Below are 115343 nucleotides of genomic sequence, written 5' to 3' on the forward strand. Positions count from 1 at the left end.
CGTCGGCGGAACCGGTGTCGGCCGCGGCTACCTGGACGACCCGGCCAAGACCGCGCAGACCTTCCTGCCCGACCCGTTCGCGGCCGACGGATCGCGGATGTACCGCACGGGCGACCGGGTGCTGCAGCGGCCGGACGGGCAGCTGGAGTTCCTGGAACGGCGGGACTTCCAGGTGAAGATCCGCGGCCACCGCATCGAGCTCGGCGAGATCGAGGTAGCGCTGCGCGGCCTGGACCGGGTCGGTGACGCCGTGGTGGACGTGGTCGTCGACTCCGACGGGCACAAGCGGCTCGTCGGCCACCTGGTCGCCGCCGACGCGGACGGCGTCGAGGTCGATCAGGTTCGCGACCGGCTCGCCCAAGTGCTCCCGGAGTACATGGTGCCGTCGGCTTGGGCGGTGCTGGCGGCGATGCCGACCACCGCGCACGGCAAGGTCGACCGCGCCGCGCTGCCCGCCCCCGACCTCACCGGCGAAGCCCGCGGCCGGGAACCGCGCGGCCCGGTGGAGCAAGCGCTGTGCGGCATCCTCGCCGACGTGCTCGGGCTGTCCGGGGTCGGCGCGGAGGAGAACTTCTTCGCCGTCGGCGGTGACAGCATCACCTCGATCCAGGTGGTCAGCCGCGCCCGCACGGCCGGGATCCCGCTGGTGGTGGCCGACTTGTTCGTGCACCAGAACGTCGCCGCGCTCGCCCTCATCGCGCGGCAGCGCGAGCAGGAAGCGGGCGAGGACGCGGTCGAGGCGATGGAGCGGGTCTTCGACGAGGTCCGCGACACCGAGGGCACCGATCCGTTCGGCACCGTCCTCGCGATGCGCCCGGACCGCCCGCTGGCGCCGGTGTTCTGCCTGCACAGCGGGGTCGGTTTCAGCCTCCCGTACGTGGGGCTGACCGCGCACCTGGGCGACCGCCCGATCTACGGCCTGCAAGCGCCGGGGATCACCGAGCTCGCCGAGATCCCGGAGACGCTGCCCGAACTGGCCGCCGACTACGCCCGCCGGATCCGGGACATCCGCCCGGAAGGCCCGTACCACCTGCTCGGCTGGTCCTTCGGCGGCGTCCTCGCGCACGAGATCGCGGTGCGGCTGCAGTCCGAGGGCGCCGAGGTCGGCGTGGTCGCCGACCTCGACGCCTACCCGCCGGAACCGGACGAGGGCGATGACGACGAGCAGGCGATGCTCGGCTGGGTCTGGGAGCTGATCGGCCACGAGCGGGCCGAGCTCACCGGCGACCGGCTCACCGACGACCGCATCGCCGACACCCTGGAGCAGGACGGCAACCCGCTCGCCGGGATGGGCCGCGACCGGGTGCTGGCGATGCTGCGGGTGATGCGCGCGCACTCGCGGATGTCGGTGCGCCACCGGCCCGGGGTGCTGCGCGGCTCGATGCTGCTGTTCACCGCCACCGACGGGCTCTCCGAGCAGGAGGTCGAGGCGAAAGCCCTGCGGTGGGCGCCGCACGTGGACGGTGCCGTGCACGCGCACCGGATCGAGTGCGGGCACGACGACATGATGGACGCGGAACCGCTGGCCCGGATCGGTGCCGCGGTGGCCGCCGAGCTCGACCGGGTGGACCGGTCGCAGTCGGGAGGGGAACGATCGTGAGCGCAACAGCCGGCATCGCGGTGCCGGGCGGACCCGGTGCCGTGCTCACCGAGGTGGCCGCGGTGGCCGGGCGGAGGCTGCGCCACCTGCGCCGAGCCCCCGGCCGGTTCATCGGGATCACGTTGAACCCGCTGGTGTCGATCCTGGTGCTGGGCTACCTGTTCCAGAGCTCGATCACCATCCCGGGCGGAGGCGACTACCAGGAGTACCTGTTCGCGGGGGCCGCGCTGCAGGTGGGGTTGGCAGGGGTGGGGCCGACCGCGATCGCGGTCGCCTCGGACCGGCAGGGCGGGCTGATCGACCGGTTCCGCTCGCTGCCGATCTCCCGCGCGTCCGTCCTGTTCGGACACACCTGCGCGGACTTCCTGGTGGGGCTGGTCGGCCTGGTGGTGGTCACCGCGGTGGGCCTGCTGCTGGGCTGGCGCCCGCACACCGGGCCGCTGCAGGTGCTCGCGGGATTCGGGCTGCTGGCGGTGTTCCTCTACGTGATGCTCTGGGTCGGCGTGCTGCTGGGCATGGTGCTGCACAGCCTGGAATCCATCGACTCGCTCGCGCCGCTCATCGCGGTGGTGTTCCCGTTCCTGTCCAACGCTTTCCTGTCCGAGCAGAACCTGCCGGGCTGGCTGGTGCCGGTGGCCGCGTGGAACCCGATCAGCGCCGTCGCCACCGCCTGTCGGCAGCTGTGGGGCAACCCGGTCACGACCGGCACCGGATTTCCCTCCGAGCACCCGGGAATCGTGGTGCTGGTGACGCTGGCCGTGCTGTTCGCGGTGACCACCTGGATCAGCCTGCGCCGCTACCGCGACACCGCCGCTGGATGAGCCGTATTGGCTTGCTCTGGTGGTCGGGTGGCGGAACCTCAGCGTTCTTCTCGCTGCGGGATCTTTCTCCCGAGTGGCTCCGCCACGAGGGAAAAGCCGTCCTCGCGAGAAGAACGCTGAGAACCCGCGGGTGGTTCGGCTGCGTGCTGGGTCGCTGCTCAGCGGCTTCGCCGCTGGCAGGACGAGGACGACCGGACTCGGGGAGGAGCCGGGTTGTTCAGGTCAAGTGCGGCATCCGCCGCCGACCGGACGAGGAATAGCGAACATGACTCGAGTTGAAGGACGGGCAGTGCACCGATGAAGCCGATTCCCGCGGACCTGACCGAGATCGACCTGACCGACCCGCAGACCTTCCTGGACCTGGACCCGATCGACATGTGGCGGCGGTTCCGCGCCGAGCGTCCGGTGCACCGGCACCGCGCGATCGGCGGGGCGCCCGGGTTCTGGGCGGTCACCCGGCACGCCGACCTGATGGCCGTCTACCGGGACAACAAGCGGTTCACCTCCGAACGCGGCAACGTGCTCGCCACGCTGCTGCAGGGCCACGATTCCGCCGCGGGCAAGATGATGGCGGTCACCGACGGGCCGCGGCACAAGGCGATCCGCAAGCTGGTGCTGGAGTCCTTCTCGCCCCGGGTGCTCAAGCACGTCGTCGGCGGCATCCACGAACGCACCCGCGCGCTGCTGGACCAGGCGCTGGAGCTGGGCCGCTTCGACTTCGCCACCGACGTCGCCGACCACGTGCCGATCGGCACCATCGGCGATCTGATGGACATCCCGCAGGCCGACCGGCCGCCGCTGGTGCGGTGGAACACCCTCACCTTGAGCAGGCACAGCTCGGACGAGGCGGCCGAGGACGAGCTGATGGCCCGCAACGAGATCCTGATGTACTTCTCCGACCTGGCGCGCCGCAGGCGCCGCAAGCCGGGCGAGGACGTGATCAGCGCGCTGGCCACCGGTCTCGTGGACGGGGAGCCGCTGACCGAGGACGAGATCGTCTTCAACTGCTACAGCCTCATCCTCGGCGGCGACGAGTCCAGCCGGATGTCCTCGATCGGCGCGGTGAAGGCGTTCTCGGAGTTCCCCGAGCAATGGGGCGCGCTCAAGTCGGGGGAGGCCGACGTGGAGAGCGCGACCGAGGAGGTGCTGCGCTGGACCACCCCGGCGATGCACTTCGGCCGCCGCGCGCTGCAGGACGTGCCGGTCGGCGACCAGGTGGTCGAGGCCGGGGACGTCGTGACGCTGTGGAACTCCTCGGCGAACTTCGACGAGGCCGTCTACGCCGAGCCGGAGCGCTTCGACCTGGCGCGGCAGCCCAACAAGCACCTCGCCTTCGGCTTCGGCCCGCACTTCTGCATCGGCGCGTTCCTGGGCCGCGCGCACGTCGGCGCGATGCTGGAGGGCCTCCGCGACCGCGTCGCCGACGTCCAGGTGACCGGCGAGCCGAAGCGCCTCTACTCCAACTTCGTCCACGGCTTCAGCAGCCTCCCGGTCGAGTTCACCCCCTGACCCGGGGAGCCAGGTCAACGGCCCCCCGCCCGACGGGATCGGGCCGGTGGGCCGCTCACCTCGATCGGGCGGAAGGCGTCAGGGGTTCGTCAGCGGGTCGTCAGCCCGGGTGGTGAGCATGGCAGGGCGGCCCCTGCGCGGAGGCCGACGCCGGCGAGCGAACCAGAGGAGCGTTCGAGATGACGAACCCTTTCGACGACCAGGACGGCACGTTCGCGGTGCTGGTCAACGACGAGGAGCAGCACAGCCTGTGGCCGTCCTTCGCCGCGGTGCCCGCCGGCTGGCGGGTCGCGCTGGACGGGGCGAGCAGGCGGGCCGCGCTGGACTACGTCGCGGAGCACTGGACCGACCTGCGGCCCAAGAGCCTCCGCGAGCAGGCGGGTACCTCCGCCCGGTGACCCCGGGCGGTCCTTCGAACAGCGGAGCCGCGGCGGCGCGGCGACCGCGTGGGAGTGCGCGTGGACATGGGGATCGAGGCCGAAGGCCTCCGCAAGCGCTATCGGGGACATGAGGCGCTGCGCGGCGTCGACCTCGCGGTGCCGCCGGGGTCGGTGCTGGGGTTGCTCGGGCCGAACGGCGCTGGCAAGACCACGGCGGTGCGGACGCTGGCGACGCTGCTGGAACCCGACGAGGGCCGGGCGCGCGTCGCGGGCCACGACATCGCCCGGGAGCCGAACGAGGTGCGCAGGCGGATCGGGCTCGCCGGGCAGCACGCGGCGGTGGACGAGTTGCTGACCGGCCGGGAGAACCTGGTCCTGATCGGCCGGCTGCTGCACCTGGGGCGTCGTCGCGCCCGCGCGCGGGCCGCTGAGCTGCTGGAGCGGTTCGAGCTGATCGAGGCCGCCGATCGACCGCTGGGCACCTACTCCGGGGGGATGCGCCGCCGCTTGGACTTGGCGAGCTGCCTGGTCGGAGATCCGGCGGTGCTGTTCCTGGACGAGCCGACGACCGGCCTCGACCCGGCCAGCCGGGCGACGTTGTGGGAGATGGTGCGGGAGCTGGTGCGCGACGGGGTCGCGGTGCTGCTGACCACCCAGTACCTGGAGGAGGCGGATCAGCTCGCGGACCGGATCGCGGTGATCGCCGCCGGGGAGATCGTCGCCGACGGCACCCCCGACGAGCTCAAGCGCAAGGTCGGCGGCGAGTGGCTGGAAGTCGTGGTGGCGTCGCCGGAGCGGGCGGGCGCCGCGCTGGCCGTGCTGCGGCCGGTGGCGGCGGAGCGTCCCGTGCTGGACGACTCGGATGGCCGGATCCGGCTGCGGCTGCGCGACGGTGTCGCCGGCTTGGAGCGGGCGGCGGGCGCGTTGCGGACCGCGGGGGTGGAGGTCAGCGATTTCGCGCTGCGCCGGCCGACGCTGGACGACGTGTTCTTCGACCTGGTGGGGCGCTCGGCGAAGTGATCCCGGTGCCCGACGGCGCCCTGGCGGTGTATCCGCCAGGGCGCCGTTTCACGTTGTGCGGCAAGGAAAAGGCCTGATCAGGGGCGGCGCGGGGGAACCGGGTGGACCCGCCGTTGACACCTCCTAGGTCACGTGTCAGTCTATTCTTACAGATGAAGCACTGGGGATGATCGAAACTTCCCGGGACGAGCGCGACCGGCACGGAGTGCGGGAGCGCTCCTCGTCCCGGTGAGCACCGCCGCGCCCCGCCCGGTGCGGCGCCCGTCGAAGGCCGGCGCCGAGCACGTGAACGACCGGGTGGAACGCAGCGGAAAGAGCCCCGGACAAGGAAGGGATCCCGGTATGGTCGGCGCCTTGATCGTGCTGGTGGTCGTGGGGGGAATCTCGGTGAGCCTGGTGTCGTACTTCCGGTTGCAGGCGCACCGGGTCGACGCCGTGGCGAACGCCCACTACCGCACCTTCGTCGAACGATCCGTGGCGGAGCAGGCCGGGCTGCGGTTCCGGTTGGGTGAGCTCTCCGCCCGGGTGGAATCCGTGGAGCAGTTGTTGAGGAGCTACGAATGACCGCCGCAGGCAGCGCGCACCGAACGCACGGCAACCCCCTCCGGATGTTCTTCTCACCCGCCCCCTGGGCGGCGACCGGATACCTCGCCACCTACATCGTCACCGGCACCCTGCTGTTCTCCGTCGCGTTGACCGTGGTGCTCACCGCGGGCGTGCTGAGCATCGTCTGGATCGGGCTCCCGCTGCTGGTGGCGGCTGCGGTCGTGGTGCGCGGCAGCGCCAACGTGGAGCGCTTCCGCGCGGCCCTGGTCACCGAGCCGATCCCGGCCGCCTACCGGGAGGTCGTCGGTAGCGGGCTGTTCGCCCAGCTCAAGACCCGCTGGGCGGACCCGGCCACGCTGCGGGACCTGGTCTACCTGGTGCTGCTCTACGTCCCGCTGCTGGTGCTGGACACCGTGGTGCTCGCGGTGTGGCTCGCCTTCGCGGGCATGATCACGGTTCCGCTGTGGTTCTGGTCCATCCCGCAGGACTTCGACGGCGGCATCACCACCCACGGCGTGATGATCGGCTACCTGGAGCAGCCGCGGAATTCCTTCGGTGGCGGCGAGTTCGGCGTCTGGGTCGGTGATCTGCAGACCGCGCTCGGCGTCGCCGCGGTGTTCTTCGTGCTCAGCCTCGCGCTGTCCTACGTGGTCACCGGTGCGGCGCGGCTGCACGCCGGGATCGCCCGCGCGCTGCTCGCCCCGTACACCGACCCGCTGGCCTCGGCCAAGCGGACGCTCGACGAGGCCGGACCGCTTTCCCGCTCGGCCGTCGACTGATGCGGCGCCGGGGCTGAGCCCCGGCGCACCTTCCCCCTCCGAGAACCGAACCGAGATCCGCCCCGCATGCGCCGAACCGCGGCGCACGCGCGGGGAGACGTGTCCGCGCAACATCCCGACCGGAGTGATGACGCGACCGCTCCGGCAGCTCGCCGGATAGGAGTTGAGCAACGTGCAGAAGCGATCCGTGACCGTGCGGATGGCCCGATGGAGCGCCACGCATCCGTGGAAGGCGATCATCGGCTGGGTGGTCTTCGTGGCCGTCTGCGTCGTCGGCAGCGGCATAGCGGGAACGGTCGACGCCACCAGCGCCGACTACCGCATCGGCGAGGCCGGCCGTGCCGAGGCGCTGCTGGCCGAGGGCGGCATGACCGATCCCGTCGTGGAGAAAGTGCTGATCACCTCGCCGTCCGGCGGGCTCCCGCCCGAGGCCGACGCGGCGGCGCGCGAGGTCTCCGAGCGGATGCGGGCGTTGCCCGCGGTCGCCGAGGTCGGCGAACCGGTCCACGCCCCCAGCGGCAACGCGCTGCTGGTCCAGGTGCGGATGCACGGCGACGACAAGCAGGCCCTGCCCGAGGTCGGCGCGCTGCTGGAGCAGACCGCCTCGGTGCAGGAGGCCCACCCGGACCTCAAGGTCGAGCAGACCGGACAGGTCTCCATCGACCAGGGCATCGACGAGCAGCTCGGCGAGGACCTGGCGCTCGGCGAGAAGATCACCCTGCCGGTCACGGTGATCATCCTGCTGATGGTGTTCGGCTCGTTGCTCGGAGCCGGGGTGCCGGTGCTGCTGGCGCTGTCCTGCGTGGTCACGGCCATGTCGTTGTCCGCGCTGACCTCGCACCTGATCCCCGATGTGGGGACCGTCAAGAACATCATCCTGCTGCTCGGCATGGCCGTCGGCGTCGACTACTCGCTCTTCTACATCAAGCGGGAGCGCGAGGAGCGGGCCCGCTCCGGCGGCACGCTCTCGCACTTCGCGGCGATCGAGGTAGCGGCTGCGACGTCCGGGCACACCGTGGTCGTGTCGGGCATCGCGGTGATGGTGTCGATGGCCAGCCTCTACCTGGCAGGCGACGTCGTGTTCGCCTCGCTGGCCACCGGGTCGATCGCGGTGGTGCTGGTCGCGGTGATCAGCTCGCTGACCGTGCTGCCCGCGGTGCTGGCGAAGCTGGGGCGGCGCATCGACCGCCCGCGGGTGCCGTTCTTCGGCAAGCTCGCCGAGCGGCAAGGCCCCGGCCGGTTCTGGCCCGTGATGCTGCGCCCGTCGATGAAGCGTCCCGGGGCGACCCTCGCGGTCTCCGCGCTGGCGATGCTGCTGCTGGCCGCCCCGGCGCTGAACATGCAGCTGGGTCTGCCGGGCAACAACACGCTGCCCAAGGGCATCCCCGGGATCCAGGTGAACGACCGCCTGGTCCAGGAGTTCCCGGCCGAGGGCGCCTCGAACTTCGTCGCCGTCCGCTCCGACTCCGCGCACGCGGCGGAGGCCGAGCAGGCGTTGGGGCGGCTGGTCGAGCGGGCCCAGCAGGACCCGGCGATCACCCGCGAGGACGACGCCCAGGTGCGCACCTCCGCGGACGGGCTCGTGCACACGGTGCAGCTCGGCATCCCGTACGCGACGGATTCCCCGGAGGCGTCGGCTTCCCTGCACCGGCTGCGCGAGCTCGCCCCCGCCGAGCTGGGCGGCGTGCCGAGCACCGAGTTCGCCGTCGGCGGCGGCGTGGCCCGCAACGTCGACACCGCCGGGCACCAGTCCGAGACGCTGCCCGAAGTGGTCGCCTTCGTGCTGCTGCTGACCTTCGTGATGATGCTGATCTCGTTCCGCTCGGCGGTGCTGGCGGGGATGTCGATCCTGCTGAACCTGCTGTCCGCGGGCGCCACCTTCGGCGTGCTGGTGCTGGTCTTCCAGAGCAGCTGGGCGGAGGGGCTGCTGGGCTTCGAGTCCGGCGGGTTCATCGTCTCGCGGGTGCCGCTGTTCCTGTTCGTGATCCTGTTCGGGCTGTCGATGGACTACCACGTCTTCGTGGTCAGCCGGATCAAGGAGGCGGTGCAGCGCGGCCTGCCCACCTCGAAGGCGGTGCACGAGGGGATCACGTCCTCGGCAGGGGTGGTCACCAGCGCGGCGATCGTCATGGTCTCGGTGTTCCTGAGCTTCGTGTTCACCGGCCTGCCGGAGATGAAGCAGCTCGGGCTCGGGCTGGCCGTGGCGGTGCTGCTGGACGCCTTCGTGATCCGCGTGCTGGTGCTGCCCTCGCTGATGGTGCTGCTCGGCGAGCGCACCTGGTGGCCCGCCCGGATCCGGTCGCCGCGCGGCGGTCGCGACCGGGACCGGGAAGCGGTCTCCGCCGCGACGAGGTGATGGCGAGCGGTGCCCCGGCGATCGGGCCGGGGCACCGCCTCCGCCGCGGAGGGCGGATGCCCGAATCACGTATCTTGGCGTCGCCGGGATCGATGTCCGAAGTGGAGGAGGAGGGGTCGTGAACAGCGAAGAACTGCTGGCCCTGCTCTCCGCGATCGGGCACACCCAGCGGCTGCGGATCATCGCCGGGTTGTCGGACGGGCGGGTGCACGTGAGCGAACTCGCCCGCAGGCTCCGGTTGTCCCGCCCGCTGCTCTACATGCACCTGGAACGTCTGGAGGGTGCGGGCTTGGTCACCGGTAAGCTCGAGCTCTCCTCGGACGGCAAGGCGATGAAGTACTTCGAGCTGGTGCCGTTCGAGCTGGACTTGACGGTGGACACGGTCCTCGCCGCGCTCCGCGCGGACGAGGAAGAGGACCACTGACCGCTCGCCCGCAGACGCGAGCGGTCGACCCTGGGGAGGAAATCTCGACATGTCCGGAGCGTTCGTGGCCATCCTGATCGTGCTGATCGTCGTGGTCGGCATCACGGTCAGCGTCAGCGCGTACTTCCGCCTGCAACGGCATCGCGCCGACGCCGTGGCGATGGCCGCGTACCGGAAGCTCGCCGAGGAGGCCGTGGCGAAGCAGGATTCGCTGCGCGAGGAGATCGCTCAGCTCAGCGGGCGGATCGCGGAGGTCGAGCGGCTGCTCAAGAGCATCGACTGACCCGGCCGCCGGGACGACGCGTTCGCCGCCCGGTCGTTCCCGGAAATCGGGCGCGGCCGGGCGGTTTCGCGTTCCCGGGGCTCGATCAAGCGCTCTCGGAGGCCGCCGCGCGGCCCGCTTGCCTGCCGGAGAAGAGGCAGCCGCCGAGGAAGGTTCCTTCCAGGGCGCGGTAGCCGTGGACACCTCCACCGCCGAAGCCGGAGACCTCGCCCGCCGCGTAGAGACCTGGGATCGGCCGGCCCGCGACGTCGAGGACGCGACCGAACAGATCAGTTTGCAGACCGCCGAGGGTCTTGCGGGTGAGGATGTTCATGCGGATCGCGATCAGCGGCCCCGCGGCGGGGTCGAGGATCTTGTGCAGCGGAGTGGTCCGCGCGAGGCTGTCCCCGGAGTAGGCCAGGGAGTTGCGGATGCCCATCACCTGGTTGTCCTTGGTGAACGGGTTGTCGACCTGCTGATCCCGAGTGGTGATCTGCCTGCCGAGGTCGTCCGCGTCGATCAGGTTCGTGCCCGCCAGCGCGTTCATGCCCTTGACGAGCTCGGCGAGGTCGTCGGCGATGACGAAGTCCTCCCCGTCGTCCATGAACGCCTTGACCGGGGGCGGAGTGTCGTGGAACAGGCGCCCGGCCAGGTAGGCGGCGAGGTCTTTGCGGGTGAGCTCCGGGTTCTGCTCCGAACCGGAGAGGACGAACTCCTTGTCGATGATCCGCTTGTTCAGCACGAACCAGGAGTGGTCGTGCCCGGTGCGCATGATCATTTCGAGGGTGCCGAGCGTGTCGTAGCTCGGGATGCCCGGGTTGGGGAAGCGGCCACCCTCGGCGTCGAACCACATCGAGGACGGGGCGGCGAGGACGCGGATCCCGTGGTCGGGCCAGATGGGGGAGTGGTTGATCAGGCCCTCGGTGTAGTGCCACATGCGGTCGCGGTTGACCAGGCGGGCTCCCGCGGCCTCGCTGATGCCGAGCATCCGCCCGTCCACGTGGGCGGGGACCCCGGTGATGAGGCGGGCGGGCGGTTCCCCGAGGTAGGACGGCCAGTTGCTGCGGACGAGGTCGTGGTTCGCGCCGATGCCGCCCGAGGTGACGATGACGATCGGGGCGCGCAGCTCGAAGTCGCCCACCTTGGTGCGTGAGCTGGGCGTGCCGCGCTCGGCGTCGCTGGGTTCCAGCACGCTGCCGCGCACGCCGTCGACGACGCCCCCGGTCGTGCTGAGCGAGTCGACCTGGTGGCGGAACCGGAAGGAGACCTTCCCGGCCTCGGCCGCCTCGCGCACGAGCTTCTCGAACGGTTCCATGACGCCGGGTCCGGTGCCCAAGGTCAGGTGGAAGCGGGGCACGGAGTTGCCCGGACCGTCGGCCATCTGCCCGCCGCGTTCCGCCCAGCCGACGATCGGCACCCAGCTCATGCCCAAACCGGACAGCCAGGACCGCTTCTCCTCGGCGGCGAACTGCAGGTACGCGTCCGCCCAGCGCGCTCCCCAGTGGTCCTCGCCCAGCGGGTCGTCGACGCCGCGGTCGAAACCGGCGTTGGAGAACCAGTCGGCCCGCGCCAGTTCCAGGGAGTCCTTGATGCCCGCGGCTCGCTGTTCGACGGAGTCGATGAAGAACAGCCCGCCCAGCGACCAGAACGCCTGCCCGCCCAGGCTGGCCTCGGGTTCCTGGTCCACCAGCAGCACCCGCCGTCCCGCGGCGACCAGTTCCGAGGTCGCCACCAGCCCGGCGAGGCCCGCTCCGACGACGATGGCGTCGGCCTCGGCGTCGTCGGCGGCGGCGCCGGCGGAGCCGGGGGACATGCCGAGGCCGGCCACCGCTCCGGTCGCGGCGAACGCGCTCCCGGCGGCCAGAACGTCGCGACGGCTGATACCTCGGTCTTCTGACGAACTCATCGTCGAGTCCTCCACATCGGCGTGAACGGGCTCCCCCGTGCGATCACGACGTCCCGCGGCAGGCTCCGCACCGCCTCGTCGGAGGGCGGGCGAGCGCGGCCACCGGGGTCGGACGCGCAGCTGGCTCCCACTTGCTACTGGAAAGTAGCAATCTTCGTCGGGCCGGTGCGTCTGCTGAATGGCGGGACCGCGCCGCGCGGCCCTGCTCCCGTGGCGCCGGTCAGCGTTCCGGGGCTAGGCCGCGGTGCGGTGCGGCGGCGTCCAGCCGCGCGTAGGCCTCGTGCGACGCGGTGAGCAGCGACTCGGTCGGCAGCAGCGCCGGGCGGATCTCGCCCGCCGCCAGCTCGTAGGCCTCGTGCAGCTCGACCAGGGCGCCGCGCAGCGCGGGCGGGTGGATCGGCTCCGCCGCGCTGAGCGTGCGCACGCGGGCCAGCGCCGTGTGCACGCGGGAGAGCCAAGCGCGGTTCGGGAGCAGCCAGGAGATGCCGACGGCCACCGCCGCGCCCAGCAGCGTCGCCCAGAACCGGTGGGAGGCGAGCACGGCCGGATCCGCCGGAGCGCCCAGCGCGCTGACGAGCAGCGCGACCGGCGTCGCGAACAGCAGGCCGAGCGCGTAGTTGAGGGTCACCGTCATCTCCGCGCCCCACTGCAGCAGCACCAGCGCGACGAGCAGCATCCAGACCGCCGGGTGCGCGGAGAGCACGGCCACCCCGATCAGCACTCCGGCCACGGTGCCGGACACGCGTTGCACCATGCGCGGCACGGAGGTCGCCGTGCTCGTCGCCTGCAGCACGGACACCGCCGACACCGCCGCCCAGTAGGCGTGGCCGATGCCGAGCAGGTCGGCGACGGCACCGGCGAGCAGCGCGGCCACGAAGACGCGGGCGGCGTAGGGCAGCAGCCAGGAGCCGGCGCGACGCGGGCGCACGGCCGCGCGCAGCACCTCGCGGATGATCCGCCAACGCGACGCCGGGATGGGGGTGCGGACGTCGGCCGAGCCCACCGGGGGCAGCTCGGGGATCTGATCGCCCGCGCGGATCGCGGTCGCGGCGGCGCGCACGTCATCGGCGGTGATCGCGGGAGCGTCCGGGCCGAGCAGCACCTCGCACGCGTCCACGGCGCGGACCAGCGCCCGGTGCGCGGAGGAGTCGCGGTGCCGCCTGCCGACGAGCGCGACGCTGTGCCACGCCGACTCCACCGCCACCGCGGCCTGGTGCCGCACGGCGAGATCGGAACGCGCCACCAGCGCGGTCGCGGTGGCCTCCAGCGCCGCCGCCACCGCCCGGCGCTGGGGCGCCAGGCCGATGACCGCCGCTCCGGCAACGTTGACGATCCAGGCGAACGCGGCACACAGCGACGCCGCCGCGAGGTGCGGCCCGAGGTCGGCGGCGACCAGCGGCAGGTGCGCGCAGGCGCCGACGGCGAATGCGAAGATCAGCCCACCGGGCGGGCCGAGCTTGACCGCCGCGCAGAGCACGGTGGCCGCGGCGCCGACCAGCGCGGTGGCCGCCAGCGCCACCGCCTCGTGCCACGGGGTGCCACCCGCGAACACGGCGATCACCTCGCCCACGGCCACGGCGAGCACCATGCCGACCGCCACCGCGCCCAGCGTCCTGGCGTGCCGGTAGTAGGGCTCGGTGCGGCCGTAGACGCTGCTCAACGCGCCGAACACGGCGCCGGGCAGCAGGTCGAGCCGGTCGATGAGCAGCAGCACGGCCAGCGGGACCGCCAGCGCCAGCAGGGCGCGAGCGGCGGGCCAGAGGAACGGGCCGTTCCGGCGGAGCCGGAACGTGTCCCGGAGGTTGCGGGTCAGGACGGTTCCGGTCACCTGGGCAGTGTAGAGAAAATAGTTTACTAGTGAAACGATGGTGAGATGAAGCGGACACCGGATCTCATCGACGCGGCCCGGTCGCAGTGGGGCGAGGTGCACCCGGAGATCGACACGACCAGCATCGACGTGATCGGGCGGGTGCTGCGCGCGGCGGCGGTGCTGCGGCGGCGCCTCGACACGACGATCTCCGAAGGTGGCCTCAACCGCGCGGAGTTCGACCTGCTGTGCGCGCTGCGCCGCAGCGGTGCGGCGGTGACTCCGGGGCGGCTCAACGAGCTGACCGTCTCCTCCGGGGCGGCGACCACGAAGCGGCTCCGCGAGCTCACCGACCGCGGGCTGCTGGAGCGCTCCACCGATCAGCGCGATCGGCGCAGCGCGCGGGTGCGGCTCACCGAGCAGGGTGAGCGGCTCATCGACGGGCTGTTCCCGCGGGTCATGGATGCCGAGCAGGCGCTGCTGGCCGGGTTGGCGGCTCGGCAGCGGGAGTCGCTGGCGGGCGGACTCGCCGACCTGCTGCGCGCGATGGAAGGTCCGGGCGAAGCGCACTGACCGCCACCTGGGCGGGCGCGGGAGTACGTGTGGCGCCAGCGAAAGGAAATCTTTCGTGCAGACGGGCATCTGGAGGAAAAATATTGTGATCTTGCCTGTCTGATGGTCATAATTTTTCGTGAACAGTGATGGCGCCACCGCGACCGCACTACGCACGAGGAGGCTGACATGACCGCACAGCAGGAAGCCGTTCTCGACCAGCCCACCACCGCGACCACCGAGGCCGAGCAGGCGGTGCCCGCGCTCCGCGCGCAGGTCACCGGCGACCTGCTGGACATCGTGGTCGACCTCGACTCCGGGCACGGCTGCCGCCTGCGCGACCTGCGCGACGGCACCGAATACCTCGACATGACGATGTTCTTCAGCTCCGCGCCGCTCGGCCACGGACACCCCGGCCTGCGCGAACCCGAGTTCGAGGCCGCGCTGGTGCGGACCGCGCGCGTCAAGCCGGCCAACCCGGACTTCGCCACCGTCGAACAGGCCCGGTTCGCCGAGACCTTCCGCCGCGTGGCGGGCGTGCCGGAGCTGCCGCTGCTGTTCCTCATCGACGGCGGCACGCTCGCCGTGGAGAACGCGCTCAAGGTCGCCTTCGACTGGAAGACCAAGCACAACGCCCGCCAGGGCATCGGCGTCCGCGGCAGCAGGGTGCTGCACCTGGAGCGCGCTTTCCACGGCCGCAGCGGCTACACCTTGTCGCTGACCAACACCGATCCGGCGAAGATCCGCGACTACCCGATGTTCGACTGGCCGCGCATCCCCAGCCCCGCTGTCGAGCCCGGCCAGCGCTGGGACGACCCGGAGCTGCTGCCGGAGGAGCGCGTCGCGCTCGACGCCGCCGAGGCCGCGCTGCGCCGGTACGGAGCCGAGATCGCCTGCTTCGTGTACGAGCCGATCCAGGGCGAGGGCGGTGACCGGCACCTGCGGCCTCGATTCCTCACCGCCGTGCAGGAGCTCTGCCGCGAGCACGACGTGCTCACCGTCGCCGACGAGGTGCAGACCGGAGCGTTGACCGGCGCGGTGTGGGCGCACCGCGAACTCGGGCTGGAGCCGGACCTGGTGGCGTTCGGCAAGCGGCTGCAGGTGTGCGGGGTGCTGGGCGGGCGCCGGGTGCTCGACATCGCCGACAACGCGTTCCGCGAGCCGAGCCGGATCAGCTCCACCTGGGGCGGATCGCTGGTGGACATGGTGCGGGCCACGCGGATCCTGGAGATCGTCGAGCGGGACGGGCTGTTCGAGCACAGCCGCCGGATGGGCGAGCTGCTGCTCGGCGAGCTCGGTGCGCTCGCCGCCGAGTTCCCGGAGGTGATCCGCTCAGCGCGCGGACGTGGGCTGATGTGCGCGGTGAGCTTCCTCGAACCGGCTCAGCGGGACGCGGCGATCGCCGTGGCGCGAGACCGGCACCGGACGCTGTTCCTGCCGTCCGGGCCCGACTCGCTGCGATTCCGCCCGTCCCTGTCGGTGTCGCCGGAGGAGATCACCGAGGCCGTGGCCGCCCTGCGCGCCACCTTGACCGAACTCCCCTGAGCCGCACCGGAACCAAGTGAGCGGACCGTTCGCCCGATCCCGTTGGACGAACGGTCCGCTCACGCCTGCTCAGCCAGAGCAGGGGCGGCTCACCGCCACGAGGGGAGCCAGAGTTCGGCCTGCCAGTGCTCTTGGGTGATCAGCTCGCCGTTCAGGATCGGCCACAGCCACACGAAGTTCGCCACCACGATGCCCACGTACAGCGCGACCACCAGCAACCCCGTCTTGCGGCGCTCGGTGTGCTCCTGGGCAGTGCCGAGGATCTCCCCCAGGATGAGCACGATCCCCAGCACCAGGAACGGTGCCATCGGCGTCGCGTAGAAGTAGTACATCTGCCGGTCCAGGTTGATGAACCACGGCAGGTAGCCGGCGCCGTACCCGACGAGCACCGCGGTGTAGCGCCAGTCCAGCCGGCTCGTCGCGCGCCACACGGCCCACGCCGCCACCGGCAGCGCGAGCCACCACATGGCGGGCGTGCCCAGCAGCATCGTGGCCTGCACGCAATCGGACTCACCGCAGCCGGTCAGCCCCGACTCGTAGTAGTAGAGCATCGGGCGCATGCCCATCGGCCACGCCCACGGCTTGGACTCCCACGGGTGCGGGTTGCTGCCGGTGTCCAGGTGGGTGTGGAAGTCCAGCACGTTGAGCTGGTAGAACAGCAGCGATCGCAGCGGGTCGGGCAGGAAGTTCAGCCCCACGTCCTCGGAGATGATCGCCGCGTGCCGGTCGGTCGCCGTCTCGCTGGCGAACCAGTTCGCCCACGTCGCGAAGTACACCGCGATCGGCAGCACCAGCAGCGAGCCCAGCGCGGGCACCGTGTCCCGCAGCAGCGCGCCGACCCACGGCCGCTCGACCCCGGCGGTGCGCCGGGACAGCGCGTCCCAGAGCACGCTGAGCAGGCCGAAGGCCATGATGTAGTAGATGCCGTTCCACTTGACCCCGCAGGTCAGGCCCAGCGACAGCCCGGCGGCGAAGCGCCACCAGCGAAAGCCCATCCGCGGGCCCCACCTGCTGTCGCCGATGCGTCCTTCGGCGACGACCACGGCCAGCCTGGCCCGCATCTGATCGCGGTCGACCAGCAGCAGCGCGAACGCCGCCAGCACGAACAGCGCCTGGAAGATGTCGAGCATCCCGACGCGCGACTGCACGTGGCTGAGCCCGTCGCAGATCAGCAGCACCCCGGCGAGCGCGCCGAGCAGCGTGGAACGGGTGAGCCTGCGCGCGATGCGCACGAGCAGCACCACCATGACCGTGCCCGCCAGCGCCGCCGCGATGCGCCAGCTCCACGGGCTGTAGCCGAAGATCCACTCGCCGATGGCGATCAGCTGCTTGCCCACCGGGGGGTGCGCGACGACCTCGTAGCCGGGGTTGTCCTCGTATCCGCCGTTGCGCAGCATCTGCCACGCCTGGATGGCGTAGTACTTCTCGTCGAAGACCGGGGTGCCCTTGTCCGTGGCGCGTCCGAGGTCCCAGATCCGGACCACGCCCGCGATCAGCCCGATGACCAGGGTGATGATCCAGCTGCGCAACCGGTCCGCCGGCATCTTCGGGGCGAGCAGCGCCCGGGCGTCCCAGGAACCGGGTTCGGCTGCGGGGGGAGTTCGGCCGGGCCCGACCATGTTCTCGGCTTGGCCGCCGGCGGAGTTCGGCACGAGCACGCTCACACCTGAATCGTAGGGTTGAGCTCATGGACTTCGAATCCGGATCGGGCACGTTGGTGCTCGCCGCGACGCCGCTCGGCGACGCCCGCGACGCGTCGGCTCGGTTGATCGACGCCTTGGGCTCGGCCGCGATCATCGCCGCCGAGGACACCCGCCGGGTGCGTGCGCTGGCGACTTCGCTGGGGGTGAGCCCGTCCGGGAAGATCGTGAGCTACTACGAGGACGTCGAGGCGGCCCGCACCCCGCGACTGCTGGAGGCGTTGCGGGAGGGGCGCGACGTGCTGCTGGTGACCGACGCGGGCATGCCGAGCGTGTCCGACCCGGGCTACCGGCTCGTGTCGGCCTGCGCCGCGGAAGGGCTGGTGGTGACCTGCCTGCCCGGCCCGTCCGCGGTGACGACGGCGCTCGCGGTGTCCGGGCTGGCCTCGGACCGGTTCTGCTTCGAGGGCTTCCCGCCGCGCAAGTCCGGGGAGCGGCGCCGCTGGTTCGGGCGCCTCGTGGCGGAGCAGCGGACCTGCGTGTTCTTCGAGTCGCCGCGCAGGCTCGGGGACACCTTGGCGGACGCGGTGGAGGTGCTCGGCGCTGACCGCGCGGCCGTGGTGTGCCGGGAGCTGACGAAGACCTACGAGGAGGTGCGCCGCGGCGATCTCGGGTCGCTGGCGGAGTGGGCGGCGGGGGAGGTGCGCGGGGAGATCACCGTGGTCATCGCGGGCGCGGTGCCCATCTCGCAGGACCCGGCCGACCTCGTTCCGCAGGTCGAGGAGCGCGCGGCGGACGGGATGCGCTTGAAGGACGCCGTCGCCGAGGTCGCCGAGCTCAGCGGTGCGCGCAAGAACGACCTCTACACCGCGGTCCTCGCCGCCCGGCAGTGACTTCCGCGCCTGTCTTCGAGCCTGGCCTGGGTAGTGGGTCGGGTGGCGGAACCTCAGCGGCTTCCTCGCCGCGGGACCGATTTCTGATGCATGTCCGATGCACGGCGAAATCGCTGTCCTCGCGAGGAAGCCGCTGAGAACCCGCCGGTGGTCCTTGTGCTCAGGCCGGTCACTGCTCAGCGGCTTCGCCGCTGACAGGGCACAGACCAAACAAGATCAAAGACAGGCTCCTCAGCGGCTCTGCCGCTGGCAGGACACGAGAGCCAAGAACGCTGCTCATCACCTCGCGCGACGAGTTCGCGGACGGGCTCTCGCCACCCGGGGCCTCTCCTAGCGGTCGGAGACAGGACCTGTTCACAGGATCACGCCGAACGAGTCCGAGGAACGTAGCGTTTCGGGCATGGTGCGGGTGACCGGGACGACCAAGCTGGCGGCGATCACGGGGGCGGAGTCGCGCAACGCGGGCTCCGGAGTCACCGCGACGGACCTCGGGATCCTGTGGGACGACGGGCGCGGTGGCGTGCTGGCCGCGTTCGGCGACACCTACGGCGACCGCTGGGGCGGCAACGGAGCGGGGCCGCGGCGCGCGGACTGGCGGTACAACGTGCTCGCCCGGTCCACCGACACCGACCTCGACTCCGGTCTCGCCTTCGACTGGGTCGTGCGGCGCGAGGACGGTTCGGCGGGCCAGTTCCTGCCGGGCGACCGCACCGGGACGCGCGAGCACACCGTGATCCCCACCGCGGGCATCGCCGTCGGGGAGCGCAACTACGTGCACTACATGTCCGTGCGCCGCTGGGGGATGCCTGGCGTGTGGCACACCAACTACGGCGCGCTGGCCTACTCCGACGACGGCGGGCTGACCTGGACGAAGTCCGGCACGGCGGTCTGGCGCAACCACGGGCAGCGGTTCCTTAGCCGGTTCCGCCGCCGCGACCAGGGCGGGCACCCGTTCCAGCTGATCGCGTTCGCCGGAGTCGTCGACGGTCACGTGCACCTGCTGGGGACGCCGAGCGGGCGCTTCGGCGCCGGGCACCTCGCGCGGGTCGGCGCGGACGACCTGCTCGACCCGGCGGCCTACGAGTACTGGACGGCGCGGGGCTGGGCGGCGGACCCGCACGAGGCGCGGCCCGTGATCGGTGCCCCGGTCGCGGAGTTGTCCGTGCAGTTCAACGAGCACTTCGGCTGCTGGTTCGCGGTGCACTTGGACGAGCGGCGGGCCGCGATCGTGCTGCGCACCGCGGATCGGCTCACCGGGCCGTGGTCGGCCGGGCGGGTGCTGGCGGCGGGTTCGCGGTTCCCGGCGCTCTACGGCGGTTTCCAGCATCCGTGGGCGGCGGACCGCCCGGCGGTCTACTTCACGATGACCCAGTGGCGGCCGTACAACGTGTCCTTCCTGCGCGCCGACCTGGCGTGATGCCCGTTCCCGGGGGCGCTCCGCGGGGACCGTAGGCTCGGATTCGCCGGTGGCGGCGCCCGGCCGGAACGAGGTCGTGGCGCCGGGACATCGGCACGAGTGCGGCACGAAGCGGGGCCTGCGCGGCCTGCGAGGGGTGGACGGTGAGCAAGAAGGACAAGAAGGAACGGCCGCCGATGCCGGAGGCGCTGCCCGCGCCCGCGGTGGACGCGCACACCCACCTCGACGCGTGCGGCGCGAAGACCGCCGACGACGTGCGGGAGCTGGTGGACCGGGCGGAAGCAGCCGGGATCACCAGGGTGGTCACGGTCGCCGACGACATCGAGGCCGCGAACTGGGCCGCCGAAGCGTCCACTTGGGACGATCGCGTGTTCGCGGCGGTCGCGCTGCACCCGACCAGGGCCAAGGACTTCACCGACGCGGACCGGCGGGTGCTGGAGGAGCTGGCGGGGCGGCCTCGGGTCGTCGCGATCGGCGAGACCGGGCTGGACTACTACTGGGACTTCTCGCCGCCGGAGCCCCAGCACGAGGCGTTCCGCTGGCACATCGACCTGGCCAAGCGCACCGGCAAGCCGCTGATGATCCACGACCGGGACGCGCACGAGGACATCCTGCGCATCCTGTCCGAGGAGGGCTCCCCGGAGACGGTGATCTTCCACTGCTTCTCCGGCGACGCCGAGTTCGCCCGCGCCTGCGTGGACCGCGGCTACGTGCTGTCGTTCGCCGGCACCGCGACCTTCCGCAACGCCAACGCCGTCGGCCTGCGCGAAGCGGCCCGGCTGGTGCCGGTGGAGCAGATGCTGGTGGAGACCGACGCGCCGTTCCTCACCCCGCACCCGTTCCGCGGTCGGCCGAACGAGCCGTACTGCGCCAATTACACCCTTCGGGACCTGGCGGAGCTGCGCGGAGCCGATCTCGCTGAACTCGCCGTGGCCACCTCCGCCACGGCCGAGCGGGTCTTCCGGCTCGATCAGGTAGCCACGGGCTGACCTGCGCTGACGGAGAGTGCTGTGCTAATGCGCCGGGCGTGCGCATGAACTTGCGGTGCCCGCCCGGCGACCTAGCGTCCCCTGCGGAAGCCGGGAGGGGACGACCTCGACGATCGGCCACAGTGGACCGGACGGTTCGCTGCCCGCGCCGGGGCCTCTGCCCGGAAGCACGGCAGTCAGGACCTGTATGCGCATCCGTGGCTTCACCAGGATCGGGATCGCCGCACTGATCACGTTGAGCGGCGCCCCGATCGCGACCGCGACCCCCGCATCCGCCCCCGAGCAGGCCGCGAACGGCTCCGAGTCCCGTTCCGGTTCGGTGTGGGACCGGCTCGCGCACTGCGAATCCGGTGGCGACTGGGCCACCGACAGCGGCAACGGCTACTACGGCGGCCTCCAATTCGACCGCCGCACCTGGGCCGCCTACGGCGGCGGCGCGTTCGCCGGCTACCCGCACCAGGCTTCGCGCGATCAGCAGATCTCGGTGGCGAGCTCGCTGCGCGAGGACCGCGGCGGCTACGGCGCTTGGCCGTCCTGCGCCCGCAAGCTCGGGCTGCCCCGCTGAGCGGTGCTCCACCCCGGCCCCCGAGACCGCTCGAGAGTGTGAGCAAGTGACGTTCATCATCACCCTGCGCATCCGAGTGGCCGGTGCCGACCCCGACGCGGGCGGCGGGAGATGACCGCGCTCTTCCGCCGTCCGTGCCCCAACCCCCGTCGGAGCGGTCGATCAGACCCCGGGAACCTCCGGCCCCGTGACCCGCTCACCAGTGACGACCGTGGTGTCCACATCGGACTGATCCGTCGATTTGCATGATCGACTGAGAAACCGTTGGGGTAGTGGGAAAATGGGGATCGAGTCGCGCCGGATTCCGCCGTTCGATCACTGACGGTGCTCGGTTGTGCGGCATTTCGGCGTAACCCAGGTCACAGGACCGGGTCGCCCCTTGGCGGGCCCGCTCGATCACGCTAGAGTCTCGGCCTCGTAACCGATGACAACGAAGTCACGGGAACGCCCGCTAGTCGCCGCCGGGTACGTCGGGGAAGTCGGTGCCACCGATCGGGCTGGGAACGAGACCAGCACGCATCAGGTATCGGCTGAAAAGGCGCTTGGCTACGGGAGTCGGATACGGAAACGAAGCACGAAGTCGCGTAGCGGCAGGTGAAGGAGTTCGTGGACAGGCATGTTCGGCGAACTCCCCATGATCACCCGCGCGCTGCGGGCGGCTTCTCGCTTTCGAGAGGTAGCGACCCTGTGAACGGACGAGGCATCCCCGGTGCCCACGGCAGTACTGCTTACAGCGATCAACCGCTGGGCGGTGCAGGCCAGGATCACGGCTATTGGGCCGAATCCTTCAACGCATCAACGGACTGGTTCAGCCCGGTGAGCTCGGAGCAGCAGACCGCGGTCGGCCTGCTCGATCGCGAGAGCGACACCGAGATCACCGCAGAACAGCCGTTCGCCCCCATCAGCGGCCGGTACCCGGCCCAAGACCACCCGAGCTTCCCGCCCGGCGCGCTGGAGATCACGCCGGACGACGTGCTCGAGGCGCTCGGTCCGCAGGCCGACGAGATGCTCGCGACGGCCGACATCGACGTCGAGGAGCTCATCCGGCTCGTCAACGCCGAGACCGTGGTGATGCCGCCGCTGGTCCTGCCGGACGAGCTCTCCGACCCCGAAGGCGCGACCGCGCCGTCCCCCGAGGTCGTCGAGGCGATCACCTCGTGGAAGCAGCGCTTCCTCAAGGGCGCGGTCGCCGCGGTCATCCTCACCCTGACCGGCACCGGTGGTGCCGCGGCGGCGATGGACAAGTCCGTCACCGTCGAGGTCGACGGCAAGGAACGCCAGGTCAACACCTACGAGTCGACCGTCGGTGAAGTCCTCGAGGACGAGGGCATCAGCATCGGCGAGCACGACGCGCTGAGCCCCTCCCCGCAGTCCAAGGTCGGGCACAACGACACGATCACCCTCGACCGCGGGCGTCTGCTGAAGATGACCGTCGACGGTGAGCAGCGCGAGGAATGGGTCCGGTCGGTGACCGTCGGCCAGGCGCTGCGCCAGCTCGGCGTCGCCGACGACGGTGCCTGGGTCTCCTCCGCGCGCAGCATGGCCGTGCCCGAGCAGGGCATGGACCTCACGGTCAAGACCGCCAAGGACATCACCATCACCGATGGCGCCGGTGAGCCGCGGCAGCTGACCACCACCGCGGTGACCGTCGACGAGCTGGCGAAGGAGCAGAACCTCCAGCTCGGGCCGGAAGACCACATCACGCCCGGCGGTGACCAGAAGATCACCAGCGGCGCGCAGGTCCAGATCGTCCGCACCGGCAGCACCGTGGTGAACGTGACCGTGCCGATCGAGCCCCCGGTCAAGGAGATCGAGGACGACTCCATGCTCAAGGGCGAGGAGAAGGTCGAGAACCCGGGTTCGCCCGGCGAGAAGATCGTCTTCACCCGGGTGAGCACTCGCAACGGCGAGGAGACCGGCCGCGAAGCGGTGGGCGAGAAGATCACCAAGGAAGCCAAGGAGAAGGTCGTCCGGGTCGGCACCAAGCAGCCGCCGAACGGCGCCGTCTGGGACAAGCTGGTCCAGTGCGAGGCCGGCGGCAACTGGGCGATCAACACCGGCAACGGCTACTACGGCGGCCTGCAGTTCGACAAGAGCACCTGGGACGCCTACGGCGGCGACCAGTACGCGGCCTACCCGCACCAGGCCAGCCGCGAGCAGCAGATCTCGGTCGCCACCAAGGTGCGCGACGCCCGCGGCGGCAGCTACGGCGCCTGGCCGGGTTGCTCCTCGAAGCTCGGGCTCTGATCTTCCGGCTCTCCCGACCGGCCACCGGCATTCCGCCGGTGGCCGGTCGTTTTTCCCAGCGGCGAAGCGGTGCAGTTGGGCGGCGAAGGCCGTGCCTGCCTTGCGGCCGAAGGTCGTGCCTGCAATCGCGCAGCGATTAGCCCACGCGCACGCAGGCCGACCACCGGCCGGAGTTTCCGCTACCCGACCCACTACGCAGCTCAAGTGGGACGCCCGAGTAACTTTGACCTCGTGGAACAGCACGCGAACAGGGCGCGGTTGCTCGGGCCGGCCGATGTTCGCCGGCTGGCCGAGGAGCTGGGGATCCGCCCGACGAAACGACTCGGGCAGAACTTCGTGCACGACCCGAACACGGTGCGCCGCATCGTGGGGGCCGCCGAGCTCACCGCCGATGACGTGGTGCTGGAGGTCGGCCCCGGGCTGGGGTCGCTGACGCTGGCGCTGCTGCCCGCGGCGGCGGGCGTGGTCGCGGTGGAGATCGACCCGGTGCTGGCCGAGCGGTTGCCGCGCACCGCCGCCGAGTTCGCCCCCGACCACCAGGCCGAGCTGCGGGTGCTGGAAGCCGACGCGCTGCGCGTGCGCGCCGCGGACTTCGCGGAGCGGCCACCGACGGCCCTGGTCGCGAACCTGCCGTACAACGTGGCGGTGCCGGTGGTGCTGCACCTGCTGGCCGAGCTGCCGACGCTGCGCACCGGTCTGGTGATGGTGCAGTCCGAGGTAGCGGACCGGCTGGCCGCGAAACCCGGCAACCGGACCTACGGCGTGCCGAGCGCGAAGGCCGCGTGGTTCGCCGACGTGCGCCGGGCGGGGCCGGTGCCGCGCACCGTGTTCTGGCCGGTGCCGAACGTGGATTCCGGACTGGTGTCGTTCACCAGGACCGACCCGCCGTCGACGGCGCCGCGCGAGCAGGTGTTCGCGGCGATCGACGCCGCGTTCGCGCAGCGGCGCAAGACGCTGCGGGCGGCGCTATCGGGCTGGGCCGGGTCGGCGGCGCGCGCGGAGCAGGTGCTGCGGGCCGCCGGGGTGGAGCCGACGACGCGGGGCGAGCAGCTCGCGGTGGTGGATTTCGCTCGGGTGGCCGATGCCGCGGCCCGACTGGTGCGCTGAGTTCGCACTCGGACTCGCGGCGCTGCTGAGCGTTAGACCGACCGGGGCCAAAAGCGTTGCGATGGTCACATATGGTCACTGGAATATTCGGATTGATCAAGAATCCCTGCTCGCAAGGGGGATGTGATTTGTCAAACGATTCCACATAGTGACCGTCCGCAGCTTGCATTCGCCGACACCCCTGCGTTCTACTATGCGGGAAATCCATCCCGAGCGGCTGAGAGACCTGGCTCTACGACGCCGCAGCAACCACTCCACGAGTGAGCAGGTGCTAACGCCAGGGTCGATGGAGTTGTGGTGTCTGAAACTCTGCTCGAAGGTGAACGCGCGCCCCGGATCAACCGTCGGCGCGCCCGCGGTGGTCGCGCCCGGACCGGATCCGGCCCGCACGGACTCGCGCTGACCCAACGCCGAGTGATCGATCACGGACGCCGCACCACGACAGCCTGTCGCCGCGTCCGCTGACGGCCGAAGCCGTCGCAGCCCCTTCCCCAGCCTTTCTGTTCCTCCTTCCCGGCCGATGCGGCATGCCCGCCGGTCCGGCGTGAGCTGATGCGGAGCGATCGTGATCACAGTCGAGAACCTCACCAAGTCCTTCCGGCACGACCAGTCGAGTCGAGCCGACGTCGTCGCGCTCGACAACGTCTCCCTGGAGGTCCCCGCCGGCGCGGTGTGCGGCGTCGTCGGCCCCAGCGGCGCGGGCAAGTCCACCCTCGCCCGGTGCATCGCGCTGCTGGAGAAGCCCGACCGCGGCGCCATCCGCGTCGACGGCACCGACCTCGTGGCGCTCGAAGGCTCCGCGCTGCGTGCGGCGCGCCGCCACATCGGGGTCGTGCCGCAGGGCGACTCGCTGCTGCGCCAGCGCACGGCCGCGGGCAACGTGGCGCTGCCGCTGGAGGCGGCCGGGATGGCCGCGCCGCAGCGCCGCAGCCGCGTCGCCGAGCTGCTCGACCTCGTCGGGCTCACCGACAAGGCGCCCGTCTACCCGGACCGGCTCTCCGGCGGGCAGCGGCAGCGGATCGCGGTCGCCCGCGCCCTCGCGGCCAAGCCCTCGGTGCTGCTCGCCGACGAACCGACCTCCGCACTGGACCCGAGCACCACCGACTCGGTGCTCACGGTGCTCGACCGTGCCCGCTCCGAACTGGGCGTCACGGTGCTCGTGGTGACCCACGACATGAGCGTGGTGCGCCGCATCGCCGATGACGTCGCGGTCCTCGAAGACGGCCGCGTCGCCGAACACGGCAAGGTGCTCGACCTGGTCGCCGAACCCGGCAGCCGCGTCAGCACCAGCCTGCTGCCCGAGACCGACCAGGCGCCCGCCGTGCCCGGTGTGCGCCACGACGTGGTCGCCGAAGTGGTGCTCGTCGGCTTCGCCGCCGTCGGCGCGCTGCTGCCGGAGGCGTCGAGCCGCTTCGGGGTGGAGCTGTCCATCCTCGGCGGCGGCCTGACCCGGCTCGGCGACACGCCGGTCGCGAAGTTCCGCATCGGACTCACCGGCGAGCGCTCGGAGCAGGCGCTGAAATGGATGGTCGACCGCGACGCGCACGTGCGGCGCGCCCCGGTCAGTGTTGATGGAGTCGCTGCGTGAGTGATCCGACCCCTTGGGCGGAAGTCGTGGAGATGCTCGGTGAAGCCACCGGCGAAACGCTCTACATGGTCGTGGTGGCGACCGTGCTGGCAGTGCTCGGTGGTCTGCCGCTCGGCGTGTTCCTGCACCTGAGCTCGCCGGTCGGACTGGACCCGCGGCCGACGCTGCACCGGATCCTCGGTGTGATCGTCGACGTGGTCCGGTCCGTGCCGTTCGTGGTGCTGCTGGTGGTCCTCGCCTCCTTCACACGGCTGCTGGTGGGCACCTCCATCGGCAGCACCGCGGTGATCGTGCCGCTGACGATCGGCGCGGTGCCGTTCTTCGCGCGGCTGACCCAGAACGCGTTGCGCGAAGTGAGCTTCACCGTCGTCGAAGCGGCGATCACCACCGGCTCCGGCCGGTGGCGGATCGTGTGGACGGTCCTGATCGGCGAGGCGCGCGCCGCGCTGGTCGGGGCCGTCGGCGTCACCGCCGTGGCGCTCATCGGCTACGCCGCGATGGCGGGCGCGATCGGTGGCGGCGGGCTGGGGACCACCGCCATCCAGGACGGGTACCAGGCCTACGACGAGCGGGTCCTCTACGGCTCGGTGGTCGTGCTCGCGGTGCTGGCCTTCGCGATGCAGCTGCTCACCGACTTCACGGCGAAGGCCGTGGACCGCCGCCGCACCGCGACCGGGTAGTCGCAACCGCACTTCAGCCGAATCGGCCGATGGCAGGGGCCCCTCGCGGGCCCGCTGCCGCTACCGGTGCGCGTCACCGGCCGGCCTTCATTCCAGAAAGGACGCATTGATGCGCATTCGTTCCTTGGCGGTCGTGCTCACCGCCGCTTCGCTGGCGCTGGCAGGGTGCGGCGGTAGCGGCACTGAGGCCGCGCAGGACCCGAACGCCCCGCTGGCCATCGGCGTGAGCCCGCAGCCGCACGGCGAGATCCTCAAGTACGTCGACGAGAACCTCGCCCCGAAGGCGGGCATCGACCTGGAGATCGAGCAGTTCGACGACTACAACCGGCCGAACGAGGCCGTCGCCAACGGCGAGCTGGACGCGAACTACTACCAGCACAAGCCGTACCTGGAGGAGTACAAGGCGCAGCGCGGCGGCGAGTTCGAATGGGTGCAGACGGTGCACCTGGAGCCGCTGTCGATCTACTCGAAGAAGGTCGGGTCCCTCCAGGAGCTGCCGAACGGCGCGCGGATCGCGCTGCCCAACGACCCGTCGAACCTGACTCGCGGTCTGAAGCTGCTGCAGGACAACGGCGTCATCAAGCTCAAGCCGGGTGCCGAGCAGGGCGCCGGGGTGCGCGACATCGCGGAGAACCCGAAGAAGATCGAGTTCCAGGAGCTCTCCAGCGACCAGCTGCCCCGCGCGGTCGACGACGCCGACGCGGCGATCGTGAACGGCAACTACGCCCTCAAGGCCGGGTTGAAGGACCCGCTCGTCGTGGAGAAGGCGGAGAACAACCCGTACGCGAACGGCCTGGTGGCGTCCCCGGCGATGGCCAAGGACCCCCGCGTGCAGAAGCTCGCCGAGCTGCTGCGTTCGCCCGAGGTGAAGGACTACATCAACAAGACCTACGGCGGGATCTCGGTCGTCCCCGCTTCCTGACCGATCCGCGGCTCGTTCACTCTCTGAACCTGCCCGGTCCGTGCCAGGACCCGTCGGCTTCGTCTTGTCAGCGGCGAAGCCGACGAGCGGTGACCCGGCCACGCGGCCGGGTCACCGCTGAGGATTCCGCTACCCGGCCACCTGTTCAGAACGAGTTCGACAGTCCTGGGGCGGCACCGGGCTCGCGCGGACACGTAGGCTCTAGGAGTGCTCTCCGTGGTACCCACCCCCATCACCGTGCGTGTCCCGGCCAAGGTGAACCTGCATCTGTCGGTCGGCGATGCTCGCCCGGACGGCTACCACGAGCTGGTCACCGTCTTCCAGGCGTTGTCGCTCACCGATGAAGTGACGGTGCAGACCGCCGACGAACCCGGCATCGAGGTGCACGGCGAAGGCGCCGACTCGGTGCCGACCGGGCCCAGCAACCTCGCGTGGACCGCCGTCCGCCTGCTCGCCGAACACTCCGGGCGCGACCCGGAGGAACCCGGCGTGCGGCTCTCGATCCGCAAGGGCATCCCCGTCGCGGGCGGCATGGCGGGCGGCAGCGCCGACGCCGCCGCCTCGCTGCTGGCGCTGAACACCTTGTGGCGCCTGGAGATCGGGCGCGACGAGCTCAGCGACATCGCCGCCAAGATCGGCAGCGACGTGCCGTTCTCCCTGCAAGGCGGCACCGCGCTCGGAACCGGTCGTGGTGAGCGGCTGGTGCCGGTGCTGGCCCGGCACACCTTCCACTGGGTGATCGCGCTGGACCGGCGCGGACTCGAAACGCCCGGCGTCTACGGCGAACTGGACCGGCTGCGCGGCGACACCGGCCCGCACGGCGTCGGTGAGGTCGAACCCCTCCTGGAGGCGCTGGCCTCCGGTGATCCGCGGCAGCTGGCGCTGCTGCTGGGCAACGACCTGCAGTCCGCGGCCGTGTCGCTGCGGCCGAACCTGCGCCGCACGCTGCGCGCGGGCGTCGAGGCGGGCGCCCTGGCCGGGATCGTGTCCGGCTCCGGACCGACCTGCGCCTTCCTGTGCACCGACAACGACGCCGCGGTCCGGGTGGCCGCCGAGCTCTCCGGTGCGGGCGTCTGCCGCACCGTGCGGGTCGCGCAAGGCCCGGTGCCCGGCGCCCGGATCGTCAGCGACGAACGCGCGGACCGGCCGACCCCGCCCCAGGTCCACGCCTGATCCACCCCTCACGTTCCTCTGGAGATCAACACCCCCGATGGCGAACCTGATCAATCTCGAATCGGTGAGCAAGAGCTACGGAGTGCGACCGCTGCTGGACGGCGTCTCGCTCGGCATCAACGAAGGCGAACGCATCGGGGTCGTCGGCCTCAACGGCGGTGGCAAGACGACGCTGCTGGAAGTCCTCTCCGGAGCGGAGGCCCCCGACTCCGGCCGGGTCAGCCACTCCCGCGACACCCGGATGGCCGTGGTCACCCAGCGCACCGAGCTCCCGCCCGAATCGACCGTGCGCAACGCGGTGCTGGACCCGCACGGGTTCACCGCCGAACACGAGTGGGCGGCCGACGCGAGAGTGCGATCGGTGCTCACCGGGCTCGGCATGACGCGGCTCGGGCTCGACACGCCCGTCGTGAACTTCTCCGGCGGGGAACGCCGCCGCGTCGCGCTGGCCGCGGCCCTGGTGCGCGACCTGGACGTGCTGGTGCTCGACGAACCGACGAACCACCTCGACGTCGAAGGGGTGCGCTGGCTCGCCGACCACCTGCTGTCCCGCCGGTGCGCGTTAGTGATCGTCACGCACGACCGCTGGTTCCTGGACACCGTCTGCAACCGCACCTGGGAGGTCACCCAGGGCAAGGTCGAGCAGTACGAAGGCGGTTACGCGGACTGGATCTTCGCGCGGGCTGAGCGCAACCGGCTCGCCCAGCAGGCCGAGGACAAGCGCCAGAACCTGGCGCGCAAGGAACTCGCCTGGTTGCAGCGCGGTGCGAAGGCGCGCACCTCCAAGCCGCGCTACCGGGTCGAGGCCGCCGAAGCGCTGATCGCCGACGTCCCGCCGGCGCGGGACACCGTGGAACTCGTGAGCTTCGCCAAGCGGCGGCTCGGCAAGACCGTGATCGACCTCGAAGACGTGGACCTGCGGATCGCGGACCGGACGCTGCTCAGCGGGCTGACCTGGCAGGTCGGGCCCGGCGACCGGATCGGCGTCGTCGGGGTCAACGGCTCCGGGAAGACCACGCTGCTGCGGCTGCTGGCCGGTGAGCGCGAACCGGACGGCGGCACCCGCCGCGAAGGCACCACGGTGCGGCTCGCCCACCTCACGCAGGAACTGCACGACCTGCCCGGCGACTGGCGCGTGCTCGAAGCCATCGAGGACGTGGCGGAGCGCGTGCAGCTCGGCAAGTACGAGCTCACCGCCTCCCAGCTCGGCGAGCGGTTCGGGTTCGGCAAGGGCCGCCAGTGGACGCCGGTCGGCGACCTCTCCGGCGGGGAGCGCCGCCGCCTGCAACTGGCGCGGCTGCTGATGGGCGAGCCGAACGTGCTGGTGCTCGACGAACCCACGAACGACCTCGACATCGACACGCTGCAGCAGCTCGAAGACCTGCTCGACGGTTGGCCGGGCACGCTGGTGGTCGTGTCGCACGACCGCTACCTGGTGGAGCGGGTGTGTGACAAGGTCGTCGCGCTGTTCGGCGACGGCAAGCTCAGCGACCTCGTCGGCGGCATCGAGGAGTACCTGCAGCGGCGCAGCTCGCTGCTGTCGGCCGACGGCGGCGCCGTCGGCAAGCAGGCCGAGGACGTCGTGGCGGCCAAGTCGAACAAGCTCTCCGGAGCGGAGGACCGGGCCGCGCGCAAGGACCTCGCGAAGCTGGAGCGGCAGCTCGACAAGCTCGGCCAGCGCGAGGAGAAGCTGCACGTCGAACTCGCTGAGGCGGCCACCGAACCGAGCCGCTTGCAGAGCCTCAACGCGGACCTGCGGTCCCTCCAGCAGGAGAAGGACGACGTGGAAGCGCGCTGGCTCGAACTCGCCGACCAGCTGGACTGATCCCGTCCGCCGCGCCCGTTCCCGGAGCGGGTCCGGGCGTTCGGGGCAAGGGCGGTGCGCCGGTTTCCCCGTCCGATTAGGCGGTGAGACGGTTCCGGTGGTCTCGCGGCGGACGTAATGTGCGTCACATGAGTCGGTTCGTGGACGGGATCGTGGCCTCGGCGCTCGACTGCGGCGGGGAAGGAGGCCGGGGTCTCGTCACCGGTGAGCCCCGGCAGGGGCGGCGCCGCACCTGGGCCCAGGTGCACGACGAGGCCCGGCGCATCGCCGCGGCGCTCGTCGAATCGGTCCGGCCCGGCGCCGCCGTCGCGGTGCTCGCCGCCGACCCGGGGCTGATCGCTCCCGCCGTGCAAGGCGGCTGGCTGGCCGGGAACAGCGTGACCATGCTGCACCAGCCGACCCCGCGCACCGACCTCGCCCGGTGGGCGCAGGACGCGGTGCGGGTGCTGGGCGTGGTCGACGCCGAGCTGGTGCTGCTGGGCTCGCCGTTCGAACCGCTCGCCGACCTGCTGCGCGCCCACGGCATCCGGTACCGCGACCTCGCGGAGCTCGCCGCGCACCCGGAGGCGCTGGAACAGCCGGTGCCCACCGGTGAGGACGCGGCGGCGCTGCTGCAACTGACCAGCGGCTCCACCGCCGACCCGAAGGCCGTGCGGATCACCCACGGCAACCTGCGCGCCAACACGACGGCGATGGTCACCTCCGCCCGGCTCGACCCGGTGCGCGACGTCGCCGTGTCCTGGCTGCCGCTGTTCCACGACATGGGCCTCGTCGGCACCCTCGTCGTGCCGATGTCGATCGGGATGGAAGCGGTGCAGGTGACCCCGACGGACTTCCTCACCGCGCCGCTGCTGTGGCCGAAGCTGATCAGCAAGTACGGCGGTACCGTGACCGCCGCGCCGAACTTCGCCTACGCCGTCACGGCACGCCGGATGGCCGGGGCGGAGGACGGCGCGTTCGACCTGTCGGGGCTGCGGTTCGCGCTCAACGGGGCGGAACCCGTCGACACCGGCGCGGTGCGGGCCTTCACCGAGGCGGGGGCCCGCTTCGGGCTCGCGGAGACGGCGATGGTGTGCGCCTACGGCATGGCGGAGGCGACGCTGGCGGTGTCGTTCGCCGCGCTGAACCAGCCGGTGCGGGTAGACACCGTCTCCTCCGACGCGCTGGAACGGCGGCGCCGAGCCGAGCCCGCAGCCGGCGGCGAGGAGGGCGGCACCCGGTCGTTCGCGCTGCTGGGCCGCGCGCTGCCGGGGATGGAGATCCAGGTCGTCGACGACGAGGGCGCCGAGCTGGGGGAGCGGGAGGTCGGCGGGCTGCGCATCCGCGGCGCGGCCGTCACCCCGGGCTACCTCACGGCGGACGGGCCGGTGGCGGCCCGGGACGCGGACGGCTGGCTCGACACCGGCGACGACGGCTACCTCACCGACGGCGAGGTCGTCATCTGCGGCAGGCGCAAGGACGTGATCATCATGGGCGGGCGCAACATCTACCCGGTGGACATCGAACGCGCGGCCGGTGAGGTCGCCGGGGTCCGCGCGGGCAACGCGGCGGCCGTCCGGCTCGACGCGGGCAGTCGCCGGGAGCGGTTCGCGGTGGTCCTCGAATCGAAGACCGCGGGCACCCTCGAAGAGGAGAAGGCGCTGCGCGGCGCCGTGGCCTCCCAAGTCGCTCGCGCCGTGGGGGCGCGCCCGGCGGCCGTGGTCGTCCTGCCGCCGGGAACTCTCCCGAAAACCCCCTCCGGCAAGCTCAAACGAGCAGCCACCGCAGCTCTGGTGCCGACGGGGTCGAACTAGGCGCCGACGCCGAACGGGTCAGTGGAACCGGTTCTGCGCGGGTTCCAGGCCGTCGGCCGCCAGCGCTTCGACGGCGTCGGCGCAGAGGTCCACGAAGTACCCGAGGTCCTTGCGCTCCGCGCCGGAGAAGTCCTTGAGCACGTAGTCGGCCGGATCCATCCGCCCGGGCGGCCGGTCCACGCCGAACCGCACCCGCAGGTATTCCTTGGTGCCCAGGGACTTGGTGATGGACCGCAGTCCGTTGTGCCCGTTCTCGCCGCCGCCGCGCTTCAACCGGACGGTGCCGTAGGGCAGGTCCAGCTCGTCGTGCACCACGATCAGCGACTCGGGCGTGACCTTGTAGAACTTCGACGTCCCCGCGACGGGGCCGCCGGAGAGGTTCATGAACGACCGGGGCTTGGCCAGCACCACCCGGCGAGCGCCCAACCGTCCTTCGACGACGTCGGAGCCCGCTTTGTGCGCCTTGAACTTGCCGCCGATGCGGGCCGCGAGCTCGTCGGCGACGAGGAAGCCCACGTTGTGCCGGTTGCCCTCGTAGCGCGGGCCGGGGTTGCCGAGGCCGACGATCAAGGTGGGCGCTTCAGGAGTGGTCACCAGGCTCCATCCTCGGAAGGGGAGTCACGACGGGTGGAGCCGCAGAGGCCGGGGTGCGGCATCGCCGCACCCCGGCCACCGGCCCGACGTCGTGGGCTCAGGACTCCGAGGCGGTCGTGCCCTCGGACTCGTCCTCGACGACGCCCGCACCCTCGGCGTCGATCTCGGACTCCATGTCCTCGGCGCTCGGCGCGTCGCTGATGTGGGCCACCAGCACCTCGGCGTCAGCCGACAGCGTGACGCCGCTGGGCAGCTTCACGTCGGAGGCGTGGATCTGGGCGCCGCCCTCGGCGCCGTCGATCGACACCTCGAACTGCTCGGGGATGTGCAGCGCCTCGGCCTCGACCTCGAGCTCGTTGAGGGTCTGGGTGACCAGGGTGCCGGAAACGGCGTCGCCGACCAGCACGAGCGGGACGTTGACGGTGACCTTCTCGCCACGCTTGACCAGCAGCAGGTCGACGTGCTCGATGTAGTTCTTGATCGGGTGCGCGGTGACGGTCTTGGTCAGCGCCAGCTCGTTGGCGGAGCCCGCGACCTCGAGGGTCAGCACCGCGTTCTGCCCGTTGTCGCGGACGGCGCGGGCGAACTCGATCGCGGGCAGCGACAGGTGCTTGGGGTCGGAGCCGTGACCGTAGAGCACCGCAGGGATCTTGCCGGCGCGGCGGGTGCGGCGGGCGGCGCCTTTACCGAACTCGGTGCGCGGTTCGACGGAAATACGTACCTCGGACACGGTGGTGCACTCCTCGTGACGTCGGGCGGAAATGAAACTGGTCGGCGGCCTGCGGCGGCGGGTGTGCCACTGGCGTGGGCGGCGCGTACCGGAATGGGGCGGCACCTGGTGCGAACGGCACCGGCGGCGTCCTTCGCGTCCACGAGGGCGAACACCGAGCCGCCGCGTCGATCACGCCGGGTGGAAGGAACCCGGCCTCGCCGAGGCAACCCGAACAGTTTAGAGCCTGCTTTCCCGGGGTGCGCCGCCCGGGTGGTGCTGAGGGGGTCGGGCCTAGTCGCGGGCGGCGTCGTAGTCGGCGCGCGAGGCGACCACTTCGGCCATGTGCGCCTCGGCCCAGTCGGTGATGGCCTGGATGGGAGCGCGCAGCGAGTGGCCGAGTTCGGTGAGCTCGTAGTCCACCCGCGGCGGTACTTCCGCGTGCACCGCGCGGCTGAGCAGGCCGTCGCGCTCCATCGCTCGCAAGGTCTGGGTGAGCACCTTCGGCGCGACGCCGCCGATGGCCGCGCGCAGCCGGGTGAAGCGCATCGGACCGGACGCCAGGTGCAGCACGATCAGCGACGTCCACCGGTCGCCGACCCGGTCGAGCACCGCGCGGGTGGGGCAGGCGGGGTCGTACACGTTCGGGACCAGGTTGGTAACCATGAGGTACTTATAGCACTTTGAAGTCACTGATTACCAAAGGTTACCGTCGAGGTCAGGTTCTGGATCGAGGAGGTTTTCATGCGGATCGTTCTGTTCGGTGCCACGGGTTACGCGGGTGGCCGGATCCTGGAGGAGGCCCTGTCGCGCGGCCACGAGGTCGTCGGGGTCGCCCGCGACGTGAGCGGGCTGGCCGACGGCGGCGGGCTCACCGCGCGGGCGGGCTCGATGCACGACCCGGACTTCGTGGTCGACGTGACGCGGGACGCGGACGCGGTGCTGATCGCGACACCGGGACGTCCGCTGGAGGGCGGCAAGAAGCTGCTCGACGCGGTGCCGACGCTGCTCGGCGCCGCGCGCGAGAACGGCTTCCGGCTGGGCGTCGTCGGCGGCGCGGGCAGCCTCCTGGTGGCCGAGGGCGGTCCGCGGGTGATCGACACCCCGGAGTTCCCGGACGAGTTCAAGCCGGAGGCGAGCTCGCACGCGAAGGTGCTGGACGCGCTGCGCGAGGCCCCGCAGGACGTGGACTGGTTCTACGTGAGCCCGCCCGCGGTGTTCGGCTCCTACGCGGCGGGGGAGCGCACCGGCACCTACCGAGTCGGCGGGGACCTGCTGCTGTCCGACGCCGACGGGAGCTCGACGATCGGCGGTGACGACTACGCGCTCGCGTTCGTCGACGAGCTGGACCGGCCCGCGCACCGCCGCACCCGGTTCACGGTCGCGTACTGACCGCTCGCTCCGGAGGTGCGGAGGAGCTCCTCGGTGACCGCGGCGCGAGGGCACCGGTCCGGCCACGTTGATCGCGCTCAGGCATGGTTCCACCGGACCGGTGTCACCCGCGGCAGTGAGTGATCCGCGCGGCATCGGCGGAAAGTGCTCACTCTGCGCCGGACGCCACAGAACCGCTGGAAGCACAAGCCACCGTCACGGTTTGGTCGCTTGCGGATGACCGCCGCCTGACTCGGCGATAGTTTGACGCGCATGTCCGCTGACACGAGCTCTGATCCCGGCTCCGAGAGCACCGCCGCCGGCCCCCCGGAGGTCGAACCGGCCACCGGCTGGGCCCGGTTCAAACAGGTCGGGCCGGGCGTCATGGCCGCCGCCACCGGCGTCGGCGCGGGCGACCTGGTCGCGACCATGGTGGCCGGAGCCCGCTACGGCTACGCGCTGTTCTGGGCGATCTTGGTCGGCACGATCTTCAAGCTGGCGCTCGGCGAAGCGGTCGGCCGCTGGCACCTCGGCGGCGAGCGCACCATGCTCTCCGGCTGGCGTTCCCTCGGCCGGTGGGCGACCACCTACTTCGGCGTCTACATCGTGATCTGGGGCTTCGTCTACGGCGCCACCGCGATGTCGGCCTCGGCGCTGCCGCTGAACGCGCTGTTCCCGGTGCTGCCGGTCGGCGGCTGGGCCGTCGTGTGCGGGCTGCTGGGGATCGCGCTGGTCTGGTTCGGCCGCTACGCCGTGCTGGAGAAGATCATGACCGTGCTGGTGGGGGTCATGTTCGTGACCGTCGTCGGTACCGCGATCCTGGTCGGGCCGAACCTTCCCGAGCTGGGCAAGGGCCTGGTCCCCACGCTGCCGGACGGCTCGGTGGCCTACGTGCTCGGCCTGATGGGGGGCGTCGGCGGCACCATCACGATGGCCGCCTACGGCTACTGGACCTTCGCCAAGGGCTGGCGGACGCCGAAGTGGCTGCCGATCATGCGGATGGACAACGCGGTCGGCTACGTCACCACCGGGATCTTCGTGGTGGCGATGCTGGTGGTCGGCGCGGAGATCCTGCTCGGGCAGGACCTCACCGAGAGCGACAAGGGGCTGCTCAACCTCGGCGACGTGCTCGCCGCCGACTACGGCCAGTGGGCCCGGATCCCGTTCCTGGTGGGCTTCTTCGCCGTCGCGTTCAGCTCGGTGATCGGCGTGTGGAACGGCGTGAGCCTGCTGTTCGCCGACTGGTGGCGGACCTGGCGGTTGCCGAAGGACACGCCTGTGGAGACCGCGGCGGCCTACGACCACAAGGCGGGCATGCACAGCGCCCCGTACCGGATCTACCTGCTGTGGCTGACGTTCCCGCCGATGCTGCTGCTGATCTTCAGCAAGCCGTTCCAGCTGACCTTGGTCTACGGCGTGCTCGGCGCGTTGTTCATGCCGTTCCTGGCGGGCACGTTGCTGGTGCTGCTGAACTCGCGCTCGATGATGCCCGCCGCGCACCGCTCCCGGTGGCTGTCGAACACGCTGCTCACGCTGTGCCTGTTGCTGTTCGTCGGGGTGGCGGTCAACGAGCTGGTCGGCTTGCTCTGATCGGTCGCCACCGATTCGGAACGGGTTCCGGAATGCTGGAAGTTTCAAATGCGTTGGGCGGAGAAACCCCGAGCAAGGAAGTGATCATGACTTCGACCGACACCACCACCGGGCTCCAGCTCTCCGCGGAAGCCCAGGACCTGCTGTTCCGGGATGCCCGCACCGCCAACACCTTCAGCTCCGAAGACGTCACCGACGAGCAGCTGCGGGCCATCCACGACCTGGTCAAGTGGGGTCCCACCTCGATGAACCAGCAGCCGCTGCGGATCGTGCTGGTGCGGTCGGGCGAGGGCAAGCAGCGCCTGCTGCCGCACCTGTCCGAGGGCAACCGCGCCAAGACGGAGAACGCGCCGCTGGTCGCGGTGCTCGCCGCAGACACCGACTTCCACGAGAACCTGCCGCGGATGTTCCCGCACGCGCCGAACGCGAAGGACATGTGGGCCGGTGACGACGGATTCCGCGCCGACCACGCCAAGCTCAACGGCACCCTGCAGGTCGCGTACTTCATCCTCGGCGTGCGCGCCGCCGGCCTGGTGGCCGGTCCGATGACCGGGTTCGACGCTGCGGGCGTCAACGCCGAGTTCTTCCCCGGTGGGCGCGAGAAGGTGCTCGTGGTGGTCAACATCGGCAAGCCGGGCGAAGACCCCTGGTTCGACCGCCTGCCCCGCCACGACTACGACGAGATCGTCACGACCGTCTGACGCAGGCGGACCCGCGCACGCGAAAGGCCCGGCCCCGAGGGGGGAGACCGGGCCTTTCGCGGCTGATCAGGCTCAGGCGTGGCCGTCGAACAGGCTGGTGACCGAACCGTCCTCGAACACCTGGTGGATCGCTTCCGCGACCAGCGGGGCGATCGAGAGCACGCGCAGAGTGTCGAACTGGTGCTCGTCGGAGATCGGCAGCGTGTTCGTCAGCACGACCTCCTTCGCGCCGCAGGAGGACAGCCGCTCCACCGCGGGACCGGACAGCACGCCGTGGGTCGCCGCGATGATGACGTCCTTCGCGCCGGACTCCAGCAGCTGCTCGGTGGCCTTGGTGATCGTGCCGCCGGTGTCGATCATGTCGTCGACCAGCACGCACAGCCGGCCCTCGACGTCACCGACGACGCGGTTCGCCACGACCTGGTTCGGCTTCGTGGGGTCCCTGGTCTTGTGGATGAACGCCAGCGGGGTCCCGCCGAGGTTGTCCGCCCACTTCTCCGCGACCCGGACCCGGCCGGAGTCCGGCGAGACCACGGTGATCTTCTCGTCGACGTAGGTCTGCCGGATGTAGTCCGACAGCACCGTCTGCGCGAGCAGGTGGTCGACCGGTCCGTCGAAGAAGCCCTGGATCTGGTCGGTGTGCAGGTCCACCGTCATGATCCGGTCGGCACCCGCGGTCTTGAACAGGTCCGCCATCAGCCGGGCCGAGATCGGCTCGCGGCCCTTGTGCTTCTTGTCCTGGCGGGCGTAGCCGTAGAACGGCATGACCACGGTGATGCGCTTGGCGCTGGCGCGCTTGAGCGCGTCCACCATGATCAGCTGTTCCATGATGGCGTCGTTGAGCGGCGCGCAGTGCGACTGGATCACGAAGGCGTCGCAGCCGCGGACCGACTCGTCGTAGCGGACGAAGATCTCGCCGTTCGCGAACTTGTAGGCCGCCTGGGGCGTGACCGTCACGTCAAGTTGCTTGGCCACCTCCTCGGCAAGTTCCGGGTGGCTGCTCCCGGAGAAGAGCTTGAGGCTCTTCTTCGGGGTCGCAGACATGGCACTCACGGTCATCGTCCCTCCCCGTTGACCCCCGTCATCGGGTGTCACTCATCGGATTGGTGGTCAGGTCAGATCCGGACCGCTCCTGAGCCTGCTGAGCGGCCTGGTCGGCGGCGGTGTCCGGGCGGCGTCGTGCCACCCAGCCTTCGATGTTGCGCTGCCTTCCGCGGGCGACCGCCATGGCGCCCGGGGGGACATCTTGGGTGATGACCGAACCGGCGGCGGTGTAAGCGCCGTCCCCCACCTCGACGGGCGCGACGAACATGTTGTCCGCCCCCGTCCGCGCGTGGGAACCGATCACGGTGCGGTGCTTGGCGACGCCGTCGTAGTTCACGAAGACGCTTGCCGCGCCGATGTTGCTGCCTTCGCCGATCTCGGCGTCCCCGACGTAGGTCAGGTGCGGCACCTTGCTGCCGGTGCCGATCTCGGAGTTCTTGACCTCGACGAAAGTGCCGATCTTGCCCTTCTCGCCGAGCCGGGCGCCGGGGCGCAGGTAGGCGAACGGGCCGACGGAGGCGCCGGGCCCCACTTCCGCTCCTTCGCCGTGCGTGCGCACGACGGAGGCGCCGGGGTGCACGGTGCAGCCGGTGAGCGTGGTGTCGGGGCCGATCAGCGAGCCCTCGCCGACGGTGGTGCCGCCGCGCAGCTGCACGCCGGGCTCCACCGTCACGTCGCGGCCCAGGGTCACGTCGCAGTCCAACCAGACCGAGGCCGGGTCGGTGACGGTGACGCCTTCCCGCATCCAGCCGAGCACCAGCCTGCGGTTGAGCTCCGCGCCGAGCCGGGCCAGCTGCACCCGGTCGTTGACGCCCTCGACGAGCCAGGTGTCCGCGCACACCAGCGCGCCCACGGAGTGGCCGTCGGAGCGGGCGATGGAGAGCACGTCGGTCAGGTACAGCTCGCCTTGGGCGTTGTCGGTGGAGAGCCGGTCGAGCGCGTCGGAGAGCACGGTCGCGTCGAACGCGTAGACGCCGGAGTTGATCTCGCCGATGGCGGCCTGCGCCTCGGTGGCGTCCTTCTGCTCGACGATGCCGGTGACCTGGCCGGCGTCGTCGCGGACCAGCCGTCCGTAGCCGGTGGGGTCCGCTACCACCGCGGACAGCACGGTCACGGCGTTGCCGCGTTCGTGGTGCTCGGCGAGCAGCGCGGTGAGCGTGGCGGTGTCCAGCAGCGGCACGTCGCCGTAGCTGACCAGCACGGTGCCCTGCCGCTGGTTCGCCAGCGCCGTCAGCCCGCAGGCCACCGCGTGCCCGGTGCCGAGCTGCCGGTCCTGCACGACGGTGTGGACCTCGCGGTCGAGGTCGTCGGCGACCCGCGCGAGGTGCTCGCTGACGGCGTCCCGGCCGTGCCCGATCACGACGACCAGATCATCCGGCCCGGTGCCCGCCGCGGCCCGCACCGCGTGCTCGACCAGCGGCCGGCCCGCGATGGGGTGCAGCACCTTCGGCGTGGCCGAGCGCATCCGCGTGCCTTCGCCCGCGGCGAGCACGATCGTGCTGACCGCGGAGCCGAGTGCGGAGTGGGAAGCGGAGGAAGCCGCGCCGGACGTGCTGCGGGGGGCGGGCCGGGCGTTCTCGCCCTGAGGCATCAACGCACTCCCTTGGGTCTCAAGCGGGTTCGACGCCGACACGCCGGAGTCGCCCTGGTCGGTGCGGTCACGGTGAGCAGTCTCGTCGTGAACCGGCTGCTGGTGGCGTCCAAGCGGGTGAAGGGTAACCGGGGCGTTTCGTTCTCGCGCCGGTGGCCCTTCGCGCTTGTCCGGCGGAAGCCGATGCTACCCGTCCGGTCCACCGGGTTCCGGCCACCACAGCCTTCCCGAGCTGCGGATTCGTGATCAAGCGGCGGGAAAGGTGGCGGGTTGTCGCCAGACGCTCGGCGCGGTTTCCCCGCCGCAGCGGCGCACGCCCGGCTCGGCGACACGGCGCTCACGGAGAGTGCGCGTGCAAGCATCTCGTAGGTCGATCCGGGTGAATCGACCATTTCGCCTGACCGGGTCCGGGTTCCGTGTAATGAGGCTCACCTGAGCGCCGGGACGCGCGGCTCCGCGACGGCGTCCGCGCGAAGCAGGGCGAGGTCGAACCGATCAGCGCGGTTGCGGGGGGATCCAGGACTCCTGGTCGTCGGGATCACCGGAGCCCGAGTCGACCGCGAACGTCGCCACCTGGTTGCCGCCGCCGCGTTTCGCCTGGTACATCGCCGCGTCGGCGCGCGCCTGCACCTGCGCCCCGGACTCCTGCGGGCGCCGCGCCACCACGCCGATCGACAACGTCACCCCGCGCGAGAGCGCCTTGGGCAGCCGCGCGATCGCCTCCACGGTGCGCTGCAGCGCCGATTCCGCCGCGTTCAAGGTCACACCCGGCAGCAGCACCACGAACTCGTCGCCGCCGTAGCGGGCCACGAAGTCGTCGACCCGCAGCGTGTCCCGCAGCGTGCTCGCCACGACCCGCAGCACGTCGTCGCCCTCGGCGTGCGAGCAGCGGTCGTTGACCTCCTTGAACCCGTCCAAGTCCACCAGGGCCACCGACAGCGGCTGCGAGTCGGGAGTGTCCAGCAGCGAGTCCAGCCGCTCGTCGAGCGCGCGCCGGTTCGACAGCCCGGTCAGCGGGTCCTGCAGCGCCTGCTGGGTGATCGCGTCGTGGCGCAGGTTCAGCCGGGAGTTCTCCAACCGGGTGCTCAGCGTCAGGTACCGGCCTTCCCGCATGGCCCACAGCTCGTTCTCCAGGTCCAGGACGTAGTCGTGCACCGCGTCGCTGGTCGGCCGGTCCTGGTCCATCTCGGTGAGCTGCGCGTACTCGCGGGCGAGCGAGATCCGCAGCGTCGGATCGGCCGCGTCGCCGGTGACCTTGGAACGGGTGTCCGAGAGCATCCGCACCGCCTCGGTCCGCCGTCCGGCGTTGACCAGGCAGCGGGCCAGCGCGATCGCCACGATGATCTTCTCGCGCGGGTGGATGGCGCGGTCCAGCGACCGCAGCCGCCGCAGCCGCTCGATGTGCTCCGAGCTCGGCTGGGCCAACGCGTGCGCCGCGCCGAGCACCGGGATCTGATCGGCCGCGGAACGGTCGGCGAGCCGCGGGAACAACGATTCCCGCCACGGCACTTCCACCCCGAGCGCCAGCCCGGAGGCGGTGGAGAACCGCTCGCCCGCGGCGTCCTGCTGCCCGATGCGCTCCAGCCGCAGGCCCCAGCCCAGGAACATCCGGCAGCGGTTCATCATGTGCAGCGCGATCTCGTGCGGGCCGCCGCTCTCCCGGATCCGGTGCAGCGCGCGGGCCATCACCTCGTCGGCGGTCTCGTACACGCCGAGCTGCGTGAGCACCGAGCCCAGGTCGATCAGCGCGGTCGCCAGCAGCCGGTCCCAGGACCGCCTGCCCAGCGCGGTGTCCGGGACGGGTTCGTCCTCCAGCATCGCGAGGCCGCTGGCCACTTCGGTGATCGCGTTGTCCTCGCTGCCGGTGAGCAGCGCGCGCCTGCCGCGCAGCGCGTAGGCGTCGGCCTCCAGCACGGTGAGCCCGTGCCGCCTGCTGTGCGTGAGGAGTTCGTCGAGCAGCGGTTCCGCGCCGTGCGCGAGCCCGGAGGTGGACAGCCGCATCGCGGCGCAGTGCCGCAGCAGCTGGGCGACGATGCGCGGCTCACCGCGCCGCTGCGCCTCGGCGAGCAGTCCGTCGGCTTCCCGGATGGTGCTGCGCTGGCCCAGGGCGTCGCTGTTCTGGCCGACGGCGTTGAGTTCGCGAGCGCGACCTACCAACCACGCATCGCTGACCTCGCTCAGCGCGGTTGCCGCGTCGTCGCGTACGTCCGTCGTGTCCTCGCGCAGCGGCGCACACCCCCTGCTGGCATCCAGGCCCGGCCGAGGCCGGGAGGTCGGCGATCGACCACGGTCCCCACCGGGCATCGCCCGCCCGGTGGCCACGAGCTCGTCCTACCAGGTTCGCCCGCGGGGACCGTTGCTCCGCCGCCAGGACTCGAACCTGGACCATCAGAACCAAAATCTGAGGTGCTGCCTTTACACCACGGCGGATCGGGCGATGTGGTCCGCGGACCCGGCGCCAGAGCTTACCGCCACGCCGGTCGACCGTGTCCGCCCAGTCGACATCGTGGCATGCCCGTCCAGCGTGATCGCTCCCACGGGTGCACGAACGATCAGCAACGGTCGATTCGGACACGCCCGACAGGTGGCGACACGCCGTAATTCCGTCGCCGGGGGGTGACGATTGCGCATCCACCAACTTACGCTTGCGTAGGTTACGGTCCCGTAGGATCTGCGGGGTCGACGCCGGATTTCCCGGCTCTGCCGACCGTTTTCCGCCACCCGACCCAGTTGAGGTAGTGAGTATGACCGCAGCGACCGACGTTGCTCCTGAGGCTTCCGGCGCCGAGACCGGACCGAAACCGCTGACGGCGGGCAGCCGTCCCCGACTCGCCCAGTTCCTCGTCTACGCATTCGTCCTGATCCCGTGCGTCGCGCTGATCGCGGCCGTCCCGTTCGCCTGGGGCTGGGGCCTGGGCTGGGTGGACGTCGGCCTCGCGGCCTTCTTCTACGTGTTCAGCGGGCTCGGCGTGACCGTCGGGTTCCACCGGCTGTTCACGCACGGGTCGTTCAAGTCCAACTGGCCGGTCCGCGCCACCCTCGCCATCGCGGGCATGACCTCGCTGCAGGGGCCGGTGATCACCTGGGTGGCCGATCACCGTCGGCACCACGCCTACTCGGACCGCGAGGGCGACCCGCACTCGCCGTGGCGCTTCGGCAGCACGCCGGGGGCGCTGGCCAAGGGCTTCTGGCACGCGCACATGGGCTGGCTGTTCGACCGCAACATGACCAACGAGGAGCGGTTCGCGCCGGACCTGCACAAGGAGGAGCGGCTGGTCCGCCTGAACAAGCTGTTCCCGCTGTGGACCTTGCTGAGCCTGGTGCTGCCCGCCGTGCTCGGCGGCCTGCTGACCTGGTCCTGGTGGGGAGCGCTGACCGGCTTCTTCTGGGCCGGGCTGGTCCGCGCGTCGCTGCTGCACCACATCACGTGGTCGGTGAACTCGATCTGCCACATGATCGGTGAGCGCCCGTTCAAGAGCCGCGACAAGGCGTCGAACTTCTGGCCGCTGGCGATCGTGTCGTTCGGCGAGTCCTGGCACAACTCCCACCACGCCGACCCGACCTGCGCCCGGCACGGGGTGCTGCGCGGGCAGCTGGACATCTCGGCGCGGGTGATCTGGTTCTTCGAGAAGGTCGGCTGGGCCTGGAAGGTCCGCTGGCCGAACGACAAGCGGCTGGCCCGGATCGCGGTGACCGACTACAAGGGCTGACGCCCTCGCTCTGGTTCGGAGCACGGGTCGGGTGGCGGACCCCGGGATCCTTCTCGCGGCGTGATCGCGAGGAGGATCCCGGAAAACCGCGGTGGTGCCGGTGCGCGTGGAGGTCGCCGCTCATCGGTTTCGCCGCTGATGAGGCGATGACCTCGACGCCGTCGGCCCGCCGGAACCGAGCGGTTCCACTGGTGAATCCCCCACGGTGTGTGCGGCGTTCCGGGGAGGTTCGCACCGATCCCGGCCCGCACGGATAGGGTGACCACGTGGCGGGACGGCGCAGGCGCAGCTCCCCGGACTCGGAGACGAGGCGCCGTTCGGCGCGCACGACCCGAGTCCGGATGACCGGTGAGGAACGGCGGCAGCAGCTGCTCGACGTGGCCAGGGCGCTGTTCGCCGAGAAGGGCTTCGAAGCCGCCTCCATCGAGGAGATCGCGCACCGGGCCGGCGTGTCCAAGCCGGTCGTCTACGAGCACTTCGGCGGCAAGGAAGGCATCTACGCGGTCGTCGTCGATCGCGAGATGCGCGCGCTGCTCGACTCGATGGTCTCCGCGCTGTCCGCCGGGCACCCCCGGGCGCTGCTGGAGCAGGCCGCCGGGGCGTTGCTGGAGTACATCGACACGTCCACCGACGGCTTCCGCATCCTCGTGCGCGACTCGCCGGTGGCCAGCACGACGGGCACGTTCTCGTCGCTGCTCAACGACATCGCCAGCCAGGTCGAGCACATCCTCGGGCTGCAGTTCAGCGCGAAGGGCTACGACGCGAAGCTGGCCCCGCTCTACAGCCAGGCGCTGGTGGGCATGGTGGCGCTGGTGGGCCAGTGGTGGCTGGAGGCGCGCAAGCCGAAGAAGGACGAGGTCGCCGCGCACCTGGTCAACATCGCCTGGAACGGCCTCTCCCACTTGGAGCACAAGCCCAAGCTCGGCAGCTGGCGCTGATCGGCGCCAGCACGAGGTCCGCCACCGCATGGTCGAGCCCGCCGCCTACGCCAACGCCGGGATCCCGTTCTGCTGGCGGGTCGAGCCGGTGCCGGGGCTCCCGACGATCGTGTGCTTCGAACACATCGGCGGTGAGCACGCGAAATCGTGCGTGGTCGAATCCGGGGAACCCCGCGACGGTGAAGGCCGCGCCCGTTCCGGTGGAGCTCGACGTGGACGTGCTGTACGAGCGGAGCTTCGGCGGGGCGTGAGCCTCACGCCGAGGTGATGCGCAGGATCCGGTCATCGGTGCCGTTGGACGTGGTGATGTAGAGGGCGCCGTCGGGGCCCTGCCGGGCGGCGCGGAGCCTGCCGTGCAGGCCGTCGAGCTCCGGCGGCACCAGCACATCCCGCACGGCCCCGTCCGGGTCGAGGCCGAACAGCAGCAGCTTCGAGCCCTTCAGCGCGGTGACCGCGAGCATCCCGTCGAACCGGCCCCACCGCGGCCCGGTGAGGAACGTCGCCGCGCACACCGCCTCCGTCGGGCGCCCCGAGGACCACACCGCGGGCACCGCGTCCGGGAACCGCCGCAGGTCCGTCATGGGCACCGACTCGTCGTAGGTGTCCGAGCGACCGCCGCGCGACGGGTCCCAGCCGTAGTTCTCGCCCGCTCGCAGCAGGTTGATCTCGTCGTCGGAGTCCGGTCCGTGCTCGGCGGCGAACACCTGCCCGCCGGGGCGCGGAGCGATGCCCTGCGGGTTGCGGTGGCCGTAGCTGAAGATCAGCCGCTCGACGGGGTTCGGCGCGCCGAGGAACGGGTTGCCGGGCGCGGGCTCGCCCGTCCGGAGGTCCATCCGCAGGACCTTGCCGCCGAGCCCGGCGCGGTCCTGCGCGGCCCGCGGATCGGCCGCGTCGCCCGTGGTGACCAGCAGTGAGCCGTCCTCGGCCAAGGTCGGTCGGCAGCCGGAGTGCCTGCCGCTCGTGTTCACCGGAAGCCCCGTCAGCAGCGGCTTGCCGACGCGCTCGGCGCTGCCGCCGTCGTCGGCGAGCCGCCAGGTCACCAGCCGCACGTCCACGGCCCGCCCGTCCTCCTGGTGCGCCTGGCAGGTGACGAACCGCCTGCTGTCGGCGAAGTCCGGGTGCACCACCAGGCCCAGCAGGCCGCCTTCGCCTTCGGCGAGCACGTCGTCGAGGTCCGCGCGCACCGGGCGGATCTGCGCGCCGGGACTGGTGTCGGCCAGCAGCGCCAGCCTGCCGGGGCGTTGCGCGATCAGCGCCGTGCCGTCCGGGAGGAACCCGACGTCCCACGGGTGTTCGAGACCGCGGCCCAGGACCTCCACCCGCAACGTCGACGGAACCGGATCGGGTGCCCGGGTGCTGGGCGAGGGAGGCGCGCCATCCGGTGCGCCGCACGCCGCGAGCAGGGTGACCAGGGCGAGGGCGGCGACTTGGCAAGCGCGCATCACCACAGTGTGGCACCGGCCGGGTACCGCACGTGGTCGTCTCGGCGCAGCGGGTGCGGGGCGGCCGGACGGTGTCGGTGCGGAGTCGTAGGCTGGACGACGACTCCCGTCACCCGGTATCGCGTGGTCCGCCTGGGGAGAGCCGGTCCTGGCTCGGTCGCGAGCGGTCGCCCGGCAGGTCGGTCTTTTCGCGAGCCGGACACACCCGCGGACTCGGCAGCAGTCGTCCAGGGGACGGGTCTGTGCGCGTTCGGCGATGTTTTCTCGGTGCGAGGGATTGCGATGACCCAGGCTGGTCCTGCCACGGCGACGGATGCGGCTCCGGCCGCGTTGCACGGGCTGCTCGACGCGCTGCTGCGGGAGGAGACCTTCCGCCGCGTCGTGTCGTCGGCGGGCCGCCCGCACCTGGAGCTGGAAGGCCCGGTCGCAGCGCGCCCGCTCGCGACGGCGGCGCTGGCCGCGGACTCCGGGGCGGCGGCACCGGTGCTGCTGGTGACCGCGACCGGCCGCGAGGCCGAGGAGACTGCGGCGGCGCTGGAGGACCTCATCGGCCCGGACGGCGTGGCGGTGTTCCCATCTTGGGAGACGCTGCCGCACGAGCGGCTGTCCCCGCGCGCGGACACCGTCGGGCGCAGGCTCGCGGTGCTGCGCAGGCTCGCGCACCCCGAGGAGCACGTGGAAGGCCCGGTCCGGGTGCTCGTGACGACGGTGCGCAGCCTGATCCAGCCGATCGCGCCGGGCCTGGGGGAACTGGCCCCGGTGCGGCTCGCGCTGGGCGACGAGCACGACTTCGAGCAGCTGGTGGAACGGCTCGCCGGCCTCGCCTACGGCCGCGTCGACATGGTGGAGAAGCGCGGCGAGTTCGCGGTGCGCGGCGGCATCGTCGACGTGTTCCCGCCGACGGTGGAGCACCCGCTGCGCGTGGAGTTCTGGGGTGACGAGGTCACCGAGATCCGCCCGTTCTCGGTCGCCGACCAGCGGTCCCTGCCGGACGCCCCGGACACCCTGCTCTACGCCCCCGCCTGCCGGGAACTGCTGATCACGCCCGAGGTGGCGGAGCGCGCGGAGGAACTGGCGCGGCAGCACACGGCCGACGCGCAGCTAGCCGAGATGCTCGGCAAGATCGCCGGTGGTGCCGCCGTGGAGGGCATGGAGGCGCTGATCCCGGCGCTGTGCGAAGGCGAGATGCGGCTGCTCACCGAACTCGTCCCGGACGGCACGCACGTGCTGCTGTCGGATCCGGAGAAGGTGCGGGCACGGGCCGCGGACCTGGTGCGCACCGGCCAGGAGTTCCTCGAGGCGTCCTGGATGGTCGCCGCCGACGGCGGCAAGGCCCCCATCGACCTGGGGGCGTCGGCGTACCGCGGGCTCGCGGAAGTCGCCGAGCGCACCCGGGAGATCGGCCTGCCCTGGTGGACGTTGACCCAGCTCAGCAGCGACAGCGCGGACGACGGCGTGGTGCACCTGGGCCTCAAGCAGGTCGAGGCGTACCGCGGTGAGGTGGAACGCGCGTTCGCCGATCTGCGCGCGCACACCGCCTCCGGTGGCGCCGCCGTGCTGGTGGTGCCGGGTCAGGGCACCGCGCAACGGGCGGTCCAGCAGTTCCGCGACGGCGACCTGCCGGTGCGCCACGCCGCCGAGGGGATCGCGGGCGAGCCGGAGACCGGTGTGATCACGGTGGTGCGAGGCGACCTGGAGGACGGGTTCGCCGCACCAGGGGTGGGCCTGGTGGTGCTCACCGAGACCGACCTGACCGGCGGTCGCGGTGGCACGTCAACCAAGGACATGCGCCGGATGCCGTCGCGGCGGCGCAACGCGGTGGACCCGCTGGCGTTGAAGGCCGGTGACTTCGTGGTGCACGAGCAGCACGGCATCGGCAAGTACGTGGAGATGGTGCAGCGCACCGTCGGCGGCGCGACCCGCGAGTACCTGGTGCTGGAGTACGCCTCCAGCAAGCGCGGGCAGCCCGGCGACCGGCTCTTCGTGCCCACCGACCAGCTCGACGAGGTCTCCCGCTACGTCGGCGGCGAGCTGCCGACGCTGAACAAGCTCGGCGGCTCCGACTGGAAGAACACCAAGGCCAAGGCGCGCAAGGCGGTCAAGGAGATCGCCGCCGAACTGGTGCAGCTCTACGCCGCGCGCCAGTCCGCCCCCGGTCATGCGTTCGGTCCGGACACCCCGTGGCAGCGGGAGCTGGAGGACGCCTTCCCGTACACCGAGACCGGTGATCAGATGGCGGCGATCGACGAGGCCAAGTCGGACATGCAGCGGCCCGTTCCGATGGACCGGGTGATCTGCGGCGACGTGGGCTACGGCAAGACGGAGATCGCGGTGCGCGCCGCGTTCAAGGCCGTGCAGGACGGCAAGCAGGTCGCGGTCCTGGTGCCGACGACGCTGCTGGCGCAGCAGCACCTGAACACCTTCGCCGACCGGATGCGCTCCTTCCCGGTGACGATCAAGGGCTTGTCCCGGTTCACCGATCCGCGGGAGTCGGAGCAGACGGTGCAGGGTCTCGCCGACGGCTCGGTGGACGTCGTGATCGGCACGCACCGGTTGTTGCAGACCGGTGTGCGCTACAAGGACCTCGGCCTGGTCATCGTCGACGAGGAGCAGCGCTTCGGCGTCGAGCACAAGGAGCACATCAAGGCGCTGCGCACCCACGTGGACGTGCTGACGATGTCGGCGACGCCCATCCCGCGGACGCTGGAGATGAGCATGGCGGGCATCCGGGAGATGTCCACGATCCTCACCCCGCCGGAGGAGCGGCATCCGGTGCTCACCTACGTCGGCGCCTACGACGAGAAGCAGGTCGGCGCCGCGATCCGCCGCGAGCTGCTGCGCGACGGCCAGGTGTTCTTCGTGCACAACCGCGTCTCGACGATCGAGAAGGCGGCCCGGTCGCTGCGCGAGCTGGTGCCGGAGGCGCGGATCGTCACCGCGCACGGCCAGATGAACGAGGACCGCCTGGAGAAGATCATCCAGGGGTTCTGGGAGCGCGAGCACGACGTGCTGGTGTGCACCACGATCGTCGAGACCGGGCTGGACATCTCGAACGCGAACACGCTGATCGTGGAGCGCTCGGACATGCTCGGGCTCTCCCAGCTGCACCAGCTGCGCGGTCGCGTCGGGCGCGCTCGCGAGCGCGGCTACGCGTACTTCCTGTACCCCGGCGAGAAGCCGCTCACCGACACCGCGCACGACCGGCTCGCGACGATCGCGCAGAACTCGGAGCTGGGCGCCGGCATGGCCGTGGCGATGAAGGACCTGGAGATCCGCGGCGCGGGCAACATCCTCGGCGCCGAGCAGTCCGGGCACATCGCGGGCGTCGGGTTCGACCTGTACGTGCGGCTGGTCGGCGAGGCCGTCGAGGCGTTCAAGCAGCACGCGGGCGCGGAAACCGGTGACCTGGAACGGGAACTGGCCGAGGTGCGGGTGGATCTGCCGGTCGACGCGCACATCCCGCACGACTACGTGCCGGGTGAGCGGCTGCGGCTGGAGGCGTACCGCAAGATCGCCGCCGCCGGTGATCAGACCGCGCTGGACGCGGTGCGCGCCGAGCTGGAAGACCGCTACGGCCCGCTGCCGGAGCCGGTGCAGCGGTTGCTCAAGGTCGCCACGTTCCGCCAGGTGTGCCGCGAGCACGGCGTCACCGAGGTGACCTTGCAGGGCTCCTCGCTGCGCATCGCGCCGATGGAGTTGGCCGATTCCCAGCAGATGCGCCTCAAGCGCCTGTACCCGAAGGCCGTCTACAAGGCGACGGTCCGCACGGTGTCGGTTCCCCGGCCGACGGAGGGCGCGGCCGGTGGCCGCATCGGAGCGCCGCAGCTGCGCGACGAGGCGCTGCTGGACTGGTGCGCCGACCTGCTCACCTCGTTGGCCGGTCGCCCCGCCGCCGTCTGATCGGCCTCTCGCAGCTGGCGAGGGGGCGCCGCGCCCGGCATGATCAGGACGCGTTCGGTGGCGGAAACGTTCGGATAACCGTTCTTTCATCCGATTTCGGCACGATCTGCCGATCGGGGAGTCGGCCGATCGGTGGTCAAAAATCGCCACCGGGCAACCAACGCGTGCGTGGGACGTCTGAATCCGTGGGCGGACTCGCCGGTTCGACGTGTCGCCTGGTTCTGCCGGCAGGGGAAAGGACGCGGTGTGGATCGTGCGAGAGGGCAGCGGCGGCCGAGTTCTCCGCGTCGTCCAGGGCCGTCACGGCTCGGTGAGGAGACCACGGTCCGCCGACCCGTCGTACCGCGCGCGGACGACCGGGATCGCCGCAGGCCCAAGCGACGCGCCGGGCGGGTGTTCGGCCGCACGCTGATCGCCCTGCTGTCCGTCGCGATCCTCAGCACCAGCGCGTACGCGTGGGGCACGCTCAACGGCTGGACCGGTGGGATCACCGGGAGCGACGTGATCGGTGGCGGGGTCAGCGCCCCGGACGGCGCCGTCGACGTCCTGCTCGTCGGCAACGACAGCCGCACCGATGCGGAGGGGAACCCGCTGTCCGAGGAGGTGCTGCGCGAGCTGCGCACCACCGACGAGAGCGGCAACCTCACCGACACGATGATCCTGATGCGCATCCCCAACGGTGGTGAGCGCGCCAGCGCCGTGTCCTTCCCCCGCGACACGCAGGTCAGCCTCGGCAACGGGCACGGCGAGCACAAGCTCACGGAGGCTTACAACACCGAGCGCATGGCCGCGTTGGAGCAGTTGGAGAGCGACGGCGTGACCGATCCGAAGGAGCAGGAGCGGCAGGCGCGGACCGCGGGGCAGAAATTCCTGATCGAGACGATCGAGGACCTGTCCGGCGTGACCATCGACCATTACGCCGAGGTGAACCTGCTCGGGTTCTACGAGATCACCAAGGCCGTCGGCGGCGTGGACGTGTGCCTGCTCAACGACGTGGACGACAGTGAGCACTCCGGCGCGGTGTTCTCCGCCGGGCCGCAGACGATCTCCGGTGGGGACGCGTTGTCCTTCGTGCGCCAGCGGTACGGGCTGCCGCGCACCGACCTGGATCGCGTGGTGCGCCAGCAGGTGTTCATGTCGGGGCTGGCGAACAAGATCCTGTCCGCCGGAACGTTGAGCAACCCGGTGAAGCTCGGGGAGCTGATGGCGGCGCTGCGGAAGTCGGTGGTGCTCGACTCGGGCTGGGACGTCATGGACTTCGCGCAGCGGATGCAGGGCATCGCGGGCGGCGACATCGAGTTCCAGACCATCCCGGTGGAGCTGGTCGGGGAATCCGGGAAGGAGAAGGTGACGGTCGACGAAGCGGAGGTGCAGCGGTTCGTGGCGAACCTGCTGCTGTCCCCGCAGGAACGGGCGGTGCGCCAGCAGGCGGAGCGCGCTCCGCAGGAGCAGACCTCGCAGTCCGAGACCTCGTCGGAGGAACCGACGAGCGAGAGCCCGTCGAAGACGACGGTGAGCGTCTACAACGCTTCCGGCGTCACGGGGCTCGCCGCGAGCGTTCTGGAACGCCTCACCGGGGAGGGGTTCCGCTCCGGTACCAGTGGGAACGCCGAGTCGATGAGCTCGTCGTCGGTGCGGGTGGCGGCGGGCGAGGAGGCCGCGGGCGAGCAGGTCGCCGAGGCGCTCGGCGGCTTGCCGGTGCGCACCAGCGGCTCCGTGGAGTCCGGCAGCGTCGAGGTGTACCTGGGCTCGGACTACGAGGGGCCGGGGGCGCAGAACTTCGCCGGTGCGCGCCCGCTTCGCCTCGACGGGCTCCAGCGGGCGCAGGCCCCGACCCAGCCGATCACCGCGGGCGGGGTGCCTTGCGTGAACTGACGGGGCGAGGATGAGGGTTCACCCCGAGATGATCTCGTGAGAGGGTGATCGCTGTGAGCTCCGTCATCTCCCGCCTCCGTCCGCTCGCGTTGGTCGCGCTCTCCTGCGCGCTGCTCGCCGGTTGTGGTGTCGAACCCGGCCGGGTCGGTGCGGCTGCCTTGGTGGGCGACGCGCGGATCCCGGTCAGCGAGGTGCAGGGCCGGTACCGCGCCGTGCTGGACAAGGAGCCGGAGGCCAAGGCGCAGCTCGCGGAGCAGGAGCAGCTCGGCGAGTTCGGCCGCAGGCTCGCCGGTGACCTGGCGCGCCGGGCGCTGGTGGACCAGGCCGCGAAGGACGAGGGCCTGCGGGTGGACGAGCGGCGGGTCCGCGAAGTGATCGACTCCGCCGGCGGCGAGCAGGCCGCCAGCGCCGGGCAGATCTACACCGCCGACGACATGGCGGCCGTGGTGCGCAGCAAGCTGCTGACCGCCGAGCTCGGCCGCCGCTACATCGACCGGATCTCCATCACTTACGACGTCACCTCCGCCGCCACCCGCGGTGAGGCGGAGCAGAAGGCGCGGCGGATGGCGCGGAGCGACGCGGAGTCCACCGCCGTCGTCACCGCCGATCAGCAGGCCGGGCAGGGCGCGGCGGCCGATCAGCGGCTGCGTTCCGCGGACGTGCCCGACCTGGCGGCGGGTACTCCGCTGTTCGGTGCGCGAGCGGGCACCGCGATGGCCTTCGAGCTGCAACCGCAGTCCGGCCAGTGGTCGGTGGTGCGGATCAAGCGGCGCGACGTCGCCCCGGCACCGCCCGCGCCGAGCGCGGCCGGTGGGGACGAGATGCGGATGCAGTCCTTCGGCGATCAGCTGCTGCGGGTGACCGCCCAGCGGGTCGGTGTCGAGTTGAGCCCGCGCTACGGCGTCTGGGACCAGCTCGCGTTGGCGGCGGCTCCGAACGAGGACGAGACGATCGGGTTCGTCTTCCCCGCCACCGACCGGTCCTGATCGCCGGTCCGCGGCCGGATTTCGGGCGGCCGTGCCGATACCGGTGAGCCGCCCGGCCGCCGAAGATCACCCGCATGGAGTGACGCGCCGGTGTGTCGGACGGGGTGCGTCGGTGCGCCGGGGGCAGGCTCGGCGATATGGATCAAGCGTTGCGGCGAGGACGAGAATCGTGGTTGCGACAATCGCACCATGCAGAGTGCACGTTCGGCGGACCACGTGACCGGCGACCGTTCGAACACCCCGTCCGGGGCGTTCGGGGCGAGCGCGGATTCCCCATCCGAACCGTTGGTTCCGGGGTCGGCGGTGGTCGTCGTGGACGACCGCCTCGGGGACGTGATCCCGGCGGCGGCGGTGCCCGCGCTGCGCCGTGCCGCGGCGGTCTACGTCGCACCGGGGCTCTCGGCCGCGACGGTCGAGGCGCTCGACGAGCCCGTGGCCCCTGCCGCGGAAGCGCTGCTGGCGCAGGCCGCGCGGGAGCCGGTCGTCCTGTTCGCGCCGGACCTGGCATCGGCGCAGGTGCAGGCGTTGCGCGGAGCCGGTGCGGCGTTGCTCGGTTCGCATCCGCCGGTGGGCGTCGAGCTGCTGGACGCCGTGACGGTGATGGATCGGTTGCGCTCGCCGGGCGGCTGCCCGTGGGACGCGGAGCAGGACCACGATTCGCTGCGCCGCTACCTGGTGGAGGAGACCTACGAGCTGCTCGACGCGATCGACCAGCAGGACCGCCCGTCGTTGCGCGAGGAGCTGGGCGACGTGCTGCTGCAGGTCCTGTTCCACGCCCGGATCGCCGCCGAGGACGCCACCGAGCCGTTCGGGGTGGACGAGGTGGCCGCCGACCTGGTGGGCAAGCTGGTGTCCCGGCACCCGCACGTGTTCACCGAGTTCGAGTCCGTGCACGACGCGGAGTCCCAGCAGCTGCGCTGGGATGAGCTCAAGCAACGGGAGAAGCAGCGGGAGTCCATCGTGGACGGTGTTGCGACCGGTCAGCCGGCCGCCGCGCTGGCGGCGAAGCTGGTGCAGCGGGCCGAGCGAGCCGGAGTGCCGCGCGCACTGGTCGCCGTCGGGGAATCACCCGGTGCGGTCTTGTTCGACCTCGTCGCCCGCGCCAGGCTGGCTGGAGATGATCCGGAGGACGACCTGCGGGCCGCCGCGCTCGCCTTCGCCGGTCGGGTCCGGGACGCCGAGGCCGCCGCGCGGGCAGATGGTCAGGACCCGCACGGGCTCAGCTCCGCGCAGTGGAGCCGGTACTGGAACACCGCCGCCGGGGAGTGAGGCGGAATCCCGGCCTTCGTCCGCGCAACGCCGCGGGCGGATTCGGCCCGGTTTCGAGGATCGACGGCTTGATGGGTCGCCACCTGCGAAGATCGTCTCAATTTGTCCTCAGTGGACGAATGGCTTGGCGTGGTCTCGCTGGGCGTACCGCGAGACCCGCGGAATCGTTGTCCTGGTCGGTGCTCGCATCGCAACGTGCGAAAAGTCCGGTTCGCCACTGAACACGACCCGACATGTGCACACTGGAGTGGGAGAGGGAGGGCATTCGTGTCGCAGCAACTGAGCACGTGCAGACCATGGCGGCTCGCCGGAGTGGTACCGATGATCGCACTGCTCGTCTCGTGCGGCTCGGAACCGAGCAGTTCTCGCCAGCAGACGCAGCCGAGCGTGCAGGCCGATCCCCCCACCGCGGTGGCGCCCCCGGACAGCGGCGTCACCCCGCCACCGCTGTCGGTCCTGCCCGCGGGCACCCCGCCGCTGCCGACCACCGAACGACCGCAGCTCCAGCTCGAAGCCTGGTCGGAGTCGATGTCCGACGAGCTCAACATCCCCCGAGCCGCTCTGCAGGCCTACGGCTACGCGGCCCGCGCGGCGGAGACCAGCCATCCGGGTTGCGGGTTGGGCTGGACGACGCTCGCGGGCATCGGCGCCATCGAATCCAGCCACGGCCGGTTCAACGGCGCTCGCCTGGACGAGACGGGCAGGCCGAGCGTGCCGATCATCGGCCTGCCGCTGGACGGCAGCCACGGCGTCAAGCGCATCGACGACACCGACGGCGGACGGCTGGACGGCGACCCGGTGTTCGACCGGGCCATCGGGCCGCTGCAGTTCATCCCCACGACCTGGGAGCGGTGGGCTTCCGACGCGGACGGCGACGGCGTCGCGGACCCGCACGACATCGACGACGCGGCGCTGGCCGCGGCGCAGTACCTGTGCACCGTCGGCGGCGACATGAACGACCCGGACCGGTTCTGGGCGGCGTTGCTCGACTACAACGAGAGCCACGACTACGGCCAGGACGTGCTCGACCACGCCGACCACTACGGCAAGACCAGCCGGACCCTGAGCGCGGAGGGCGGACGATGAGTCCCCGCTCTTGATCTCCCGTGCGGCGGGACGGGTTTCCGCTGGGTGCGGTCGTATCCGGAAGTTGGTCGATTTGTGCTCGCTCCTAGTTCTCCCGGATACCGCCAAGTAACCTGATCGCGTGACCGTCCCCACCGCATCCCGGCTGCGTGGCGTAGTCGCCGCCATCGGGCGGTTGGCCGTTGCGCTGGCCCTCGTAGCCGCGATGGGAGCCGGTGTCGCGCTGGCCGCGACCCTGAGCCGTCCGGAGGCCGCGCCCGAAGCCGGTCCGCCACCGGAACAGGTCGTGGAACCGGCACCGGTCCTGCCCGGCTCCGCCGCGCCGCTCGCGCAGGAACCCGTCCAACAGCCCGCGCCCTTCGGCGAAGACCCCGTGCGGGAGTGGGCGGACCAGGTGGCCTCCGTGGTCGACGTGCCGTCCCGCGCGCTGCTCGCCTACGTCAACGCGGACCTGGCGATGCGCCAGTACGAGCCGGACTGCCGGATCTCCTGGGCCACCATCGCCGGGATCGGCCGCATCGAGTCCAACCACGGCCGCTACGGGAACCGGGTGCTCGGCGACGACGCGCTGCCCTCGCAGCCGATCATCGGGATCGCGCTGGACGGCACTCCCGGCGTGCGGGCCATCGGTGACACCGACGGCGGCGCGCTGGACGGCGACGCCACCCACGACCGCGCGGTCGGGCCGATGCAGTTCATTCCGTCGACCTGGCGGAAGTGGGCCACCGACGGCAACGGCGACGGGCTCGGCGACCCGCAGAACCTCGACGACGCGGCGATGGCCGCCGGGCGCTACCTGTGCTCCAGCGGGCGCGACCTGACCACCGGCGACGGCTGGTGGGGCGCGGTGATGTCGTACAACAACTCCGTCGAGTACGGGCAGAAGGTCTACGCGATCGCCGAGAGCTATTCGAAGGCCGCCAGCAGGCGGCACTGACCCTCGGCCCTCCCACGAGGACGAGCGCGCCGCGTCCGGATCACCGCGGTCCGCCGGGCACGACGTGCTCGGCGGGCCGCGGTCAGCCGTCGCGGCGGGCCAGCCTGGCGTTGATCTCGCCCAGTGCCTCTTGGTAGGCGGGAACGGGATTCATCGTCGCCGCCATCTTCACCTGGCTGCGGGCTTCCTGGAGCCGGCCTTGCCGCTGGAGCGTGCGGCCCAGGACCAGCCGGGCGTAGTGGTCGGACGGGTCGAGTTCGATCACCCGCAGGAACGCGAGCTCGGCCCGGCGGAATTGAGCGGAGAACAGGTAGGCCCGGCCGAGCAGCAACTGCACGGAGGGCTTGTCCTCGGCGATGTCGAGTACGGGTTGCAGTGCGCGGAGAGCTTCCCAAGGTCGGCGCTGGGCTACCAGGCTCTCCGCCCGGCGGAACGCTTCAACGGTGCCTTCGCTGCTCATGACGCGAACAACGGTACGTGCCGGCCCCGGTGCTTATCGACGTCCGAGCGGATGTTATCGGCCAACGTCCCAGCATGTGGTGATCACGCCCCGTGGTGACCTGATCGATCCGGATGGGCGGGGCGCACGACACACCAAGTCGGCCGCGTCGACGCCGACGTCACCGATAGGCTCATGGTCGGTCGTCGGGCGTTCGGCGCCCGCTCGCGCGTCCAACGGCGAGGCGGGCGGGCCGCCCATACCTCAAACCCTGGTTAGGAGCACACGTGGCGATCATCGAGCAGGTCGGCGCCCGCGAGATCCTGGACTCGCGCGGTAACCCCACCGTCGAGGTCGAAGTGGCACTGGAAGACGGCACGCTGGCCCGCGCCGCGGTCCCCTCGGGCGCCTCCACCGGTGAGCACGAGGCGGTCGAACTGCGGGACGGCGACGCCGAGCGCTACGGCGGCAAGGGCGTCGAGAAGGCCGTGGAAGCGGTGCTGGACGAGATCGGCCCCGAGCTGGCCGGTCTCGACGCGACCGAGCAGCGCGTGGTGGACCAGAAGCTCGTCGACCTCGACGGCACCCCCGGCAAGTCCCGGCTGGGCGCCAACGCGATCCTCGGCGCCTCGCTGGCGGTAGCCAAGGCCGCGGCGGACTCCGCGGGGCTGGAGCTGTTCCGCTACGTCGGCGGTCCGAACGCGCACGTGCTGCCGGTCCCGATGATGAACATCCTCAACGGCGGTGCCCACGCCGACACCGGTGTGGACGTGCAGGAGTTCATGATCGCCCCGGTCGGCGCGGACTCCTTCTCCGACGCGCTGCGCTGGGGCGCGGAGACCTACCACGCGCTGAAGTCGGTGCTCAAGGCCAAGGGCCTGCCCACCGGCCTCGGCGACGAGGGCGGTTTCGCCCCGGACCTGCCGAACAACCGCGAGGCGCTGGACCTCATCGCCGTCGCCGTGGACAAGGCCGGTTTCAAGCTGGGCACCGACATCGTGCTCGCGCTCGACGTGGCCGCCACCGAGTTCTTCGAGGACGGCGCCTACACCTTCGAGAAGGCCAAGCGCAGCGCCGAGCAGATGACCGGTTACTACACCGAGCTGCTCGACAACTACCCGCTGGTCTCCATCGAGGACCCGCTGGGCGAGGACGACTGGGACGGCTGGGTGCAGCTGACCAACGAGCTCGGCGAGCGCGTGCAGCTGGTCGGCGACGACCTGTTCGTCACCAACCCGGAGCGCCTCGAAGAGGGCATCAACCGCCGCGCGGGCAACGCGCTGCTGGTCAAGGTCAACCAGATCGGCACCCTCTCGGAGACTCTGGACGCGGTCAACCTGGCCAACTCCTGCGGCTACAAGAGCATGATGAGCCACCGCTCCGGCGAGACCGAGGACACCACCATCGCCGACCTCGCGGTGGCCACCGGCTGCGGCCAGATCAAGACCGGTGCCCCGGCGCGCAGCGAGCGGGTCGCCAAGTACAACCAGTTGCTGCGCATCGAGGAAGCGCTCGGGGACGCCGCCCGCTACGCGGGTGAACTGGCTTTCCCGCGGCTCAACATCGAGGCGTGACATCCTGGTCACCAGCGGTCGGAACGACCGGGTGACCACGACGACAGGTGCGGACGATGCCGAGCGGGCGATCTTCTGATCGACAGCAGCGCCGTCGGGCAGGCACGGCCTCCTCGACGCGCGGGAACGGCGCGAAGCGCCGTTCGGATGCGCAGACCCCTGCGAAGCGGTCCGGGACGCGGCCGGGAGCCCAAGCTGGTTCCCGGCCGCGGCCGAAGAACAAGTCCCGGTCGGAGACGGCGGGCGCGTTCAAGCTCTCGTCGACCAGGCGCGCCGCGCTGCTGGCGCTGCTGCTGTGCGCGATGGCGCTGAGCGTGTCCGTGCCGCTGCGCACCTACCTGAGCCAGCGCGGCGAGCTGGCCGCGCAGGAGCAGCACCGCACCGAGCTCACCCAGCAGGTGCGGGAACTGGAGATGCGCAAGGAGCAGCTGTCCGACCCGGAGCGGGTGGAAGCCGAGGCCCGCTCCCGGCTGGGTTACGTTCGGCCCGGCGAGACGCCGTACATCGTGGAACTGCCCGGCCGACCGACGGCGCCGCCGGCGACTCCGGCACCGGAGGACGACGGTGCCTGGTATTCGGATCTGTGGAAGTCGCTGACAGGGAACTGACGTGATCAACACTTCGACGGTCGCCGCGAGCGACCGGGACAGCATCGCCCGCCAGCTGGGCAGGCCGCCGCGCGGTCTGCGCGCGGTCGCGGCGCGCGACGGGGCGGGGGAACCCACCGTCGTGCAGACCAACCCGCGCCTGGAGGACGGCACGCCGTTCCCGACCTTGTACTACTTGACCTCGCCGAGGTTGACGGGGCACTGCTCCACGCTGGAGGCCGAGGGCCTGATGCGGGAGATGCAGGACCGGCTAGCCGAGGACCCCGAGCTGGCGCGGCGCTACACCGAGGCGCACGAGGCGTACCTGGCCGAGCGGGACGCGATCGAGTCGCTGAGCACCCAGGTCACCGCTGGCGGCATGCCGGACCGGGTGAAGTGCCTGCACGTCCACGTGGCGCACTCGTTGGCCAAGGGCCCCGGCGTGAACCCGTTCGGCGACGAGGCGCTGGAGATCATCGAGCGCCGCTGGCCGGAGAAGCCGAGCACCGATCCCGCTCGGTGAACCGCCCCTCGCCGAGTGGGGGCGGCCCGGCGGCCGGTGATCAGCTCACGGGCGTGACGCGGTCGAGCAGGTCGATGCCGAGGCCGTCCGGGATGGTGCCGAAGGAGCGTCCCGTGTCGGGGACCAGCCGGGTAGCCACGAAGGCGTCCGCGACCTCGTTCGGCGCGTGCCGCAGCAGCAGCGCGGCCTGCAGGGTCAGCGCGATCAGCTCGGCCAGGCGCCGGGCCCGGACGGGGTTCGGCTCGGCCAGTTCCGCCCGCAGCCGTGCCAGCGCCTCGTCGTAGCGGGCGTCGCAGTCGCGGGCGGTGTCGAGCTCGGCGAGCAGCGCCGCCGCCGTTTCGGGCTGCTTCTCCAGCGCGCGCAGCACGTCGAGCGCGGTGACGTTGCCGGAGCCCTCCCAGATCGACATCAGCGGTGCCTCCCGGTAGAGCCGCGGAAGTCCCGATTCCTCGACGTACCCGTTGCCGCCGAGGCATTCCAGCGATTCGGCGACCGCGGTCGAGGCGCGCTTGCACACGTGGAACTTCGCCGCGGGCAGCGCCAGCCGCAGCAGGGCGCGCTCGGCGGGGTCGGCCTGCGCGTCGACGGCCGCCGCCAGTCGCAGCGCGAGCGCCGTCGCCGCCTCCGATTCCAGCGCCAGGTCCGCGAGCACCGCCCGCATCAGCGGTGCGTCGGCCAGCGGTGCGCCGAACGCGCTGCGGTGCCGGACGTGGTGCGCGGCCTCGGACAGCGCGATCCGCATGTTCGCCGCCGAGCCGAGCACGCAGTCCAGCCGCGTCATCGAGACCATCTCGATGATGCAGCGCACGCCGCGGCCCTCCTCCCCGACGAGGTGTCCGAGCGCGCCGGTGTACTCGAGTTCGGCGGAGGCGTTGGACTTGTTGCCGAGCTTGTCCTTGAGCCGCTGCAGCCGGATCTCGTTGCGCCTGCCGTCGGGCAGCACCCGCGGGAGCACGAAGCAGCTCAGCCCGCCGGAGGTGCGCGCCAAGGTGAGGAACAGGTCGTTCATCGGCGCCGAGGTGAACCACTTGTGCCCGGTGAGCCGGTAGGTGCCGTCGGCGAGCGGTTCGGCCGCGGTGCTGTTGGCGCGCACGTCCGAGCCGCCTTGCTTCTCGGTCATCGACATGCCCGCCAGCAACCCGGCCTTGGTCGCGGCGGGCCGCAGCCCGAAGTCGTACGTCGTGGAGCGCAGGCCCGGCTCGTACTGCTGGGCGAGCGCCGGGGAGTGCCGCAGCGCGGGGACGGCGGCGAAGGTCATCGAGATCGGGCAGCCGTGCCCGGCCTCGGCCTGCGACCAGAGGTAGAAACCGGCGGCCCGGCGGGCGTGCGCGCCGGGACCCGCGTCCGGTGCCCAGGGAGCGGCGTGCAGCCCGTGGTGGACGGCGCGCTCCATCAGGTGGTGCCAGGACGGGTGGAAGTCGACTTCGTCGGCTCGGTGGCCGTAGCGGTCGTGGGTGCGCAGCGCGGGCGGGTTGTCGTTGGCGGCGCGGCCGTGCGCGCGGACGGCGGTGGAACCGGCTTCGGCGGCGAGCGCCCGCAGCCCGGGCAGCGCGTCGGCCCCGGCGCACCGGGTGATCGCGTCGTGCAGCGCCGGGTCGCAGGCCAGCGGGTCGAAGCCGTCGAGCGGCGGCGGCTGGTTGGTCACGCGGTGGGTGGACCAGCGTCCGGTGTCCGGGTCCGCGGGGCGGGAGGAGCTGGAGCGAGGCTCGCCGCTGAGCATCATGCCCCGCAGAGTAGGTCACAGTGGCTACCGTTGAGTAGCCTTCGCGATCTTGTCGTGGTGCCCGCGGGAGTGGAGATCCACTCCATCGTGTCCGAAGTGACTCGATCAGTCATTAGTGATCACAGTGCATGATCGAACTTACTATTAATGCCACTCGTTGGAGTGAGCGCGAGAGTCGCAATGAGCCGCTTCGTGCCACCGTGGTGACGGATCCACCGCTGGGGCGATGCCCGAGCGCGGACGATCTCGTGGGGGCTGGAGGCACCGTGGCAGTTCGCAACACCCGTCCCACCGCTCGCCGCCGGAACCGGCGCAGGTGGCGGGCGGTGACGGCACTCACGCCCACGCTGCTCCTCGTCGCCGCATCCAGCACCCTGCTCTCCCTGCCGCCGCCCACCGTGCGCGACGGCAGCGCCGAGTCCTCGCCGGAGGGCGGCCTCTACGGCGCCAGCGGACACCTCCCGCAGACCAGGGAACCCGGCGCGCACGTGCTCGACCTCGCCGGACGACCGCAGCGGATGCCCGGCCCGCCCGACGACGCGCCGCGCGGACGCCTCGACATCCCCGAACCGATGATGGCCGCCTACGTCGGCGCCGCCGACCGGCTCGCCGAATCGCACCCCGGCTGCAGGGTGCACTGGTCGGTGCTCGCGTCCATCGGCCGCGTCGAATCCGGGCACGCCCGCGGTGGGGAGATCGACGTCAACGGCACCACCCTCTCGGCGATCCTCGGGCCGCGGCTCAGCGGTGGGCCCGGCGTCGCCGCCATCCCGGACACCGACGGCGGCACCCTCGACGGCGACCCGGTGTGGGACCGCGCCGTCGGCGCCATGCAGTTCATCCCGGGCACCTGGAACAAGTTCGCCATCGACGGCAACGACGACGGCGAGCTCAGCCCGCACAACGTGCACGACGCGGCGGCCACCGCGGGCGCCTACCTCTGCGACGGTGCCGCGGACCTGCGGGAACCGCGCGCGCTCGCCGAGGCCGTGTTCCGCTACAACCACTCCGACGACTACGTGCGCACCGTGCTGCGCTGGGCGGACGCCTACGCGGGCGGGGCGTTCCCGCTGCCGCTGGAACCGCTGCCGGAGGTCGACGGGCACGACGTGCTGGCGGGCAGCCGGTTGCCCGCCGCGCAGTCGGAGCGCCCGGTGGCAGCCTCGCCGGAGGACATCGACCCAGGAGCGTCGGCGCTGACCCCGCCGTCGCCCGCCGCGCCGCCGGAACCGGCGGTGGACGTGCGCCCCACGTGGCCGGGTGCCTCGGGCGGGCCGGTGGACGTCGAACCGGGGCCCGGCGCGGCGCGTCCGCCGGAGAGCGGCGAGGCCGAGGTCGCGCCGCCCACCGACGCCGGCTCGGCCCTGCCGCCCGGTTCGGAGGGCCCGGATGCCGCGGAGCCCCCGCCGAGCGAGGTGCCGCCGCACGAGGGGGCGCCGCCCGTCGAACGGCCGCCGTCCACCGAGGCTCCGCCCGCGCCCCACGCCCCGCCGTCGTCCGACGACGTCGCACCCCCGGTTCCGCCCGCGTCCGAGGTGCCGCCGGAGTCGACGTCGCCCGGCCCGGACGCGTCGACCACGGCTCCCGGCTCGGCGACGACGCCGCCTACCGGATCGCAGCCGCCCGAGCCGTCCGGATCGCAGCCGGTCCCGCCTCCTCCGGCGGACGCGGCGACACCTCCGTCCGCGGAGCCGCCCGCCGCATCGACTTCAGAACCGGCGGAGTCGTCGACGAGCCCGTCCACCGAGCCCTCGCACCTGCCCGAGTCGGCGGCGCCGAGCCAGGGCGGAACCTCCACCGAGCCGAGCACGCCGGTCACCTCGGAGCCGGTGCCGTCCCGGTGCGAGGTCACCGCGCTCGACGAGGGCCGGTTCGTCCTGCGCGAGCAGGCCGAGACCGCGGGCACCCGGCTGGAGCCCGGCACCACCGACCCGCACACCGCGATCCCCGGCGAGGTCGTGTTCGTGGAGTCCGCGACGCCCGGACCGCTGGAGCCGTGCGAGGTCCCCGCGGAGTTCAAGCCCGCCTCGTGATCATCCGATCAGGTGGTCGAGTTTCGGTGCTGAGCCGGTGCGCCCGGTTCGTGGGGCCCGGCTGCGCAGGGGTCGACGGCGTTCACCCTGGTCGGTGATGATCTCGTAGGCCCGCGGTGCCGACACGCCATCGGTGAGTCCGCGCACGTCGATTCGGGGCAGCCGCTAGCGTGGTCGCCGATCGAGGACGGGACGACCGCGCGCCGCCTCGGAGCACCGACCAGAGCAAGGAGTACCCCATGTCACGGGTGGCCGCGATCGACTGCGGAACGAACTCGATCCGGCTGCTGGTGGCAGACGTGACCACGAGCTTCGACGGTGCCCACGACCTGCGGGACGTGCACCGCGAGATGCGCGTCGTGCGGCTCGGTCAGGGCGTGGACGCCACCGGCAGGCTCGCTGAGGAGGCGCTGGAGCGCACCCGCGCGGCGCTCGTGGACTACGCCGCGATCGCGCGGCGCAAGGGCGTGGAGCGGGTCCGGATGGTCGCGACCTCCGCCACCCGCGACGCGGCGAACCGCGAGGACTTCTTCGCGATGGTCCGCGACACGCTCGGCGTGGACGCCGAGGTGATCACCGGCGACGAGGAGGCGCGGCTGTCGTTCATCGGCGCGGTCGGTGACTTCGACCCCTCCGACGGCCCGTTCGTGGTCACCGATGTGGGCGGCGGCTCGACCGAGCTGGTCGTGGGCCGCTGGGACGGCGCGCAGGCCGAGATCGAGGCGGCCTACTCCGCCGACATCGGCTGCGTGCGGCTCACGGAGCGTTGCCTGCACACCGATCCGGCGTCCGAGAAGGACGTCGCCGAGGCCGAGCGGGTCGCCCGCGAGATCCTGGACGACGCCTTCGCGGCGGTCGACGCCTCCGGCGCTCGAACCTGGGTCGGAGTGGCCGGAACGGTCACCACGCTGTCCGCAGTGGCGCAGAACTTGCCGGACTACGATCCGGCGGCAATTCACCTTTCCCGTTTATCCCAGAAACAGCTCGAAGAAACGACTTCGGAGCTGTTGACGATGACTCATGAAGAACGCGCCGCGATCGGTTCCATGCATCCCGGGAGAGTCGACGTGATCAGCGGCGGAGCGCTCGTCGTCAAGGTCATCGCCGATGAGCTGGCCGAACGCGCCGGGATCCGCGTGATGTCGGTCTCCGAGCACGACATCCTCGACGGCATCGCCCTGTCTATCAGCTAGTTCTCACAGTGTGGTCGCCCGCCTCCGGGCTGTGGATGGCTTCGTTTCTGGATCGAACCAGAAAGTGACGGATTTGTGACGAGCCACTACGGGTCGGGGTTTCTCATTTATGTTTACGCTCATCTATCGCGGCGATGAACATCGTCGCCGTGCGTCGTGACCCCGAGAAATCCTGGTAGGGGCGCGCGTCGAAGTGGGAGGACGCACATGCGAAAGGGACGTCTGGCCGCCATGCTCGCGGCGCCGCTGGCGGTGGCCTTGTTGGCTTCCGGCTGCGGCGGGGGTGGCAGTGGAGCATCGGACGAGGCGGTCACCGTCGAGTGGGGCGAGCCGGAGAACCCGTTGGTTCCCGGCAACACCACCGAGGTCAACGGCGGCAACGTGCTCGATGCGATCTTCTCCGGCCTGGTGAAGTACTCGCCGGACGACGCTACGGTGAGCAACGAGATGGCGGAGTCGATCACTCCTTCGCCTGACAACAAGAGCTTCACCATCAAGATCAAGCCGGGCTGGACCTTCCACGACGGCTCCCCCGTCACCGCGGACAGCTTCGTCAAGGCGTGGAACTACACCGCCTACGGCCCGAACGGGCAGCAGGGCGCCAGCTTCTTCGAGCAGATCAAGGGCTACGACGAGGTCAACCCCTCGGACCCGGACGGGGCGAGCGGACCGCAGGAAGCGCCGAAGCCGACCACCGAGAAGATGTCCGGGCTCAAGGTCCTCGACCCCACCACGTTCCAGGTGGAGCTCAAGGCGCCGCTCACGATCTTCCCCACGATGCTGGGCTACTCGGCGTTCTACCCGCTTCCCGAGGTGTTCTTCACCGACAAGGCCGGGTTCGAGAACAAGCCGATCGGCAACGGCCCGTTCAAGTTCGACTCGCGCACGCCGAACGAGAACCTCACCGTCAGCCGCTTCGACCAGTTCCAGGGTCCGGACAAGGCCAAGGTGCCGTCGGTCGAGTTCAAGGTCTACGACGAGCTCGACACCGCCTACGAGGACCTCGTCTCCGGCAACCTCGACTTCGTCCGCCAGGTCCCGGTCTCGGCGCTGGCCGGTGACAAGTGGCGCACCGATCTCGGTGAGGGCGCTCAGGAGAAGCCCGGTCTGCTGACCCAGAACATCGCCTTCCCGCTCTACGACGAGCGCTTCAAGAACCCGGACCTGCGCAAGGCGATCTCGATGGCGATCGACCGCCCGACGATCACCCAGCAGATCTTCGCCGGTAGCCGCCAGCCCGCCGACGGCTGGACCTCCCCGTCGGTCGAGGGCTACGTGCCCAACCAGTGCGGCGAGGCCTGCACCTTCAACCCGGAGCGCGCCAAGCAGCTGCTGCAGCAGGCGGGCGGTTTCCAGGGCACGCTGACCGTCATCACCAACGGAGATGGCGGGCACAACGAGTGGTCCGAGGCCGTCGCCAGCAGCATCCGCCAGACGCTGGGCATCGACGTGCAGTTCGCGCCGACCCCGACCTTCAGCGAGTTCCGCCGCCAGGCCAACGCTCGCGAGTTCACCGGCATGTTCCGCACCGGCTGGGTCGCCGACTACCCGAACATCGAGACGTTCCTGACGCAGCTCTACCGCACGGGCGCGTCGTCGAACGACTACGAGTACTCGAACCCGGCCTTCGACGCCGCGCTGGACAAGGCCAACGCCGCGCCCACCGTGGAGGATGCCAACAAGCTCTACGCCGAGGCGGAGAAGCTGCTGGCGAAGGACATGCCCGTGGTGCCGCTGTGGACGCAGCCGGTCCAGGCCGGTTTCTCCACCGAGCGGCTCGCGGAAGCGAAGGCGACGCCGTTCCGCAAGCTGGACCTGACGTCGGTGACGCTGAAGCAGCAGTAAGCAGAGCATCGCGCCCGGCTCGCCCCGGACCACGGGGCGGGCCGGGCCGCGCTCTTGTACACAGGAGGACCGGTGGGACGATACGTACTGCGACGGTTGTTGCAGTTGATCCCAGTTTTCATCGGCACCACATTCATCATCTACGCGATGGTGTGGGCCGTCCCGGGCGATCCGTTCGCCGGCAAGTGCGGTGAGCGAGCCTGCCCGGATTCCTACGTCACCGAGATGACCGCCCAGTACAACCTCGACGACCCGCTGGTCGTGCAGTACTTCAAGTACCTCGGACAGCTGTTCAGCGGGAACTTCGGCGAGACCTACAGCGGGACGCAGATCTCGGAGCTGATCTCCAACGCCTACCCGACCACGGTGCGGCTGGCGATCGTCGCGCTGGTCATCGAGGCCGTCATCGGCATCCTGGCCGGCATCGTGACCGGGCTGCGCGGCAAGGGCTTCGTCGACAGCCTGGTGCTCGTGTCCACGCTGTTCCTGATCTCGCTCCCGGTGTTCGTCACGGGGTTCGTGCTCAAGGTGTGGCTGGGCACCGAGCTCGACTTGATCAAAACCTCGGTCGGTTCCGATCCCACGATCGGGGAACTGCTGGTGCCGGGATTCGTGCTGGGCAGCTTGTCGATGGCCTACGTGGCCCGGCTGACCAGGACGAGCTTGATGGAGAACAAGCGCGCCGACTACGTGCGCACCGCCTACGCGAAGGGCCTCCAGCCGCGCCGGGTCGTCGGCGTGCACCTGCTGCGGAACTCGCTGATCCCGGTGATCACGTTCCTGGGCACCGACCTCGGTTCGCTCATGGGCGGGGCCATCGTCACCGAGGGCGTGTTCAACATCCGGGGCATCGGCGGCCTGGTCTACAAGGCCATCCTCACCAAGGAGGGCATGACCGTCACCGGCATCGTCACGCTGCTCGTGCTGGTCTACCTGCTGATGAACCTCTTGGTGGACATTCTCTACGCGGTGCTGGACCCGAGGATCCGATATGACTGAACCGACTGCCACTGCCGCCACCACCACGCCAGCGGACTCGCCGGACCGGACGGTCGAGGGCGCGACCCCGGTCAAGCCGGAGAAGCCCCGCGGCCTGTGGGGCGACGCTTGGCGGGACCTGCGCCGGAGGCCGCTGTTCCTGGCCTCCTCGGCGATCATCTTCGTGCTGTTGCTGATGGTCGCGTTCCCACAGCTGTTCACCTCCGTGGACCCGAACCTCTCGGTCCTGTCCAAGTCGCGGCAGGGGCCGTCGGCCGATGCGTGGTTCGGTTACGACCTGCAAGGGCGGGACATCTACGCGCGAGCCATCCACGGTGCGCGCGCCTCCGTCGCAGTCGGGGTGCTGGCCACCCTGGGCACGGTCGTGATCGGTTCGATCGTCGGGATCCTCGGCGGCTACTACGGCGGCTGGGTGGACAACCTGCTGTCCCGGTTCTCCGAGATCTTCCTCGGCCTGCCGTTCGTGCTCGGTGCCATCGTCATCCTGACCACGTTCAACCAGCCCGGAGAGATCCCCAGCGGTTCTCGGGTGATCATGCAGGTGGTCGGTTCGATCGCGGTGCTGTCCTGGCCGATCGCGATGCGGATCATGCGGTCGGCGGCGATCTCGGCGAAGCAGCAGGACTACGTCAAGGCCGCTCGGGCGCTCGGCGCGACGCCGTCGCGGATCATCTTGCGGCACCTGCTGCCGAACTGCCTGGCTCCGGTCCTGGTGTACGCCACGATCGCGCTCGGCGGGTTCATCGGCGCCGAGGCGACGCTGTCCTACCTGGGCCTCGGGCTGAAGTACCCGGTGGTGTCCTGGGGGGTCATGATCGCCGACTCCCGCGAGTTCATCGAGGCGTCGCCGCACCTGTTGATGTTCCCCGCGGGGTTCCTGGTGGTGACCGTGCTGGCGTTCGTGATGCTCGGTGACGCCGTCCGCGACGCGCTCGACCCGAAGCAGAAGTAGGAGGTACCGCTGTGTCCGAGAAGGACGACAACGCAGGCGGACGGCTGCTCGACGTCGAGGACCTGCACGTGGAGTTCCGCACCCGCGACGGCGTCGCGAAGGTGCTCAACGGCGTGAGCTACCACGTCAAGGCCGGTGAGACGCTGGCGGTGCTGGGCGAATCCGGTTCCGGCAAGAGCGTCACCGCGCAGACGGTGATGGGCATCCTCGACACCCCGCCGGGGTTCGTCACCGGCGGCGCGATCCGCTACGACGGCGAGGACCTGCTCACCGCCACCGAGGACCGGCGCAGGCAGCTGCGCGGCGAATCGATGTCGATGATCTTCCAGGACGCGCTCTCGGCGCTGAACCCCGTCTACACGGTGGGATTCCAGATCGCCGAGCAGCTGCGCACCCGGCGTGGCATGTCCCGCAAGGACGCCACGGCCCGCGCGGTGGAGCTGCTGGACCAGGTCAAGATCCCGAACGCCAAGCAGCGCGTGAAGGAGTACCCGCACCAGTTCTCCGGCGGCATGCGGCAGCGCGCGATGATCGCGATGTCGCTGGCGCTGGACCCGGAGCTGCTCATCGCGGACGAGCCGACGACGGCGCTGGACGTGACGGTGCAGGCGCAGATCATGGACCTGCTCGACGAGCTGCGCCGGGACCGCGGGATGGGCCTGATCCTCATCACCCACGACCTGGGCGTGGTCGCCGAGGTCGCGGACCGGATCGTGGTGATGTACGCGGGCCGCATCGTGGAGGCCGCGGACGCCTACGGGCTCTACAAGCAGCCCGGCCACCCGTACACCGAGGGCCTGATGCGGTCCATCCCGCGCCTGGACCTCAAGGGCCAGGACCTGGAGACGATCAAGGGCCTGCCGCCGAACCTGATGAAGATCCCGAGCGGCTGCCCGTTCCACCCGCGTTGCCCGCGCGCCGAGGACCGCTGCCGCGAGCAGGTGCCCGAGCAGCACCAGCTGGGCTTGGGCCGGACCAGCGCCTGCCACTTCGCCGAGGAGCTGATGACCAGTGAGTGAGCCGATCCTCGAAGTGCGGGACCTGGTCAAGCACTTCCCGATCAACCGGGGCGTCGTCTTCCAGCGGACCGTCGGGCACGTGCGGGCCGTCGACGGCGTGTCGTTCGACCTGAACAAGGGCGAGACGCTGGGCATCGTCGGCGAGTCGGGCTGCGGCAAGTCCACCCTCGCGCAGGTGCTGATGCGGCTGGAGAAACCGACCAGCGGCACGGCCACCTTCGAGGGCCGGGACATGTTCAAGATGAACGGTCCGGAGCTGCGCAAGCTGCGCCGCGACATGCAGATCGTGCTGCAGGACCCGTACACCTCGCTGAACCCGCGACGCACCGTCGGCGACATCGTCGGGGAGCCCTTCGAGATCCACCGCGAGGTGGCGCCGAAGGGCGACCGGCGGCGCAAGGTGCAGGAGTTGCTGGACCTGGTCGGGCTCAACCCGGAGCACATCCAGCGCTACCCGCACCAGTTCTCCGGCGGTCAGCGGCAGCGCATCGGCATCGCGCGGGCGTTGGCGCTGCGGCCGAAGGTGATCGTGTGCGACGAGCCGGTGTCCGCGCTCGACGTCTCGATCCAGGCCCAGGTGATGAACCTGCTCGGCGAGCTGCAGCAGGAGTTCGGGCTGTCGTACGTGTTCATCGCGCACGACCTCGGCGTGGTGCGCCACCTGTCGGACCGGGTGGGCGTGATGTACCTGGGCAAGATGGTCGAGGTCGGCACCGACGAGCAGATCTACGAGCACCCGCAGCACCCGTACACGCAGGCGCTGCTGTCCTCGGTCCCGGTGCCGGACCCGACGTTGCGCGGCAAGCGCGAGGTCATCCGGCTCACCGGTGACGTGCCCAGCCCGGCGAATCCGCCGTCGGGCTGCCGGTTCCGCACCCGTTGCTGGAAGGCGCAGGACATCTGCGCGGAGAAGGTCCCGGAGCTGGAGGTCCGGCTGGGCGACCACCCGTCGGCCTGCCACTTCGCGGAGGAACACCCGCACGTCGTGGCGTGACGGTTCGGACGGCGCCGGGTGCGGGATCGGTGTCCCGCGCTCGGCGCCGTTCGTTCTCCAGAACCCTCCGAAGGGTTCGCCGAGCGGATCGAGAACCGCTCATCCGTCGAGCAGGCCGACTCCGCCGTAGGCGTTGGCCTGGGCGGCCTCACCGAAGCTGATCTGGGTGTCCGGGCGCCACAGCGGTGAGAGCACCAGTCCCGGATCGGCGAGCCGGTAGCCGGTGAACAGGCTCGCGATGTCGTCGCGGTTGCGCCACAGCACGGGCGTGGGGGTTCGGCCCATCACTTCGTGCGCCACCCGCACCTGCTCGTCGGTGGCCGACACCTGCGAGATGTGCGAGATCGCCAGCCAGCTGCCGGGAGCGCTCACCGCGCGGTACCTGGCCACCAGCGCGTGCGCTTCGGCGTCATCGGGCACGAACGGCAGGATCGCGATGGCCAGCACCGCCACCGGCCGCGAGAAGTCGAGCATCCCGGCGACTCCGGGCGCGGTGAGCACGCTGTCCGGGTCGCGCACGTCGGCCTGGGTGATCGTGACGTTCGACTGGCCGGCGAGCATGCGCTGCGCGTGCGCCACGGCGACCGGCTCGTGATCGACGTAGCCGACCTTGGCGGCCGGGTTGATGCGGTGCGCGATCTCGTGCACGTTGCCGACGGTGGGGATGCCGGAGCCGAGGTCGAGGAACTGGTCCACCCCCTGGGAGAGCAGGAAGCGCACCGCCCGGCCGAGGAACGCCCGGTTCGCCTTGGCGTACACCGCCGACTGCGGCAGGACTTCCAGCGCGTCGTCGGCGGCCTTCCGATCGATCGCGAAATGCGCGGAGCCGCCCAGGTAGTAGTCGTACATGCGGGCCGAGTTCGGACGGTCGGTGTCCGGGATCGAAGGCATCGACGGTGGTCCGGTGCGTTCGCTCTCGCCCATGCCTTTGATGTTGCAACAAAAAATCGATCTTGACCATGCCGCGTTGGTCACTCCGCCGGGACCATGGCGGATTTCCGCCACATCGGCGGCGCGGTGCCAACCGAATCGGCCTGATGCAATTCGTGATCGCATTTTCACGGAATGTGAAAATCGTCGCGCGAAATCAAGCCGCGCCGCCGTCCGGGGCCGCCCGCGCGCATCCGCAAGGCGGCCCCGGAGCACTCGGCTAGGAGTCCTAGCGGATGAATTCGGCCAGGTCAGCGGACTGCTGGAGTCGGGACGGCTCGTGCACGTACATCATGTGGCCCGCGTCGTAGTAGCGGACGTCGATGTTCGCGCGCAGCTCCTCCGGAATCGGCAGCCGGGCCAGCACGTGCTCCGCGGCGTAATAGGGCGTCGCGCCGTCGGTGTAACCGGCGGCGACGTGCACCCGCAGATGCGGATTGGCGCGCATCGCGGCCCCCAGCTTGTCCACCACCGAGACCGAGGAACCTTCGAACTCCTTGTACGACCACGGCTGCACCCGATTGCTCAGCAATGCGTAGGGCAGGTCGTTGGCGTAGTCGAGTTCCTGGCGCAGATAGTGGTTGATCGCCGCCGAATAGGCGCCGATGATCCCGGACACGCTCGGATCGTCGGTGAGGCGTTCCCCCGCGGAGTCGGGTTCCCAGCCGAGGAAGCGCCCGTCCATGCGGCCCACGGTGCGCCGCTCGTCGCGCAGCAGCTCGGTGAAGAACCGCAGGTGCTCGATGCGCAGGTTCGCGCGGTCCACGTAGTCCTCGGACAGGCCGGTGAGCTCCGCGGTGCGCCGGATGATGTCGGCGCGCTCGAACGCGGGCAGCCGCGCGCCGCGGGACAGCGCCCACGCGTAGTCGCCGGAGGCGAACTTCTCCGCCTCGTCCAGCACTTCCCGCAGCGGCCGGTCGCCGTGCTTGCCGTGGTGGTGCGCGATGGCCGCGTACGTCGGCAGGTACAGCGCGTACGGCAGGTCGTTGCCGTCGGTGAACCGGATCGTGCCCATGTCCAGCACGGACGAGATCAGCAGCAGCCCGTTGAGGTACAGCCCGTGGCGGTCCTGGAGGTGCTCGGCGAGCGCGGCGGCGCGCAGCGTGCCGTACGACTCGCCCGCCAGGTACTTCGGCGACAACCAGCGCCCGTTGCGCGAGGTCCACAGCCGGATGACCTCGCCGACCGATTCGACGTCGCGCTGGTAGCCGTGGAAGTCGGCGGGTTCGCCGCCGTTGACCGCGCGGGAGTACCCGGTGGAGACGGGGTCGATGAACACCAGGTCGCTGTGCGCCAGCAGGGTTTCCGGGTTGTCGGCGAGCCCGTAGGGCGGGGCGGCGAGCGACCCGGTGTCCCCGGACACCACTCGCCGCGGCCCCAGCACCCCGAGGTGCAGCCACACGCTCGCCGATCCGGGGCCGCCGTTGAAGGCGAAGGTCACCGGGCGCGGCTCGGCGCTGTCCACGACGTAGGAGGTCAGGTGGACCTCGGCCTTCGCCTTGAGCCCGTCGAACTTGCCGTCGGTGATCGCCTCTTCGCGCAGCACGATGCGGCCGGTCGTGGCCGTGTAGGAGAGCTCGCCGCCGTCCACGGTGATCGTGTGGTGCGTGCTGACCAGGTCATCCGCCGGTTCTGCCGGGGTCGTCGTTTCCTGCCCGGCTTCGCCGGTGCTCGTTTCGGTGGCTGCCATGACCGAACTCTACGTGCCGGAACCCGCGCGACGGCGCGGATTCTGCGACGGTGGACGCGTGATCCCCGAGCTGATCGACGAGCCCGTCACCGACCCCGCCACCGCGGCGCGCGGTGCCCGCGACCTCGGTGACCTGGACGACGCGGTGGCGCATTGCGCGGCGTGTCCCCGGTTGGTCGAGTGGCGAGAGCGGGTCGCGCGGGAGAAGCGGGCGGCGTTCCGCGGCGAAACCTACTGGGGCAGGCCGGTTCCCGGTTTCGGCCCGCCGGACGCGGCCATCGCGATCGTCGGTCTCGCCCCCGCCGCGCACGGCGCGAACCGGACCGGCCGCATGTTCACCGGAGATCGTTCCGGCGACGTGCTCTACCAGGCTCTCTACGACGTCGGGCTCGCCTCGCAACCGCACGCGCGCCGGCTCGGCGACGGTTTGTCCTTGCGCGGCACCAGGATCACCGCACCGGTGCGGTGCGCCCCGCCGGAGAACAAGCCCACCCCCGCCGAGCGCGACACGTGCCGCCCGTGGCTGGCCCGCGAACTCCTGCTGCTGCGCGAGACCCTGCGGGTGGTGCTGGTGCTAGGGGGTTTCGGCTGGCAGGCCGTGCTGCCGGTGCTGGGTGCGGCGGCGTGGCAGGTGCCCGCGCCCCGTCCCCGGTTCGGGCACGCCGCCCAGGTCGCCCTCCCCGCCACCGACGGCGGCCGAGATCTCCACCTGCTCGGCTGCTACCACGTCAGCCAGCGCAACGTGCAGACCAAGCTGATGACACCGGCGATGCTGCGGGAGGTGCTGGAGCAGGCCAAGGAGCTGGCAGGGGTTTCATGAACCGTGCCGGTCCGCGGGGAACTCGCCGTCGATCTCGGTGCTCGTCGGTGGCCACGTCGCCCCGGTCGAGCCGTTCCTCGGGTGCTCGCATCGACCTCAGTCGGTTCCCGGCCCGCGAACCCCGGCTGCGGGCGATGATCGCTTGCGGGCTCGATACGCCGCGGCCTTGACGCGGTTGCCGCACTCGTCCATCCCGCACCAGGAGCGCCGTGCGCCGCGCGAGCGGTCGAGGTAGATGCGGGTGCAGTCGGTGCGACCGCATTCCTTGAGGCGGGCGTGGGGATCGGCGAGCACGGTGGCACCGCTCCTGGCCAGCTGCGAGAGCGTTGCGCGGAGGTCTCCTGACACGTGCAGCCCCGCGTCGCCGAGCTCGATCGTGGGCACCGGCCCGGCGGCCGCGTCATTGAGGATCTTGATGCCGCCAGGGTCGAAGGGGCGGTCGAGCACGCGGTCGAGAGCCAGCCGGTAGATCGCTTCTCGCAGCGACAACGCGGCTTCGAAGGTCGTGAGGTCGGCGGTCACCCGGTCGGGGAGCTCGGCGCACTCGGCGATCCAGCGTTCGAGGTCCGCGGGTGTGGCGAGGCCGTCGATGGGCTCGTGTCGACGAGACCCCACCGTGGCGGCCAAGTCGAGGGCCGGGTTGCCGCTGACGAAGGCGAAATCCACGTCACCACCTTGACTGGTGACGAGCTCCTGGGCAAGGTCGTCACCTGTTGAACAGGTGACGCTGGCCGAGAAGAGGACGCATGGCAGAGATTCGCGACGTCGAGGTCGTCGTCTTCGACGTCCTCGGAACACTGGTCGACGAAGCAGGTGGACTCCGAGCGGAAATTCGCGACGCGGTACCCGCCTCCGGCGGTGCGGCCATCGACGAGCTGTTCGCTCTGTGGCAGCAGCACGTCGACATCGAGCAGCGACGCATCGGGCGCGGTGACCGCGCGTACGTCAACTCCGACGTCATCGACGGCGAGGCCGCGATGCGGGTGGCGGATCGGGCCGGACTCGGCGATCCGGCCACCATCGCGAGGCTCGCCACGGCGGGGCGGCGCTTGCCGCCCTGGGACGACTCCGTTGCCGGGCTCCAGCAACTCGCGCGGCACCACCCCGTGCTCGGGCTCTCCAACGCCAGCGGTGCCGGTCTGCTGCGGCTGAACGCCCACGCGGGGCTGCGCTGGCACCGAGCTCTGTCAGCCGAAGCGGTCCTGGCGTACAAGCCGGCTCCGGAGGTCTACCAGCTGGCCGTGGACACCGCCGGATGTCCACCAGAACGCGTGCTCATGGTGGCCGCCCACGCCTGGGACCTCCGCGGAGCTCGAGCGATGGGCATGCGAACCGCTTACGTCCACCGGCCAGGCGGGGATCCGCCGACGAACTCCGATGTCGTCGACGGGCGTTTCAACGGCCTGGATGAACTGGCCACCGCACTGCGGGCGAGCTAGCCAGGACAGTGCTCCCCGGCCGGGGGACGTGCGGCCGAAGGTCGAGGTTCCCGATGTCGCGAAGGGCGCCGCGTCGAGCGAAGGCGCTCGCGGGGTCGCGTGGCATCAGCACACCCTCCCGGCGAGGTCCGGTCCGGTGACGCCGCGGCGCGGTGCTGGGCGGACCTCGGAGAAGATGCCGAAGACCGCTCGCGCGGTCGGCGAGCGTGGGATTCTCGCCCGCTGATCGAGGGCGCGCGGCTGCCGCCAGGCCGGCGCACGTCGCTCGAACATCCGGTTCAGCGTCAGGCCGAGCGAACGAGGGAAGCGCGCAGCGCCGAGACGAACGCCGGGTGCGGGGCGCTCAGCGCGACCTCGGCGCCGTCCTCGGAGGTGCGCGCGCCGGTGATCCGGGGCAGTGATCCGAGCACGAACGGCACCACCGAGACGAGGGCCGCGAGGAAACCGCCGAGCAGCGCGGCGCCGAGCGCCGGACTCTGCACCCCGGTGATCAGCCGCGCCGCCAGCGCTCCCGCGATCAGCGCCAGCCCGCCCCAGAACAGCACGTTCGCCAGCACCAGCCCCGTGGTCCGCCGTCGAACGCACGCCGCGCACAGCGGCCAGCCGCGCACCCGGGTGATCCGCACCTGCCGGGCGCGTTCGCCGAGCCTGCCCGCCACTCCGAGCGGGTTGGCGCACATGACCCGGCCGCCCTGCGGCTCCGCGCGCGATTGGAGTGAGAAGTCGACCGAACGGGCCGAATCCTGGCCGTGCCGAGCGCAGCACCCCGGCAGCGCGCCGGGCGTTTCCGCTATTTGCGCGGGCATCCTGACCTGGTCCGACGGTGCGTCCTTTCGCATGTCACCCCCAGCGCGATGAGACGGCCAATTCACCCTATCGATTGGGGTAAGAAGCAGCCGCCAAGCGGTTTCCTGCGAGGGGCGCGGCCCTCGTCGGCACTCCCGGGCACACATCTGGGGGAAGGAGTGCTGCGCTGATGAATTTCCCCGCCGGTCCGAAGAGCATCGGTGATTTCGCGGGCGGGTGCGCGGTGCGCTGGCGAGCGAGAGCCGTTCGAAGGTGGCCTTCGAGATCGAGCCGGTGGGGGAGGTGGTCGAGCTGACCGTGGTGCGCGGTGGCTTCGATCCGGGCGGCACGGTGCTGGAGATGATCGGGGAGGACTGGCCGCGGCTGCTCTCGGACCTCAAGACCTTGTTGGAGACCGGTGACGTCCTGCCGTCCGCCTGATCGAATGCGGCTCTGGTGCTGATCACTTGATGGGGTGATCTGCAGGTTCAGCGCTGGATCGGAAGTTGCCACCGCCGGTAGCATCGAGGTATGGATGCGGAGACGAACGGCGAAGGCGACTCGCCATCCCTTGCCCTGCAGGGGCGGAAGTTGCCCGAATTGGCGGATCGGCTGGCGGAATTGCTCGACCGGTACCGAGCGGCGGATCCACCGCCGGGCACCGCCGATGTCGTACTGCCCGCGGCGGCCGGTGAGATCCGGGCGTCGGGCCGGGCGCGCAAGGTGAGCGTGTCGATCCCGGAAGACCTCACCGCGGCGGTGCAGCGGCGGGTCGGGCCGGGTGGGTTCAGTCAGTACGTCACGGACGCGGTGGCGCGACAGCTGGAACTGGACTTGCTCGCGGAGCTCGCCGACCTGGCGGGGGGCGAGCACGGCCCGGTGCCGGCGGCGGCGTTGGCGGAGGCGAGGTGTGCATGGCCGGACCACGAATAGCGGCGGGCGGAACGCTGATCCTCGACGGCGCGGCCGTGGCAGAGCTCGCCGCCGGTGGTGCGCGAGTGCGCGGACATGTGGAGATCGCCCGAGAGCGCCGGGCGCGGGTGGTCATCAGTGCGGTGACGCTCGCCGAAGTGCTGCGCGGCGGGGCGGCCGGATCACCCCTCGACGAGGTGCTCGCCCGGATCGCGGTGGTGCCGGTGACTCCGGAGATCGCACGTCTCGCGGGCGCGGGCGCGGCTGGTGGAGCGGCGAGCGCGGAGCGCGCATCCACAGTGGACTCGATCGTCGCGGCGACCGCGCTGCGGCTCGCCCGTCCGGTGGTGCTGCTCACCGCCGTGCCCGACGTCATGCGCGGATTGCTCGCATCGCTCGGCGAAGCCCAGCCGCCAAAAGCTCCTCCGGTGGTCGAAGGCAGTGGTGCGGGTGGTGGTTCCGCGTCATGCGAGGAGATCGCGTCACGGACAGTGCCGGAGTCCGGCGAGCTCGCGGGCGCGGCGAAGTCCGCGGCGTTCGCTCCTCGAAGGGGCGCGAGCGAGCAAGGATCGGCGAGCGAGGAAGGGTCAGTGAGCGAGGAGGGGGCGGCGAACGAGGAAGTGGGAGCGCGGCAGGCAGCGCCCGTGGGTGCGGAATCGCGTGCGGGGGCGGGGTTTTCGGCATCCGGGCAAGGCGGTGCGGGAACTCGGCGAGCAGGTCGGCGGCGGGTGTCCGTCGCGCGGGTGTGAACGGTGCGTTCGCTGCCGAGTGAGCAGTACCGGTTCAGATCTTCTGACCACGAGCGTTGTGGTCGCATTCCGGCGTGATCGTCGGTCGGTACCGCGATCGCTGTGGCCGATCACGCATTGACTTGCCTGGTCAACGCGGTCGGGTGCCGAACAGTCGCCGAAGTCGCCGGAACACGGGAGATGCTGCGGCGAGTTGGCTTTCCGGCCGCAAAAGTCGGTAGGGTGGCGATCACTCCGGCCCTCTCGCTCGCCGCTCGATCCGTACCGAGCGCAGCCGTCCGCGCACAGCCCGTTGATCGTGATCAGTGCCACGCGCGACTGGCGTCACATTAGGGGGGGTCTGCGGAGTGTGTCCCACTCCAGTGGTGCGACCATGTCGGCATGGCTGGTAAATCCGAACCCACCCGGATTCTCATCCTCGGCGGCGGCTATGTAGGCATGTACACGGCACTTCAGCTTCAGTCGAAGCTGGGGCGTCGCGAAGCCTCCGTCACCGTGGTCGACCCTCAGCCGCACATGACCTACCAGCCCTTCCTACCGGAAGCGGCAGCGGGCTCGGTCGAGCCTCGCCACGTGGTAGCGCCACTGCGACGAGTCCTGAAGCGGTGCCATGTGATCACCGCCAGTGTCACTGAGATCAAGCACGCCGATCAGGTCGTGACGATCGAGAACCCGCAGACAGGCCCCGAAGAGCTTGCCTACGACGTCCTCGTCGTGGCGCTCGGTTCGGTGTCCCGACTTCTGCCCATCCCCGGCCTGGCGGAGCAAGGCATCAGCCTCAAGACCGTCGGCGAGGCCATCTACCTGCGCAACCACGTGCTGGCGAAGATGGACGCCGCGGCCAACACCTCCGACGAGGAGCTGCGCAAGCGGCTGCTCACCTTCACCTTCGTCGGCGGCGGATTCGCCGGCGCCGAGGCGTTGGCGGAGCTGGAGGACATGGCCCGCTACGCCACCCGCTACTACGAGTCCATCTCGCCGGAAGACATGCGGTGGGTCCTCGTCGAGGCCGCCGGGCGCGTGATGCCCGAGGTCAGCGAGAAGATGGGCGTCTACGTCGTCAAGGCCCTGGAAGAGCGCGGCATTCAGGTCTACCTGAACACCTTCCTGAAGTCCGTCGAGGGCGGGCACGCCATGCTCTCCGACGGGACCGAGTTCGACACCGACACCTTGGTGTGGAACGCGGGCGTCAAGGCGAACCCGGTGCTCAAGAACTCCGACCTGCCGCTCGACGAGCGCGGCCGGATCAAGTCCACCTCGCACCTCCAGGTCGAAGGCCTGCCGGGCGTGTGGGCCGCCGGTGACTGCTCCGCGGTCCCGGACCTGTCGAAGGTCGACGACGACCCGAACGCGACCTGCGCCCCGTCCGCGCAGCACGCGGTGCGCCAGGCCAACCAGCTCGGCAAGAACCTGCTGGCGAGCCTGCGCAACAAGCCCACCAAGGAGTACCGCCACGCCTACGCCGGTTCGGTGGCGGGCCTGGGGCTCTACAAGGGCGTCGCCGACGTCTACGGCTTCAAGGCCAAGGGCTTCGTCGCGTGGTTCATGCACCGCACGTACCACGTGAGCCGGATGCCCACGTTCAACCGCAAGATGCGGATCGTCATCGACTGGACGCTGGCGTTCCTGTTCAAGCGGGAAGCCGTGTCGATGGGTCAGATCCAGAACCCGAAGGCCGACTTCGAGCGGGCCGCGGCGAGCTGATCCGCACTCCGAGTGATCACCGCGTGCTCTCTGAGCACGCGGTGATTCGCGTCCGAGTTGGGTACTGCTCCGTGCGGGCGATCAGATGACCCGCTACCCTTGACAATGAGTAGCGAGTAATCGAAGACTGACGGGGCGTCTTCACCTGAAAGGATGCCTCACGTGGGGAAGGGGTGAATCCTTTGACTCTCCAGGAGTTAGCGGCTCTGCTGCGCAGCGGCGAAGTGCAGGACGGCCCGCTCGCCGATTTCGCGACCGAGTACCAGGCCGCGTCCGAGGTGTTCCGCAAGAAGGACGATTGACGCCGACCCGCATCACCGGCCACCGATGATCGCGGCATCGCAGGAGGACTGGGGCTATGACCGAGGGGGCGGACGACTTCGCGCACCCGTTCGGCCCCACCCCCGGCCCGTCCACCGCTGATTTCCGGCCGGGCCCGCTGCTGCTGCAGGGGCAGGACTACTTCTTCCGCTCCGACGACACCAGCCTCGACTTCCAGGAACGCGTGCACAGCGCGGATCTGGTCAACGACGGCGACGGTGATCCGATCCCGTGCGTGCTGGTGCTGGCGCGGGCCGCGGACATGGAGATGAACGAGCTGTCGCTCGCCTTGGCCGAGCGGGGCATCCGGATGGTCCGCATCGACGCCGACCGGTGCCTGGACATCGCGCTCACCGTCTACACCGACACGCCGCTGATCGAGTTCGAACGCTGGCTGCTGCGGCCCGTCGTGGTGTGGCGGCGGCACTTCGACATCACCGCGCTGCCGGTCGACCCGACGACGGTGCACGGCGCCTACGTCCGCGAGCAGTGGCGCGCCGTCTCGAACTGGCTGTCCTGCCGGGCCGACTGGGAGCAGATCAACCCGGTGCGCTCCAGCTCGCACCTGGACCGGCTCACGCAGCTCCGCGACGCCACCGCGTTCGGTTTCCGGGTGCCGCGGACCGCGGTGACGACCTTGCCCGGTCGCAGCCGGCCGGGAGGTGGCCGGTGCATCGTCAAGACCGCCGGACACCACATGCTGGAGCCAGAACCCGGCGCGCTGCGCGGTCTTTTCCCGCGCCCGCTGGACATCCGCCACTCCGCGGAGGCCAGGGAACCCGCGCCGGTGCTGGTGCAGCAGTTCGTGGACTCCGAGCACGAGATCCGCGCGTTCGTGGTGGGCGACGAGGTCATCGGCTACCGGGTGGACAAGCTCGACCCGGCGCAGCTGTGGGTCGATCCGGATTCGGTCGTCGTGGAACGGATCGAACTGCCCTCGGGCCTGGTGACGCGGCTGCTGGCGCTGTGCCGGTTCTGGCGGCTGGACGTGGCCGCGTTCGACCTGCTGGCGGCCGGCTCGGAGCACGTGTTCTTGGAGGTCAACGTCAACTGCGATTGGCGCTGGTTCGAGCACCGGGCCCAGGACGACGCGGTCTCCACCGCGGTGCACTCCTGGGTCGGGGAGCGGTTCGAGCACCTCGCCGCGTCCGCTCCGGCGCCGAGGTGGGACCGATGATCCGCGAGCGCGCCGACGTTCGATCACCGCGCGGCCAGGGGCACGACTTGCTCTGCTCGGCGGTTTTCGATCACGGGGAACCAGGTGCAGAGTCGGTGCGTCCGATCCGGCGGCGATCACTATCCGGCCCGGTGGAGCCGGGCCGGTGTCCACGGCGAGCGCCTTCGGGCGTGCGCTGAGGACCCAGCCCCCGTAGCCCAATTGGCAGAGGCAGACGACTTAAACTCGTCAGAGTGTCGGTTCGATCCCGACCGGGGGCACCACGACCCGCGCGTTGCCGCGCGGAAACCCGCGTCGCGCGGCGTGATCCGGAGAGGACCCGTCCTGGACCGCCGGTCGCGCGCTGGGACGGTCCCGCGCTCGATGCACCCGTTGCGCACCCTGGTCGTCGCTCACGAGGTGAGCGATCCACGGCCGGCGATCCGCTGCTCCAAGTGACCCAGCCGCTGCGCCCGTTCGGTCGTCGACGTCCTGCGGTGCGGTTTCGCCGTTCGGGTCAGGTCAGGTTTCCGGCAAACCGGATACCCCGACCACCGTGGGTGGTCGGGGTATCTCCGCGTACTCTCGTGATCGTTGGTGGCGGTCGGTTCGGTGCGGGTCGTGACGGGTCGGACTTCGCCTGCTACCGGCGAGGCCATGTGGTGTGGTGTGCCGCTGACGAAACCCCCAGGCACCTCAGCGGCACACCTCCCGCCACTTGACTGCTGTCCGGATCCCTCGGACGATTCGCGCGCTCGACCGTCCGTGGCCCGTTCGGCGCAGCATGTGAAAGAGCATGGCAGGCAACGGAGCGGACGTGGACCACCTCGCGTCCGGAGCTCGGTGAAGTACCTGCTCAACGGCGGGTACCGGATTTTCCGGTCCGGATCCGGACCGGAGGAGGACGGGGATGACGGACCGGAAAGCGGGAACTTCGGCGGCGGGCTCCGGCACTCGTGCGCTGTTCGCGGAACGGTTCGCCCTGCTCTACGTGACGGCCGGAGACCCACCGCTGAAGCGGGTCGCCGACGCCGTGGAACGGGTCCGGCGGCTCGACGAGCGGGGCAGGCCGATCCGGTCGACGGCCCAGCGGATCAGCGACTGGCGCCGGGGACGCAACGTGCCCGCCAGGTTCGCGGCGCTGTCGGTGGTGCTGGAGATCCTCATCGGCGAGGCGCGGAAGAACCAGCCGCAGCCCCCGGTCGACGGACTGTACGACTTATCGGTGTGGCGGGCCCGGTGGGAGCAAGCGCTGACCAGCCCGCTGGCCGCGCCGGAGGCGCCACCGGCGACCGAGTCCGGTGAGACGAACGGGACTCCGCCGGACAGCGGCCCGCCCACCGCCGAAGGGCTCTGCCCGTACCGCGGGCTGGCCGCGTTCCACGAGGGCGACTCCGGTTGGTTCTTCGGCAGGGAGCGCGCCACCACCACGCTGGTGGAACGGCTCGCCACCGCGGCCGACGAGGGCGGCATCACGATGCTCGTCGGCGCTTCGGGAGCGGGGAAGTCCTCGCTGTTGGGGGCGGGCCTGCTCCCGGCGCTGACCGGTGGGGCGCTGGCAGACCAGGGTTCCTCGTCGTGGCCGGTGCGGACGATGACGCCGGGCGAGGATCCGCTGCGGTCGCTGACCGAGCTGATCCCCGAGCTCAACGAGGTCCTCGCCGCGGCGGAGCGCGACGACGCGGCATCGGACGTCGACGACTCCGACGAGGAATTCCGGTTCGCGGAGTCGGTGCGCGACGCCGTCGCCGGGCACGTGCGGGACGCGGTCGGTGACGAGGCCCGGCTGGTCCTGGTGGTGGACCAGTTCGAGGAGACGTTCACGGTCTGCCGGGACGAGCACCGGCGAGCCCTGTTCGTGCGGGTCCTGCAGGCCTGCTGCACCACGGGATTCGCGGGCGGCACCTCACCGGGGCTGGTGGTGCTGGGGTTGCGCGCGGACTTCTACGCGCGGTGCCTGGACTTCCCCGAGTTGGCTGAGGCGCTGCAGCACCGGCAGATGGTGCTCGGCGCGATGACCGTCGCCGAACTGCGCAAAGCCATCACGGGCCCGGCGAAGGCCACCGGGCTGCAGATCGAACCGGGCCTGGTGGACGTGCTGCTGCGCGACCTCGGGGTGAGCGTGGGCCGCGCCTACGGCAAGCCCTCGCAGCGGGCGTACGACGCGGGGGCGCTGCCGCTGCTCTCGCACGCGCTGATGGTGACCTGGCAGCGCAGGCAGGCAGGCAAGCTCACCATCGCCGGGTACCGCGCGGCAGGCGGCATCCAAGGCGCGGTGGCCGCCACCGCGGAACGGGCGTGGTCGGAGCTCGCCGAGGATGGGCAGGCCGCGGCGCGGCAGGTGCTGCTGCGCCTGGTGCACGTTGGCGAGGACACCCAGGACACGCGCAGGCGCGCGACGTACGCGGAGATCGTCGAGCACGCCGAGCACCGCGAAGCGGCCCGGCAGGCGCTGAACGTGCTGACGGCGGCGCGGTTGGTGACGCTGGACTCCGAGTCCGCTGAGATCAGCCACGAGGCGCTGCTGTACGCGTGGCCCCGGTTGCGCGGCTGGATCGACCAGGACCGCGCGGGGAACCTCGCCCGGCAGCGGCTGGAACGCGATGCCGAGGCGTGGCGCCAGGAGGACCGGGACGTATCGCTGCTCTACCGCGGGGCGCGGTTGGAAACCGCCCGGCACTGGGCGGCGCAGGTGGGTTCGGCGGAGCTCTCGGCGATCAGCCACGAGTTCCTCGCCGCCTCGCTGCGGCACCTGCGCCGGGCGGGCTGGTTCCGGCGGGCCACGGCGGCGGCGGTGTGCGTGTTCGCCGCGGTGGCGGCGGTGGCGGCGGTGCTGGCGGTCCGGGAGCGCGACGACGCCGAGTTCCGCCAGGTGCTCGCGCAGGCCGACCGGTTGCAGTCGGTCGACCCCTCCGCGGCGGCGAAGCTGGACCTGGTGGCCAAGCGGCTCCGCCCGGACGACCCGGCGGTGGACACCCGCGTGCTGTCCACCCAGAACTCCGCGCTGGGCACCCCGCTGCACGGGCACCAGAGCTCGATCTACCTGACCACGTTCAGCCCGGACGGCCGGACGCTCGTGACCGCCGGCTACGACCGGACGGTGCGGTTGTGGGACGTCAGCGACCGGAACCGGCCGAAGGCGCTGGGCGAGCCGTTGCGGGACTTCGGCAGCTGGGTGACCTCGGCCGTGTTCAGCCCGGACGGGCGCACGCTGGCGGCGGCGGGCGACGACCGCCAGGTCCGGCTCTACGACGTGGCCGACCCCGCCCACCCGAAGCCGCTCGGCGCGCCGCTGAGCGGCGACGACGGCACGATCTACCTGATCGAGTTCAGCCCGGACGGGCGCACCTTGGCCACGGCGAACGAGAACAAGACCGCGCGGTTGTGGAACGTCGCCGACCCGGCGCACCCCGCACCGCTGGGCGGCCCGCTGGCCGGGCACACCGCGCAGGTGCGGACCTTGGCCTTCAGCCCGGATGGGCGGACGCTGGCGACCAGCGGTGATGACCGGACCATCCGGCTGTGGAACGTGGCCGACCCGGCCCGGCCGGTGCCGATCGGGACACCGCTGGAGGGGCACACCGAAGGCATGCACTCGGTGGCGTTCAGCCCGGACGGCCGGACGCTGGCCTCCGGCAGCGTCGACAAGACGATCCGCCTGTGGGACGTGCACGACCCGGGCAACGCGCGCCAGCTCGGGCCCGCCCTCATCGGGCACGACGCGCCGGTGTGGTCGGTGAAGTTCAGCCCGGACGGGCGGACTCTGGCCTCCGGCAGCGCGGACAGCTCGGCGCTGCTGTGGAACGTGACCGACCCGTCGTACGCGACGCAGATCGGGCAGAGCCTCAGCGCGGGCAGCAGCACGGTGTTCGCCGTCGGCTTCAGCCCGGACGGGCGCACGCTGGCGACCGGCGGGGACGACGGGGCCGTGCGGTTGTGGTCGGTGCCGGAGCAGGTCCTCGCCGGGCACAGCGCGAGCGTGAACGACGCGGTGTTCCGCCCGGACGGCAAGGTCCTCGTCACCGCCAGCGAAGACCGGACGGTGCAGGTGTGGGACACGTCGAACCCGCGGCTGCCGCGCCCGCTGGGCGATCCGCTGACGGTCTATCCGGGCCCGGTCGGTTCGGTGTACGCGGCGGTGTTCCGCCCGGACGGCCAGGTGCTGGCCACCGGTGGCGGCGCCGGAACGGTGCGGTTGTGGGACATGCGCGATCCGGCGGCGCCGAAACCGCTCGGCGCTCCGCTGCAGGTCGGCACCCGGTACATGGGGGAGGTGGCGTTCAGCCCGGACGGGCGGACGCTGGTCACCGGGAACGACGACCTCAGCGCCCAGCTGTGGAACGTCGCGGACCCGGCGCATCCGGTGCGGGTCGGCGCACCGCTGCTCGGCCATCGCGGCTACATCAACAACGTCCGGTTCAGCCCGGACGGGCGGCTGCTGGCGACGGCCAGCAGCGACGGCACCGTCCGGTTGTGGAACGTCGCCGACCGGGAGCACCCCACGCTCGTGGGGCGGCCGTGGGACATGGAGAACTCGGCGACGTACTCCGCGGCGTTCAGCCCGGACGGGCGGGTCCTCGCCACCGCCGGCGGGGACAAGGCGGTGCGGTTGTGGGACATCGAGGACCCGGCGAACCCGGAGGAACTCGGGTCGCCGCTGCTCGGGCACTCCCAGAACGTCAAGTCGGCCGAGTTCAGCCCGGACGGCAAGACGCTGGCGACCGGCAGCGAGGACCGCACCGTCCGGTTGTGGAACGTCGAGGACCCGGAGCACGCCGAGCCGATCGGCATCTCGCTCAGCGCGCACCGCGCGGCGGTGCATTCGGTGGCGTTCAGCCCGAACGGCGGGGTCGTGGCGTCCGCCAGCGGCGACAACACCGCCTACCTGTGGGACCTGGACGTCGACCGGGCGGTGGAGCGGATCTGCTCCACCACGCGAGGCGTGCTGCCGCGGGGCCAGTGGGAGCAGACGATCCCGCAGGTCCCGTACGCACCGCCGTGCGAGTGAGCTAGCGGCCGAACAGCTCCCGCACCCGGTCGCCGAAGCCGAGCACCTTCTCGCGGCATTCCCGCAGCGCGTCGGGGTAGGTCCGGGTGTCGGCGAGCGCGTCGCGCCAGCCGTCCCCGGACACGACGGGAACGGGGTGGTGGAAGCCGAAGAACTTCGAGGCGAACGGGTCCACGACCACGACCCGGCGGCGCATCAGGGTGGCCCAGTAGGCGCCGTGGTACGAGTTCGTCAGCACGGTGGCGCCGGAGGCGAGGAACTCCAGCGTCTCGCCCAGGTCGTGGTGCTGGTTGGTCAGCAGCGGCAACCCGTCGATGTCGGTGGGGAACGGGAGTTTCCGGTCGCGGTGGCGGTAGGCGACGATCTCGTGCCGTGGTTCGCCGGGGTCGGCGAGCTTCGGCAGCAGCGCGCTCACGCACGGCACCCACTCGTACGGGCCGGGTCCGGCCCGGTCGCGCAGGCCGACCAGGTCGAACCGGTCCAGGTAGCCGGGGTCGGTGATGGTGTGGTGCTCGTTGTTGTTGTGCCCGGCGCCCCAGACGACGAGCTTCGGCGGGCGCAACGCCATCAGCTGGTCGAGCTGGCGGTCGAAGAACCCGGTGCCGATGAGCCCGCCGCCGCCGTAGATGACGTGGGCGTGGCGCAGCCGGTCCGCGTAGCGCGGGATGTCGTGCTCGATGTCGATCGTGGTGGCGTCGGCCAGCCACGGGAAGTGCTCGGGGTGGTTCGACGGCGGGCAGGCCATGTCGCCGATGTTGTCCGGGTCGCGCCGATGCACGACGAAGATCTCGTTCATACGCCGATTCTGGGGAGGTGGTCGTTTTGCTTCGGGGGGTGGGGTGGCAGAACCTCGGTCGCCTTCTCGCTGCGCGATCCTTTTCCCGAGTGGCTCCGCCACGTGGGGAAAAGCTGTCCTCGCGAGAGGACGACTGAGAACCTGCGGCGGTGCCGGTCGCGAGGGTGGTCGCTGCTGAGCGGCTTCGCCGCTGACAAGACGAGGGACAACGGCCGGTTTGGGGCTGGTGGGCTCAGGCCGGGGTGGTGTGGGGGCGGGCTCGGGACAGCCGGATGAGGTCGGTGAGGACGGCGGGGAGTTCGGCCGCGTCGAGGTGGTCGCGGACGGCGGTGTGGTTGGCGTCGAGCAGTGCCTTCGTCGCGGCAGGGTCGCGCAGGACGGCGGCGGTGGTCGTCACGTCGTCGGGGGTGGGGACGCGCAGGCCGAGGGCGCGCAGTTCGTCTAGCACCGGGTACGGGCCCGCGACGACGAGCCGTCGGGCGGCGGCGGCTTCGGCGACCGGCAGCCCCCAGCCCTCCCACGTCGAGGGCAGCAGCACCAGGTCGGCCGCCGCGTACATGTCGGCCTGCTCGGCGACGTGGCCGCGCAGTGGTCCGGGCGCGGTGGCGAGCGCGTCCGCCGCTGGTCCGGCGGGTGCCGGGGTGTCGTCGGTGAGCCAGTACCGCACCGGGCGGTCCCAACGCCGGTCGAGGGCGGCGGCGAACCGGACGGCGCCGGGGATGTTCTTGTTCGGCCCTTCGGCCCGGGCCGGGTGCACGATCAGCAGTTCGTCCGGCGCGACCCCGAGCCGCGAGCGGGTGCCGTCGCGGTCGCCGCCGCCGAGCCCGTCGACGTCGACGCGGTTGTGCACCACGCGCAGTGCCCCGGTCCGGTCCAGTTCGGGCCAGCGCTCGGCGAATTCGCGCGCGGTGCGCTCGTTGATCAGGACGTGCAGGTGCGCCGGGTGGTGCAGCGGCACGGTGTCGCCGTCGACGGCGCGCAGCGGAGTGCCCTGCCAGGCGGGGTCGTGGTGGCGCAGGATCACCGGGATCCCCGCGTCGAGCGCGTGCCGCTGCCAGGCGGCGGAGGCGTCCGGGGCGCTCCACAGCGAACCCGCGTTGTCCAGCACCAGCAGCTCGTGCTCGGCGCAGAGCCGCCGGATCGTGTCGTGCGCGACGGGGGGAGGGTCGCCGCCGGGGCGGTCGGCCCACATACCGGTGACCTCGACGTCACCAGGTTCGCGGTCGACGAAGTGGCCGGCGGCCCGGGTGACCTGATGCCCCAGCGCGCGCAAGCCCGCGATCCACTTGGCGGCCTCGATGCTCACCCCGTCGAACCCGCCCAACCGGTGCGAGACCAGGCACACCCGCATGTTTCCTCCGTTGTCCGTCCGATGCCGGTGTCCAGCATGGAGTATTGCGATAGCGGCACGTAAAGGGTCTCGTCACCGGAACCTTGCGTACAGTCCGCCGCATGCGTCTTCTGGCAACGTTGGGGAGTCTGCGCGCGGTGATCACGGTCATGGTGGCCATCTCCGCCGTGCAGATGGGGCTGGTCGCCTTCGGCAACCTCACGGACTTCGGAACCAATGCGGAGTTCGTGCAGCACGTGTTCGCAATGGACACGACTTTCAATTCACCCGACACGATGTGGCGGTCGATCACGCATCCCGCGCTGGGGACGATCGCGTACATCCTGGTGATCGGATGGGAGGTTCTGATCTCGGTGGTGCTCATCGCGGCGTTCGTCGCGTGGGTCCGCCCGCACGCCGACGCGCGGGCCGTCGAACGCGCGCGGCGGCTGGCCAGCTTCGGCTGGCTGCTGGAGGTGCTGCTGTTCGGCGGCGGATTCATCGTCATCGGCGGTGAGTGGTTCATGATGTGGCAGTCGGACAAGTGGAACGGTCTGCAGCCCGCGCTGCAGAACCTGATCATCGCGTCGATCGGCTTGCTGCTCGTTCACATGCCGGACAAGGAGCAGGCTGCGGCCTGACCTCCGACGGCTCCATCGCGGCGGTCGTGCCGCGGGGTTTCCACACTGGGGGCCGGGTGATCGCGGCAGGAGGGCTGCGATCACCCCGGCTCGAATCAGATCTCCCGGGCATTTCCGGTCATTTCGGAATGCGGTGCTCCGCTTTCGCGCCGAATTCACCGCGCACCTGGGCGCGGCGACTAGTGTCGGTCTCGTGCGAATTCTCCTTTCGAGCCTTTCCGCTCATGGTCACGTGTTTCCACTGGTCCCGTTGGCTCGCGCCGCCCGCGCGCACGGCCATGAAGTCCTCTTCGCCACGGGCGCGCAGTTCGAGCGGACGTTGAGCGGTCTCGGACTGCGAACCGAAGCGGTGGGCGTGCCCATCGGAGCGGGTTTCGCCGCAGCGAGCGGGGATTCCGCGACCCGGCCGGAACCCGGTTCGGACGAGTGGCTTTCGCTGGTGGTGCGGGTGTTCGGCGCCGAGCTGCCGCGCAGCTACACCGCCGATCTGCTGCCGGTGCTGGAACGCTTCACCCCGGACCTGGTGGTGCACGAGGCGGGCAACCACGGCGCCGCCCTGGCCGCGCGGCACGCCGGGATTCCAGGCGTCTGCCACGGTTTCGGCAGGCAGAGCCCGGCGCACTTCCCCGGTTTCGACGCGGCGTTGCGCGGTGTCGCCGACGAGTTCGGAATCGCGTTGCCCGCGGGGGACCTGCGCACCGTCGGAAATCCTTACCTGGACATCTTCCCGGCTTCGCTGCAGGACGCCGAATTCCTCGCCGCGGTGGATCGGACGCCGTTGCGCCCGGTGCCGTTCGCGGGCGGGGGCGAGCTGCCACCGCAGGCGGTGGGGCCGCGGACGCGCCCACTGGTGTACCTGACGCTGGGCACCGGTTTCGGCGACGCGGAGCTGCTGCGCGCGTCCATCGGCGGGCTCGCCACCCTCGACGTGGACGTGGTCGTGGCGACGGGCCCGAGCGTGGCGGCGGACGCGCTGGGCGGGTTGCCCGCGAACGTGTCGGTGCACGAGTGGGTGCCGCAGGCCGAACTGCTGGAACACGTCGACCTGGTGGTGCACCACGGCGGCAGCGGAACGACGTTGGCCGCGCTGGGCGCGGGGTTGCCGCAGCTGGTCCTGCCGCAGGGCGCGGACCAGTTCGCCAATGCGGAGACGATCAGCTCGGCCGGCGCGGGAACGCGGTTGCTCGGCGCCGAGGTCACGGCGGAAGCGGTGCACGACGCGGCGCGGACCCTGCTGGCCGATGAGAAGCCCCGCGAAGTCGCCGAGCGGGTCGCCGCCGAGATCGCCGCGATGCCCTCGCCGGAGGAGATCGCCGCCCGCCTCACCGACTTCACCGGCTGACCCCGGGGACGGCCGCACATCACCCCCAGCGGATGTGCGGCCGTCGCCGGTTACGACGGTGCGCGCGGGTGGAATTCATCGCGGGTCGCGGCCGAGGAAGCCCAGCAGGCGTTCCGGTGCGCCCGCGCCCGCCGGCAGCGGGATCGGTGCGTCGAACCGGCCCGGCCGGTCCGCGTCGGCCACCAGCAGCGGAACCAGCGGCAGCAGGTCGTCGGCGAGCGCCGTCGGCAACGGCCGGTGCTGCCCGCTGGAGCGGGCGATGTCCCAGCCGTGCACCGCGATCTCCAACGCCCCGGTGCCGACGACGACACCTCTGCTCACCGGTGCGCCGAACACCGTCACCGGGGCGACGTCGACCGCCGCGTTCCACGCCCCGAGCAACCGCCTGGACCGGTCCCGCAGCGCCCTCGTCGGATCCGCTTCCGACGGCGCTTCCGGGCCGAGCCCGATCCGGCCGCCGACGGCCTCGTCGAGCACTGAGACCGAGTCGTCCAGATGCGCCAGCAGCGCCCGCAGGTCCCACGCGGCGCACGGCGTCGGCCGGGACAGCGCCGTCGCGGGCACGTCGTGCAGCACGCCCGTCAAGTAGTTCACGGCGCGTTCCAGCAGGTCGACGCCGCCGAGCACCCGCGGTGCCGGGTTCCCCTCCATGCCGTGGTCAGCGCGCGGCGCGGGAGTCGGCGAGCAGCTGGGCGGGCAGGCCGAACGTCTCGAACAACGCGGCGTCGAAGAACGCGGCGACGTGCTCGACGCGGTCCCCGCGCATCGTGAGCACCTGCAGGTGGAACGGCTGGAAGTCGCCGCGTTCGTCGCGCATGTACACGCCGAACGCGGGCTGGCCGTTCGCGGAGGTGCGGACCAGCCGCATGTCGTCGGGGCCCGCGGGGCAGCGGTGCGCGATGAGCCTGCCGATCGGTTTCGGCCCCTGGTACCAGCCGGTGAACGGCGGCATCTCCCACACCGCGTCGGAGGTGAACAGCTCGACGATGGTCGGCACGTCCTTCGCCTCGAACGCGGTGACCCACTGCTTCAGCAGGGCTCGCTGGTGCGCGGTGGCCGGTCCGGTGACGGTCTCCGGTGCGGGCGCGACCTGGTCGAGCTGGGCGCGGGCGCGTTGCAGGCTGCTGTTGACCGACGCGGTGCTGGTGCCGAGCAGCTCGGCGACCTCCGCCGCGCGCCAGCGCAGCACCTCCCGCAGCAGCAGCACCGCGCGTTGCCGCGGCGGCAGGTGCTGCAGCGCCGCGACCAGCGCCAGCCGGGTGTGCTCCCGCGAGGTCACCACGTCGGCCGGGTCGCTCCCGTCGGGCAGCAGCGCGTCCGGCACCGGTTCCAGCCAGGGGACCTCACCGCGTTCCACCAGGTCTTCCCGCGGATCGGAGCTGGGGTTGCCGAGCCCGGTGGGCAGCGGTCTGCGGCCCCGGCTCTCCAGCGCGGTCAGGCACGCGGTGGTGGCGATCCGGTGCAGCCAGGTGCGCAGCGACGACCGGCCTTCGAACCGGTCGTAGGCGCGCCAGGCGCGCAGGTAGGTCTCCTGCACGAGGTCTTCGGCGTCGTGCACCGACCCGAGCATCCGGTAGCAGTGCGCCAGCAGTTCCCGCCGGAACGGGTCCGCCTGCCGCAGGAATTCGTCGTCTTCGAGGTGCTTCGCCATGATCATGGCCTTCCGCCTCCAACAGGGAGTTCCACTGTAGGTGTGCCGGAATTCCCCTACGCGGTGTTCGGACCAGATCGCGGGGCGGAACTCATCGCTGATGCGACGGAAGTCGCGAAGCAGGTGACGAAAGTCGTCGAGCGCGCGGCGAACCGGCCGGTGCGGACAGCCGGGTGCCTATCCTCTCCGCGTGGTCACCAGCGATGAGCCGCCGCGCACCGACGAGGCACGAATCCGCCGCGCGCACCGCGTGCTGTTCCGGCTCACGCTGGTGCTGGCGGTGCTCGGCGCCGCCTTCGGCTACCTGGTCCTGTTCGGCGATCCGGTACCGGGCGGCTTGCTGGTGCCGCTGCTGGTGGGCGCGGTCGCGCAGCTCGCCGCGACGGTCGTGATCGGCCGCTCGGGTTCCCACCCGCACCTGGGGCTGCTCGCGGTGCTCCTGGTGGCCGCGCTGATGTACCTGCTGGACACGCCGTGGCGCCTGCTGGTGGTGGAGGGCGGCGCGCTGTGGCTGCCGCTGGCGCTGTCCTGGGCGGGGGCGCGCGTGGCCGAGCGGTCGAACGCGCGGTGGGAGATCGCGACGTCCGCGGTGGCGGTGCTGGCCTACGCCGTGCTCGCTGGCGCGCGGGCCGAGTCGTTCGGGCTGGGCGCGTCGCTGGCCGCGATCGCCCCGGTGCTCGGCGGCGTCGCGACGGTGCTGGCGTGGCGGCTCGGCCAGGCCCGCCGCGATCGAGCGGCGGCGCTGAGGCGGGAGCGGGTCGCGGTGGCGCGCCAGGAGCAGGCGGCGGAGCGCGAACGGCTGTCCGCGGACATGCACGACAACCTCGGGCACGTGTTGACCTTGCTGGTGCTGCACGCCAACGCGCTCGCCGTGAGCAGCCCGGATCCGGCGGCGCGGGAGGCGGGGCGGCGCATCGGCGAGCTCGGCGGATCGGGGATGACCGAGCTGCGCCGGTTGCTGTCGCTGCTCGACGATCCCGATTCGGCGACCGAGCGCCACGTCGCCGAGGAGTCCGAATCGGTGGCCGACCTGGTCGAGCAGGTGCGGGAGGCCGGTCAGGAGGTGGAGTTCATCGACGCCGGAGCCGAGCGCGAGCTGCCCGCCGTGCTCGCCCGGACCCTGCACCGGGTGGTGCAGGAGGGGCTGACCAACGCCCGCAGGCACGCGCCGGGCGCGCCGGCGGAGGTGGAGGTGCGCGACGAGGACGACGCCGTGCGCGTCTCCGTCCGCAACGGTCCGGGCGGGGCGGGCGAACGGGGCGCGGGGCGCGGTCTCGACGGCCTGCGCAGGCGGGTCGAGCTGCTCGGCGGCGAGGTGCGCACCGAACCGCACGAGGACGGCGGGTTCACGCTGCGCGCCACGCTGCCCGTCGCGGCGGCGGCGCGGAGTTGATCGCGGCGCGGGCACGTCCGACACACCGGCGCATGACGGCCGGGATCCGGGCGGGGGCCGCTTCGTAGAATCGCCCGGTGACTTCCGCGCAGAGCAGTCCCGTCGCCGATCCTGCCGCGCCCGACGCGCTGGGGGTGTTGAACCGCGTCTTCGGCTACGACTCGTTCCGGGGCCCGCAGCAGGACATCGTCGAGCACGTCATCGGTGGCGGTGACGCGCTGGTCCTGATGCCCACCGGTGGCGGGAAGTCGCTGTGCTACCAGGTTCCGGCGCTGGTCCGGGACGGTGTCGGCGTGGTCGTCTCGCCGCTGATCGCGCTGATGCAGGACCAGGTGGACGCGCTCACCGAGGTCGGCGTGCGAGCCGGGTTCCTGAACTCCACGCAGGACGCGGGGGAGCGCCGCGCCGTGGAGGCCGCGTTCCTCAACGGCGAGCTGGACGTGCTCTACCTGGCGCCGGAGCGGCTGCGCGTCGAGTCGACGTTGTCCTTGCTGGACAAGGGGAACATCTCGCTGTTCGCGATCGACGAGGCGCACTGCGTGGCGCAGTGGGGCCACGACTTCCGCCCGGACTACCTCGCGCTGTCCATGCTGCACGAGCGCTGGCCGGACGTGCCGCGCATCGCGCTGACCGCCACCGCCACCGAGGCGACCCGCGGCGAGATCGCGACCCGGCTGGACCTCGCGCAGGCGCGGCACTTCGTGGCGAGCTTCGACCGCCCGAACATCCAGTACCGGATCGTCGGCAAGAACGACCCGAAGAAGCAGCTGCTGAGCCTGCTGCGCACCGAGCACGCCGGCGACGCGGGGATCGTCTACTGCCTGTCGCGGTCGTCGGTGGAGAAGACGGCGGACTTCCTCAGCCAGAACGGGATCCCGGCCGTGCCCTACCACGCGGGCCTGGACGCGCGGACCCGCGCGACGCACCAGTCCCGGTTCCTGCGCGAGGAAGGGCTGGTGGTGGTCGCCACGATCGCGTTCGGCATGGGCATCGACAAGCCCGACGTGCGGTTCGTCGCGCACCTGGACCTGCCGAAGTCCGTGGAGGGCTACTACCAGGAGACCGGCCGGGCGGGCCGCGACGGCCTCCCGTCCACGGCGTGGCTCGCCTACGGCCTGCAGGACGTCGTCCAGCAGCGCAAGATGATCGACAACTCCGAGGGCGACAACGCGCACCGCAGGCGGCTCGGCACGCACCTGGAGGCGATGCTCGCGCTGTGCGAGACCGTGGAGTGCCGCCGGGTGCAGCTGCTGGCCTACTTCGGCCAGGACGGCGAGCCCTGCGGCAACTGCGACACCTGCCTGGCTCCGCCGGAGTCCTGGGACGGCACGATCGCCGCGCAGAAGCTGCTGTCGGCGGTGTACCGGCTGCAGAACGAGCGGCGGCAGAAGTTCGGTGCCGGGCACGTCATCGACATCCTGCTCGGCAAGCGCAACGACAAGGTCGACCAGCACCGCCACGACGAGCTCACCGTCTTCGGCATCGGCACCGACCTGCGCGAGGCGGACTGGCGCGGAGTGGTGCGCCAGCTGCTCGCCCAGGGCCTGCTGGCGGTGGAGGGCGACTACGGCACGCTGGTGCTCACCGCGGCCAGCGGCGAGGTGCTGGGCCGGGAGCGCTCGGTGCGGCTGCGCCGCGAACCGGACAAGCCCGCGAAGCAGCCGAAGGCCGCCAAGGCGCGCAAGGGCGAGCAGGTGGAGATGCCCGCCGAGGCGGCACCGCTGTTCGAACGCCTCCGAGCCTGGCGCGCGGCCACCGCGAAGGAGCAGGGCGTGCCCGCCTACGTGATCTTCCACGACGCGGTGCTGCGCCAGGTCGCCGCCCAACGACCGTCCACATTGGACGAACTGGGAACCATCGGCGGAGTGGGGCAGAACAAGCTGGACAAGTACGGTCGGCTCGTCCTCGACGTGCTCGCGGAGGAGTGAGTCCGCGCACTCGCCGGTACGCGGTGTTCACGTGGCGCGCACGGGGCGGATGAGGCGGACGCTGAGCGATCGTGACGTCACGGTCCGTGGTAATGCCCCGCCCCGCCTCGGTCGGGCTGCCGGGCATGGCACCCTGGTAGGGCTGAGGCCGGTGCGCACAGGGCGGGCGCGGCCGTGCAAGCGGGCCCGGGGATGACTGCCGGGCGATGACCAGGAGTGGTTGAGTGTTCGACTTTATCCTCTATCCCGTGTCGGCCATCTTGTGGTTCTGGCACAGGGTTTTCGGCACCGTGCTGGGGCCGGACAACGGGTTCGCCTGGGCACTGTCGGTGTTCTTCCTGGTGTTCACGCTGCGCGTGGTGCTGCTCAAACCGGCGATCAGCCAGATGCGCGCCGGCCGGAAGATGGCGAAGTTCTCCCCGCAGATCCAGAAGCTGCGGGAGAAGCACAAGAACGACAAGCAGCGCATGGCGCAGGAGATGCAGAAGCTGCAGTCCGAGCACGGGGTCAACCCGATCGGCGGCTGCCTTCCCGCTCTGCTGCAGATCCCGGTGTTCCTGAGCCTGTTCCACGTGCTGCGCGGGTTCACCCCGCAGGCGCAGAACAACTACATCTTCGACCGCGCCGGGGTCGAGTCGTTCATCAACGCCGACATCTTCGGCGCGAAGCTCGGCAACTGGCTGACCCAGCCCGCCGCGCTCCTCGAGGCGTTCGGCACCACGCGGCTGAACATGATGGCCGTCGGCATCCCGCTGATGGTGATCGCGTCCATCGCGACGTTCGTCACGATGCGCATGTCGATGAAGCGCCAGACCGATGCCTCCATGGCCAACCCGCAGACGGCCATGATGGGCAAGTTCATGATGTACGTCGCGCCGATCGGCACCTTGTTCTCCGGATGGGTGCTGCCGATCGCGATCGTCCTGTACTTCATGGCGAACAACATCTGGACGCTGGGCCAGCAGCACTTCCTGAGCAACAAGATCGACCGCGAGCAGGAGCGGGAGAAGCAGAAGGAGATGGCGGCGAAGAAGGACGCGCCGCGGCCGAAGCCCGGGCAGAAGCCAGGCCAGGTCAAGAAGGACGCGGAGGAGGAGACCTCCGAGGACGAGTCCGAATCCGAGGCGGAGACCGGCTCCACGAGCACCAACGGCTCCACCTCCGGCAAGGCCGCCGCAGGCGCCGGTCAGCGCACCGACGGCCGCCAGGTGAACCGGCGCCCGCAGCAGAAGAGGCGTCCGGGCAAGCAGGCGGCCTCGGCCAAGAAGAGCCAGAAGAAGCGCCGCTAGCGGTTGTACGAACGAAGAGCGGGGTCCCCGGCAAGGGGACCCCGCTCTTCTCGTACGCCTTGTCCTCACTCTTGTCAGCGGCGAAGCCGCTGAGCAGTGACCACCGAAGCGCGGTGACACCTGAGGTACCGGCTACCTCACCCGCGAAGCAGACCTCACGCGGGCGTCGCCACGACGATTCGGTTCTCGTCGTAGCCGAGGTCGCCGCCCACGTAGCGGCCACCGCAGGTGACCAGCACGAGCCGGTGCTCGCCGCCTTGGCCGAACAGGTCCGCCGCGCGGGCGGGCAGTTCCTCCTTGGACAGCGTGACGATCTCGGAGACGCGGTAGCGCCACTCCGTGCCGTCGTCGTCGACGACGGTGACCTCCTGGTCCGGAGCGGAGTCCCACAGCTCCTCGAACGGCCCTACCGCGCCCTTCCAGTTCACGTGCCCGGCCAGCACCGTCGCGCCCTTGGGGGAGTCCAGACCGGCACCCCACCACGTGGCCTCGCCGACGCCGTCCGGCACCGGGAGGGTCCCGGACCGGTCGATCTCCTTGCGCACCAGCTCCGCCTGGCCGCCCTGGGGCAGCCGGACGGTGCCCGGTGGTTGGCCCGCCGGGACGTGCACCGGCTGCGGCGGCAGGTCCGCGACCTGCACCGGAGCCGGTTCCGCCGGTGGGGGTGCCGCGGCCGGGGGCGGTTGATCAGCGCCACCCCGGAGCAACGTGCCCGCCACGACGGCGACCACCGCGACCAGCCCGACCACGCCGGCCAGGACCAGCGTGAGCAGGCGCCGCCGCTGCGCGATCAACGCTCACCCGCCGACACGAGCCGCTTGCGCCACGCCGCGCCACCGGCCACCGCGGCACCGGTGAGCGTCAGCGCACCGAGTCCGAGCAGTCCGGGGGACAGGGCACCGGTGTCCTCGGCGGCGGCCACGACGCCACCACCGGCACCCGGGTCACCGGCCGGGATGAAGATCGGCACGGTGGGGGTGTTGGCCTTGTTCGTCACGGTCAGCGTCAGGGTGCCGCCGGGTTCGACGGTGCCCACGACCGACGGCGGGTTCGCCGCGTCGAACGCTTCCTCGTAGCCCTTCGCGGGGGCCACCTCGGTGATCTTGATCTCTTGCGGGGTGCGCAGGTCCGCGATCTCCACCGTGCCCTGGTCGCCGGTGGTGACCACGGCGGGCTGCCCGTCCGGGCCGGTCAGCTCGGTGCCGTCCTGCTTCAGCGCGGGCTTGTCGTCGGGCAGGCTGACCCGCAGCGCGACGCCCGCGATGCCCGCCTTGCTCTCTTCGTCGATCTTGCCGACGGCGACCTTGCCTGGCGCGGTCACCGCGGTCGTGACGTCCTCGACCTTGACCTGCTTCTCCCCGCCGGTCGACACCACGCGCTGCACGCCGTCCGGGTTCTCGACGGCCTGCTGCACGTAGGGGCGCTCGGCCGGGGTGGCCAGCTCGCCCTCCAGCTTCGGGTTCGGCCCGGTGGGCGTCACCTTCAGCTGGAGCGGGTCACCGCTGTCCGGCGTCGTGATCGTGCCGTCTTCGCCGAGGCCTTCGACCTCGGCGTCGGTCGCGGTGATCTTCACCGGAACACCGGTCACACCGGTGCCGTCCGGGTGGTCGACCGCGAAGGTCCAGTCCGCCGCCTCACCGATGACCTGCGGGTCCTCCGGTGCGGTCAGCGCGGCCTCCCACGGGCCGCGGTTCTTCTCCGCGTCCGCGCGCAACGTCTCGACGGCGTCCTTGGCTCCCTGCGGCAGCTTGCCCAGCTGGAAGTCGATGTCGTAGCCGATCTTGTCGAAGGGCAGCCCCGGGTCGAGGTCGCCTTCGTCGCGCGGCGCCGACGTCCACGAGTGCAGCAGGTGCGCGAGCGCCGCCGCCTCGTCCGGGCTCTCCGTGTTGCCGTAGCGCAGCAGCAGGTAGGAGATGTTCGCCGCGACGTCGTCTTCCAGCGGGGTGCCCCACTTGGTCAGCAGCTCGTCACCCGGCTCGTACTGCTCACCGGTGTCCGGCGCCTTCAGCGCGAACCGAACGCACCACACCTGGTTGCCGCCGACGATGTAGGAACCCAGCCAGTCGCGGTCCCGTTCGATGCCCGCGTAGGGCTGTCCTGGAGTGGTCTCGTGGCCGATTCCTTCCTCCGGCGCGGCGATGGCCGTTCCCGTGGTCGCCAGCAAACCGCTGCCGGCGAGCACAGCGGAACCCACCACCGCTGTGAGTAACTTCCTGAACGTGCGCATGCAAGCTCCAGTCTCGGTCTGGGAGATCAGGGCATCGGCGTGCTGCGATCCGGTCACGTGCAGAGCGACATGGTGTTGACCGGCGCGAAAGCCCCCCGACATGGCACGCGGACACCCAGGCGCATCCTTTCGGTCACTCGCGGTCACGACAAGAGGTCATTCGGTGTAACGGACCCCATTACGGGCAGCGATCTTCCGCGTCGATCCGAGCTGGTCCGCGCACGTTCGGCCGCAGCGCAGCGGCCATTTCGGGGATGTTCGGGCACGGGCGGCCACACCCTCGAAAGGTTGCGACGGTGAGTGATCGTCATTTCACCGTTTATCCCGCGCGAGTAGCTTCCGGACGGGACGGAACCGGCTACCGCCATGCGGGTAAAGTCGGTTTTACCAGTGGGGAACCGACCGGCAGGTTCGGTCGTTGTACCGGAGACGGCGCACAGCACGCCCAGGAGGACGAGTTGCGCACTACGAGCAACCCAGCGTTCAAGAACCTGCCGACAGGCGGCGGGTACGCGAACTTCAACCACGGTCAAGGCGGCTTCGGCGCGCCCGGCCAGGCACCGGCCGCGCCGCCGCAGGCGACGCGCCCGATGACGATCGACGACGTGGTCACCAAGACCGCCATCACGCTCGCCCTCACCGTGGGCACCGGTGCCGCCACCTACATCACGGGCGCCTACGCGCTCGCGCTGCCCGCGGCGATCATCGGCCTGGTGCTGTCGCTGGTCATCATCTTCAAGAAGAAGGTCAGCCCGGCGCTCGTCATCGCCTACGCGGCGGTCGAAGGCGTGTTCCTCGGCGGTATCAGCTACGTCCTCGGCGGTGCCCTCGACAACTTCTCCGGCGGCGGTGGCTCCGGGATCATCATGCAGGCCATCGCGGGCACCATGGGTGTCTTCGCGGCCATGCTCGTGGTCTACAAGACCGGCGCCATCCGCGTCACGCCGAAGCTGACCAAGTGGATCATCGGCGCGATGGCCGGCGTCGCCATCGCGATGCTGGTGAACCTCGTCGCCGGCTTCTTCACCAGCGGCGGCCTCGGGCTGCGCGACGGCAGCCCGCTGGCCATCATCTTCAGCCTCGTCTGCATCGGCATCGCCGCGTTCAGCTTCCTGCTGGACTTCGACGCCGCGGACAAGGCCATCAAGAGCGGCGTCGACGCCAAGTTCGCCTGGTACGTCGCTTTCGGCCTGATGACCACCCTGGTCTGGCTCTACCTGGAGATCCTGCGCCTGCTGTCGTACTTCCAGAACGACTAGCCGGTCCCGCTCCAACGCGAACGAGAAGGGCCTCTCCCGTCACGGGAGAGGCCCTTCTGCGTGCATCTCGTCTTGCCCGGCGGCGGAGCCGTGCCTTGCGGCGAAGGCCGCGCCTGCTTCAGTCCTCGTCACGAAGCCGCTGAGGTTCCGCTACCCGGGCACCCGAGAAAGACGAGGCGTGGAACTCAGGACAGGCGTTCGAGGACCATGGCCATGCCCTGGCCGCCGCCTACGCACATGGTCTCCAGGCCGAACTGCTTGTCGTGCCACTGGAGGGAGTTGATCAGCGTGTTGGTGATGCGGGCGCCCGTCATGCCGAACGGGTGGCCGACGGCGATGGCGCCGCCGTTGACGTTCACCTTCTCCAGCGGGATGCCCAAGTCCTGGTAGGACGGGATGACCTGCGCGGCGAACGCCTCGTTGATCTCCACCAGGTCGATGTCCCCGACACCCAGGCCGGCGCGCTTGAGGGCCTGCTTGGAGGCCTCCACCGGGCCGAGGCCCATGATCTCCGGCGACAGGCCGGACACGCCGGTCGACACGACCCGCGCCAGCGGGGTGAGGCCCAGCTGCTTCGCCTTCGTGTCGCTCATGATCACCAGCGCCGCGGCGCCGTCGTTGAGCGAGCAGCAGTTCCCGGCCGTGATCCGGCCGTCCGGGCGGAACACCGGCTTCAGTCCCGACACGGCCTCCTTCGTCACCCCCGCGCGCGGGCCGTCGTCGGCGTCCACGATCGTGCCGGAGGGCATCGTCACCGGAGTGATCTCCCGAGCCCAGAACCCGTCGGCGATGGCCTTCTCCGCCAGGTTCTGCGAGCGCACGCCGAACTCGTCCATCTCGTCGCGGCTCACGCCCTTGGCCCGCGCCAGGTTCTCCGCGGTCTGGCCCATCGGGATGTAGACGTCCGGCACCTTGCCGAACTCGCGCGGGTCGACCCACTCGTCGGCGCCCTGCTCCCCGGTGGCCTGGGTGCGGGCCTCGGCGTCGGCGAACACCGGGTTCCGTGTGTCGTCCAGCGAATCCGAGTTGCCCTTCGCGAACCGGGACACCGCTTCCACGCCGGCGCTGATGAACACGTCACCCTCACCGGCCTTGATGGCGTGCAGCGCCATCCGCGTCGTCTGCAGGCTCGACGAGCAGTAGCGGGTGATGGTGGTGCCGGGCAGCTGGTCGTAACCCAGCAGCACCGACACGACGCGGGCCATGTTGAAGCCCTGCTCGCCACCGGGCAGACCGCAACCGAGCATCAGGTCGTCGATCTCGGCGGGGTCCAGCTGCGGGATCTTGTCCAGCGCGGCGCGCACCATCTGCGCGGTCAGGTCGTCCGGACGCACGTCGACCAGCGAGCCCTTGCCCGCGCGGCCGATGGGCGAGCGCGTGGCGGAGACGATGACTGCTTCGGGCATTCGGGAACTCCTTCGTTCGCCTACGGGGACGCCGAGCCGAGGCGGCACGGCTGGGCCGGCTACTCGCGACACCTTAAGACCGACATCGGCCCCGACGTGCTGAGACGACCATCACCAGCAACTCCGCCGCGGAGCCGCTCGTTACCTGGAGGAGCTGAGGTTCCGCTGCCCGACCCCCATCGGGAACAGGAGTTGGAGGACGAGCGGTCACGTGGCCCGGCGGCGGCCGAACCTCCGGTTCAGGCGGGCCACGACGCGGCTCGTGGGGCGACGCGCCTCCGCCGCCGAGGAGCGGACCGGCGGCTGCGGTACCGGCGGGCCCTGCCACTCACCGATCGCCGAGCACAGCGCGGGCAGCAGCAACCCGGCCGCGGCCTCGTAGCCCGCCGCCGACGGGTGGAACCGGTCGGGGCTGAACAACTCCTGCGGCCGGGTCAGGAACTCCGGGGACAGCAGGTCCGCCAACGGCACCGCGCCGCCGCCCGCGGCCTCCACCGCGTGGCGCTGCGCGCGGCCCAGCGCGAGGCTCCACGACGAGGCCACCGAACGCAGCGGCTGCGGGATCGGCCGGATCGCGCCCAGGTCCGGGCAGGTTCCGGCGACCACGCCCACCCCGGCTTCCCGCAGCCGGGCCACCGCGGCGCCGAGCAGCGCCGCGCACTCCGCCACCGACAGCCGGGCCGTGACGTCGTTCGCGCCGATGATCACCAGCACCAGCTGGGGCGGGGCCACCAGCGCCGCGTCCACCTGCGCGGCAAGATCCCGCGACGTGGAGCCCACGATCGCGTAAGTGGTCAGCTCGACCGGCCGCTCCAGCTCCTCCGCCAGCCCCCGAGCGATCCGCACGCCCGGCAGCTCGTCCGGAGCCTCCACGCCGAGCCCGGCCGCCGACGAGTCGCCGAGCACCGCCAGCCGCAGCGGCGCCACGTCGTCGCCCTCCGGCGGCGACGCGACCGGACCGGTGCCGTCCGGCAAGTGGACGCCGTCGGAGCGGAACGGGACGCCGACGGGCTCGCCGATCGCCCGCCGCGCGTACCAGGACTGCCCGTTGAGCAGCCCGTACGCGGCGCCGGACACCCCTCCGACGGTCCCCGCCGCGACCATCGCCAGCCGTAACATCCGCGCCCCGACCATGCCCCGCTCCTCCTCGCGCCACCCCGACGCGTCCGCAGTCGTCCCCTACTGAATACGCCTTCGGCGGGAAAAACGTTCCCACCCGCCCTGTCGCCCCGCGGCGAAGCAGGGTTAGCCGGTAGGCCACGCCGCGTGGAACGAATCACCTCGCGCCGATGTCGAAACCGCTCGAACGGCACGCCACTGGACCACCCGTGCGACAAGATGCGGGAATCGGGCACTTAGGCTCAGCCCCACATCGTCACGGAGAGCGAAAGGGACTCGCTGTGGACTACGTCGAGCACGTCATCGACCTCGTCGGCAACACCCCGCTGGTGCGGCTGAACTCGCTGGCCGAGTCCGCCTCGACGCCGGTGCTGGCGAAAGTCGAGTACCTCAACCCCGGCGGCAGCGTCAAAGACCGCATCGCGCTGCGCATGGTCGAAGCCGCGGAGGACTCCGGGGAGCTCAAGCCCGGCGGGACCATCGTCGAACCCACCTCCGGCAACACCGGTGTCGGCCTGGCGATGGTGGCGCAGCGCAAGGGATACCGCTGCGTGTTCGTCTGCCCCGACAAGGTCAGCGAGGACAAGCGCAGCGTGCTGGAGGCGTACGGCGCCGAGGTCGTCGTCTGCCCGACGGCGGTGCCGCCGGAGCACTCCGAGTCCTACTACAGCGTCTCCGACCGGCTCGTCACCGAGATCGACGGCGCCTGGAAGCCCAACCAGTACGCCAACCCCGCCAACCCCGAGTCGCACTACCTGAGCACCGGCCCGGAGATCTGGCGCCAGACCGAAGGCCGCATCACGCACTTCGTGGCGGGCATCGGCACCGGCGGCACCATCTCGGGCATCGGCCGCTACCTCAAGGAGGTCTCCGGCGGGAAGGTGCAGATCATCGGCGCCGACCCGGAGGGCTCCGTGTACTCAGGTGGCGGCGGGCGGCCCTACCTCGTCGAGGGCGTCGGCGAGGACTTCTGGCCGGAGACCTACGACCGCGGCATCTGCGACGAGATCGTGCCCGTCTCCGACGCCGACTCGTTCACCATGACCCGTGCCCTCGCCCGCGAGGAGGCGCTGCTCGTCGGCGGTTCCTGCGGGATGGCCGCTGCCGCCGCGCTGCGGGTGGCGGAGCGCACCGGGCCGGACGACGTGATCGTGGTGCTGCTGCCCGACGGCGGCCGGGGGTACCTCGGCAAGGTCTTCAACGACTCGTGGATGGCGAAGTACGGCTTCCTGTCCCCGGACCACGCGGGCGCCGCCATCAAGGACGTGCTGCTGCGCAAGGACGGCACCATCCCCGAGCTCGTCCACGTTCACCCGAACGAGACCGTCGCGGAGGCGGTGGCCATCCTGCGGGAATTCGGGGTGTCCCAGATGCCGGTCGTCAACGCCGAACCGCCGGTGATGGTCGCCGAGATCGCCGGGGCGGTCAACGAGCGCGACCTGCTCGACGCGCTGTTCGCCGGCCGCGCCCAGCTCGCCGACCGCATCGAAGAGCACATGTCCCCGCCGCTCCCCACCATCGGTGCAGGCGAGGAGGTCAGCGCGGCGATGACGGCGCTGGCGGGCGCGGACGGGGCGATGGTGCTCATCGGCGGCAAGCCCGCCGGAGTGGTCACCCGGCAGGACGTGCTGGCATTCATCGCCGGGCGTTGACTTTTCGTTACGGACGGCCGCTACGCTGCTGACATATCGGATAGCGTGTGGACGATCAACTCGCTTCAGACTTCATGCTTCACGCCCAAGGGGGTCAGGAAACCCGATGAGCTCTCCGCAGCCGCCGGACGGCGGTCAGCAGGGACAGCAACCGCAGGGGACCGATTCGGAGGCGCAAGCCACCGAGTCGCAGATCAGTTCCCAGCTGGACCCGCAGACCCCGGCCACCGACCAGTCCTCCGGCGCGGACGCCACTCAGGTCGTCCGCCCCGCGCAGCTGGACCAGAACGCGGGCCAAGCGTCCGCCGACTCCACCCAGGTCGTGCGCCCCGCGCAGCAGCCCGCAGGCGGGGACTCCACGCAGGTCGTGCCGCCGTCGATGCAGCCGCCGCAGCCGATGTACGAGCAGCCCGGCAACGCGGGCGGCGGTGAGTCGGCGACGCAGATGGTGCCGCCGTCGATGCAGCCGCCGCAGCCGATGTACAACCAGCCGGGCACCCAGAGCCAGCCCGGCGGGTTCCCGCAGCAACCGCCGGCCGGCACCCCCGGTGGCGGATTCCCGGCACCGCAGGCCGGTTTCGGCGCACCGCCGCCGCAGGCCGCTCCCGGGCAGCCGGGCTTCGCGCCGCAGATGCCCATCGGGCCGGGTCAGCCCGGCGCGGGCGCGGAGAACGGCACGCTCGCGAAGGTCACCGGCTGGGTGGCCGCCGTCATCGGCGGGCTCTCCACCCTCTCCGGGCTGCTCGGCGTGATCGGGCTGTTCGGCGCCGCCGCGCTCGGCGTCAGCGCGGGGAACGGCTTCCTGGTCGTGCTCCAGCTGCTGGCCTCCATCGTGATGTTGGTCGGCGGTATCTTCCTGATCACCCGCAAGCCGCTCGGCCCGTACTTGACGGCCGGTGGTGCCGGGTTCTCCGCGCTGATCCAGCTGATCACCTCGATCGGCTTCGCGAGCAGCGTCGGCCTGCTGATCACGGGCATCATCGGCGCGCTCATCGCCATCGCCATCGCGGTGCTGGCGATGCTGCCCGCCACTCGGGACTGGATCGCCGCGGCTCCGGTCGCGCCGGGCGGCCCGCAGGCCGGCTACGCGCAGCAGCCCTACGCGGCTCAGCCCCAGTTCGGCCAGCAGCAGCCCGGCCCGTACGGCCAGCCGCCGCAGCAGTTCGGTCAGCCGGGGCAGCAGCCCCCGCAGTACGGGCAGCCCGGGCCGTACGGTCAGCCCCAGCCGGGGCAGCCGCAGCCGGGCCAGCCCCAGTTCGGCCAGCCGCCGCAGTACGGCCAGCCGCAGTACGGCCAGCAGCCCGGCCAGCCCCCGCAGTACGGGCAGCCTCCGCAGTACGGGCAGCAGCCCGGCGGCTACCCGCAGCAGCCGGGGCAGCAGCCGCCTCAGTGGTGACCCGCTGAACCAGCCACGACGGCCCTCGACCACCTCGGTCGGGGGCCGTCGTCATGCGTGCGGCCGGACGGTTCCGCGCACCCCGGAACGGCAACGGCGACCTGCCGAACGGCGGAGGGGCGTGTGGTCCGTACGCTGCGACACATGAGTGATGGCTTCGCCACCCGCGCTATCCACGCGGGCCAGCAACCCGATCCGACGACCGGTTCGGTGATCGTCCCCATCCACGCCACCTCCACCTACGCCCAGGACGGCGTCGGCGGCATGCGCTCGGGGTACGAGTACTCGCGCACCGGCAACCCGACCCGCACCGCGCTGGAGCAGTGCCTCGCGGAGCTCGAAGGCGCGAAGCACGGCCGGGCCTTCTCCTCGGGGATGGCGGCCACGGACGCCGTGCTGCGCGGCACGCTGCGACCCGGCGACCACATGATCATTCCCGATGACGCCTACGGCGGCACGTTCCGCCTGGTCGACAAGGTGCTCACCGAGTGGGGCGTGCAGTACACGCCGGTCCCGGTCTCCGACGTCGACGCGGTGCGGGCGGCGGTGCGGCCGGAGACGAAGGTGCTGTGGGTCGAGACGCCCACGAACCCGCTGCTGACCATCGCCGACATCGCCGCGCTGGCCCAGGTCTCGCGCGATGCGGGCCTCAAGCTCGTCGTCGACAACACCTTCGCCACCCCGTACCTGCAGCGTCCGCTGGAGCTGGGCGCGGACGTGGTCGTGCACTCCACGACGAAGTACCTCGGCGGGCACTCCGACGTGGTCGGCGGCGCGGTGCTCACCTCCGACGACGCGCTGGCGAGCTCGGTGGCGTTCCTGCAGAACACCGCGGGCGCGGTCCCCGGGCCGTTCGACGCGTGGCTGACGATGCGCGGCGTGAAGACGCTGGCGGCGCGGATGGACCGGCACAGCGCCAACGCGGGACGCATCGCCGCGGCCCTGCGCGAGCACCCGAAGGTCTCCAAGGTCTACTACCCGGGCCTGCCCGAGCACCCCGGCCACGAGGTCGCGGCGAAGCAGATGCACGGTTTCGGCGGCATGATCTCGTTCATCCACGTCGACGGCGAGCAGGCCGCGCTGGACGTGTGCGCCAAGACCCGCCTGTTCACCCTGGCCGAGTCGCTCGGCGGGGTCGAGTCGCTGATCGAGCACCCCGGCAAGATGACCCACGCCAGCACCGCGGGGTCGGCGCTGCAGGTGCCCGGCGACCTGGTGCGGTTGTCCGTCGGCATCGAGGAAGCCGACGACCTCGTCGAGGATCTGCTCTCGGCGCTCTGACCTGTGCGGATCAGTGGCCCGCTCGCCCGGCATCGGCCGGGTGGGCGGGCCGTCGAGCCGTCCGGGTCAGGGCGCGATCGACGGGTCGGTGCCGGTCGGCTGCGAGTGCGGTGCCTCGCCGAGCTGCGGCGCCGGGGTGACCGGGAGGTCCTCCGCTTGCACGCACCCGCCGATGAGCTCGACGACGCCGTCCCGCTCGCGGTACGAGCCGGGGTCGTCGCAGCCGCTCTGGGCCACCGCGAACACCGCCGCCGCGGACAGGACCGTCGCCAGCGCGATGCCGCCTGCCAGTGAGAGCGTTCCCGTCGGAGCCGTGGCCGGTGTCATACGTCCTCCCCGGAGCGCCTGCTCCGCGCGCCGCTGCGCAGTAGTGGGTCCGCCGCGCGCGCCCGGCAGAGCCCCGGTGCCGCAGGTCGATCACGCGTACTGCGCAGCGTACCCAACACCTCGCCCGGCGGTCGCCGTTCGCGCTGGTGCACGATTGGCGGTATGCAGCTGATCAGCCTGGACCGGATCCACGCAGCGGCCAAGGAGCTCTCCGACGTGGTCCGGCGGACCCCGCTCGCGCATTCCAGGGTGCTCAGCGACCACGTCGGCGGTGACGTCCACCTGAAGTGCGAGAACCTCCAGCGCACGGGGGCGTTCAAGCTGCGCGGCGCCTACGTCCGGCTGCGCGCGCTCGACGAGCGGCAGCGCGCCGCCGGTGTGGTGGCGGCCAGCGCGGGCAACCACGCGCAGGGCGTCGCCTTGGCGGCGTCGCTGCTGGGCATTCGCTCCACCGTGTTCATGCCGGAGCGCGCGACGCTGCCGAAGCTGGCGGCGACGCAGTCCTACGGCGCGACGGTGCGGGCGGAAGGCGCGGTGCTGTCCGAAACCCTCTCCTTGGCCAAGGAGCACGCCGACCGGACCGGTGCCGAGTTCATCCACCCCTTCGACCACCCGGACGTCCTCGCCGGGCAGGGCACGGTGGGGCTGGAGATCCTCGAACAGCTCCCGCACGTCGGCACGGTGGTGGTGCCGACCGGCGGAGGCGGCCTGATCAGCGGAGTGGCCGCCGCGGTGAAGGCCGTGCGCCCCCAGGTGCGGGTGATCGGCGTGCAGGCCGAGCAGGCCGCCGCCTGGCCCGCGTCGCTGGAGCAGGGCGCGCCGGTGCGCATCGAGAACACCCGCACGATGGCCGACGGCATCGCCGTCGCCGAGCCCGGCGAGGTGACGTTCGCGCACGTGTCCGCGCTCGTCGACGAGATGATCACGGTCAGCGAGCAGGCCCTGTCGCGGGCATTGCTGCTGTGTCTGGAGCGGATGAAGCTGGTCGCCGAACCGGCCGGGGTCGCCGCCGTCGCGGGAATCCTGGAGCGCCCGGACCTGATGACTTCGCCGACGGTGGCGGTGCTCTCCGGCGGCAACATCGATCCGCTGCTGCTGCTGCAGCTGATCCGGCACGGCATGACCTCCGCGGGCCGGTACCTGTCGTTGCGGGTGCGCCTGCCGGACCGGCCGGGATCGCTGGCGGGCCTGGTCGCTCAGCTCGGGGACCTGGCGGCGAACGTGCTCGACATCGAGCACTCCCGGATCTCCGGCGCGCTCGCGCTCGGCGAGGTCGACGTGGAGATCAGCCTGGAGACGCGCGGCCCGGAACACCGCGAGCACGTGGTCGCCGAGCTGACCCGGGCGGGCTTCACCGTCACCTCCGAACGCTGAAGCCCCTGATCGTGCCGCGGCGGTGCCGGTGATCACGCGCACCGGCACCGCCGCAGGTCCCCGGCGGGGTCCTCGCGCGAACGGCGCGGGACCCGCCGGGGTTCAACCCGACCCCCTGCGTGGGACGGCGCGGCGACCTCAGAGGTTGCCGCGCAGTTCCTGTTCTCTTTCGATGGCTTCGAACAGCGCCTTGAAGTTGCCCTTGCCGAATCCCAGCGAGCCGTGCCGCTCGATGAGCTCGTAGAACACCGTCGGCCGGTCGCCGATCGGCTTGGTGAAGATCTGCAGCAGGTAGCCGTCCTCGTCGCGGTCGACGAGGATGCCGTGCTCCTTCAAGGTCTCGATCGGCAGCCGCACCTCCCCGATGCGGGCCCGCAGCTCCGGGTCGTCGTAGTACGAGTCGGGCGTGGCGAGGAACTCCACGCCGGCGGCGCGCATCGCCGTGATGGTGCGCAGGATGTCGCCGGTGGCCAGCGCGATGTGCTGGCAGCCCGCGCCTCGGTAGAACTCCAGGTACTCGTCGATCTGGGATTTCTTGCGCCCGGCGGCGGGTTCGTTGAGCGGGAACTTCACCCGGTGGTTGCCGTTGGCGACGACCTTGCTCATCAGCGCGGAGTACTCGGTGGCGATGTCGTCGCCGACGAACTCGGCCATGTTCACGAAGCCCAGCACCCGGTTGTAGAACCCGACCCACCGGTCCATGTCGCCGAGTTCGACGTTGCCGACGCAGTGGTCGACGGCCTGGAACAGGCGTTTCGGCGCCCCTTCGGGCTTGACGTAGCCGCTGCTGCGGGCGACGTACCCGGGCAGGTAGGGGCCGGTGTAGCGGCTGCGGTCGATCAGGGTGTGCCTGGTCTCGCCGTAGGTCGCGATGGCCGCGGTGCGCACCACCCCGTGCTCGTCGGCGAGGTCGTGCGGTTCGTCGAGAATCGTCGCGCCTTGCGCGCGGGCGTGTTCGACGCAGCGGTCCACGTCCTGCACTTCCAGGGCGAGGTCGACCACGCCGTCGCCGTGCGCCCGGTGGTGGTCGGCGAGCGGGCTGTCCGGATCCACGGCTCCTCGCAGCACGAAGCGGGCGGAGCCGGACTTGAGCACGTACGCCTTGTGGTCCCGGAAGCCGTTCTCGGGGCCGCGGTAGGCGACGAGTTCCATGCCGAACGCGACCTGGTAGAACAGCGCGCTCTGAGTGGCGTTGCCGACGACGAACACGACCGCGTCCATCGCCCGCACCGGGAACGGGTCGTGGCTCGTGTCGTGGTCGACGAGTCCGACGAGTCGGCGCATCTGATCGAAGGTGACGTCATCGAGCTTGCCGGTGGTGCCGATGTCGTCGTGGTCGACGGTGCCGGTCACGATGGCCTCCCTGCCTTGTGCGAGGTTCGTGGGCTGCAGCGTGAGCCGGTCGGGCATGCTGCGCAAGGGACTTCCGTTCTGCTGGGCAAGGTGTGCAGAAGTGCCGGTCGGCGGGTCGATCGGCTGGTCAGGTTGTGCAGGGAGGCGCTGGTGGACTTCGAGGAGACCGAGCTGGACGCGCTCGACGCCCGGCTGCTGCTGTTGCTGGCCGACGAGCCGCGGCTCGGCGTGCTGGAGTGCTCGCGGCGGCTGGGCGTGGCGCGGGGGACGGTGCAGGCTCGGCTGGATCGGATGCGCCGGCGCGGGGTGCTGCGCGGTTTCCCGCCTGATCTGAACCTGGCGGCGATGGGGTACGGGCTGACCGCGTTCGCGGTGCTGGAGATCGCGCAGGGGCAGCGCAACGCGGTGGCGCAGCGGCTGGCGGCGATCGACGAGGTGTGCGAGGTGCACACGACCACGGGCGAGGGCGATCTGTGGGTGCGGTTGGTGGCGCGCTCGAACGCGGACCTGCAGCGGGTGATCGACGAGGTGGTGGCGGCGCCGCAGGTGTTGCGGACGTCGACGTCGATCGCGTTGTCCACGCCGGTGCCGCCGCGGGTGCGGCCGTTGCTGGAGCGGCTGGCGGGTGAGCCTCCGACTGCGCCTTGACGATTTCAGGCGGTGCTGAGTATCTTCGATTTGAAACGTTTTATGGTCGCCGCGCCGTCAGGATCCGACTCGGCCTGGCCCGTTCCTCGCGGTGCTCGATCGCCATGAACCCTGACTGCAAGCGATTTCGTTGCAAACCCGAGGCAGCCTCTCGGCTCTCGCTCGCGCTTTCCCTCGAGGGTGTCGGCGCGCAGATATGAAACGTTTAATCGATCCGTCCGAGCTCACTCCGGAACAGCCCAGCGCAGTGCTGATCCGCGATCCCCGCCGGCGAAGATCCACCCGCCCGTGATCGCCACCGGCGCCCCGCGCTGGGAGAAGGAAGGCGACATGGACCGTCCTGGACCGACCCGGCGCACCGTCCTCAAAGCCACCGCTGGCACCGCCGCGTTCATCGCGATCAGCCCCGGCACCTCGGCCGCCGCCAACGGACCCGGCATCCGCGTGACCGGCACCGGCGTGGAGCACGCGGCCGAACCGCTCGGCCTCGACGTGCCCCGGCCGCGGCTGAGCTGGCACCTCGGCTCCGATGCTCGTGACCAGGTGCAATCCGCCTACCGGCTGCTCGTGGCGACCTCCGCCGACCTGCTGCGCGAAGGCGCCGCCGACGTGTGGGACAGCGGCAAGGTGCTCGCGGGGGACTCGCTGCTCGTCGAATACGGCGGCCCCCGGTTGCAGGCGCGGACCCGCTACTGGTGGACGGTCCGGGTCTGGGACGCGCAGGGGATCGCTTCGCCGTACGGAGAACCGTCCTGGTGGGAGACCGGTCTGCAGGACGCGGCGAACTGGACCGCGCACTGGATCCGGCCACCCGACGGCGGCACCACGCAGCTGCGCAGGCCCTTCCACGTAGCGGCCCCCGTCGTGCGCGCCCGGCTCCACGCCACCGCGCTCGGCGTCTACGAACCGGAGCTCAACGGCCACCGCGTCGGCGATCACCGGCTCGCGCCCGGCTGGACCGACTACCGGGTGCGGGTGCAATACCAGACCTACGACGTGACGGAACTGGTGCGCGAAGGCGACAACGTGCTCGGCGCGCACCTCGGGCCCGGCTGGTACGCGGGGCACGTGGGCATGTTCGGGCCCGGTCAGTACGGCGACCGGCCGCTGCTCCGGGCGCAGCTGGAGATCGACCACGCGGACGGGAGCCGCAGCACCGTCGGCACCGACGACGGCTGGCGCACGACGACCGGAGCCATCCGCTCCTCGGACCTGCTGATGGGGGAGGAGCAGGACGCCCGCGCCGCGACGCCCGGTTGGAGCTCGCCCGGTTACGACGCGAGCTCCTGGACCGCCGTCGAGGTCGACGACGGCATCGGAGTCGACCCCGTCGCCCAAGCGGACCCGCCGGTGCGCGCGACCGAGGAACTGCCCGCGGTGAACCGGACCGAACCGGCCCCCGGCACCTGCGTCTACGACCTGGGCCAGAACATGGTGGGCGTGGTGCGGCTGCGCGTCGACGGCGCGGCGGGCACCGAGGTGCGGGTGCGGCACGCGGAGGTCCTCAACCCCGACGGCACCGCCTACACCGACAACCTGCGGGAGGCCACCGCCACCGACACCTACGTGCTCGGCGGCGGTCCCGCGGTGCTGGAACCGAAGTTCACCTTCCACGGCTTCCGCTACGTCGAGGTCACCGGTGCCGCTCCCGAACCCGCCGACGTGGTGGGCCTGGTGCTGCACACCGACCTGCCGCAGACGATGTCGCTGAGCACCGACCAGCCGATGCTCGACCGGTTGCAGCGCAACATCACCTGGGGGCAGCGCGGCAACTTCCTGTCCATCCCCACCGACACCCCGGCCCGCGACGAGCGGCTCGGCTGGACCGGGGACATCAACGTGTTCTGCGGTACCGCCGCCTACGTCGCGGGCTCGGCGGGGTTCCTCGCGAAGTGGACCACCGACCTGCGCGACGCCCAGAGCGCGGACGGCGCGTTCCCCGACGTCGCTCCCGCCGTCGGCGACCTCGGCGCGGGAACGGCCGGGTGGGGAGACGCGGGCATCACGGTCCCGTGGGTGCTCCACGAGCGCTTCGGCGACCGGCGGGCGCTCGCGGAGAACTACCCGGCGATGCTGCGCTGGCTCGACCACCTGACCGCGACCAGCGACGGGGACCTGCGCCCGGCGGACGGGGCGCGCTACGGCGACTGGCTCAACGTGGACGAGGAGACGCGGCGCGACCTCATCGCCACCGCCTGGGTCGGCTACGCGGCGCGGACCGCCGCGCAGGTCGCCGACGCGCTCGGCGAGGCGGCCGACGCGGAGCGTCACCGTGAGCACCACGGACGAGTGCGCCAGGCCTTCCAGCGGGCTTACCTGGACGAGACCGGACGCTTGCGCGACGACGCCGCGGCGGGCCGGGGCGACACCCAGACCGGCTACGTGCTCGCGCTGTCGTTCGACCTGGTGCCGGCGGAGCTGCGCGCCGCCGCGGCCGACCGGCTGGTCTCGCTCATCGAGCAGCGCGGCGGGCACCTGTCCACGGGTTTCCTCGGCACCCCGTACCTGTTGCCGGTGCTCACCGCCACCGGCCACCTCGACACCGCCTATCGGCTGCTGGAGCAGCGCGAATTCCCCTCGTGGGGCTATCAGATCGACCGCGGTGCCACGACCATGTGGGAGCGCTGGGACTCGATCCGGCCGGACGGCGAGTTCAACGATCCGTCGATGAATTCGTTCAACCATTACGCCTACGGTTCCGTCGGCGAATGGATGTACCGGACGATCGCGGGCATCGAGCCGCTCGATCCGGGTTTCCGCAGGGTGCTCGTGCGACCGCGCCCAGGCGGCGGCGTGGGCCGGGCGGCGGCGCGGTTCTCCGGGCCGTACGGGGAGATCGCGACGCGGTGGTCCCGGGTGGACGGGGGGTACCGGCTCGAAGCGGAGGTTCCGGTGAACACCACCGCCGAGGTTCACGTGCCGATCGCGGTGCGCGCCGACCCGAATGCGTCATTCATTCGACGGGACGCTGAATTCGATGTGTACGAGATCGGTTCAGGAAAGTGGGAATTCACTTCCTGACTTTTTCGACGCGAAATCCACGGCTCTCGGCAACGGAAGTCGGACGGTTGGTCTCGCTGATCGAGTGGTCTGCGAGACCAAGCGCGTCGTGTTAAAGGGGCGTCCCTGCGAAGACGTGCATGCGTCGCCCGGAGTGCGCGATAAAGCGCGCGCGGATAAGCGGAGCGGGCGTGCTCAGGTCACGCCCGCTACCGCTGATGGTTCAGCCGGTGAAAGGCTCGGCCTTGACCAGGGTCACCTTCATGGTGCCGCCGTTGGGCAGTTCGTACTCCCGGGTCTCGCCTTCCTTGGCCTCCAGCAGTGCCTGGCCCAGCGGAGAGGTCGGGGAGTACACCTCGAGGTCGCCGTGCGCGCCCTCTTCCCGGTTGGCCAGCAGGAACTGCTCAGTGTCGTCCTCGCCGTCGTAGCGCACGGTCAGCACGGATCCGGGCTTGGCCACGCCGGACTCCGTGGGCACGTCGCCGACCTGCGCGGTGCGCAGCAGTTCCTGCAGCTGGCGGATGCGCGACTCGAGCTGGCCCTGCTCCTCGCGAGCGGCGTGGTACCCGCCGTTCTCCTTGAGGTCGCCTTCCTCCCGGGCCTCGTTGATCTTCGCGGCGATCACCGGGCGGTTGGCCACGAGCTCATCGAGCTCGCCCTTGAGCCGCGCATAAGCATCCTGGGTCAGCCAGGTCACCTGGGTATCGCTCACGGTCACCACTCCTCGTCGACGGCGACCCGCCTTCCGCGGGCCGACAACTTCCGTCCTTGCGAATTCCGGGTACTGCTAGGAACGGAAAAAACACGGCCCGCGCGGGACCGTGCTGCTGATGACGATAGCACAAATCAGCCCACCGATGGAGTGCATTATCTCAGCATCCGGGGCCGACTAGAGTTGTTCACCCGGTTGGCCGCTGGTGGGTGGACAAATATTCAGGAACGCGGTAGGTACAGCCGTACACCTCCCCGATGGTCGCTCGATGAGAGGTGCGGAGCACCGTGCCCAGCTGGATCGTGCCGTCCGCCGGGGGCACCAGAATCTCTTTTCGCCCGACTTCTTCGCCGGATTCCGCGCGACCCCGGATCACGCACGCGGCGGGCTTGGCCGGATCGTCGCGCCGCACTTCGGCGGTGACCTGGACGGAGCCGTCGTCGAGCACCTCGAACGCGGTCTGCTTGCCTTCGATCGGCGGGCTGCCCAGGTTCTGGTACCCGACGAGGGCCACGGCGATGAGGACGACGACCGCGACGGCTCCGAGCGCCCAGCGGGCCACCGGCGGGACGGTTCGCCGGGCGCGAGACCCGTACCGCCCTTCGGGGACCTGGCTGCTCACCGTCCGCCGCCTCCCTGCTCCGATCGGGGTTAGCCGGATCGGACGATGCCTGCCCGGCCGTTCGGGAATGTCGGTCCATTGGGAACAATGGGTGGCGACACCCTCGTTGAGTATCCCTGTGGGTGTCCGGCCGGCAGTCAGCGGGGCCGGGTGTGACGTGAGCAGGAAGGAACATGCCTCCGATGGCCGAGAAGCTGCGTCTGATGACGGTGCACGCGCACCCGGACGACGAGTCCAGCAAAGGGGCGGCGACCACCGCGCGCTACGTGGCCGACGGCCATGATGTGATGGTCGTCACCTGCACGGGTGGTGAAGCGGGCAGCATCTTGAACCCGGCCATGGAACGACCGGACGTGCTGGCCAACATGCAGGCCATCCGCCGGCAGGAGATGGCCGAGGCCGCCGCGATCCTCGGCGTGCGGCACCGCTGGCTCGGCTACGTCGACTCGGGCCTGCCCGAGGGCGACCCGACGCCGCCGCTGCCGGAGGGCTGCTTCGCGACGGTGGACCCCGCGGGGCCGACCGCCGACCTCGTGGCGCTGCTGCGCGAGTTCCGCCCGCACGTCGTGATCACCTACGACGAGAACGGCGGTTACCCGCACCCCGACCACATCCGCTGCCACGAGGTGTCGATGGCCGCGTTCGACGCGGCGGGCGACCCGGAGCTCCACCAGGACGCGGGCGAGCCGTGGCAGCCGCTGAAGCTGTACTACTCGCACGGTTTCTCCCGCAAGAAGATGCAGCTGTTCCACGACGCGCTGCTGGAGCGCGGCCTGGAGTCGCCGTACGGCGACTGGCTGGCGAAGTGGGACGGGAGCAGGCCCGACAACGACGAGCGGGTCACGACCCGCGTCGAGTGCGGGGCATACTTCGAGGTGCGGGACAACGCGCTGCGCGCGCACGCGACCCAGATCGACCCGGACAGCCGGTGGTTCGCGGTCCCGCTGGACATCCAGCGAGCGCTGTGGCCCACGGAGGACTACGAGCTGGTGCGCTCGCTGGTCGATTCGACGTTGCCGGAGGACGACCTGTTCTCCGGAGTGCGGGAGAAGGTGTCGGCATGAACGCGCACGAAGCGCTGACCTGGGTGGTCGCGCAGGCGCCCGCTCCGC

The 115343-nt window shown here is 71.1% G+C and carries 94 protein-coding genes, 2 tRNA genes, 1 pseudogene and 1 riboswitch (2 of these 98 cut by a window edge); of the genes and pseudogenes, 68 read left to right on the plus strand and 29 right to left on the minus strand.

Going from position 1 to position 115343, the window contains the following annotated elements; genetic code table 11:
* The 10 genes from OOZ19_RS17615 to OOZ19_RS17660 all read left to right on the plus strand — a co-directional run.
* Nucleotides 1–1600, plus strand: partial view of a non-ribosomal peptide synthetase gene (locus OOZ19_RS17615; protein WP_266091205.1) — the 3' portion only. 10202 nt of this gene lie to the left of the window's left edge; only the last 1600 of its 11802 coding nucleotides appear in the window; its start codon lies off the left edge, out of view; its stop codon occupies nt 1598–1600.
* Nucleotides 1597–2421: an ABC transporter permease gene (locus OOZ19_RS17620; protein WP_266091206.1), complete on the plus strand. Its 825-nt coding sequence runs from the start codon at nt 1597–1599 to the stop codon at nt 2419–2421. The genes OOZ19_RS17615 and OOZ19_RS17620 overlap by 4 nt, the downstream gene beginning before the upstream one ends.
* Nucleotides 2422–2718: 297 nt before the next feature.
* Complete coding sequence (locus OOZ19_RS17625; RefSeq protein WP_266091207.1) at nt 2719–3930, plus strand: cytochrome P450; 1212 nt, start codon at nt 2719–2721, stop codon at nt 3928–3930.
* A 179-nt stretch (nt 3931–4109) separates the two neighbouring features.
* Nucleotides 4110–4328: an MbtH family protein gene (locus OOZ19_RS17630; protein ID WP_266091208.1), complete on the plus strand. Its 219-nt coding sequence runs from the start codon at nt 4110–4112 to the stop codon at nt 4326–4328.
* 66 nt (nt 4329–4394) lie between these two features.
* Complete coding sequence (locus OOZ19_RS17635) at nt 4395–5330, plus strand: ATP-binding cassette domain-containing protein (protein ID WP_266091293.1); 936 nt, start codon at nt 4395–4397, stop codon at nt 5328–5330.
* A 342-nt stretch (nt 5331–5672) separates the two neighbouring features.
* Nucleotides 5673–5894: a hypothetical protein gene (locus OOZ19_RS17640; protein ID WP_184476646.1), complete on the plus strand. Its 222-nt coding sequence runs from the start codon at nt 5673–5675 to the stop codon at nt 5892–5894.
* Nucleotides 5891–6655 carry a sensor domain-containing protein gene (locus OOZ19_RS17645; protein ID WP_266091209.1) on the plus strand — a complete coding sequence of 255 codons (765 nt, stop codon included), beginning with the start codon at nt 5891–5893 and terminating at the stop codon, nt 6653–6655. The genes OOZ19_RS17640 and OOZ19_RS17645 overlap by 4 nt, the downstream gene beginning before the upstream one ends.
* 172 nt (nt 6656–6827) lie before the next feature.
* Nucleotides 6828–9011 (plus strand): MMPL family transporter, encoded by a 2184-nt coding sequence (locus OOZ19_RS17650; RefSeq protein ID WP_266091210.1) that lies wholly within the window; start codon nt 6828–6830, stop codon nt 9009–9011.
* A 118-nt stretch (nt 9012–9129) separates the two neighbouring features.
* Nucleotides 9130–9435, plus strand: a complete 306-nt coding sequence (locus OOZ19_RS17655) for an ArsR/SmtB family transcription factor (protein ID WP_184476650.1) — start codon at nt 9130–9132, stop codon at nt 9433–9435.
* A 49-nt stretch (nt 9436–9484) separates the two neighbouring features.
* On the plus strand, nt 9485–9718 hold the full coding sequence (locus OOZ19_RS17660) for a hypothetical protein (protein WP_266091211.1): 234 nt from the start codon (nt 9485–9487) through the stop codon (nt 9716–9718).
* 85 nt (nt 9719–9803) lie between these two features.
* Here OOZ19_RS17660 and OOZ19_RS17665 read toward each other — a convergent pair whose 3' ends face one another.
* Together OOZ19_RS17665 and OOZ19_RS17670 are read right to left on the minus strand one after the other, a co-directional pair.
* Nucleotides 9804–11510, minus strand: a complete 1707-nt coding sequence (locus tag OOZ19_RS17665; RefSeq protein WP_266091294.1) for an FAD-binding dehydrogenase — start codon at nt 11508–11510, stop codon at nt 9804–9806.
* Nucleotides 11511–11823: 313 nt separating this feature from the next.
* Nucleotides 11824–13431, minus strand: coding sequence for an FUSC family protein (locus tag OOZ19_RS17670; RefSeq protein ID WP_266091212.1), 1608 nt, complete (start codon nt 13429–13431; stop codon nt 11824–11826).
* 45 nt (nt 13432–13476) lie between these two features.
* Between OOZ19_RS17670 and OOZ19_RS17675 the strand changes: the two genes are divergently transcribed.
* Together OOZ19_RS17675 and lat are read left to right on the plus strand one after the other, a co-directional pair.
* On the plus strand, nt 13477–13983 hold the full coding sequence (locus OOZ19_RS17675) for a MarR family winged helix-turn-helix transcriptional regulator (protein WP_266091213.1): 507 nt from the start codon (nt 13477–13479) through the stop codon (nt 13981–13983).
* A gap of 168 nt (nt 13984–14151) precedes the next feature.
* Entirely contained in the window at nt 14152–15507 is a 1356-nt protein-coding gene (gene lat, locus OOZ19_RS17680) for an L-lysine 6-transaminase (RefSeq protein ID WP_266091214.1), read from the plus strand.
* Between the two features lie 89 nt (nt 15508–15596).
* Here lat and OOZ19_RS17685 read toward each other — a convergent pair whose 3' ends face one another.
* Nucleotides 15597–17171, minus strand: coding sequence for a dolichyl-phosphate-mannose--protein mannosyltransferase (locus tag OOZ19_RS17685; RefSeq protein WP_416309454.1), 1575 nt, complete (start codon nt 17169–17171; stop codon nt 15597–15599).
* 23 nt (nt 17172–17194) lie between these two features.
* Between OOZ19_RS17685 and rsmI the strand changes: the two genes are divergently transcribed.
* From rsmI to OOZ19_RS17745, 12 genes and pseudogenes are all read left to right on the plus strand, one after another.
* The gene (rsmI, locus tag OOZ19_RS17690; protein WP_266091215.1) at nt 17195–18040 is read left to right on the plus strand and encodes a 16S rRNA (cytidine(1402)-2'-O)-methyltransferase; all 846 of its coding nucleotides are present in this window, start codon (nt 17195–17197) and stop codon (nt 18038–18040) included.
* A 400-nt stretch (nt 18041–18440) separates the two neighbouring features.
* Nucleotides 18441–19457: a glycoside hydrolase family 183 protein gene (locus OOZ19_RS17695; protein ID WP_266091216.1), complete on the plus strand. Its 1017-nt coding sequence runs from the start codon at nt 18441–18443 to the stop codon at nt 19455–19457.
* A gap of 176 nt (nt 19458–19633) precedes the next feature.
* Nucleotides 19634–20446: a TatD family hydrolase gene (locus OOZ19_RS17700; protein WP_266091296.1), complete on the plus strand. Its 813-nt coding sequence runs from the start codon at nt 19634–19636 to the stop codon at nt 20444–20446.
* Between the two features lie 313 nt (nt 20447–20759).
* Nucleotides 20760–21011 (plus strand): annotated as a pseudogene (locus OOZ19_RS17705) (transglycosylase family protein); the annotation flags it as partial.
* A gap of 687 nt (nt 21012–21698) precedes the next feature.
* Nucleotides 21699–23258 carry a resuscitation-promoting factor gene (locus tag OOZ19_RS17710; protein ID WP_416309455.1) on the plus strand — a complete coding sequence of 520 codons (1560 nt, stop codon included), beginning with the start codon at nt 21699–21701 and terminating at the stop codon, nt 23256–23258.
* A gap of 231 nt (nt 23259–23489) precedes the next feature.
* Nucleotides 23490–24365, plus strand: a complete 876-nt coding sequence (gene rsmA, locus OOZ19_RS17715; protein WP_266091217.1) for a 16S rRNA (adenine(1518)-N(6)/adenine(1519)-N(6))-dimethyltransferase RsmA — start codon at nt 23490–23492, stop codon at nt 24363–24365.
* Between the two features lie 201 nt (nt 24366–24566).
* Nucleotides 24567–24658: riboswitch (SAM riboswitch) on the plus strand.
* A gap of 272 nt (nt 24659–24930) precedes the next feature.
* On the plus strand, nt 24931–25953 hold the full coding sequence (locus OOZ19_RS17720) for a methionine ABC transporter ATP-binding protein (RefSeq protein WP_266091218.1): 1023 nt from the start codon (nt 24931–24933) through the stop codon (nt 25951–25953).
* Complete coding sequence (locus tag OOZ19_RS17725) at nt 25950–26633, plus strand: methionine ABC transporter permease (RefSeq protein ID WP_266091219.1); 684 nt, start codon at nt 25950–25952, stop codon at nt 26631–26633. Before OOZ19_RS17720 ends, OOZ19_RS17725 begins: the two co-directional genes overlap by 4 nt.
* A 109-nt stretch (nt 26634–26742) precedes the next feature.
* Nucleotides 26743–27555 carry a MetQ/NlpA family ABC transporter substrate-binding protein gene (locus OOZ19_RS17730; RefSeq protein ID WP_266091220.1) on the plus strand — a complete coding sequence of 271 codons (813 nt, stop codon included), beginning with the start codon at nt 26743–26745 and terminating at the stop codon, nt 27553–27555.
* A 216-nt stretch (nt 27556–27771) separates the two neighbouring features.
* Nucleotides 27772–28728, plus strand: coding sequence for a 4-(cytidine 5'-diphospho)-2-C-methyl-D-erythritol kinase (locus tag OOZ19_RS17735; RefSeq protein WP_266091299.1), 957 nt, complete (start codon nt 27772–27774; stop codon nt 28726–28728).
* A 37-nt stretch (nt 28729–28765) separates the two neighbouring features.
* The gene (locus OOZ19_RS17740) at nt 28766–30553 is read left to right on the plus strand and encodes an ABC-F family ATP-binding cassette domain-containing protein (protein WP_266091221.1); all 1788 of its coding nucleotides are present in this window, start codon (nt 28766–28768) and stop codon (nt 30551–30553) included.
* Nucleotides 30554–30681: 128 nt separating this feature from the next.
* Nucleotides 30682–32346, plus strand: coding sequence for a fatty acyl-AMP ligase (locus OOZ19_RS17745; protein WP_266091222.1), 1665 nt, complete (start codon nt 30682–30684; stop codon nt 32344–32346).
* Nucleotides 32347–32364: 18 nt separating this feature from the next.
* On the opposite strand, the gene pth is transcribed toward OOZ19_RS17745, so the two are convergent.
* From pth to OOZ19_RS17760, 3 genes are all read right to left on the minus strand, one after another.
* A complete protein-coding gene (gene pth / locus OOZ19_RS17750) occupies nt 32365–32940 on the minus strand; it encodes an aminoacyl-tRNA hydrolase (RefSeq protein ID WP_266091223.1) in 576 nt (191 codons plus the stop codon).
* Nucleotides 32941–33037: 97 nt separating this feature from the next.
* Complete coding sequence (locus OOZ19_RS17755; RefSeq protein WP_266091224.1) at nt 33038–33670, minus strand: 50S ribosomal protein L25/general stress protein Ctc; 633 nt, start codon at nt 33668–33670, stop codon at nt 33038–33040.
* 273 nt (nt 33671–33943) lie between these two features.
* Nucleotides 33944–34315: a winged helix-turn-helix transcriptional regulator gene (locus tag OOZ19_RS17760; RefSeq protein ID WP_266091225.1), complete on the minus strand. Its 372-nt coding sequence runs from the start codon at nt 34313–34315 to the stop codon at nt 33944–33946.
* A 78-nt stretch (nt 34316–34393) separates the two neighbouring features.
* On the opposite strand from OOZ19_RS17760, the gene OOZ19_RS17765 reads away from it, so the two are divergent.
* The 3 genes from OOZ19_RS17765 to OOZ19_RS17775 all read left to right on the plus strand — a co-directional run bounded on the left by OOZ19_RS17765 (nt 34394) and on the right by OOZ19_RS17775 (nt 37311).
* Nucleotides 34394–35041 (plus strand): NAD(P)-dependent oxidoreductase, encoded by a 648-nt coding sequence (locus OOZ19_RS17765; protein WP_266091226.1) that lies wholly within the window; start codon nt 34394–34396, stop codon nt 35039–35041.
* A 252-nt stretch (nt 35042–35293) separates the two neighbouring features.
* Nucleotides 35294–36610 carry an Nramp family divalent metal transporter gene (locus tag OOZ19_RS17770; protein ID WP_266091227.1) on the plus strand — a complete coding sequence of 439 codons (1317 nt, stop codon included), beginning with the start codon at nt 35294–35296 and terminating at the stop codon, nt 36608–36610.
* An 86-nt stretch (nt 36611–36696) separates the two neighbouring features.
* Nucleotides 36697–37311 (plus strand): malonic semialdehyde reductase, encoded by a 615-nt coding sequence (locus OOZ19_RS17775; protein ID WP_266091228.1) that lies wholly within the window; start codon nt 36697–36699, stop codon nt 37309–37311.
* Between the two features lie 72 nt (nt 37312–37383).
* Here the strand turns inward: OOZ19_RS17775 and OOZ19_RS17780 are convergent, their stop codons facing one another.
* The 4 genes from OOZ19_RS17780 to OOZ19_RS17795 all read right to left on the minus strand — a co-directional run bounded on the left by OOZ19_RS17780 (nt 37384) and on the right by OOZ19_RS17795 (nt 42376).
* The gene (locus OOZ19_RS17780; protein WP_507028815.1) at nt 37384–38364 is read right to left on the minus strand and encodes a ribose-phosphate diphosphokinase; all 981 of its coding nucleotides are present in this window, start codon (nt 38362–38364) and stop codon (nt 37384–37386) included.
* A 28-nt stretch (nt 38365–38392) separates the two neighbouring features.
* On the minus strand, nt 38393–39820 hold the full coding sequence (gene glmU, locus OOZ19_RS17785; protein WP_416309458.1) for a bifunctional UDP-N-acetylglucosamine diphosphorylase/glucosamine-1-phosphate N-acetyltransferase GlmU: 1428 nt from the start codon (nt 39818–39820) through the stop codon (nt 38393–38395).
* 621 nt (nt 39821–40441) lie between these two features.
* Nucleotides 40442–42250, minus strand: a complete 1809-nt coding sequence (locus tag OOZ19_RS17790; protein ID WP_416309459.1) for a GGDEF domain-containing protein — start codon at nt 42248–42250, stop codon at nt 40442–40444.
* A gap of 55 nt (nt 42251–42305) precedes the next feature.
* Nucleotides 42306–42376, minus strand: a tRNA-Gln gene (locus tag OOZ19_RS17795).
* Nucleotides 42377–42690: 314 nt separating this feature from the next.
* On the opposite strand from OOZ19_RS17795, the gene OOZ19_RS17800 reads away from it, so the two are divergent.
* Together OOZ19_RS17800 and OOZ19_RS17805 are read left to right on the plus strand one after the other, a co-directional pair.
* Nucleotides 42691–43656, plus strand: a complete 966-nt coding sequence (locus OOZ19_RS17800) for an acyl-CoA desaturase (protein ID WP_266091232.1) — start codon at nt 42691–42693, stop codon at nt 43654–43656.
* Between the two features lie 341 nt (nt 43657–43997).
* Nucleotides 43998–44594, plus strand: coding sequence for a TetR/AcrR family transcriptional regulator (locus OOZ19_RS17805; protein WP_184484644.1), 597 nt, complete (start codon nt 43998–44000; stop codon nt 44592–44594).
* Between the two features lie 254 nt (nt 44595–44848).
* On the opposite strand, the gene OOZ19_RS17810 is transcribed toward OOZ19_RS17805, so the two are convergent.
* Complete coding sequence (locus OOZ19_RS17810) at nt 44849–46036, minus strand: PQQ-dependent sugar dehydrogenase (RefSeq protein ID WP_266091233.1); 1188 nt, start codon at nt 46034–46036, stop codon at nt 44849–44851.
* Nucleotides 46037–46318: 282 nt separating this feature from the next.
* Between OOZ19_RS17810 and mfd the strand changes: the two genes are divergently transcribed.
* The 6 genes from mfd (at nt 46319) to OOZ19_RS17840 (ending at nt 56089) form a co-directional block, all read left to right on the plus strand.
* A complete protein-coding gene (mfd, locus tag OOZ19_RS17815) occupies nt 46319–49936 on the plus strand; it encodes a transcription-repair coupling factor (RefSeq protein ID WP_266091234.1) in 3618 nt (1205 codons plus the stop codon).
* Nucleotides 49937–50182: 246 nt separating this feature from the next.
* Complete coding sequence (locus OOZ19_RS17820) at nt 50183–51811, plus strand: LCP family protein (RefSeq protein WP_266091235.1); 1629 nt, start codon at nt 50183–50185, stop codon at nt 51809–51811.
* A gap of 53 nt (nt 51812–51864) precedes the next feature.
* Nucleotides 51865–52797 carry a SurA N-terminal domain-containing protein gene (locus OOZ19_RS17825; RefSeq protein ID WP_266091236.1) on the plus strand — a complete coding sequence of 311 codons (933 nt, stop codon included), beginning with the start codon at nt 51865–51867 and terminating at the stop codon, nt 52795–52797.
* Between the two features lie 189 nt (nt 52798–52986).
* A complete protein-coding gene (locus OOZ19_RS17830) occupies nt 52987–54066 on the plus strand; it encodes a nucleoside triphosphate pyrophosphohydrolase (RefSeq protein WP_266091237.1) in 1080 nt (359 codons plus the stop codon).
* 321 nt (nt 54067–54387) lie between these two features.
* Complete coding sequence (locus OOZ19_RS17835) at nt 54388–55152, plus strand: lytic murein transglycosylase (RefSeq protein WP_266091238.1); 765 nt, start codon at nt 54388–54390, stop codon at nt 55150–55152.
* A gap of 121 nt (nt 55153–55273) precedes the next feature.
* Complete coding sequence (locus OOZ19_RS17840) at nt 55274–56089, plus strand: lytic transglycosylase domain-containing protein (protein WP_266091239.1); 816 nt, start codon at nt 55274–55276, stop codon at nt 56087–56089.
* An 82-nt stretch (nt 56090–56171) separates the two neighbouring features.
* On the opposite strand, the gene OOZ19_RS17845 is transcribed toward OOZ19_RS17840, so the two are convergent.
* Nucleotides 56172–56549, minus strand: a complete 378-nt coding sequence (locus tag OOZ19_RS17845) for a tetratricopeptide repeat protein (RefSeq protein ID WP_266091240.1) — start codon at nt 56547–56549, stop codon at nt 56172–56174.
* A gap of 266 nt (nt 56550–56815) precedes the next feature.
* Between OOZ19_RS17845 and eno the strand changes: the two genes are divergently transcribed.
* Genes eno through OOZ19_RS17860 form a run of 3 tightly spaced genes read left to right on the plus strand, consistent with a single transcriptional unit; the run spans nt 56816 to nt 59212 of the window.
* Nucleotides 56816–58102, plus strand: coding sequence for a phosphopyruvate hydratase (gene eno, locus OOZ19_RS17850; protein WP_266091241.1), 1287 nt, complete (start codon nt 56816–56818; stop codon nt 58100–58102).
* Between the two features lie 56 nt (nt 58103–58158).
* Nucleotides 58159–58710 (plus strand): FtsB family cell division protein, encoded by a 552-nt coding sequence (locus OOZ19_RS17855; protein ID WP_266091242.1) that lies wholly within the window; start codon nt 58159–58161, stop codon nt 58708–58710.
* Nucleotides 58711–58714: 4 nt separating this feature from the next.
* Nucleotides 58715–59212, plus strand: a complete 498-nt coding sequence (locus tag OOZ19_RS17860; RefSeq protein ID WP_266091300.1) for a DUF501 domain-containing protein — start codon at nt 58715–58717, stop codon at nt 59210–59212.
* Nucleotides 59213–59252: 40 nt separating this feature from the next.
* Here OOZ19_RS17860 and OOZ19_RS17865 read toward each other — a convergent pair whose 3' ends face one another.
* Nucleotides 59253–60935 carry an isovaleryl-CoA dehydrogenase gene (locus OOZ19_RS17865; RefSeq protein WP_266091244.1) on the minus strand — a complete coding sequence of 561 codons (1683 nt, stop codon included), beginning with the start codon at nt 60933–60935 and terminating at the stop codon, nt 59253–59255.
* Between the two features lie 326 nt (nt 60936–61261).
* Here OOZ19_RS17865 and OOZ19_RS17870 point away from each other — a divergent pair, with 326 nt between their 5' ends.
* The 7 genes from OOZ19_RS17870 (at nt 61262) to OOZ19_RS17900 (ending at nt 69970) form a co-directional block, all read left to right on the plus strand.
* Entirely contained in the window at nt 61262–62968 is a 1707-nt protein-coding gene (locus OOZ19_RS17870; protein ID WP_266091245.1) for a lytic transglycosylase domain-containing protein, read from the plus strand.
* Between the two features lie 239 nt (nt 62969–63207).
* The gene (locus OOZ19_RS17875) at nt 63208–64161 is read left to right on the plus strand and encodes a Ppx/GppA phosphatase family protein (RefSeq protein WP_266091246.1); all 954 of its coding nucleotides are present in this window, start codon (nt 63208–63210) and stop codon (nt 64159–64161) included.
* Between the two features lie 207 nt (nt 64162–64368).
* Entirely contained in the window at nt 64369–66006 is a 1638-nt protein-coding gene (locus OOZ19_RS17880; RefSeq protein WP_266091247.1) for a peptide ABC transporter substrate-binding protein, read from the plus strand.
* Nucleotides 66007–66078: 72 nt separating this feature from the next.
* Entirely contained in the window at nt 66079–67005 is a 927-nt protein-coding gene (locus OOZ19_RS17885) for an ABC transporter permease (RefSeq protein ID WP_266091248.1), read from the plus strand.
* Nucleotides 66998–67957, plus strand: coding sequence for an ABC transporter permease (locus OOZ19_RS17890; protein ID WP_266091249.1), 960 nt, complete (start codon nt 66998–67000; stop codon nt 67955–67957). Before OOZ19_RS17885 ends, OOZ19_RS17890 begins: the two co-directional genes overlap by 8 nt.
* 11 nt (nt 67958–67968) lie before the next feature.
* Nucleotides 67969–68976 (plus strand): ABC transporter ATP-binding protein, encoded by a 1008-nt coding sequence (locus tag OOZ19_RS17895; protein WP_266091250.1) that lies wholly within the window; start codon nt 67969–67971, stop codon nt 68974–68976.
* Nucleotides 68969–69970 (plus strand): ABC transporter ATP-binding protein, encoded by a 1002-nt coding sequence (locus OOZ19_RS17900; RefSeq protein ID WP_266091251.1) that lies wholly within the window; start codon nt 68969–68971, stop codon nt 69968–69970. The genes OOZ19_RS17895 and OOZ19_RS17900 overlap by 8 nt, the downstream gene beginning before the upstream one ends.
* A 99-nt stretch (nt 69971–70069) precedes the next feature.
* Here OOZ19_RS17900 and OOZ19_RS17905 read toward each other — a convergent pair whose 3' ends face one another.
* On the minus strand, nt 70070–70894 hold the full coding sequence (locus tag OOZ19_RS17905) for an SAM-dependent methyltransferase (RefSeq protein ID WP_266091252.1): 825 nt from the start codon (nt 70892–70894) through the stop codon (nt 70070–70072).
* Nucleotides 70895–71129: 235 nt separating this feature from the next.
* Nucleotides 71130–72590, minus strand: a complete 1461-nt coding sequence (locus OOZ19_RS17910; protein WP_266091253.1) for a S10 family peptidase — start codon at nt 72588–72590, stop codon at nt 71130–71132.
* On the opposite strand from OOZ19_RS17910, the gene OOZ19_RS17915 reads away from it, so the two are divergent.
* Nucleotides 72589–73410 (plus strand): uracil-DNA glycosylase, encoded by an 822-nt coding sequence (locus OOZ19_RS17915; RefSeq protein WP_266091254.1) that lies wholly within the window; start codon nt 72589–72591, stop codon nt 73408–73410. The two genes, OOZ19_RS17910 and OOZ19_RS17915, sit on opposite strands and share 2 nt — an antisense overlap.
* A gap of 96 nt (nt 73411–73506) precedes the next feature.
* Here OOZ19_RS17915 and OOZ19_RS17920 read toward each other — a convergent pair whose 3' ends face one another.
* Nucleotides 73507–74076: a CGNR zinc finger domain-containing protein gene (locus OOZ19_RS17920; RefSeq protein WP_266091255.1), complete on the minus strand. Its 570-nt coding sequence runs from the start codon at nt 74074–74076 to the stop codon at nt 73507–73509.
* Nucleotides 74077–74156: 80 nt separating this feature from the next.
* On the opposite strand from OOZ19_RS17920, the gene OOZ19_RS17925 reads away from it, so the two are divergent.
* Nucleotides 74157–74849: a haloacid dehalogenase type II gene (locus OOZ19_RS17925; RefSeq protein ID WP_266091256.1), complete on the plus strand. Its 693-nt coding sequence runs from the start codon at nt 74157–74159 to the stop codon at nt 74847–74849.
* 284 nt (nt 74850–75133) lie between these two features.
* Here the strand turns inward: OOZ19_RS17925 and OOZ19_RS17930 are convergent, their stop codons facing one another.
* On the minus strand, nt 75134–75688 hold the full coding sequence (locus OOZ19_RS17930) for a hypothetical protein (protein WP_266091257.1): 555 nt from the start codon (nt 75686–75688) through the stop codon (nt 75134–75136).
* Nucleotides 75689–75908: 220 nt separating this feature from the next.
* Between OOZ19_RS17930 and OOZ19_RS17935 the strand changes: the two genes are divergently transcribed.
* The 7 genes from OOZ19_RS17935 to OOZ19_RS17965 all read left to right on the plus strand — a co-directional run bounded on the left by OOZ19_RS17935 (nt 75909) and on the right by OOZ19_RS17965 (nt 85485).
* The gene (locus tag OOZ19_RS17935) at nt 75909–76076 is read left to right on the plus strand and encodes an SRPBCC family protein (protein ID WP_323055148.1); all 168 of its coding nucleotides are present in this window, start codon (nt 75909–75911) and stop codon (nt 76074–76076) included.
* Nucleotides 76077–76166: 90 nt separating this feature from the next.
* Complete coding sequence (locus OOZ19_RS17940; RefSeq protein ID WP_266091258.1) at nt 76167–76568, plus strand: hypothetical protein; 402 nt, start codon at nt 76167–76169, stop codon at nt 76566–76568.
* Nucleotides 76550–77296 (plus strand): type II toxin-antitoxin system VapC family toxin, encoded by a 747-nt coding sequence (locus OOZ19_RS17945; protein ID WP_266091259.1) that lies wholly within the window; start codon nt 76550–76552, stop codon nt 77294–77296. Before OOZ19_RS17940 ends, OOZ19_RS17945 begins: the two co-directional genes overlap by 19 nt.
* A gap of 381 nt (nt 77297–77677) precedes the next feature.
* Nucleotides 77678–79000 carry an NAD(P)/FAD-dependent oxidoreductase gene (locus tag OOZ19_RS17950; protein ID WP_266091260.1) on the plus strand — a complete coding sequence of 441 codons (1323 nt, stop codon included), beginning with the start codon at nt 77678–77680 and terminating at the stop codon, nt 78998–79000.
* Between the two features lie 358 nt (nt 79001–79358).
* A complete protein-coding gene (locus tag OOZ19_RS17955; RefSeq protein WP_266091261.1) occupies nt 79359–80498 on the plus strand; it encodes an ATP-grasp domain-containing protein in 1140 nt (379 codons plus the stop codon).
* Between the two features lie 186 nt (nt 80499–80684).
* Nucleotides 80685–80761, plus strand: a tRNA-Leu gene (locus OOZ19_RS17960).
* 626 nt (nt 80762–81387) lie between these two features.
* Nucleotides 81388–85485 carry an nSTAND1 domain-containing NTPase gene (locus OOZ19_RS17965; protein WP_266091262.1) on the plus strand — a complete coding sequence of 1366 codons (4098 nt, stop codon included), beginning with the start codon at nt 81388–81390 and terminating at the stop codon, nt 85483–85485.
* Nucleotide 85486: 1 nt separating this feature from the next.
* Here the strand turns inward: OOZ19_RS17965 and OOZ19_RS17970 are convergent, their stop codons facing one another.
* Together OOZ19_RS17970 and OOZ19_RS17975 are read right to left on the minus strand one after the other, a co-directional pair.
* Nucleotides 85487–86281 (minus strand): polysaccharide pyruvyl transferase family protein, encoded by a 795-nt coding sequence (locus OOZ19_RS17970; protein WP_266091263.1) that lies wholly within the window; start codon nt 86279–86281, stop codon nt 85487–85489.
* Nucleotides 86282–86513: 232 nt separating this feature from the next.
* Nucleotides 86514–87632 carry a glycosyltransferase gene (locus OOZ19_RS17975; protein WP_266091264.1) on the minus strand — a complete coding sequence of 373 codons (1119 nt, stop codon included), beginning with the start codon at nt 87630–87632 and terminating at the stop codon, nt 86514–86516.
* An 83-nt stretch (nt 87633–87715) separates the two neighbouring features.
* Here OOZ19_RS17975 and OOZ19_RS17980 point away from each other — a divergent pair, with 83 nt between their 5' ends.
* The gene (locus tag OOZ19_RS17980; protein ID WP_266091265.1) at nt 87716–88252 is read left to right on the plus strand and encodes a DUF2165 domain-containing protein; all 537 of its coding nucleotides are present in this window, start codon (nt 87716–87718) and stop codon (nt 88250–88252) included.
* A 250-nt stretch (nt 88253–88502) separates the two neighbouring features.
* Complete coding sequence (locus OOZ19_RS17985; RefSeq protein WP_323055149.1) at nt 88503–89594, plus strand: glycosyltransferase; 1092 nt, start codon at nt 88503–88505, stop codon at nt 89592–89594.
* A 75-nt stretch (nt 89595–89669) separates the two neighbouring features.
* Here the strand turns inward: OOZ19_RS17985 and OOZ19_RS17990 are convergent, their stop codons facing one another.
* On the minus strand, nt 89670–90245 hold the full coding sequence (locus OOZ19_RS17990; RefSeq protein WP_266091267.1) for a TIGR03086 family metal-binding protein: 576 nt from the start codon (nt 90243–90245) through the stop codon (nt 89670–89672).
* A 7-nt stretch (nt 90246–90252) separates the two neighbouring features.
* On the minus strand, nt 90253–91251 hold the full coding sequence (locus tag OOZ19_RS17995) for a sigma-70 family RNA polymerase sigma factor (protein ID WP_266091268.1): 999 nt from the start codon (nt 91249–91251) through the stop codon (nt 90253–90255).
* A gap of 184 nt (nt 91252–91435) precedes the next feature.
* Here OOZ19_RS17995 and OOZ19_RS18000 point away from each other — a divergent pair, with 184 nt between their 5' ends.
* The 3 genes from OOZ19_RS18000 to yidC all read left to right on the plus strand — a co-directional run bounded on the left by OOZ19_RS18000 (nt 91436) and on the right by yidC (nt 95855).
* Nucleotides 91436–92638: a sensor histidine kinase gene (locus OOZ19_RS18000; protein ID WP_266091269.1), complete on the plus strand. Its 1203-nt coding sequence runs from the start codon at nt 91436–91438 to the stop codon at nt 92636–92638.
* Nucleotides 92639–92715: 77 nt separating this feature from the next.
* Nucleotides 92716–94566: a DNA helicase RecQ gene (recQ, locus tag OOZ19_RS18005; RefSeq protein WP_266091270.1), complete on the plus strand. Its 1851-nt coding sequence runs from the start codon at nt 92716–92718 to the stop codon at nt 94564–94566.
* A 248-nt stretch (nt 94567–94814) separates the two neighbouring features.
* The gene (gene yidC, locus OOZ19_RS18010) at nt 94815–95855 is read left to right on the plus strand and encodes a membrane protein insertase YidC (RefSeq protein ID WP_416309456.1); all 1041 of its coding nucleotides are present in this window, start codon (nt 94815–94817) and stop codon (nt 95853–95855) included.
* 155 nt (nt 95856–96010) lie between these two features.
* Here the strand turns inward: yidC and OOZ19_RS18015 are convergent, their stop codons facing one another.
* Both OOZ19_RS18015 and OOZ19_RS18020 read right to left on the minus strand, forming a co-directional pair.
* Nucleotides 96011–96649, minus strand: a complete 639-nt coding sequence (locus OOZ19_RS18015; RefSeq protein WP_266091272.1) for a class F sortase — start codon at nt 96647–96649, stop codon at nt 96011–96013.
* Nucleotides 96646–98082, minus strand: coding sequence for a collagen binding domain-containing protein (locus tag OOZ19_RS18020; protein WP_266091273.1), 1437 nt, complete (start codon nt 98080–98082; stop codon nt 96646–96648). The genes OOZ19_RS18015 and OOZ19_RS18020 overlap by 4 nt, the downstream gene beginning before the upstream one ends.
* A 458-nt stretch (nt 98083–98540) precedes the next feature.
* Here OOZ19_RS18020 and OOZ19_RS18025 point away from each other — a divergent pair, with 458 nt between their 5' ends.
* Entirely contained in the window at nt 98541–99341 is an 801-nt protein-coding gene (locus tag OOZ19_RS18025; protein WP_266091274.1) for a Bax inhibitor-1/YccA family protein, read from the plus strand.
* Nucleotides 99342–99526: 185 nt separating this feature from the next.
* On the opposite strand, the gene OOZ19_RS18030 is transcribed toward OOZ19_RS18025, so the two are convergent.
* Nucleotides 99527–100747 (minus strand): acetyl-CoA C-acetyltransferase, encoded by a 1221-nt coding sequence (locus tag OOZ19_RS18030; protein ID WP_266091275.1) that lies wholly within the window; start codon nt 100745–100747, stop codon nt 99527–99529.
* Nucleotides 100748–100954: 207 nt separating this feature from the next.
* Nucleotides 100955–101881, minus strand: a complete 927-nt coding sequence (locus OOZ19_RS18035) for an SGNH/GDSL hydrolase family protein (RefSeq protein ID WP_266091276.1) — start codon at nt 101879–101881, stop codon at nt 100955–100957.
* 266 nt (nt 101882–102147) lie between these two features.
* Here OOZ19_RS18035 and OOZ19_RS18040 point away from each other — a divergent pair, with 266 nt between their 5' ends.
* From OOZ19_RS18040 to OOZ19_RS18050, 3 genes are all read left to right on the plus strand, one after another.
* Nucleotides 102148–103518, plus strand: coding sequence for a cystathionine beta-synthase (locus OOZ19_RS18040; RefSeq protein ID WP_266091277.1), 1371 nt, complete (start codon nt 102148–102150; stop codon nt 103516–103518).
* 106 nt (nt 103519–103624) lie between these two features.
* Entirely contained in the window at nt 103625–104914 is a 1290-nt protein-coding gene (locus OOZ19_RS18045; RefSeq protein ID WP_266091278.1) for a hypothetical protein, read from the plus strand.
* A 144-nt stretch (nt 104915–105058) separates the two neighbouring features.
* A complete protein-coding gene (locus OOZ19_RS18050; RefSeq protein ID WP_266091279.1) occupies nt 105059–106195 on the plus strand; it encodes a cystathionine gamma-synthase in 1137 nt (378 codons plus the stop codon).
* Nucleotides 106196–106261: 66 nt separating this feature from the next.
* Here OOZ19_RS18050 and OOZ19_RS18055 read toward each other — a convergent pair whose 3' ends face one another.
* Complete coding sequence (locus OOZ19_RS18055) at nt 106262–106522, minus strand: hypothetical protein (RefSeq protein WP_266091280.1); 261 nt, start codon at nt 106520–106522, stop codon at nt 106262–106264.
* Between the two features lie 162 nt (nt 106523–106684).
* On the opposite strand from OOZ19_RS18055, the gene ilvA reads away from it, so the two are divergent.
* The gene (ilvA, locus tag OOZ19_RS18060; RefSeq protein ID WP_266091281.1) at nt 106685–107896 is read left to right on the plus strand and encodes a threonine ammonia-lyase; all 1212 of its coding nucleotides are present in this window, start codon (nt 106685–106687) and stop codon (nt 107894–107896) included.
* A gap of 138 nt (nt 107897–108034) precedes the next feature.
* Here the strand turns inward: ilvA and hppD are convergent, their stop codons facing one another.
* Nucleotides 108035–109180 carry a 4-hydroxyphenylpyruvate dioxygenase gene (gene hppD, locus OOZ19_RS18065; RefSeq protein WP_266091301.1) on the minus strand — a complete coding sequence of 382 codons (1146 nt, stop codon included), beginning with the start codon at nt 109178–109180 and terminating at the stop codon, nt 108035–108037.
* 219 nt (nt 109181–109399) lie between these two features.
* On the opposite strand from hppD, the gene OOZ19_RS18070 reads away from it, so the two are divergent.
* Both OOZ19_RS18070 and OOZ19_RS18075 read left to right on the plus strand, forming a co-directional pair.
* The gene (locus OOZ19_RS18070; RefSeq protein ID WP_266091282.1) at nt 109400–109897 is read left to right on the plus strand and encodes an Lrp/AsnC family transcriptional regulator; all 498 of its coding nucleotides are present in this window, start codon (nt 109400–109402) and stop codon (nt 109895–109897) included.
* 288 nt (nt 109898–110185) lie between these two features.
* Nucleotides 110186–112918: a family 78 glycoside hydrolase catalytic domain gene (locus OOZ19_RS18075; RefSeq protein WP_266091283.1), complete on the plus strand. Its 2733-nt coding sequence runs from the start codon at nt 110186–110188 to the stop codon at nt 112916–112918.
* 202 nt (nt 112919–113120) lie between these two features.
* On the opposite strand, the gene greA is transcribed toward OOZ19_RS18075, so the two are convergent.
* Both greA and OOZ19_RS18085 read right to left on the minus strand, forming a co-directional pair.
* On the minus strand, nt 113121–113609 hold the full coding sequence (greA, locus tag OOZ19_RS18080) for a transcription elongation factor GreA (protein WP_266091284.1): 489 nt from the start codon (nt 113607–113609) through the stop codon (nt 113121–113123).
* Between the two features lie 187 nt (nt 113610–113796).
* Nucleotides 113797–114231: a DUF4307 domain-containing protein gene (locus OOZ19_RS18085; protein ID WP_266091285.1), complete on the minus strand. Its 435-nt coding sequence runs from the start codon at nt 114229–114231 to the stop codon at nt 113797–113799.
* Nucleotides 114232–114413: 182 nt separating this feature from the next.
* On the opposite strand from OOZ19_RS18085, the gene mca reads away from it, so the two are divergent.
* Nucleotides 114414–115295: a mycothiol conjugate amidase Mca gene (gene mca, locus OOZ19_RS18090; protein WP_184476783.1), complete on the plus strand. Its 882-nt coding sequence runs from the start codon at nt 114414–114416 to the stop codon at nt 115293–115295.
* A protein-coding gene (locus OOZ19_RS18095; protein ID WP_266091286.1) for a hypothetical protein crosses the window boundary here: on the plus strand, nt 115292–115343 show its beginning. The gene runs 290 nt beyond the window's last position; only the first 52 of its 342 coding nucleotides appear in the window; it begins with the start codon at nt 115292–115294; its stop codon lies off the right edge, out of view. The genes mca and OOZ19_RS18095 overlap by 4 nt, the downstream gene beginning before the upstream one ends.

The sequence above is a fragment of the Saccharopolyspora sp. NFXS83 genome, assembly GCF_026241095.1.
Classification (GTDB): Bacteria; Actinomycetota; Actinomycetes; order Mycobacteriales; family Pseudonocardiaceae; genus Saccharopolyspora_C.

Excerpts from the sequence above, each read along its gene's own strand:
- OOZ19_RS17700 (WP_266091296.1), top strand. The coding sequence starts at position 19,634 with ATGCCGGAGGCGCTGCCCGCGCCCGCGGTGGACGCGCACACCCACCTC.
- OOZ19_RS17800 (WP_266091232.1), top strand. The coding sequence starts at position 42,691 with ATGACCGCAGCGACCGACGTTGCTCCTGAGGCTTCCGGCGCCGAGACC.
- OOZ19_RS17805 (WP_184484644.1), top strand. The coding sequence starts at position 43,998 with ATGACCGGTGAGGAACGGCGGCAGCAGCTGCTCGACGTGGCCAGGGCG.
- OOZ19_RS17990 (WP_266091267.1), bottom strand. The coding sequence starts at position 90,245 with ATGGAGGGGAACCCGGCACCGCGGGTGCTCGGCGGCGTCGACCTGCTG.
- OOZ19_RS17760 (WP_266091225.1), bottom strand. The coding sequence starts at position 34,315 with ATGGTTACCAACCTGGTCCCGAACGTGTACGACCCCGCCTGCCCCACC.
- OOZ19_RS17835 (WP_266091238.1), top strand. The coding sequence starts at position 54,388 with ATGATCGCACTGCTCGTCTCGTGCGGCTCGGAACCGAGCAGTTCTCGC.
- OOZ19_RS18035 (WP_266091276.1), bottom strand. The coding sequence starts at position 101,881 with ATGGTCGGGGCGCGGATGTTACGGCTGGCGATGGTCGCGGCGGGGACC.
- OOZ19_RS17790 (WP_416309459.1), bottom strand. The coding sequence starts at position 42,250 with ATGCCCGGTGGGGACCGTGGTCGATCGCCGACCTCCCGGCCTCGGCCG.
- OOZ19_RS17855 (WP_266091242.1), top strand. The coding sequence starts at position 58,159 with ATGCCGAGCGGGCGATCTTCTGATCGACAGCAGCGCCGTCGGGCAGGC.
- OOZ19_RS17930 (WP_266091257.1), bottom strand. The coding sequence starts at position 75,688 with ATGCGAAAGGACGCACCGTCGGACCAGGTCAGGATGCCCGCGCAAATA.
- OOZ19_RS17775 (WP_266091228.1), top strand. The coding sequence starts at position 36,697 with ATGACTTCGACCGACACCACCACCGGGCTCCAGCTCTCCGCGGAAGCC.
- OOZ19_RS17810 (WP_266091233.1), bottom strand. The coding sequence starts at position 46,036 with ATGCGCGCTTGCCAAGTCGCCGCCCTCGCCCTGGTCACCCTGCTCGCG.
- OOZ19_RS17745 (WP_266091222.1), top strand. The coding sequence starts at position 30,682 with ATGAGTCGGTTCGTGGACGGGATCGTGGCCTCGGCGCTCGACTGCGGC.
- OOZ19_RS17945 (WP_266091259.1), top strand. The coding sequence starts at position 76,550 with ATGGCCGGACCACGAATAGCGGCGGGCGGAACGCTGATCCTCGACGGC.
- glmU (WP_416309458.1), bottom strand. The coding sequence starts at position 39,820 with ATGCGCTCGGCCACGCCGAAGGTGCTGCACCCCATCGCGGGCCGGCCG.
- OOZ19_RS18020 (WP_266091273.1), bottom strand. The coding sequence starts at position 98,082 with ATGCGCACGTTCAGGAAGTTACTCACAGCGGTGGTGGGTTCCGCTGTG.
- rsmI (WP_266091215.1), top strand. The coding sequence starts at position 17,195 with ATGGACTTCGAATCCGGATCGGGCACGTTGGTGCTCGCCGCGACGCCG.
- hppD (WP_266091301.1), bottom strand. The coding sequence starts at position 109,180 with ATGCGCCGACTCGTCGGACTCGTCGACCACGACACGAGCCACGACCCG.
- OOZ19_RS17830 (WP_266091237.1), top strand. The coding sequence starts at position 52,987 with ATGCAGAGTGCACGTTCGGCGGACCACGTGACCGGCGACCGTTCGAAC.
- ilvA (WP_266091281.1), top strand. The coding sequence starts at position 106,685 with ATGCAGCTGATCAGCCTGGACCGGATCCACGCAGCGGCCAAGGAGCTC.
- OOZ19_RS17975 (WP_266091264.1), bottom strand. The coding sequence starts at position 87,632 with ATGCGGGTGTGCCTGGTCTCGCACCGGTTGGGCGGGTTCGACGGGGTG.
- OOZ19_RS18030 (WP_266091275.1), bottom strand. The coding sequence starts at position 100,747 with ATGCCCGAAGCAGTCATCGTCTCCGCCACGCGCTCGCCCATCGGCCGC.
- OOZ19_RS17925 (WP_266091256.1), top strand. The coding sequence starts at position 74,157 with ATGGCAGAGATTCGCGACGTCGAGGTCGTCGTCTTCGACGTCCTCGGA.
- OOZ19_RS17865 (WP_266091244.1), bottom strand. The coding sequence starts at position 60,935 with ATGATGCTCAGCGGCGAGCCTCGCTCCAGCTCCTCCCGCCCCGCGGAC.
- OOZ19_RS17880 (WP_266091247.1), top strand. The coding sequence starts at position 64,369 with ATGCGAAAGGGACGTCTGGCCGCCATGCTCGCGGCGCCGCTGGCGGTG.
- OOZ19_RS17665 (WP_266091294.1), bottom strand. The coding sequence starts at position 11,510 with ATGTCCCCCGGCTCCGCCGGCGCCGCCGCCGACGACGCCGAGGCCGAC.
- OOZ19_RS18050 (WP_266091279.1), top strand. The coding sequence starts at position 105,059 with ATGAGTGATGGCTTCGCCACCCGCGCTATCCACGCGGGCCAGCAACCC.
- OOZ19_RS17905 (WP_266091252.1), bottom strand. The coding sequence starts at position 70,894 with ATGGGCGAGAGCGAACGCACCGGACCACCGTCGATGCCTTCGATCCCG.
- OOZ19_RS18045 (WP_266091278.1), top strand. The coding sequence starts at position 103,625 with ATGAGCTCTCCGCAGCCGCCGGACGGCGGTCAGCAGGGACAGCAACCG.
- mca (WP_184476783.1), top strand. The coding sequence starts at position 114,414 with ATGGCCGAGAAGCTGCGTCTGATGACGGTGCACGCGCACCCGGACGAC.
- OOZ19_RS17675 (WP_266091213.1), top strand. The coding sequence starts at position 13,477 with ATGAAGCGGACACCGGATCTCATCGACGCGGCCCGGTCGCAGTGGGGC.
- OOZ19_RS17915 (WP_266091254.1), top strand. The coding sequence starts at position 72,589 with ATGACCGAACTCTACGTGCCGGAACCCGCGCGACGGCGCGGATTCTGC.
- OOZ19_RS17770 (WP_266091227.1), top strand. The coding sequence starts at position 35,294 with ATGTCCGCTGACACGAGCTCTGATCCCGGCTCCGAGAGCACCGCCGCC.
- OOZ19_RS17645 (WP_266091209.1), top strand. The coding sequence starts at position 5,891 with ATGACCGCCGCAGGCAGCGCGCACCGAACGCACGGCAACCCCCTCCGG.
- OOZ19_RS17995 (WP_266091268.1), bottom strand. The coding sequence starts at position 91,251 with ATGATCATGGCGAAGCACCTCGAAGACGACGAATTCCTGCGGCAGGCG.
- OOZ19_RS17660 (WP_266091211.1), top strand. The coding sequence starts at position 9,485 with ATGTCCGGAGCGTTCGTGGCCATCCTGATCGTGCTGATCGTCGTGGTC.
- OOZ19_RS17875 (WP_266091246.1), top strand. The coding sequence starts at position 63,208 with ATGTCACGGGTGGCCGCGATCGACTGCGGAACGAACTCGATCCGGCTG.
- OOZ19_RS17940 (WP_266091258.1), top strand. The coding sequence starts at position 76,167 with ATGGATGCGGAGACGAACGGCGAAGGCGACTCGCCATCCCTTGCCCTG.
- OOZ19_RS17950 (WP_266091260.1), top strand. The coding sequence starts at position 77,678 with ATGGCTGGTAAATCCGAACCCACCCGGATTCTCATCCTCGGCGGCGGC.
- OOZ19_RS17640 (WP_184476646.1), top strand. The coding sequence starts at position 5,673 with ATGGTCGGCGCCTTGATCGTGCTGGTGGTCGTGGGGGGAATCTCGGTG.
- OOZ19_RS17910 (WP_266091253.1), bottom strand. The coding sequence starts at position 72,590 with ATGGCAGCCACCGAAACGAGCACCGGCGAAGCCGGGCAGGAAACGACG.
- OOZ19_RS17730 (WP_266091220.1), top strand. The coding sequence starts at position 26,743 with ATGCGCATTCGTTCCTTGGCGGTCGTGCTCACCGCCGCTTCGCTGGCG.
- OOZ19_RS17890 (WP_266091249.1), top strand. The coding sequence starts at position 66,998 with ATGACTGAACCGACTGCCACTGCCGCCACCACCACGCCAGCGGACTCG.
- lat (WP_266091214.1), top strand. The coding sequence starts at position 14,152 with ATGACCGCACAGCAGGAAGCCGTTCTCGACCAGCCCACCACCGCGACC.
- OOZ19_RS17765 (WP_266091226.1), top strand. The coding sequence starts at position 34,394 with ATGCGGATCGTTCTGTTCGGTGCCACGGGTTACGCGGGTGGCCGGATC.
- OOZ19_RS17740 (WP_266091221.1), top strand. The coding sequence starts at position 28,766 with ATGGCGAACCTGATCAATCTCGAATCGGTGAGCAAGAGCTACGGAGTG.
- OOZ19_RS18055 (WP_266091280.1), bottom strand. The coding sequence starts at position 106,522 with ATGACACCGGCCACGGCTCCGACGGGAACGCTCTCACTGGCAGGCGGC.
- OOZ19_RS17955 (WP_266091261.1), top strand. The coding sequence starts at position 79,359 with ATGACCGAGGGGGCGGACGACTTCGCGCACCCGTTCGGCCCCACCCCC.
- mfd (WP_266091234.1), top strand. The coding sequence starts at position 46,319 with ATGACCCAGGCTGGTCCTGCCACGGCGACGGATGCGGCTCCGGCCGCG.
- OOZ19_RS17965 (WP_266091262.1), top strand. The coding sequence starts at position 81,388 with ATGACGGACCGGAAAGCGGGAACTTCGGCGGCGGGCTCCGGCACTCGT.
- OOZ19_RS17630 (WP_266091208.1), top strand. The coding sequence starts at position 4,110 with ATGACGAACCCTTTCGACGACCAGGACGGCACGTTCGCGGTGCTGGTC.
- OOZ19_RS17970 (WP_266091263.1), bottom strand. The coding sequence starts at position 86,281 with ATGAACGAGATCTTCGTCGTGCATCGGCGCGACCCGGACAACATCGGC.
- OOZ19_RS17845 (WP_266091240.1), bottom strand. The coding sequence starts at position 56,549 with ATGAGCAGCGAAGGCACCGTTGAAGCGTTCCGCCGGGCGGAGAGCCTG.
- OOZ19_RS17635 (WP_266091293.1), top strand. The coding sequence starts at position 4,395 with ATGGGGATCGAGGCCGAAGGCCTCCGCAAGCGCTATCGGGGACATGAG.
- OOZ19_RS17695 (WP_266091216.1), top strand. The coding sequence starts at position 18,441 with ATGGTGCGGGTGACCGGGACGACCAAGCTGGCGGCGATCACGGGGGCG.
- OOZ19_RS17625 (WP_266091207.1), top strand. The coding sequence starts at position 2,719 with ATGAAGCCGATTCCCGCGGACCTGACCGAGATCGACCTGACCGACCCG.